The sequence below is a fragment of the uncultured Tenacibaculum sp. genome (assembly GCF_947499065.1).
Taxonomy (GTDB): domain Bacteria; phylum Bacteroidota; class Bacteroidia; order Flavobacteriales; family Flavobacteriaceae; genus Polaribacter.
Window position 1 is genome coordinate 288356 of record NZ_CANMMT010000001.1, and the last position, 115343, is coordinate 403698.

The 115343-nt window shown below is 30.3% G+C and carries 93 protein-coding genes (2 of these 93 running past the window's edge); 37 read left to right on the forward strand and 56 right to left on the reverse strand.

Features of this window, described 5'->3' with window-relative positions:
* The 6 genes in view from Q0958_RS01355 to Q0958_RS01380 are tightly spaced (at most 51 nt apart) and all read right to left on the reverse strand, a layout consistent with a single transcriptional unit that may run on beyond the window.
* Positions 1-1584 carry the 5' portion of a UvrD-helicase domain-containing protein gene (locus Q0958_RS01355; RefSeq protein WP_299118605.1) on the reverse strand. It extends 1539 nt beyond the left edge of the window, so the window shows 1584 of its 3123 coding nt (coding positions 1-1584); the start codon lies at positions 1582-1584; its stop codon lies beyond the left edge, outside the window.
* 51 nt (positions 1585-1635) lie between these two features.
* Complete coding sequence (locus Q0958_RS01360; RefSeq protein WP_299118607.1) at positions 1636-2796, reverse strand: metal ABC transporter permease; 1161 nt, start codon at positions 2794-2796, stop codon at positions 1636-1638.
* Positions 2789-3913 carry a metal ABC transporter permease gene (locus tag Q0958_RS01365; RefSeq protein ID WP_299118609.1) on the reverse strand — a complete coding sequence of 375 codons (1125 nt, stop codon included), beginning with the start codon at positions 3911-3913 and terminating at the stop codon, positions 2789-2791. The genes Q0958_RS01360 and Q0958_RS01365 overlap by 8 nt, the downstream gene beginning before the upstream one ends.
* Positions 3913-4650: a metal ABC transporter ATP-binding protein gene (locus Q0958_RS01370; protein WP_150898361.1), complete on the reverse strand. Its 738-nt coding sequence runs from the start codon at positions 4648-4650 to the stop codon at positions 3913-3915. Before Q0958_RS01370 ends, Q0958_RS01365 begins: the two co-directional genes overlap by 1 nt.
* Position 4651: 1 nt before the next feature.
* Positions 4652-5563 carry a zinc ABC transporter substrate-binding protein gene (locus Q0958_RS01375; RefSeq protein WP_299118611.1) on the reverse strand — a complete coding sequence of 304 codons (912 nt, stop codon included), beginning with the start codon at positions 5561-5563 and terminating at the stop codon, positions 4652-4654.
* A gap of 1 nt (position 5564) precedes the next feature.
* The gene (locus Q0958_RS01380; RefSeq protein WP_299119966.1) at positions 5565-6221 is read right to left on the reverse strand and encodes a metal-dependent transcriptional regulator; all 657 of its coding nucleotides are present in this window, start codon (positions 6219-6221) and stop codon (positions 5565-5567) included.
* Positions 6222-6351: 130 nt separating this feature from the next.
* On the opposite strand from Q0958_RS01380, the gene Q0958_RS01385 reads away from it, so the two are divergent.
* The 3 genes from Q0958_RS01385 to Q0958_RS01395 all read left to right on the forward strand — a co-directional run bounded on the left by Q0958_RS01385 (position 6352) and on the right by Q0958_RS01395 (position 12933).
* A complete protein-coding gene (locus Q0958_RS01385; protein ID WP_299118613.1) occupies positions 6352-8682 on the forward strand; it encodes a TonB-dependent receptor in 2331 nt (776 codons plus the stop codon).
* Between the two features lie 209 nt (positions 8683-8891).
* Entirely contained in the window at positions 8892-11708 is a 2817-nt protein-coding gene (locus Q0958_RS01390) for a TonB-dependent receptor (RefSeq protein WP_299118616.1), read from the forward strand.
* A 31-nt stretch (positions 11709-11739) separates the two neighbouring features.
* A complete protein-coding gene (locus Q0958_RS01395) occupies positions 11740-12933 on the forward strand; it encodes a multidrug transporter (protein ID WP_299118619.1) in 1194 nt (397 codons plus the stop codon).
* 51 nt (positions 12934-12984) lie between these two features.
* Here Q0958_RS01395 and Q0958_RS01400 read toward each other — a convergent pair whose 3' ends face one another.
* From Q0958_RS01400 to rimP, 4 genes are all read right to left on the reverse strand, one after another.
* Positions 12985-13398: a hypothetical protein gene (locus Q0958_RS01400; protein ID WP_299118622.1), complete on the reverse strand. Its 414-nt coding sequence runs from the start codon at positions 13396-13398 to the stop codon at positions 12985-12987.
* Between the two features lie 82 nt (positions 13399-13480).
* Positions 13481-16363: a translation initiation factor IF-2 gene (gene infB, locus Q0958_RS01405; RefSeq protein WP_299118625.1), complete on the reverse strand. Its 2883-nt coding sequence runs from the start codon at positions 16361-16363 to the stop codon at positions 13481-13483.
* Between the two features lie 128 nt (positions 16364-16491).
* Positions 16492-17748: a transcription termination factor NusA gene (gene nusA / locus Q0958_RS01410; protein WP_150898354.1), complete on the reverse strand. Its 1257-nt coding sequence runs from the start codon at positions 17746-17748 to the stop codon at positions 16492-16494.
* 12 nt (positions 17749-17760) lie between these two features.
* Positions 17761-18222 (reverse strand): ribosome assembly cofactor RimP, encoded by a 462-nt coding sequence (gene rimP / locus Q0958_RS01415; protein WP_299118630.1) that lies wholly within the window; start codon positions 18220-18222, stop codon positions 17761-17763.
* A gap of 159 nt (positions 18223-18381) precedes the next feature.
* Between rimP and Q0958_RS01420 the strand changes: the two genes are divergently transcribed.
* Positions 18382-19209 carry a universal stress protein gene (locus Q0958_RS01420; RefSeq protein WP_299118632.1) on the forward strand — a complete coding sequence of 276 codons (828 nt, stop codon included), beginning with the start codon at positions 18382-18384 and terminating at the stop codon, positions 19207-19209.
* A gap of 27 nt (positions 19210-19236) precedes the next feature.
* On the opposite strand, the gene Q0958_RS01425 is transcribed toward Q0958_RS01420, so the two are convergent.
* Positions 19237-20229: a glycosyltransferase family 4 protein gene (locus Q0958_RS01425; RefSeq protein ID WP_299118634.1), complete on the reverse strand. Its 993-nt coding sequence runs from the start codon at positions 20227-20229 to the stop codon at positions 19237-19239.
* Complete coding sequence (locus Q0958_RS01430) at positions 20230-21039, reverse strand: hypothetical protein (protein ID WP_299118638.1); 810 nt, start codon at positions 21037-21039, stop codon at positions 20230-20232.
* Positions 21040-21141: 102 nt separating this feature from the next.
* Here Q0958_RS01430 and Q0958_RS01435 point away from each other — a divergent pair, with 102 nt between their 5' ends.
* The 3 genes from Q0958_RS01435 to mscL are packed head-to-tail and all read left to right on the forward strand — an operon-like array spanning position 21142 to position 23301.
* Positions 21142-21753, forward strand: coding sequence for a thymidine kinase (locus Q0958_RS01435; protein ID WP_150898349.1), 612 nt, complete (start codon positions 21142-21144; stop codon positions 21751-21753).
* The gene (gene alr, locus Q0958_RS01440) at positions 21746-22846 is read left to right on the forward strand and encodes an alanine racemase (RefSeq protein WP_299118641.1); all 1101 of its coding nucleotides are present in this window, start codon (positions 21746-21748) and stop codon (positions 22844-22846) included. Before Q0958_RS01435 ends, alr begins: the two co-directional genes overlap by 8 nt.
* Positions 22847-22890: 44 nt before the next feature.
* Positions 22891-23301, forward strand: a complete 411-nt coding sequence (mscL, locus tag Q0958_RS01445) for a large-conductance mechanosensitive channel protein MscL (protein WP_272150575.1) — start codon at positions 22891-22893, stop codon at positions 23299-23301.
* A gap of 58 nt (positions 23302-23359) precedes the next feature.
* Here mscL and Q0958_RS01450 read toward each other — a convergent pair whose 3' ends face one another.
* Both Q0958_RS01450 and Q0958_RS01455 read right to left on the reverse strand, forming a co-directional pair.
* On the reverse strand, positions 23360-24358 hold the full coding sequence (locus Q0958_RS01450) for a helix-turn-helix transcriptional regulator (RefSeq protein ID WP_299118646.1): 999 nt from the start codon (positions 24356-24358) through the stop codon (positions 23360-23362).
* Positions 24359-24585: 227 nt separating this feature from the next.
* Positions 24586-25176, reverse strand: coding sequence for a carboxymuconolactone decarboxylase family protein (locus Q0958_RS01455; RefSeq protein WP_150898345.1), 591 nt, complete (start codon positions 25174-25176; stop codon positions 24586-24588).
* 119 nt (positions 25177-25295) lie between these two features.
* Here Q0958_RS01455 and Q0958_RS01460 point away from each other — a divergent pair, with 119 nt between their 5' ends.
* The 3 genes from Q0958_RS01460 to Q0958_RS01470 are packed head-to-tail and all read left to right on the forward strand — an operon-like array spanning position 25296 to position 27827.
* Positions 25296-25721, forward strand: coding sequence for an OsmC family protein (locus Q0958_RS01460; RefSeq protein WP_235274281.1), 426 nt, complete (start codon positions 25296-25298; stop codon positions 25719-25721).
* An 18-nt stretch (positions 25722-25739) separates the two neighbouring features.
* Entirely contained in the window at positions 25740-27425 is a 1686-nt protein-coding gene (gene recJ / locus Q0958_RS01465) for a single-stranded-DNA-specific exonuclease RecJ (protein WP_299118653.1), read from the forward strand.
* Between the two features lie 57 nt (positions 27426-27482).
* Positions 27483-27827, forward strand: a complete 345-nt coding sequence (locus Q0958_RS01470) for a hypothetical protein (protein WP_299118656.1) — start codon at positions 27483-27485, stop codon at positions 27825-27827.
* Between the two features lie 30 nt (positions 27828-27857).
* Here Q0958_RS01470 and Q0958_RS01475 read toward each other — a convergent pair whose 3' ends face one another.
* Entirely contained in the window at positions 27858-28907 is a 1050-nt protein-coding gene (locus Q0958_RS01475; RefSeq protein WP_299118659.1) for an endonuclease/exonuclease/phosphatase family protein, read from the reverse strand.
* A gap of 188 nt (positions 28908-29095) precedes the next feature.
* On the opposite strand from Q0958_RS01475, the gene Q0958_RS01480 reads away from it, so the two are divergent.
* Together Q0958_RS01480 and Q0958_RS01485 are read left to right on the forward strand one after the other, a co-directional pair.
* Positions 29096-31837 carry a TonB-dependent receptor gene (locus tag Q0958_RS01480; RefSeq protein WP_299118661.1) on the forward strand — a complete coding sequence of 914 codons (2742 nt, stop codon included), beginning with the start codon at positions 29096-29098 and terminating at the stop codon, positions 31835-31837.
* An 18-nt stretch (positions 31838-31855) separates the two neighbouring features.
* The gene (locus tag Q0958_RS01485) at positions 31856-33853 is read left to right on the forward strand and encodes a DUF5689 domain-containing protein (protein ID WP_299118663.1); all 1998 of its coding nucleotides are present in this window, start codon (positions 31856-31858) and stop codon (positions 33851-33853) included.
* 70 nt (positions 33854-33923) lie between these two features.
* Here Q0958_RS01485 and Q0958_RS01490 read toward each other — a convergent pair whose 3' ends face one another.
* The gene (locus Q0958_RS01490) at positions 33924-35996 is read right to left on the reverse strand and encodes a M20/M25/M40 family metallo-hydrolase (RefSeq protein WP_299118664.1); all 2073 of its coding nucleotides are present in this window, start codon (positions 35994-35996) and stop codon (positions 33924-33926) included.
* A gap of 204 nt (positions 35997-36200) precedes the next feature.
* Between Q0958_RS01490 and Q0958_RS01495 the strand changes: the two genes are divergently transcribed.
* The 3 genes from Q0958_RS01495 to Q0958_RS01505 all read left to right on the forward strand — a co-directional run bounded on the left by Q0958_RS01495 (position 36201) and on the right by Q0958_RS01505 (position 40703).
* Positions 36201-37085 (forward strand): metallophosphoesterase, encoded by an 885-nt coding sequence (locus Q0958_RS01495; protein WP_299118666.1) that lies wholly within the window; start codon positions 36201-36203, stop codon positions 37083-37085.
* A gap of 75 nt (positions 37086-37160) precedes the next feature.
* Entirely contained in the window at positions 37161-38363 is a 1203-nt protein-coding gene (locus tag Q0958_RS01500) for a porin (RefSeq protein WP_299118668.1), read from the forward strand.
* A gap of 75 nt (positions 38364-38438) precedes the next feature.
* Positions 38439-40703, forward strand: a complete 2265-nt coding sequence (locus Q0958_RS01505) for an inorganic phosphate transporter (RefSeq protein ID WP_299118670.1) — start codon at positions 38439-38441, stop codon at positions 40701-40703.
* A 63-nt stretch (positions 40704-40766) separates the two neighbouring features.
* On the opposite strand, the gene Q0958_RS01510 is transcribed toward Q0958_RS01505, so the two are convergent.
* The 5 genes from Q0958_RS01510 to leuS form a co-directional block, all read right to left on the reverse strand.
* Positions 40767-41636, reverse strand: coding sequence for an acyl-CoA thioesterase II (locus Q0958_RS01510; protein ID WP_299118673.1), 870 nt, complete (start codon positions 41634-41636; stop codon positions 40767-40769).
* 2 nt (positions 41637-41638) lie between these two features.
* Positions 41639-42850 (reverse strand): GNAT family N-acetyltransferase, encoded by a 1212-nt coding sequence (locus Q0958_RS01515; protein WP_299118675.1) that lies wholly within the window; start codon positions 42848-42850, stop codon positions 41639-41641.
* 51 nt (positions 42851-42901) lie between these two features.
* Positions 42902-43858, reverse strand: a complete 957-nt coding sequence (locus Q0958_RS01520; protein ID WP_299118678.1) for a hypothetical protein — start codon at positions 43856-43858, stop codon at positions 42902-42904.
* A 67-nt stretch (positions 43859-43925) separates the two neighbouring features.
* A complete protein-coding gene (locus Q0958_RS01525; protein ID WP_299118681.1) occupies positions 43926-44372 on the reverse strand; it encodes a hypothetical protein in 447 nt (148 codons plus the stop codon).
* A 94-nt stretch (positions 44373-44466) separates the two neighbouring features.
* Complete coding sequence (gene leuS / locus Q0958_RS01530) at positions 44467-47280, reverse strand: leucine--tRNA ligase (RefSeq protein ID WP_299118684.1); 2814 nt, start codon at positions 47278-47280, stop codon at positions 44467-44469.
* Between the two features lie 185 nt (positions 47281-47465).
* Here leuS and Q0958_RS01535 point away from each other — a divergent pair, with 185 nt between their 5' ends.
* On the forward strand, positions 47466-48371 hold the full coding sequence (locus Q0958_RS01535; RefSeq protein WP_299118687.1) for a DMT family transporter: 906 nt from the start codon (positions 47466-47468) through the stop codon (positions 48369-48371).
* A 49-nt stretch (positions 48372-48420) separates the two neighbouring features.
* Here the strand turns inward: Q0958_RS01535 and Q0958_RS01540 are convergent, their stop codons facing one another.
* The 6 genes from Q0958_RS01540 to tyrS form a co-directional block, all read right to left on the reverse strand.
* Positions 48421-48972 (reverse strand): DUF2911 domain-containing protein, encoded by a 552-nt coding sequence (locus Q0958_RS01540; RefSeq protein WP_299118689.1) that lies wholly within the window; start codon positions 48970-48972, stop codon positions 48421-48423.
* A gap of 78 nt (positions 48973-49050) precedes the next feature.
* Positions 49051-50295 (reverse strand): PepSY domain-containing protein, encoded by a 1245-nt coding sequence (locus Q0958_RS01545; protein WP_299118690.1) that lies wholly within the window; start codon positions 50293-50295, stop codon positions 49051-49053.
* A 64-nt stretch (positions 50296-50359) separates the two neighbouring features.
* Positions 50360-52708 (reverse strand): TonB-dependent receptor, encoded by a 2349-nt coding sequence (locus tag Q0958_RS01550; protein ID WP_299118691.1) that lies wholly within the window; start codon positions 52706-52708, stop codon positions 50360-50362.
* A gap of 33 nt (positions 52709-52741) precedes the next feature.
* Entirely contained in the window at positions 52742-53788 is a 1047-nt protein-coding gene (locus Q0958_RS01555) for a transporter (protein ID WP_299118693.1), read from the reverse strand.
* An 88-nt stretch (positions 53789-53876) separates the two neighbouring features.
* Positions 53877-54194 carry a hypothetical protein gene (locus Q0958_RS01560; protein ID WP_235274299.1) on the reverse strand — a complete coding sequence of 106 codons (318 nt, stop codon included), beginning with the start codon at positions 54192-54194 and terminating at the stop codon, positions 53877-53879.
* Between the two features lie 366 nt (positions 54195-54560).
* Positions 54561-55853 carry a tyrosine--tRNA ligase gene (gene tyrS / locus Q0958_RS01565; RefSeq protein WP_299118694.1) on the reverse strand — a complete coding sequence of 431 codons (1293 nt, stop codon included), beginning with the start codon at positions 55851-55853 and terminating at the stop codon, positions 54561-54563.
* Between the two features lie 62 nt (positions 55854-55915).
* Here tyrS and Q0958_RS01570 point away from each other — a divergent pair, with 62 nt between their 5' ends.
* A complete protein-coding gene (locus Q0958_RS01570) occupies positions 55916-56917 on the forward strand; it encodes an NAD-dependent epimerase/dehydratase family protein (protein ID WP_299118696.1) in 1002 nt (333 codons plus the stop codon).
* Here the strand turns inward: Q0958_RS01570 and Q0958_RS01575 are convergent.
* Genes Q0958_RS01575 through Q0958_RS01585 form a run of 3 tightly spaced genes read right to left on the reverse strand, consistent with a single transcriptional unit; the run spans position 56914 to position 59414 of the window.
* Complete coding sequence (locus Q0958_RS01575; RefSeq protein ID WP_299118698.1) at positions 56914-57354, reverse strand: DUF4296 domain-containing protein; 441 nt, start codon at positions 57352-57354, stop codon at positions 56914-56916. The two genes, Q0958_RS01570 and Q0958_RS01575, sit on opposite strands and share 4 nt — an antisense overlap.
* A complete protein-coding gene (locus Q0958_RS01580; protein WP_299118701.1) occupies positions 57355-58689 on the reverse strand; it encodes a dihydroorotase in 1335 nt (444 codons plus the stop codon).
* A 2-nt stretch (positions 58690-58691) separates the two neighbouring features.
* Complete coding sequence (locus tag Q0958_RS01585; RefSeq protein WP_299118702.1) at positions 58692-59414, reverse strand: polyprenol monophosphomannose synthase; 723 nt, start codon at positions 59412-59414, stop codon at positions 58692-58694.
* Positions 59415-59497: 83 nt separating this feature from the next.
* Between Q0958_RS01585 and Q0958_RS18930 the strand changes: the two genes are divergently transcribed.
* From Q0958_RS18930 to Q0958_RS01610, 6 genes are all read left to right on the forward strand, one after another.
* Positions 59498-60139 (forward strand): DUF4271 domain-containing protein, encoded by a 642-nt coding sequence (locus Q0958_RS18930; RefSeq protein WP_366140124.1) that lies wholly within the window; start codon positions 59498-59500, stop codon positions 60137-60139.
* A 12-nt stretch (positions 60140-60151) separates the two neighbouring features.
* Complete coding sequence (locus tag Q0958_RS01590; RefSeq protein ID WP_150898313.1) at positions 60152-60898, forward strand: uroporphyrinogen-III synthase; 747 nt, start codon at positions 60152-60154, stop codon at positions 60896-60898.
* Positions 60899-61019: 121 nt separating this feature from the next.
* Positions 61020-61700, forward strand: a complete 681-nt coding sequence (locus tag Q0958_RS01595) for a DUF2064 domain-containing protein (RefSeq protein ID WP_299118705.1) — start codon at positions 61020-61022, stop codon at positions 61698-61700.
* An 81-nt stretch (positions 61701-61781) separates the two neighbouring features.
* Positions 61782-64895, forward strand: a complete 3114-nt coding sequence (locus tag Q0958_RS01600) for a carboxypeptidase regulatory-like domain-containing protein (protein ID WP_299118708.1) — start codon at positions 61782-61784, stop codon at positions 64893-64895.
* Positions 64896-64971: 76 nt separating this feature from the next.
* On the forward strand, positions 64972-65856 hold the full coding sequence (locus Q0958_RS01605) for a sterol desaturase family protein (RefSeq protein ID WP_299118711.1): 885 nt from the start codon (positions 64972-64974) through the stop codon (positions 65854-65856).
* 41 nt (positions 65857-65897) lie between these two features.
* Positions 65898-67985: a S46 family peptidase gene (locus tag Q0958_RS01610; RefSeq protein WP_299118714.1), complete on the forward strand. Its 2088-nt coding sequence runs from the start codon at positions 65898-65900 to the stop codon at positions 67983-67985.
* 60 nt (positions 67986-68045) lie between these two features.
* Here the strand turns inward: Q0958_RS01610 and Q0958_RS01615 are convergent, their stop codons facing one another.
* The 4 genes from Q0958_RS01615 to Q0958_RS01630 all read right to left on the reverse strand — a co-directional run bounded on the left by Q0958_RS01615 (position 68046) and on the right by Q0958_RS01630 (position 71926).
* Positions 68046-69308: an outer membrane protein assembly factor gene (locus Q0958_RS01615; RefSeq protein WP_299118716.1), complete on the reverse strand. Its 1263-nt coding sequence runs from the start codon at positions 69306-69308 to the stop codon at positions 68046-68048.
* The gene (locus Q0958_RS01620) at positions 69308-69973 is read right to left on the reverse strand and encodes a hypothetical protein (protein ID WP_299118719.1); all 666 of its coding nucleotides are present in this window, start codon (positions 69971-69973) and stop codon (positions 69308-69310) included. The genes Q0958_RS01615 and Q0958_RS01620 overlap by 1 nt, the downstream gene beginning before the upstream one ends.
* 64 nt (positions 69974-70037) lie before the next feature.
* Positions 70038-71033: a glycoside hydrolase gene (locus Q0958_RS01625; protein WP_299118722.1), complete on the reverse strand. Its 996-nt coding sequence runs from the start codon at positions 71031-71033 to the stop codon at positions 70038-70040.
* A gap of 20 nt (positions 71034-71053) precedes the next feature.
* The gene (locus Q0958_RS01630; RefSeq protein WP_299118725.1) at positions 71054-71926 is read right to left on the reverse strand and encodes a hypothetical protein; all 873 of its coding nucleotides are present in this window, start codon (positions 71924-71926) and stop codon (positions 71054-71056) included.
* Positions 71927-72067: 141 nt separating this feature from the next.
* Here Q0958_RS01630 and Q0958_RS01635 point away from each other — a divergent pair, with 141 nt between their 5' ends.
* From Q0958_RS01635 to Q0958_RS01660, 6 genes are read left to right on the forward strand one after another with little or no spacing between them, the layout of a single operon-like run.
* A complete protein-coding gene (locus Q0958_RS01635; RefSeq protein WP_299118728.1) occupies positions 72068-73408 on the forward strand; it encodes an FAD/NAD(P)-binding oxidoreductase in 1341 nt (446 codons plus the stop codon).
* A 6-nt stretch (positions 73409-73414) separates the two neighbouring features.
* Positions 73415-75037 (forward strand): 4Fe-4S binding protein, encoded by a 1623-nt coding sequence (locus Q0958_RS01640; protein ID WP_299118731.1) that lies wholly within the window; start codon positions 73415-73417, stop codon positions 75035-75037.
* Entirely contained in the window at positions 75027-75503 is a 477-nt protein-coding gene (locus Q0958_RS01645) for a hypothetical protein (RefSeq protein WP_299118734.1), read from the forward strand. Before Q0958_RS01640 ends, Q0958_RS01645 begins: the two co-directional genes overlap by 11 nt.
* 3 nt (positions 75504-75506) lie before the next feature.
* The gene (locus Q0958_RS01650) at positions 75507-76199 is read left to right on the forward strand and encodes a glycosyltransferase family 2 protein (RefSeq protein WP_299118737.1); all 693 of its coding nucleotides are present in this window, start codon (positions 75507-75509) and stop codon (positions 76197-76199) included.
* Positions 76199-77689: a cellulose synthase family protein gene (locus tag Q0958_RS01655; protein ID WP_299118740.1), complete on the forward strand. Its 1491-nt coding sequence runs from the start codon at positions 76199-76201 to the stop codon at positions 77687-77689. The genes Q0958_RS01650 and Q0958_RS01655 overlap by 1 nt, the downstream gene beginning before the upstream one ends.
* The gene (locus Q0958_RS01660) at positions 77689-79056 is read left to right on the forward strand and encodes a mannosyltransferase (protein WP_299118743.1); all 1368 of its coding nucleotides are present in this window, start codon (positions 77689-77691) and stop codon (positions 79054-79056) included. Before Q0958_RS01655 ends, Q0958_RS01660 begins: the two co-directional genes overlap by 1 nt.
* A 91-nt stretch (positions 79057-79147) precedes the next feature.
* Here Q0958_RS01660 and Q0958_RS01665 read toward each other — a convergent pair whose 3' ends face one another.
* From Q0958_RS01665 to Q0958_RS01700, 8 genes are all read right to left on the reverse strand, one after another.
* Positions 79148-79729 carry an acyltransferase gene (locus Q0958_RS01665; protein WP_299118746.1) on the reverse strand — a complete coding sequence of 194 codons (582 nt, stop codon included), beginning with the start codon at positions 79727-79729 and terminating at the stop codon, positions 79148-79150.
* Between the two features lie 46 nt (positions 79730-79775).
* The gene (locus tag Q0958_RS01670) at positions 79776-80522 is read right to left on the reverse strand and encodes an energy transducer TonB (protein ID WP_299118748.1); all 747 of its coding nucleotides are present in this window, start codon (positions 80520-80522) and stop codon (positions 79776-79778) included.
* 106 nt (positions 80523-80628) lie between these two features.
* The gene (locus Q0958_RS01675) at positions 80629-81351 is read right to left on the reverse strand and encodes an energy transducer TonB (protein ID WP_299118751.1); all 723 of its coding nucleotides are present in this window, start codon (positions 81349-81351) and stop codon (positions 80629-80631) included.
* A 63-nt stretch (positions 81352-81414) separates the two neighbouring features.
* Complete coding sequence (locus Q0958_RS01680) at positions 81415-81792, reverse strand: VanZ family protein (RefSeq protein ID WP_299118754.1); 378 nt, start codon at positions 81790-81792, stop codon at positions 81415-81417.
* The gene (gcvH, locus tag Q0958_RS01685; protein ID WP_150898294.1) at positions 81758-82138 is read right to left on the reverse strand and encodes a glycine cleavage system protein GcvH; all 381 of its coding nucleotides are present in this window, start codon (positions 82136-82138) and stop codon (positions 81758-81760) included. The genes Q0958_RS01680 and gcvH overlap by 35 nt, the downstream gene beginning before the upstream one ends.
* Positions 82139-82162: 24 nt before the next feature.
* On the reverse strand, positions 82163-89305 hold the full coding sequence (gene sprA, locus Q0958_RS01690) for a cell surface protein SprA (RefSeq protein ID WP_299118758.1): 7143 nt from the start codon (positions 89303-89305) through the stop codon (positions 82163-82165).
* 21 nt (positions 89306-89326) lie between these two features.
* Positions 89327-89908 (reverse strand): Holliday junction branch migration protein RuvA, encoded by a 582-nt coding sequence (gene ruvA, locus Q0958_RS01695; RefSeq protein WP_235274324.1) that lies wholly within the window; start codon positions 89906-89908, stop codon positions 89327-89329.
* Between the two features lie 85 nt (positions 89909-89993).
* Complete coding sequence (locus Q0958_RS01700) at positions 89994-92276, reverse strand: NADP-dependent malic enzyme (RefSeq protein ID WP_272150526.1); 2283 nt, start codon at positions 92274-92276, stop codon at positions 89994-89996.
* A gap of 142 nt (positions 92277-92418) precedes the next feature.
* Between Q0958_RS01700 and Q0958_RS01705 the strand changes: the two genes are divergently transcribed.
* Complete coding sequence (locus tag Q0958_RS01705) at positions 92419-93051, forward strand: PAS domain-containing protein (protein WP_299118765.1); 633 nt, start codon at positions 92419-92421, stop codon at positions 93049-93051.
* A 105-nt stretch (positions 93052-93156) separates the two neighbouring features.
* The gene (locus Q0958_RS01710; protein WP_299118768.1) at positions 93157-93795 is read left to right on the forward strand and encodes a PAS domain-containing protein; all 639 of its coding nucleotides are present in this window, start codon (positions 93157-93159) and stop codon (positions 93793-93795) included.
* Positions 93796-93839: 44 nt separating this feature from the next.
* Here Q0958_RS01710 and queG read toward each other — a convergent pair whose 3' ends face one another.
* The gene (gene queG, locus Q0958_RS01715; protein ID WP_299118771.1) at positions 93840-94766 is read right to left on the reverse strand and encodes a tRNA epoxyqueuosine(34) reductase QueG; all 927 of its coding nucleotides are present in this window, start codon (positions 94764-94766) and stop codon (positions 93840-93842) included.
* A 118-nt stretch (positions 94767-94884) separates the two neighbouring features.
* Here queG and Q0958_RS01720 point away from each other — a divergent pair, with 118 nt between their 5' ends.
* The 3 genes from Q0958_RS01720 to Q0958_RS01730 all read left to right on the forward strand — a co-directional run bounded on the left by Q0958_RS01720 (position 94885) and on the right by Q0958_RS01730 (position 100325).
* Positions 94885-97473: an AsmA family protein gene (locus Q0958_RS01720; RefSeq protein WP_299118774.1), complete on the forward strand. Its 2589-nt coding sequence runs from the start codon at positions 94885-94887 to the stop codon at positions 97471-97473.
* 134 nt (positions 97474-97607) lie between these two features.
* Positions 97608-100073 carry a DUF5686 and carboxypeptidase regulatory-like domain-containing protein gene (locus Q0958_RS01725; RefSeq protein ID WP_299118777.1) on the forward strand — a complete coding sequence of 822 codons (2466 nt, stop codon included), beginning with the start codon at positions 97608-97610 and terminating at the stop codon, positions 100071-100073.
* Between the two features lie 9 nt (positions 100074-100082).
* Complete coding sequence (locus tag Q0958_RS01730) at positions 100083-100325, forward strand: MoaD/ThiS family protein (protein ID WP_299118779.1); 243 nt, start codon at positions 100083-100085, stop codon at positions 100323-100325.
* A gap of 61 nt (positions 100326-100386) precedes the next feature.
* On the opposite strand, the gene Q0958_RS01735 is transcribed toward Q0958_RS01730, so the two are convergent.
* From Q0958_RS01735 to recO, 7 genes are all read right to left on the reverse strand, one after another.
* A complete protein-coding gene (locus Q0958_RS01735) occupies positions 100387-103050 on the reverse strand; it encodes a TonB-dependent receptor (RefSeq protein ID WP_299118781.1) in 2664 nt (887 codons plus the stop codon).
* A 5-nt stretch (positions 103051-103055) separates the two neighbouring features.
* Positions 103056-103781, reverse strand: coding sequence for a GLPGLI family protein (locus Q0958_RS01740; RefSeq protein WP_299118783.1), 726 nt, complete (start codon positions 103779-103781; stop codon positions 103056-103058).
* Between the two features lie 27 nt (positions 103782-103808).
* A complete protein-coding gene (locus Q0958_RS01745) occupies positions 103809-104474 on the reverse strand; it encodes a GLPGLI family protein (protein ID WP_299118785.1) in 666 nt (221 codons plus the stop codon).
* A 48-nt stretch (positions 104475-104522) separates the two neighbouring features.
* Positions 104523-104771 carry a hypothetical protein gene (locus Q0958_RS01750; RefSeq protein WP_299118787.1) on the reverse strand — a complete coding sequence of 83 codons (249 nt, stop codon included), beginning with the start codon at positions 104769-104771 and terminating at the stop codon, positions 104523-104525.
* Positions 104772-105041: 270 nt separating this feature from the next.
* Positions 105042-105317 carry a DUF3817 domain-containing protein gene (locus Q0958_RS01755; protein WP_299118789.1) on the reverse strand — a complete coding sequence of 92 codons (276 nt, stop codon included), beginning with the start codon at positions 105315-105317 and terminating at the stop codon, positions 105042-105044.
* Between the two features lie 10 nt (positions 105318-105327).
* On the reverse strand, positions 105328-107793 hold the full coding sequence (locus Q0958_RS01760) for a TonB-dependent receptor (protein ID WP_299118792.1): 2466 nt from the start codon (positions 107791-107793) through the stop codon (positions 105328-105330).
* Positions 107794-107796: 3 nt separating this feature from the next.
* Entirely contained in the window at positions 107797-108519 is a 723-nt protein-coding gene (gene recO / locus Q0958_RS01765; RefSeq protein ID WP_299118795.1) for a DNA repair protein RecO, read from the reverse strand.
* 100 nt (positions 108520-108619) lie between these two features.
* On the opposite strand from recO, the gene Q0958_RS01770 reads away from it, so the two are divergent.
* Positions 108620-109093: a CYTH domain-containing protein gene (locus tag Q0958_RS01770; protein ID WP_299118798.1), complete on the forward strand. Its 474-nt coding sequence runs from the start codon at positions 108620-108622 to the stop codon at positions 109091-109093.
* 24 nt (positions 109094-109117) lie between these two features.
* Here Q0958_RS01770 and Q0958_RS01775 read toward each other — a convergent pair whose 3' ends face one another.
* On the reverse strand, positions 109118-109759 hold the full coding sequence (locus Q0958_RS01775; protein ID WP_299118801.1) for a hemolysin III family protein: 642 nt from the start codon (positions 109757-109759) through the stop codon (positions 109118-109120).
* Entirely contained in the window at positions 109731-110525 is a 795-nt protein-coding gene (locus Q0958_RS01780) for a lysophospholipid acyltransferase family protein (protein WP_366140127.1), read from the reverse strand. The genes Q0958_RS01775 and Q0958_RS01780 overlap by 29 nt, the downstream gene beginning before the upstream one ends.
* Positions 110526-110620: 95 nt before the next feature.
* Between Q0958_RS01780 and trpS the strand changes: the two genes are divergently transcribed.
* Both trpS and Q0958_RS01790 read left to right on the forward strand, forming a co-directional pair.
* Entirely contained in the window at positions 110621-111589 is a 969-nt protein-coding gene (gene trpS, locus Q0958_RS01785; protein WP_299118805.1) for a tryptophan--tRNA ligase, read from the forward strand.
* 11 nt (positions 111590-111600) lie between these two features.
* On the forward strand, positions 111601-111906 hold the full coding sequence (locus tag Q0958_RS01790; RefSeq protein WP_299118808.1) for a DUF6370 family protein: 306 nt from the start codon (positions 111601-111603) through the stop codon (positions 111904-111906).
* 55 nt (positions 111907-111961) lie between these two features.
* Here Q0958_RS01790 and Q0958_RS01795 read toward each other — a convergent pair whose 3' ends face one another.
* The 4 genes from Q0958_RS01795 to Q0958_RS01810 all read right to left on the reverse strand — a co-directional run.
* The gene (locus Q0958_RS01795; RefSeq protein WP_299118811.1) at positions 111962-113068 is read right to left on the reverse strand and encodes a DUF695 domain-containing protein; all 1107 of its coding nucleotides are present in this window, start codon (positions 113066-113068) and stop codon (positions 111962-111964) included.
* A gap of 12 nt (positions 113069-113080) precedes the next feature.
* Positions 113081-114121, reverse strand: coding sequence for an NADP(H)-dependent aldo-keto reductase (locus tag Q0958_RS01800; protein ID WP_150898276.1), 1041 nt, complete (start codon positions 114119-114121; stop codon positions 113081-113083).
* Positions 114122-114227: 106 nt separating this feature from the next.
* A complete protein-coding gene (locus Q0958_RS01805) occupies positions 114228-114815 on the reverse strand; it encodes a hypothetical protein (RefSeq protein WP_299118816.1) in 588 nt (195 codons plus the stop codon).
* Positions 114816-114843: 28 nt separating this feature from the next.
* A protein-coding gene (locus Q0958_RS01810) for a phosphoglycerate kinase (RefSeq protein ID WP_299118818.1) crosses the window boundary here: on the reverse strand, positions 114844-115343 show its 3' end. The gene runs 688 nt beyond the window's last position; 500 of the gene's 1188 nt are visible here — the last part of the coding sequence; its start codon lies off the right edge, out of view; it ends in the stop codon at positions 114844-114846.

Below are 115343 nucleotides of genomic sequence, written 5' to 3' on the forward strand. Positions count from 1 at the left end.
TTTCTTTGGGTATTTTATCTGTTCATTTTCTTTTTCTTCTTCCTTTTCTAAAAAAGATATTGAAACAAAACCACCTTTTTTTGAGTTCTCTTCTTGTTTATTTCCTTCAATAAACAATTGTTTATAATCTTCATTTTGAAGAAAGTTTGCCGTATGTTGAAAAAATGAATTATTAAAATTTACTACCTCTGAAAAACTCCTATAGTTTCTTTCTAATGTTTTTACTTCTTTTGGTATATAAAATGGATTTCCTTTTTCTGACCCTAAGTTTATAAACTGCTCTGCTTTACCTCCACGCCAACGATAAATAGCTTGTTTTCCATCTCCTACCAATAATAAACTTGCATTTTCTTGAGACAGTGCATTATTTATTAAGGGAATTAAGTTTTGCCACTGTAATACAGATGTATCTTGCATTTCATCAATAAAATAATGCATAAATCGCTGACCAATTCGTTCATAAATAAACGGTGCTGGTTGGTCTTTTATATTATCAGATATTAATTGATTAAACTCTGCATTTAATCGAAGATTGTTTTCTTCTTTTATTTCTGTTAATTCTAAGTTTATATAATTTAAAACGGCTAACGGAATGATACTTTTTAACACCAGCTTATTCAACAAATGTTGTTGATACAACTTCTCTGATTGTATATACAGATTTAGTAATTCTGGTAAAATTCCTTCTATAGTCGTTTTAATATCATCTGATTTAGATTTTGAATAAAAATTATTCTCCTCTATTCTTTCTCTAAGTTTTGAATCTTCAAAAAACTTTGCTTTATCAGGACTTTCAGACAATGCCACAAAATGATTAGGTAACATTGACCTATAAAAATCTTTATGGCTTAATTGAGCTTCTTCTATAATTTGCAAACCTTTGTTTCCAATTTCTTGCAAATTTTCTTTTATCTCTTTTTCATGTTTCGACAACTTATTTTTTAGCCCTGTAAAGTCTTCTAATTTTTTATCTCCTAGTTGTCTAAAATGTTTTGTGTCATCTTCGTTTAATAAAATTCTAGAAAACTCACTTAACTCTCTTGAAATATCCCATGATTTATCATCATCCGCTTTATCTAAAGAAAAATCAATTAATAACTTCGTTAAATCTTTATCTGTTCCAATTTTAGAAATTAAAATATCAACTGCTTCATTCAACAGTGAAATTGCATCCATTTCAACTTCAAAATTTAAAGACAGTCCTAAGTCATATGCAAAGCTTTTTATTATTTTATGAGTAAAACTATCAATTGTAGTTATTGAAAAAGCTGAATAATTCTGTAGAATTGCTTCTATAATCTTTTTACTCCTTTCTTGAATAATTGATTTCTCAACTGATATTTCATTAATTATTAGTTGGAACAAATCATTTTCTATTCCCTCTGAAAAATCGTGTAAATTTTCCAATACACGTTCTTTCATCTCTCCAGCAGCTTTGTTTGTAAAAGTTATGGCTAGTACTTTTTGAAAACGAAAAATATCATTAGAATTTAACAATACTTTTAAGTATTCTTTTACTAATGTAAAAGTCTTTCCGCTTCCTGCTGATGCGTTATATACCTGAAATGTTGATACTTCTTGCACAATTATTTTTTAGATGCTAATTGCACGAATTTACATAAAGTTCCTTTGTTTTTATCCTCTAAACAAAAAGAAATCTTTTTTCATTGATTCTATTTCAGAATCATCATTTGTTATGATATAATCTATTGCTTTCTCTGTAAAGGCCTTTCCCTTTTCTGTTAGCGATATAATTTTATTTTCTATCAAAATCATGTTGTTTTTCTCTGCTAATTCCACAATAGATTTAGCTTTAACTTTATGCCAATTGATATGTTCATTTAAATGATTTATATGTCTTTCTTTTTCTTCACTATGATTATTTAAGTGCAATAAAAAAGTAAGCAACTGTACTTCTTTTTGTTGTTGCTTATTTCTATACAAAACAGAAATTAAACCTTTACTAGGTGCAAACAAATACACCATTAGAAAAACAACTCCTAAGATAGTTGTCATCGACCCAGATATGGAAGCATCTAACCAATGTGCAACCCAATAACCAATAATTGCCGACAATACTCCAAAGACAACAGATAACACTAACATCTTTTTTAAATCGTTAGTCAATAAATAAGCAGTAGCAGCCGGTGCAATCATTAAAGCAACTACCAAAATTGCTCCCACCGCATCAAATGCTCCAACTGTTGTTATAGATGCTACACTCATCAATCCATAATGAAGTATTGCTGGTGAAAAACCTAATGCTGTTGCCAATCCTTTATCGAAAGTACTTACTTTTAATTCTTTAAAAAAAGCTAATAAAAGACCTAATGTAATTAATAAAATAGCACCAATTATCCATAACGATTTTGGACCTAAATCAACTTCATTTATTAGCAATCTATCAAAAGGAGCAAAAGCTAATTCACCTAATAAAACTGCATCAACATCTAAATGAACATCGTTTGCATTTTTAGCTATTAAAAGTACACCTATACTAAACAATGCAGGAAACACTAACCCAATTGCTGTATCTTCTTTAACTAGTTTTGTTTTTTGGATATATTCTACTAAGACAACCGTTATTATTCCTGACAAAGCTCCCATTAAAATAAGCAATGGAGAATTTAAATCGTGTGTAATAAAAAAACCAATTACCAACCCTGGCAAAATAGAATGACTTATAGCATCACTAATCAATGCCATTTTTCTTAGTACTAAGAACACTCCAGGTATTGCACAGGCAATTGCCACTAAGCTTGCTATTAATTGTATTTCTATCTGAGCACTACTCATTTTCTATATTTTGATTATATAAGTTTCCAGCAAATTGATAACCTTCTTCTGTCATTGACCACATTTTACCTTCAACTTTGATATACTTTTTCTCTTCTAACTTTTTTAAAGTTCCTCTTGTATACCCCTGAAAATTATTTAGAATTTTTACGGCATGCGGATGTGATTTATCTTCATGAGTTTTTACTAAATCAAACATAAAAGATAGTGTTTTGTGCAATTTCAAATCTCGTCGGTTTTTTAAAAAACGTATTTGACGAAATAACAAACCTCTTGTTGGGGAAAAAACAAATGAAATAACTACAAATATTGCTGCTACTAATACTATTACTGGGCCTGTTGATAAATTGGACTGACTTGCACTAATTCCAGTCCCAACAACACCTGCTAGTAAACCGAAAACCGCTGCTAGTATTACCATAGTACTTAAACTATTTGTCCATTGCCTTGCAGCAGCAGCTGGTGCCAATAACATAGCACTCATTAAAACTACTCCTACTGTTTGCAATCCTAAAACAATAGCTAAAACAATAAAACCAGTAATTAAAGCATCTATAAATTTTATATTGAAACCTAAGGTTTTCGCATAATCTGCATCAAATAATAGTAATTTAAACTCTTTCCAAAAAAGTAACAACACTAGTAAACAAACCCCAGTAACAATTACCATAAACCAAACATCCTTAACTAATAATGTTGCTGCTTGCCCAAATAAAAACTTATCTAAACCAGATTGATTTGCATTGGGTTGCTTCTGAATAAATGTCAACAACAACATTCCAAACCCAAAAAACACTGAAAGAATTAATCCTAAAGCTGTATCTGTTTTTAAATGTGTATTTCTAACGATTCCGCGAATCCAAAAAGCACCAATAAGACCGCTAATCAATGCTCCTAACAATAACACATTTGTATCTTTTGTTCCTGTAATTAAAAACGCTATTGCAATCCCTGGTAAAGATGCGTGAGAAATTGCATCACCTAATAAACTTTGTTTTCTTAATACAGCAAAACTTCCTAACATTCCACAGATAGCCCCCAAAATTGCTGTACCAATTGTTATAGTACGAAGTGTATAATCGGAAAAAACGAGTTTAAAATATTCTTGTAAATCCATTATTGCTGCACACTTACTTTATAATTAATTCCGTAAGTCTTGGTTAAGTTGTCATCATTAAATATTTCTTTAACAGGACCAGTAGCAATTTTCTTAACATTCAAAAAGGTTACCCAATCAAAATATTCAGGAACTGTCTGCAAATCATGATGTACTACAACTACGGTTTTTCCGGCTTTACGCAACTCTTTCAGTATATTAATTATTGCTATTTCTGTAGTTGCATCTACCCCTTGAAATGGTTCATCCATAAAATAGATTGAAGCATTTTGTACTAAAGCTCTTGCTAAAAAAACACGTTGTTGTTGCCCTCCTGAAAGTTGAGATATTTGCCTGTTTTTAAATGGTAACATTCCTACTTTTTCAAGTGCTTCTAATGCTGCTTTCTTTTGAGCTCCTCCTGGTCTTTTAATCCATCCTAAACTTCCATAGGTTCCCATCATTACAACATCTAATGCTGTTGTCGGAAAATCCCAATCTACACTTCCTTTTTGCGGAACATATGCTACTAATTTTCGTTGCTTCTCGTATGATTTTCCATATACAGAAACACTTCCAGCAATTGGATTTATAATACCTAAGATTGATTTTATTAAAGTAGATTTTCCTGCTCCATTTGGCCCAACAATTGCCATTAAAACTCCTTCTGGTATAGCTAAGTCAATATCCCAAAGTACAGGTTTATAATTATAAGCTACTGTTAAATCGTCTACTGTTACTGCATATTTTGTTTCCATACTATTTCAATGCATCTATTATAGTATTTACATTGGTTTTATACATACCGATGTAAGTTCCTTCGTTTGTTCCTGCATTTCCTAATGCATCAGAATATAATGTTCCTCCTATTGCAACTTCTTTTCCTTTTGACTTCACTGCTTCTTGCAAAGCTTCTATAGTTCTTTTAGGAACTGAACTTTCTACAAAAATGGCTTTAACATCATTGTCTATAATAAACTTTGCTAGTTTTTGCACATCTTGAACTCCAGCTTCAGTTGCTGTTGATAAACCTTGTAATCCTACCACATTAAAATTATGTTGCCTTCCAAAATAATTAAATGCATCATGCGCTGTAACTAATATTTTTTTATCTATTGGTAACTCATTTATTTTTGCACTAATATTTTGATTCAACTCCTTTAATTTATTTAAATATTCTTCTCCATTACTTTTGTAATACGCTGCATTTTTAGAATCTAGAGTTGATAATTTATCAACCACATATGATGTTATTTTTATCCAATTATTAATATCAAACCATATATGTGGGTCATAATTTGATGCAAAAGCTTCAGATCCTATCAAATTATTTTTATCTATAATATCAGAAACAACAATTGTTTTTTTATTTTGATGTTTCATCTTTTCGAAAACCTCTTCTAGCTTTCCTTCTAAATGTAATCCGTTATAAATAACCACATCAGCATTGAATAGTTTAGATACATCTCCTTCACTTGCTTTATATAAATGAGGATCAACACCTGCTCCCATTAAACCATTCACTTCAATTTTATCTCCTCCTATGTTTTTCACCAAATCGGTAATCATAGTAGTAGTGGTAACAACATTCAATTTATCGTTTTTCTTTTTTACCTTATTATTACAACTTACCAGTATTAAAACTGCAATTAAGCCAACTATTTTTTTCATTTTAACTTTTTTGTATATAAATATTATTTGCCACTTTGTTTGAAATCGTCATTTCCTTTCCATTTATTTTCACTAGGAACGAATCATCAAAAGGTTCTTTATCTAAAACTTCTATATTTTTTCCTAAACCTATTTCTTGTTTATCTAAAAAACGTAAAAATTCAGAAGAAGTATCATTCACCCCTACACAAACTCCTTTTTCACTTTTTTCTAACGTAGACAACAAGCTTTTTTGTATTTGTGGTAAATTTCCATCTTTATCAGGAATAGGATCTCCATGTGGATCACTTTTAGGATAACCTAAAAATGCATCTAACTCATCAATTAATTTTGGCGATTTTATATGCTCTAATTGTTCAGCCACTTCATGAACTTCATCCCAAGTAAAATTAAGCTTCTGCACTAAGAAAACTTCCCATAATCTATGTTTACGTATAATATTAGCTGCCGTTCTCTTACCAAAATCAGTTAAAGTAACCCCTTGGTACTTTTTATAAACCAATACTTTTTTATCAGATAATTTTTTAATCATATCTGTTACCGAGGAAGCTTTTGTTTCTAACTTCTTCGCTATAGCATTTGTACTAATCCCTTTATCAGATATTGCCGCTAAATGATAAATTGTTTTTATATAATTCTCTTCTGATTGACTAAACATTCTATTTTTTTGGTTCAACAAAAATACAAATTTTGATTTAGAAAAAATAATTTTTAGGCAAGACTAAAAATTATTTTATATTTGCAGAAATTTTATAAATAGACATCGCTAAAAACAATTAATTAAAACAATGAAAAGGGTAATTTTATTTACGTTCTTGTTTATATCTGCTTTATCTAAAGCTCAAACTATCTCAGGAAAAATAACTACTTCTAAAGGAGAAATTCTTCCTTTTGCCAGTATAACTATAAAAAACAGCAACAACGGAACAAATGCTGATGAAAACGGAACTTTCATATTTGAAAATATAAAAAATAAGAAAGTTACATTAATAGCTTCTTTTAATGGTTTTATTTCTTCTCAAAAACAAATAACTATTTCAAAAACTGAAACTACCGTTATTAATTTTACACTAACTGAACACGCCGAATTGTTAGATCAAGTAACGGTAACAGGAACTAGAACAGACAGACGTAGTACTAAAAATCCAGTTATTGTAAATGTTATTAATAGTCAAACTTTAGCAGATGTACAAGCATGCAATTTATCTGAAGGATTGAAATTTCAAACAGGCTTAAGAGTTGAAACCGACTGCCAAACATGTAATTACACACAATTACGCATGAACGGATTATCTGGAGGATATTCTCAAATATTAATTAATGGGCGTCCAATTTTTAGTCCATTAACAGGTTTATATGGTTTAGAACAAGTTCCGACCAACATGATAGACCGTATTGAAATTGTTCGTGGAGGTGGTTCTGCTTTATATGGTTCAAGTGCTATTGGTGGTACGGTAAATGTTATAACCAAAATTCCTAAAAAAAATGATTATAACATTAGTTATACTTATCAAAATCTTAAAGGAGCTTCAGACCATATTATCGCTGGAAATGCAACTATAGTTAATGAAGAAAAAAATGCTGGTATTTCATTCTTCATAAATAATAGAGCTCGAGACATTTATGATCATGACGGTGATAATTTCTCTGAATTACCACAATTAAAAAACAATTCCTTTGGTACTAATATGTTTTTCTTACCTACGGAAAATCAAAAATTAGAAATTAATTTTAGTAAAATGAACGAATATCGTTATGGAGGTGAAATAATAAAAGGCGCCCCGCACTTTGCTTTACAATCAGAAGAAAGAACACACGATGTATATGTTGGTAATGTTGATTATCAAATTAATTTTAATGATGATAAAAGTTCATTAATAACTTATTTTGCCTCACAATATACTGGCAGAGAGCACTACACTGGAATTCGTCCAGAAATAGGAACAATTGAAGATACCCAGCATTTAGCAAATCCACCTTATGGTAATTCAAAAACTACAACTTTTCAAGGAGGAATTCAATTTAACCACAAATTAGAAGACTTCTTAAAGGGTAATAACGTGTTAACTATTGGAAGTGAGTTTGTTCAGGATGATGTTTTTGACGAAATCAAGGCTTATCAATATGTAGTAGATCAAGTAACAAGAAATTATGGTTTCTTTTTCCAAAGTGATTGGGAAATTAATGACAAGTGGAATTTATTAGCGGGCATTCGTTACGATAATCATAAACTAGATGCTTTAAAAAAGGATGGAACCAGAAAACAAATTACTAATAACGTTGCAAGCCCTCGTATATCTTTATTATTTAGACCTTTTGAAAATTCTCAATTTAGAGCAACTTGGGGAACCGGTTTTAGGGCTCCTCAAGCTTTTGATACTGATTTACATATTGCTTTTGCTGGTGGAGGTGTTTCTAGAGTTCAACTTGCTGATAATTTAAAAAGAGAACGTTCAAATAGTTATACTGTTTCTTTTAATTACGACAAACCTACTGAACATTATATATATGGTTTTACCATTGAAAGCTTCTATACTCAACTAAATGATGCATTTTACCTAGAGTCTATTGGTACAGATCAATTTGGAGAAGTATTTGAAAAAAGAAATGGTGATGGAGCTGTTGTAAAAGGAATTACTTTAGAAACTCGACTAAATTATGATGGAATTTTTCAATTAGACGCCGGTTTTACCTATCAATCAAGTAAATATAATACAGCTGTAAATAACTCTAATGAACTTACACCTAAAAGAGAATTCTTACGTACACCAGATACTTATGGGTATGCAACTGCTACATATACACCAAATCAAAAATTTAAAACTGCTTTAAATTTAGTATACACAGGTAAAATGGATGTATTACACCTAGCTTCAGATCAGAACTTAACTAATGATGAATACTTTAGATCTCCTTCTTTTTTTAATCTAGGAATTAATACTAGTTACAAATTTGAATTAAAAAAGTTAAATACCAATTTGGAGCTTTCTGCAGGTGTTAAAAACATTTTTGATAGTTACCAAACAAAATTTGATATAGGGAAAGAACGCGACAGTAACTTTATTTACGGTCCTGCAAACCCCAGAACTTATGTGATTGGTTTTAAGGTATTTAAATAATTAAAAACTCACATTTCATACAAAAAAAGGAAAGCTAATTTTTTAAGCTTTCCTTTTTTAGTAATATAAAATTAATGTCTTCATAACATTACAGTATTCTGTTAACATTTAAGAAACATTCTAATAAAACAAGGATAATTTACATGTAACATTAGCTTTACAATCTAGTTTCACATTTGCAGGGTATTTAAAGAACTCAAGTAATTATAATGAAAAAATTAATATTTATTACTCTTTTAAGCCTTTGTAATTTTGCATTTTCTCAAAGCAAAGGAACTGTATCTGGTACCCTTACAGATAAAGAGATGAATGGAGAAGCATTACCTTTTGCTAATGTTTTTATAAAAGGAACTACTATTGGTGGAACTACCGATATGGATGGTAAATACACCTTAAATGTTCCTGTAGGAAATCAAACTATCGTATTTAGTTTTGTTGGTTATCAAACAATAGAAAAAGCTATTGTAGTTAAAGCTGGAGAAACTATAATTATAAACCAAGAACTAGGAGCTAACGAAGGAGTAACTTTAGACGAAGTAGAAATTAAAGCCACCACAAGTAAAGATAAAGCAAGTGCTTTATTACTTGATCAGAAAAAAGCTGTAGTTATTAAAGAAAGTATTGGTGCAGAAGAATTATCTTCAAAAGGAATTTCAGATGCTGCGGGGGCTGTATCTAAAATATCTGGTGTTTCAAAACAAGAAGGTTCAAGCAATGTATATGTTCGTGGTTTAGGTGATCGCTATCTAAACACTACAATGAATGGTCTTTCATTACCATCAAATAATATTGCTAAGAAAAACATTGATTTAAATTTATTTCCATCAGATATAATTCAAAATGTATCTATTAGTAAAGCTTATTCTTCTAGTTTTTATGGAGATTTTGCTGCTGGTAATATTGATATTTCTTCAAAAGAATATAAAGGAAATGGCTTTGTAGAAGTTAACCTTGGTTCTGGTGTTAACTCTAGAGCTATGGGAGAAGATTTCCAAAAAAGTGAAGGAACTGGATATTTTGGTTATTACAATAGATTTAAGCACAACCCATATGCTGTAGTACTTTCTCATGGTGTTGACCCAGTAAGTGCAGGTAGTCCTATTAATAGTTCTATTGGAATCAATGCTGGTAAATCTTTCGATTTTGAAGACGGTTCTAGATTAAGCCTTTTTGGTACAGCTTCTTTTAGTAGAGCTTTCGAATATAGAGAAGGACCTTTAGTTGATTATTCCAATGTATTTAAAAAGCGTTTTCCTAACGCAAAAGAATATGCATACAGCACTTCTACAACTGCTATGTTAAGTGCATTATACAGAATTAATAGCGAGCATAAATTAAAATATACATCACTATTCTTAAACAACTCAGGTGATGAAGTTGGTTATTACGGATTCAAAGGTTTAGGACAAAACAGAGACGCTTTAAAAGATACTGATAAAGGTTTTTATCAAATGAATGTTCAGTATAACCAAGATTTAGTTTTTGTAAATCAAATAACTGGTGACCACAGATTTGAAGACAATAAATTAAAATTAACTTGGGGTATTGGTTACAATAATGTTTTCGCTCACGAACCAGACAGAAAAAGAATTAGTGTAGAAAATTTCCATTATTCATTAGATAATGACCCAAGTACTAATCCTGTATTCTTTACAAATAACTCATTTGACAATCAACGTTATTTCCAAAAAATTATTGATGAGGAATTAAACAGTAGAGTAAACTTAACTTATCAAGCATCTGAAAAAGTAGCTTTAAACTTCGGTTATAACGGAAGAATTAAAGAAAGAGATTTTGAAAACATCAGATATGGTTACGATATTTTAAACAAACAATACGAAATAACTGATGTGAATAATTTTGATGCGATATTTAATATTAATAATGCTCAAATATTAAAAAGTCAGACTGGTAAAATTTTCAGATTAGATGTATTTAGAAAAATACCTGGTTATCAAAATAGTAACATTGCTAGTTTACCAGGTGTAAATGAAAACACATATAACGGTAAATTAAGTGTACATGCAGGTTATGTATCAGCTGAAATAAAAGCAGGTGAAAAATGGATAATTGTACCAGGTGTTAGGGTTGAATCTTTTGCTCAAGACATAAAATACAATGTAATAAACATTAACCCAAGTGACCCTGGTTTTAGAAATGCATCGGAAACATTTTTCCTACCAAGTTTAAATCTTAAATATTCATTAAATGACGATCAAAACTTACGTTTCAACTTTAGTCAAACAGTTTCTGTTCCAGAATTTAAAGAAGTTGCTCCATTTATTTATGAAGGTATTGGACAAAGAATTGGTGGTAATCCAGACTTATTAGACAATCCATCTTTCTCAAAGATATTTAATCTTGACTTGAAATATGAATGGTTTATTTCTAAAGATGAGTTATTATCTGTAGCTGCTTTTGGAAAGCAAATTAATGACCCTGTTAACTTAGTAATAGCAAATAGTGCTGCTGGTAATCAACGTTATTTTAGAACTGGTGATAAAGCTACAGTTTTAGGAATAGAGTTAGAAGCTCGAAAGAACTTAATAAAAAATGAAGATGATGAAACATTAATTTCTGCTGGATTCAACTTTACTTATATGCGTACTAAGCAAGATTTAAAACAAAATATTACAGGAGTTTCTCGTTACAGCACAACATTTAATAGAGATAGCGACGAGCTTCAAGGAGCTTCACCAATATTAATCAATGCTAACATAAACTATAGCCCAGTAAACTTTAAAAACTATAAACCAATTACTTCGTTAGTATTTTCATACTTCTCAGACAGAATTGATGCTTTAGGAGCTGGTGCTTTAGGAAATATTATAGAAAAAGGAATACCAACATTAGATTTTATTTGGAAAAATAAAATTGGTGAAAAATGGGAAGTAAACTTAAGTGCTAAGAATTTACTAGACCCATCAATTAAAAGAATTAGAGAAAATACTTCTATAGGTAACGTAGTTCTTTCAGAATACAAAAGAGGAACAAACATTAGCTTAGGTCTTAAATACAAATTTTAACAAAACACAACATATCTTAAACTTTAAAACAATGAAAAATAATTTTTTATTAGGATTAGCTTTAGCTGCTACTTTATTTACTTCATGTGGAGATGATGGTACTGCTGACATCGTTATTAATGATAACAGTACTACAAACAACAACGGTGGTGGTAGTTCTACAACTGGTGAAACAGTTGAATTAAAAGGAAACTATTCTTCTGATTTAACTTTAGATTCTTCAAAATCTTACCTTATTACTGGACCAACTATTTTTGAAAATGGTACTACTTTAACAATACCAGCTGGTACTGTAGTTAAAGCAGCTGCTACGGGTGCAGATGTTTATTTAGCAATTGCACAAGGTGCTAAGATTATGGCTGAAGGAACTTCTAGTCAACCAATTATTTTTACTTCTAATGCAAATACACCAAACGCTGGTGACTGGGGTGGATTAATTATATTAGGAAAAGCTCCTATCAATTCAGTAGCTGGAGGAACTGCAACTTCTACTTCTGAGATTGCAAGTTTGCCATATGGAGGTAACATCGCTGATGATAACTCTGGTACTTTAAGCTATGTAAGAGTTGAATACTCTGGAGGTAAAGCTGATGGTCAATCTGAAAACAATGGATTTTCTTTCTACGGTGTAGGTAACAAAACTAAAGTTGAGTACATCCAAATGTTTGAAGGAAAAGATGATGGAGTAGAATTCTTTGGTGGAACAGTAAACGTAGACTATGTTTCTGTTGTAAACGCTCAAGATGATTCTATCGACTGGACTGAAGGATATACTGGAACTATTACTAATGCTTATGTAAAACATGGTGTTGACCACGATAAAGGTATTGAAGCTGATGGTTACAATACTGACATAGGAAACTTATCTAGCCCTAAATATTTTTCTAAGCCTACTGTAAATAATTTAACTATTGAAGGATTAGGCTCTGGTACAGGGAATGAAGCTATCCGTTTAAGAGCAGGTACACAAGGTATTTTTACTAACGTTTTATTAGTTGGTTTTGCTGAAGGATTTGACTTAGATGGTGATGCTACTGATAACCCAACTGGTGCTGGTGTAACTTCTGGTGATTTAAAAGCAAATGACGTTAAATTTGATAACGTTACTACTAAAATGAAAAACGATACAGGGGTTAGCTTTACAATGGCTGATTTCTTAACTGAAAATGCTGCTTCTGCTGGTACAGACTATGCTACTTGGGGAGCTAACTGGACAAGAAAATAATATATTCTTTACCCTCTAAAATAAAAAAGCCGAGCTAATGCTCGGTTTTTTTTATTCATTTATTTTAATAAAACTATATAATAAATCTTCTAGTTTTTTTAATTCTATCGGTGGATTTCCTGCATCAAATGTTGAAGAACTATATTCTTTCTTTCCTATTTCAATAATAAAACTTGCTATCAAAGCTCCATCACTATGTCTTCTATTAGTTGGTGATTTTAGCGCTTCTATCTCATTTAAATTGATTTTCTTCACCAACCTTTCTAATTTGCTAACTTCTTCTTCAGAAAGCTTAAACACCAGTTCTTTCCCGTTCTTTTGATACTTAATTGTATTTTCTTCAACTCTTATTTCAATAGCAGTTCCTCTAGTATGAGCTTTATAAATTATTTTATTAAATTTTTGAGCAGAACAATTAGTAATAATCATAACAAAAAACAATGTTATTAGTTTCAGATATTTCATTTATCAAGTTTAAAATTTCTTCAATATAAAAAAGGCATCTCACATGAGATGCCTTTTTTATATTGAATTAAATAAGTAAATATTATTTAAGCTTTTTTCTTACTGCAATTTCAGTATAAGCTTCTATAGTATCACCTTCTTTAATATCGTTGTATCCTTTAATTTGAAGACCACAATCGTATCCTTTAGTTACTTCTTTAACATCATCTTTAAAACGCTTTAATGAAGTTAATACACCATCGTGAACTACAATTCCATCTCTAATAATACGAACTTTAGAATCTCTAGTTATCTTACCATTCATTACCATACATCCAGCAATGTTACCAACCTTAGAAATCTTATAAACTTCTCTAATTTCAACATTACCAAGAACCTCTTCTTTCATTTCTGGCGATAACATTCCTTCCATTGCATCTTTCAAGTCGTTGATAGCATCGTATATAATAGAATATGTTCTAATATCAACTTCTTCTCTATCTGCTACTATACGTGCATTACCTTGTGGACGTACGTTAAATCCTACAATAATTGCATCAGAGGCTGTTGCTAATAATACGTCAGACTCGGTAATTGCTCCAACTCCTTTGTGTAAGATATTAACTTGAATTTCTTCCGTAGATAATTTTTGGAATGAATCTGTTAATGCTTCTACTGATCCATCAACATCTCCTTTTAAGATAATATTTAATTCTTTAAAGTCTCCTAATGCAATACGACGACCAATTTCTGCTAATGTTAAAGTCTTTTGAGTTCTTACAGATTGCTCTCGTTGTAATTGAGAACGTTTTGCTGCTATTTGTTTAGCCTCACGTTCGTCTTCAAATACATTAAACTTATCACCTGCTTGAGGAGCTCCATCTAATCCTAAAATTGATACTGGAGTAGAAGGACCAGCTTCTTTTACTTTATTTCCTTTATCGTCAAACATAGCTCTTACTTTACCACTATGTTTACCTGCTAAGATATAATCACCAATTTTTAATGTACCAGCTTGTACTAATATTGTTGACACATATCCTCTTCCTTTATCTAATAATGCTTCTACAACAGCTCCAGATGCATTCTTATTAGGATTAGCTTTTAACTCTAATACCTCCGCTTCTAATAATACTTTTTCTAATAATTCTTCAACTCCTTGACCTGTTTTAGCAGATATCTCTTGAGATTGAATATTACCTCCCCAATCTTCTACTAATAAATTCATAGAAGAAAGTTGTGTTTTAATATTATCTGGGTTTGCATTTGGCTTATCAATCTTATTGATTGCAAAAATGATTGGAACACCAGCTGCTTGTGCGTGAGATATAGCCTCTTTTGTTTGCGGCATCACATCATCATCAGCAGCAACTACGATAATTACTAAATCTGTTACCTGAGCTCCACGAGCACGCATTGCTGTAAAGGCCTCGTGACCTGGTGTATCTAAAAATGCTATTTTTTGATCTCCTACATTTACGGCATAAGCACCAATATGTTGTGTAATTCCTCCAGATTCTCCTTCAATTACATTTGCTTTACGAATGTAATCTAACAACGAAGTTTTACCGTGATCTACGTGTCCCATTACTGTAATAATTGGTGCACGAGTTTCTAAATCTTCTGGTTTATCTTCAACTTCTGTTATAGACTCCTCTACTTCGGCTCCAACAAACTCAACTGTATAATTAAATTCCTCAGCAACTATTGATAATGTTTCAGCATCTAAACGTTGATTCATTGTTACCATCATTCCTAACATCATACATGAAGAGATAATGTTAGTTACTGGAACATCCATCATTGTAGCAACCTCACTAACAGTAACAAATTCTGTTACTTTTAAGATTTTGCTTTCTGCTTGTGCTGCTTGTAAATCTGCTTCCGATTGTTCACGGTGAGCATCTCTTTTATTTCTACGATATTTAGCAGCCTTACCTTTTTTAGATTTACCTTGAAGTCTTTCTAAAGTTTCACGTACTTGTTTTTGTACTTCTGCTTCTGTAGGTTCTTCTTTTTTAACAACAGGTCTTTGTCCACCTCTACCTCTAAATCCTTGACGGTTTCCACCTCGGTTTCCACCACCTCGGTTTTGACCTCCTCGGTTTTGGCCTCCTTTATTTTGCCCTGGTTTAGCTGAGTTTCCAGTTCCTGGTGCTCCTGGCTTACTAATTCTTTTACGTTTCTTTTTATCTCCGTCAGTTTTCGCTTCTGGTTTCTTTTTCTTAGGTCTTTCAAATTGTTTTAAATCAATTTTTTGACCTGTAATTTTAGGACCATCAAGCTTTTTGTACTGAGTTTTAATTTTCTCAGCATTTTCAGGAGTAATTTCAACAGGCTTTTCTGCTTTTACTTCCTCTTTTTTTGTTTCCACAACCTTCTTAGGAGTCTCTTTAATTTCGACTTTTTTAGGTGCTTCAGTTTTTACTACTTCAGGTTTCACTATCTTAGGTTTTTCAACCTTTACAGGCTTCTCTTTCTTTTCCTCAACCTTTATTGCTGGTTTTTCAACTTTTGGGGCTTCTTGAATAGGAGTTTCCTTTTTAGGTTCTTTTTTTACCTCTTTTACCTCTTTAGGTTCTTCAACCTTCTTAGGTTCTTCTTTTTTAGCTTCAACCGCTTTACCAGTCTTTACATCAATCTTACCTACAGTCTTAAGCTCTAATTTTTCAGCTTTGGCTTTTAAAACTTCTTGTTTTTTAGCTTCGTCTTCTAATCTTTTCTTCTCTTGCTCTACTTCTAATTGCTGACGAATAGCTTCTTTTTCTTTACGCTTTTCTTCGCTCACTTCTTTAGAGGCTACTTTCTTTGATTTATCTGTTTTGAATCCATCAAATAATATTTGATACTCCTTATCAGAAATTTTAGTAGTAGGACGTGCTTCTATCTCATGACCATTTTTAGCCAAGTGTTCTACAGCTCTATCTAAAGAAATATTTAATTCTCTTAATACTTTATTAAGTCTTAATTTGTTGCCTTCAGCCATAAATTATTTTATACTTTATATTCAAAAAACACACTTTATACATGGTATAGTTATGTTCTTTTTCTTTGTTTGTCAGATTTTATATTGATTCCAATCAATTTCGTTGGAGACTGACTTCCATTATTAATTTAGTCTTCGAATTCTTCTTTTAAAATTCGTTGTACTTCTACAATTGTTTCTTCTTCTAAATCGGTTCTTTGTACTAACATAGATACATCTTTTTCTAGTACACTCTTTGCTGTTTCTAAACCAATTTTCTTAAACTCAGCTATTACCCAAGCTTCTATTTCGTCTGAAAATTCTGTTAACTCAACATCTTCCTCTTCTATTCCTTCACGTTGAACATCAATTTCATAACCTGTTAATTCACTTGCTAAACGAATATTAACTCCTGAGCGTCCAATTGCTTTTGAAACTTCTTCTGGTTTTAATAAAACATTTACACGTCCTTTTTTACCATTCTTTTCCTCTTCAAAAGGTTTGATATCAACAGATGTTACTTTTGCTGGACTTAATGCTCTAGCTACAAATAACTGCTCGTTTTTTGTATAGTTTATTACATCAATATTCTCATTTCCTAATTCACGAACAATACCATGAATACGAGACCCTTTAACTCCAACACAAGCTCCAACTGGATCAATTCTATCATCATAAGAATCTACTGCAATTTTTGCTTTATCTCCAGGAATTCTTGCTACTCCTTCAATAGTGATTAATCCATCAAACACCTCTGGAATTTCTTGTTCAAATAATTTTACTAAGAAAGCTGGAGAAGTTCTTGATAATATGATTGCTGGTTTGTTACCTCTTAATTCAACCGATTTTATTACTCCACGAACTGCATCTCCTTTTCTAAAGAAATCTGAACGAATTTGCTCGCTTTTTGGTAAAACGATTTCATTTCCTTCATCATCTAATAAGATTACTGCGTTATGACGAATATGGTGTACTTCTGCACTATAAATTTCTCCTTCTAGCTCCTTGAACTGTTTAAAAATATTAGTACTATCATGTTCGTGAATTTTAGAAATTAAGTTTTGACGTAACGCTAAAATTGCTCGCCTACCTAAATCTATTAACTTCACTTCTTCTGATACATCTTCACCTATTTCAAAATCTGGTTCTATTTTTCTTGCTTCACTAAGTTCAATTTCTTCATTATCGTCTTCAGAAAATCCATCTGCTACAACCACACGGTTTCTCCAAATCTCTAAATCTCCTTTATCTGGATTGATAATAATATCAAAGTTTTCATCTGAACCAAACCTACGTTTTAATGCAGCACGAAATACTTCTTCTAAGATAGACATAAGTGTTACCCTGTCTATACTCTTATTGTCTTTAAACTCTGAAAATGACTCTATTAGTGCAATATTTTCCATTTCATCCTCTTATTAAAATATGATCTTCACTTTTGCTTCTTTAATATCTTCATACTGTAAAGTTACTGTTTTCTCTACCGTATGCTTTCCTTTACCTATTGGTTTAGGCTCTCTTGCTTTCCAATGTAACGTAATATTTTCATCCGTTACTTCAGTTAATGTTCCTTCAAACTCTTCCGTTGCTGTTTTAACTTTAAGAATTCTATTAACATTCTTTTTATACTGACGTTTTACCATAAGTGGATGAGAAATATCTGGAGTAGTTACTTCCAAAGAGAAATCCTCTTCTTCTCTATCTAAATTATGTTCAATTTTTCTACTAATACGAACACATTCACTTAATTGAACTCCTGAATCTCCATCTACTATCACTTTAATTTTACTATTAGCTAAAAACTGTAAGTCTATCAAGTACAACGACTCGTTTTCTTGTAAAGCTTCATCTAATAACTCTCTTACTTTTTCTTGATTCATCCTAAGGTATAAAAAGAGGGGACTTTCGTCCCCTTCATCCATCTAATTAATAAATTCGCTGCAAAGATAGTAAGTTATTCATTAACACACAAGTGTCTTTCACTTTCTAATTTAAAATGTTTTTCGTAAATTGAAAACATCCACCTTAAATTTTTTATTATGAAAAAAATATTAGTACCCACTGATTTTTCCATACCTTCAGAACATGCTTTGAAGCTAGCTTCAAGTTTGGCAAAAAAGTCTAAAAGCGAGATCCATTTACTTCACATGGTTGAATTACCTACCGGTATAATAGATATGGGGAGTGGCAGCAACTTTAGTATACCTGAAAGCATGCTATACATACGAAAAGTACGCGATAAATTGATTAAGTATAAAAATCAATTTTTTCCAAAAATTCAAAATATTAAACATGCTATTCGTTTTCAAAACCCATACGAAGGTATACGCGATTATTCTAAAAAAATAAATGCCGATTTGATTACCATGGGAACCAAAGGACATACAGAATTAGAAGAGATGTTAATTGGCTCTAATACTGAAAAAGTTGTAAGAAATTCTGAAATACCAGTTTTAGTTACTAAAACAAACGAAGAAGAATTTAAACCTAAAAACTTGGTTTTTGCTTCTAGCTTTAAACCTCAGAAAAATAATGCTTTTGAGAAATTTTTAGATTTCGCAAGTAATTTTAAGAGTAAAATTCATTTATTAAAAATCAACACACCACATAAGTTTGAAAACTCCCAGCTTTCAAGACAAAAAATAAAAGAATTTGCCGATAGGCACAATTTTTCAGATTACTCTATAAACATATACAACGACTCTTCTGTTGAGAACGGAATTTTAAATTTCTCTAACGAAAAAAATGCTGATATCATAGCACTAGCTACTCATGGAAGAAGTGGTTTATCTCATATTTTTAATGGTAGTATTACTAAAAATTTATCTAAGAGTTCCATTAAACCAATGCTAACCTTTAAAGTTTAGCTAAAAGCACATCCCCTATTGTGCTTTTTATCTATACAGTTGGTTATATACTGCTACCAATTCTTTAGCTTCTTTTTTGGCACTCCAGTTCTTTTCGATTTCCTTCCTTGCCTGCTCACCAACGTATGCTAATTCATTTTGAATTAAACCTTTTAGCACAGCTCTTAGCTCTTCTACATTTCCAGATTCAAATAAATATCCAGATTTCCCATGCTCTATTAATTCGGAATGTACACCTACATTTTTGGTAGCAACTGTTGTGTTAGCACAAGACATAGCTTCTGCACAAACTAATGAAAAACCTTCAGTGAACGAAGGAACTACTGCTATTTTAGAAGCTTGATAATATGTTATTATGTCTTTGGTTTCGTTTACAAAATAAATTTGCTTCTTTACATTTACAGCTACTTCTTTCAACTCATCTAAGAACTCAGGCTTATCTACCTTACCAACAATAACTACTGCCCAATCTTTGTGAGTTTTCAACTCATGAGCCATGGCTTCTAATAAAACTTTTTGTCCTTTAGCCTTTCTAACTCTTCCTGCACAAAGAATTATATTCTTTTGCGAAACATCTTTTAATCTTTTCTCTTCATTTGGAACAAAATTACCTGTATCGACCCCATGAGATACTTTTGTGTTTTTTATTCCTAATTTATCATGCATAGAAGTTGTTAATGTAACAACACTATCTGATTTTTTAAGTAAAAACCTTGTTAAACCTGAAGGATCAGTTTCGGCATGTCGAGTTAAAACTAATTTAAACTTTGCACCTAAGAATCGATACCATAGCATTTTTAACACTTCATTATTTCTATGGCAATGAACAACTATTTTCTTTTCAGAAAACAATAAGTTTTTTAACTCTTTTGTATTTATTTTATCTCCCTCAATACCATAACCATAAAGATATGTTTCGCACATTTTCTTTAAGTCGGGCATTACATTCTCTATACTTCTTGTAACCCCAGTTCTTCTTTTATGAAAATGTGTATGTATAACTATTAAATCAGAATTCATCTAAGCAAATCTTCTTTCTATAATTTCTAACAATCTTGTTTCGTATTCTTCTTTATCAGACCAATCATAATCTGGTTTTACCATTTTAACAACAAACTTTTTGGCCTCTTTTTCCGTTTTCATTGTATTCAACTGAGAAACCACTCTGTTAAAATCTGCTTGATCTCCATTAAACAAGTGTTTAACAAAAGCTATTCTATCATTAAGTCCTATTTGAATTGAACTTTGCAAACGATCGTTAAGTGTTTTCTTCACATCTACTTTTTCAAATAAGTTTGCCATTACATCAACTGGAAGTGTATCTTCTAGCTCTTCCTCTAAAGTAGTTGTCTTTTTCTCACCAACATCTTTCACATCGTTCTTTGTGTCTTCATTATCATTAAAAAGTAATTCTTCCAATTCATCAAAAGGCTGCTCCATAATTTCTTCTACAACCTCTAAATTCATTTTCTCTTCAGCTATATCTTCAATTACTTTATCAGCAATTTCTTCAGCTTCTTTTTCTACTTCTTCTTCAATATCTTCTTCTAATTGATGTACAATTCTATCTTCTTCAACTAAGGGTACCTCTGTTTTATTTAGCTTTTCTACCTTATTTATCTCCGCCTGCACAACATCTTCCAACAATTCCTCTTTAGTTTTTGTAGGATTAGGAGTATTATTTATATACTCTTCTACATAAGCTAAAACCGAAAGTTTTTCATAAACCTCATGTGCTTTTTCCTTCAACGCAAACACATCTTCTTTATTTTTCATTTTTAAAATGCTGTGTGCTAAACTAGTTAAATCGGATGCAAGTTTTTTGTGCATAAGTTGTTGTTTGAAATTAATATTTACTCTTAAATTTTAATAAATTTGTTCCCTATTTCGAAAGAAATGCAAATATCAATAATTAGAGCTTAAAATTACAAAATGTTTCTTGAAAATACAGTAAATCATACAGAACAATTTGGGTGGATTGAGGTAATTTGTGGCTCAATGTTTTCAGGCAAAACCGAAGAATTAATTCGTCGTTTAAAACGTGCACAGTTTGCAAAACAACGTGTAGAGATATTTAAACCAGCAGTTGACACTCGTTATGACGATGAAGAAGTGGTATCTCACAACTATAATAGAATACGTTCTACTCCAGTTCCTGCTTCTTCTAACATTCGTTTATTAGCAAATGATGTAGATGTTGTTGGCATTGATGAGGCTCAGTTTTTTGACGATGAAATTGTTACAGTTTGTAACGATTTAGCAAATAGGGGGATTAGAGTTATTGTAGCTGGATTAGACATGGATTTTAAAGGACAACCTTTTGGACCTATGCCAGCTCTTATGGCTACCGCAGAATATGTAACCAAAGTGCATGCTGTTTGTACTCACACAGGAAACTTAGCTCATTATAGTTATAGAAAAGCTATGAGCGAAGACCTTGTTCTCTTAGGAGAAACCCAAGAATACGAACCTCTTAGCAGAGCTGCTTACTACAAAGCAATACGAGAGCAAAATAATAAGAAAGAAAATTTATCTGATGAATAATCATGTTACCGTTTTAGAAATAGATGCTGTATCTCTACAACATAACCTCGCTTATTTTAAACAAAAACTAAATCCTAACACAAAGGTTTTAGCTGTTGTTAAAGCTTTTGGTTACGGAAGTGAATCTACAGAAATAGCTAAATTACTTCAAGATAAGGTAGATTATTTTGCTGTTGCTTATTCTAATGAAGGTATCATTTTACGTGAAGCCGGTATTAAAACTCCTATTTTAGTTTTACATCCGCAAATTCAAAACTTAGAAGAAATTGTTAAACACAGATTAGAACCTAATTTATATAATTTCAAAATACTTGATGCTTTTCTTAAACTAGCCGACAAAGCTCCTTTAATGAACTACCCTATTCATATTAAATTCAATACTGGCTTAAACAGGTTAGGTTTTTGGCACACAGATGTTCCAACGATTATTACACAGATAAAAAGTTCAAACAATATAAAGGTTCAATCTATTTTTTCTCATCTTGCTGCCAGTGAAGACCCTAATGAACAAAATTTCACTATTGGACAAATTAACAACTTTGCCTACATTGTAAAACAATTTTACGATCATTTAGGATATGAACCTATGATTCATATTTTAAACACATCTGGTGTTATCAATTATCCTCAAGCACAATTTGATATGGTTCGTGTTGGAATTGGTTTATATGGCTTTGGAAACAATGAGCAAGAAACAAGTCAATTAAGAAACACACATACCTTAAAATCAATTATTTCTCAAATACACTTAATCCAACCAGGAGAAACTGTAGGATATAATAGAGCTTTTGTTGCTAGTAGACCTACTCAAAGTGCCACTATTCCTGTTGGTCATGCCGATGGTATTTCAAGAAAACTAGGCAATAAAAAAGGTTATGTTTTTATTAATGGTCAACCCGTTCCAATTATAGGTAATGTTTGTATGGATATGATTATGGTTGATGTTACTGACCTAGATTGTAAAGAAGGTGATGAAGTTATTCTTTTCAATCACCAAAAACACATCGAATATATTGCACATAACTGCGAAACAATTCCTTACGAAATCTTAACCGCTATTTCTCAACGCGTAAAAAGATTGGTTAAGAGTTAATTTTTTTTTAATTTACAACTCAATTAACTATAAAAACCAAAAATATGGGAATGCTCAAAGAGTTTAAAGACTTTGCAATGAAAGGGAACCTAGTCGACATTGCAGTAGGTTTTGTAATGGGTGCTGCTTTTAATAAAGTAGTAGCTTCTTTTACTGGAGGAATCGTTTCTCCTCTTATTGGACTATTATTTAATGCCGACTTTAAAGATTTAAAGTACATTATAAAAGATGGTGTTGCTGACGAATCTGGAAAAATCACTGGTGAAGTAGCTGTACTTTATGGTGAATTTCTAACTAACTTAATTGACTTTATCATTGTTGCCTTTGTAATGTTTATGATTGTTAAAGCCGTTAATAAGTTAAAGAAAAAAGAAGAACCGGCTCCTGCTGCTCCTAAAGGTCCAACTCAAGAAGAATTATTAGCACAAATTAGAGACTTATTAAAAGATAAATAAGCTACTAAAAGTGAACAAATACTAAAAAAGCACTTGTAATCTATTACAAGTGCTTTTTTTATATAAATGACATAATAGCCTTTGAATTTATTTGATGTTTTAGCTGCTCTATCTTCTCATACATTAATGTAAAAAACATCCTTCTCTCTACCTCTGCACTACCTGATATATTTTGAGAAAATTGTAATTGTTTTTGAAAATACTCATCTACTTCGTTACAAATTATTTTATCCTCAATTCTCATATAAGAAAGAGATGTATAAGGCACTAACAAGCCTTTTTTTGTCTCAGACTTTAAAAATAAAACATGATTAATATTCACCAATTTATTGTAATACAATTCATATTTCAAATCTTTTTTAGAGTTCCAAACTTTATTTCTCGCTTTTTCTTCAATCCTTTCTATAAGCAATAATATCTCATCACATAATTGTAAAGCCTCAGTTCGGGTTATCAGCTTAGTTTTATAAAAGTAATATATTGTATGTAAGCAACTATTAATCGTAGTATCACTCCAAACATCAGTTATAGAAACCTCTTTAAATTTTTCTCTAAAACGTTTGGATTCATTTGTAAAAAATTGCTTTTCAATAAATTTACTAAAAGGCTCTATTTTACTTTCTTCTTTTTTTGATAAAAAATTCAGATACACATAAACCCTAAATTTACTGTACAATGTATTTACTGGAATATGATAAATTGGAATATTTTTAGCTGTATAATATACTTTTGAATTCTTATCAGATGCATAAGTAGCTACATAAAAAGCTATATCTTTATAAAAATCATTTACACCTTCATAAGTGTTTACATAATCATTTTTAATAATACTTTTAGATAAAGTACTACTTATATTATACAGTTTATTTAATGAAATTTTATAATATCTTGCTAACTCTAACGCCTCCTTAAACGACAATGATGTTTTCCCATTTATTCGTCTATAAGCAGCATCATAACTTATATCAAGTACATCAGCTATCTCCTCAGTAAACAAAACATTGTTTGGCAACTTTTCTTTTATAAGATTGAAAAGCTTATCTTTTTCTACACTCATACTTTTTACTCAATAGATTTTTCTTAAAAACCGCAAAAAGAAATTTTTTCTTTTGCATTATTCACAACCACGCTTAACATAAAAACTTATTAATTTGTTTAACAAGCTTATGCTAGGTGATCAGGGGGGAACATCTATTTAAGTAAAAAGAAAGTCTTCTCTTTCCAGAGAGAAGACTTTTGTTTTGCTCTAATGTACGTAATTTTTAAAATTAAGTCAAGTATCAGTTAAATATGTTTTCCTTTTTCCCAACCATGCTTTCCTAAATACTGTTCTCCACTCTCTACAGCTCCATCTTCAATAGAAGTCCCCATAGAGTCATTCCAACGATTTAGGTATCCGAATAAAGAAATTACACCTAACATTTCTACTATTTCTCCTTCATCCCAATGTTTGTATAATTCTGTCTTTATTTTTTCATCAACCATGTTAGGCACCATAGATGCAGCTAAAGAAAAATCTAACGCCGCTCTTTCAGCATCAGAAAATGCAGGGTGAGTTTTATACTCCCAAATATTATCTAATTGCTCTTGTTCAGCTCCATAACGTTCAGCCGCTCTAATAGCATGTGCTTGACAATATCTACAACCTGTAGCATTACTTGAAACCCAAGCAATCATTCTTTTTAAAGCAGATGTTACTCTCCCTTCATTAGCCATAACAGCTTTATTCAAATTGATAAAAGCTTTAGAAATGGCTGGTCTACGCTGCATTGTTAAAACTGAGTTTGGACAAAATCCTAATGTTTCATTAAAAAACTCAGCTAATTCTTTTGTTTCTAAGTCATGATCTGCTGATAACGGTGTTACTAGTGGCATATATTTTTATTTTTGTTTTTATTAATAACTTTTTGCACTACGTTTGTGTAATAATTCGGCTTTCTAAGTCGACAGACACACAAAACAACTTACGCAAGAAACAAAAAAATAATCAAATTATGGCATCACACACAGTCACAACAGTTTGGAAAGAAAACATGCAATTTGAAACCGACAATCCAAGCGGGCATAAAGTTTTAATTGACACTTCAGAAGAAAATGGAGGAAACAATTCTGGTTTAGGTCCAAAAGCCATGATGTTATCATCGCTAGCAGGATGCTCTGGTTTAGATGTTGTATCTTTATTAAAGAAAATGAGAACTTCTGTAAACGATTTTAAAATGGAAGTTACTGGAGAATTAACCGAAGAACACCCTAAATATTACGATAAAGTTACAGTAGATTATCATTTTTATGGAGATAATTTAGATGAAGATAAAATAAATAAAGCTGTTAAATTATCTATAGATAAGTATTGTGGCGTAATGGAAATGTTTAGAAAATTTGCTGAAGTAAAAACTGCCATTCACTTTCACAATAATTAAATTATTAAAAAAATTGCTATGCGTTGGAAATCAAAGCCAGAGCCAAACTCTAGTAACGTAAATCAATTGGCCAAAGAACTTGGTATAAGCAAAGTTCTTGCTAAAATTTTGGTTCAAAGAAACATTGATACTTTTGATAAAGCTAAATTATTTTTTCGTCCTAATTTAAACGATTTACATGATCCTTTTTTAATGAAGGACATGAATATAGCTGTCCAACGAATAGAAGAAGCCATTAATAAAGGTGAAAACATTTTAGTATATGGCGATTATGATGTTGATGGAACTACAGCTGTTTCCTTAATGTCTTCTTATCTAAAAACTATTCACCCTAACATTTCTACTTATATCCCAGACAGATATAAAGAAGGATATGGTGTATCATATGACGGAATTGATTTTGCTGACGACAATGACTTTTCTCTTATTATAGCTTTAGACTGTGGTATCAAAGCAATAGACAAAGTAGCATATGCAAGCTCTAAAAATATTGACTTCATTATTTGTGATCATCACAAGCCTGGGAATGAAGTTCCAAAAGCTGTTGCTGTTTTAAACCCAAAACAAATAGACTGCAATTATCCTTATGATGAATTATGTGGTTGCGGAGTTGGTTTTAAACTAATACAAGCATTGGCTTCTAGAAGAGGGGAAACCATTAATGACCTAATTCCTTATTTAGATTTAGTTGCTACCGCTATTGCTGCCGATATTGTTCCTATGACTGGAGAAAACAGAACTTTAACTTATTTCGGTTTACAAGTTATTAACTCCCAACCAAGAAATGGTATTAGAGCAATTATACAACAGACTCAAAAAAAAGAACTTACCATTACTGATGTTGTATTTATTATTGCTCCAAGAATTAATGCAGCTGGTAGAATGAAACACGGTAATTATGCTGTTGAGTTACTTACAGAAATGAATCTTGATGCAGCAGTTGAATTTGCTGGTGCAATAGAAAAATTCAATTCAGACCGAAAAGATTTAGACAAAAAAATTACTCAAGAAGCTTTAATGCAAATTGAGGAAAATAAAGAAGAAGAGAATTTCACTTCTGTTGTTTTTGATGAATCTTGGCATAAAGGAGTTATCGGTATTGTAGCTTCTCGATTAATTGAAACTTACTATCGTCCTACTTTAGTATTTACCAAAAGCGGAGAAAAACTAGCTGCTTCGGCACGTTCAGTCAAAGGTTTTGATGTATATAATGCTTTAGAACAATGTTCAGAGTTTATAGAACAATTTGGAGGGCATAAATATGCAGCAGGTTTAACACTTCTTCCTGAACAATATGAAAATTTCAAAGCTAAATTTGAAGAGGTAGTTTCCAAAACAATCGATAAGGATTTATTGACACCTGAAGTTAGTATTGATGCTGAAATTGATTTATCTGAAATTACCCCCAAATTTTATAGAATTATCCAACAAATGGCTCCTTTTGGGCCTCTAAATATGAAACCTGTTTTTTCTACATCATCAGTTAGAGATAATGGATACGGAAAACAAGTTGGAGCTGACAAAACCCATTTAAAACTGAACATTATTTACGGTTCAGATAACAAAACTTATAACGCTATTGGTTTTAACCTTGGTAAAAAAATTAGTTCCATCCAAAATGATTTTGATATTGTTTACACATTAGATCAAAACACTTGGAACAACTATACTTCACTCCAATTAGTTTTAAAAGATTTAAGATAATTTTATTTAGACCAAATCTAAATAAAGCGTATATTTGTTTCCATAATAATTTTGAATATGGAAAATGTTATAAAAATATACGATAATAATATTGGAATCTCTTTTCGTTGGAAAGGCATGGATTCTAGTCTAACACAAATAATATTTAACGATACTGGTTTTCATTTAACAGAAAATGAAATAGAAGAGTTTTTGGAAAAAGTAGTAGATTCTAAGTTACAAAGAAACTGTTCTACTTGTATTAAAGGCGAAAATTGTAAATCTATTTTATTACAAACACCTTCAGAAAAAGTAAGCATGGCTGTATCTCAGGTTGAACTTGGACAAATTGACGATTTGTTAAAAGGCACACTTTTTCAACTTCGTTTAAATAGTTATTTAGCTGATATATGTAAAAATTAAAAGAGCTTGCAATTGCAAGCTCTTTTAATTTTATTTTTCTTTTATTAAGTACATGTATACTGGATAGTGATCACTATATCCTCCTGTATATCTACCAAAAGAGAAACTTCTAAATGGATATCCCTTATAACGTCCTTTCTTTTGAGTTAAGAATCTTTTATTGAAAATTCCTGACTTAAACATTTTAAAAGACGAAAAATCTTTTTCTCCTTTATCTAATAATGGAGAAGAAATAAGAACTTGATCAAAAAGATTGATGTTATCTCTATACCCTAATGTATTAAATCCACGACGGAACATATTTTCATAAGGGTTGTAAATATCACCTTCATTTACGTTCTTCTTTTTCGCTTTCGTTTTTAAAACTGTTTTAAAGCTAGAATTAATAGGGTCGTCATTAAAATCACCCATAATAATTACTTTAGGGTTTGGATCTGTCTTTTTAATGTTTTCAATTATTTGAGTAACCTTATAAGCAGCTTTTTCACGTAAAGGCCTACTTCTTGCTTCTCCTCCTCTACGAGATGGCCAGTGGTTTACAATTACATGCACTAATTCATCATCTAAATAACCAGATACCAAAAGAATATCTCTAGTATATATTTTTTTGTTATTTGAATATATATTAGGATTAAAAGGCTCAAAGTGAATTGGTTTAAAGTAACGTTTTTGATATAATAAAGCTACATCAATTCCTCTCTTATCTGGTGAATCAAAATGAATAATTCCGTAACGTTTTTTCTTTAACTTTTCAGTATTAACTAAATCTTCTAAAACTTTTTTGTTCTCAACTTCCACTACTCCTAATAATGCAGGGCTCGTTTTAGCTTTTTCTGCACCTAATTGAACAATTACATCAGAAAGTTTTTCCAGTTTATCCTTATATACTTCTTCTCGATTTCCTTCCATTTCCATCATAGGACTAGCCTCATCATTCTTGTTAGGATCATTAACTGTATCAAAAAGATTCTCCAAGTTATAAAAACCTACAGTTCTTATCTTAAACTTTTTAGGGGCCTTTTGAGCAAAAGAAGTTGAAACTACTAATGCAACAATAAAAAGGGATATTATTTTCTTCATTTTATAAAATTTACGCGGCAAAAATAAAACAAATTTTAAGCCAATTAATTTTTTAACATATAAAACCACTTATTCATAATGTTAACTTAACATTAACCTAATTATTATTTTACTAATTTTGCATCCCTTTTGTCATATTTTTGGCAAGTTGGAATTAACATATTTAAATATTTTATAAACAAACATTTATGAGAAATTTTACGCTAACAATGTTGTTGGTATTCTCTGGCCTATTTGCCATGAATGCGCAGAACGTTGTAAAAGGAATCGTAATTAACAGCGATTCTGAAAAACCTCTACAAGGTGTTTCTGTAAGTGTAAGAGAAGCCAATATCAGTGGTACTACTGATGCCAATGGTTCTTTTACATTAAATGGTTTACCAGACGGAAGACAAATTGTAGTTGTATCCCTTAACGGGTTTGAAACCCAAAACTTCCCTGTTCAATTAGCTGGCAAGACAATCGATTTAGGTACTATAATGATGTATGAAGATATATCAGAGGATCAAGATTTAAGTACCATCACTATTACTGATGATGAATTAAATGATGACACTAGTGCTGCCGACAACATTTCTGGATTATTACAATCTTCTAGAGATGTATATTTACGTACTGCTGCTTTTGAGTGGAGTTCTTCTTTTTACAGAATTCGTGGTTTAGATTCTGAAAATGGTAAAGTTCTTATCAATGGTATTGAAATGAACAAATTGTATAACGGTCGTCCACAATGGAGTAACTGGGGTGGTTTAAACGATGTTTTACGTAATCAAGAATTCAATACAGGTTTAACACCTTCTAATTATACATTTGGTGGAGTTTTAGGTTCTACTAACATTAATACAAGAGCTTCTGAATACAGAAAAGGTGGTAGAGTTTCTTATGCTTCTTCAAATAGAAGTTATACGCACCGTTTAATGGCAACATATGCTTCTGGTTTATTAGAAAATGGATGGGCTATTGCTGCTTCTGGTAGTAAAAGATATGCTGAAGAAGGTTTTGTTGACGGAAGTTTATACAATGCACATTCTATTTTTGTTTCTCTTGAAAAGCAAATCAATAACAATCATAGTTTAAACTTAACTATAATTCAAGCTGAAAATAGAAGAGGTAAAGCAGCTCCTCATACTCAAGAAGTATACGATATAAGAGGTATTAAATACAACTCATATTGGGGATATCAAGCTGGTGAAATTCGTAACTCACGTATTAGAAGAGTTAACGAGCCTATTATAATGTTAAATCACTACTGGAACATTGGTGAATCTACTACATTAAATACTGGTTTTGCTTATCAATTTGGAGAAATAGGTAACAGTCGTTTAGATTTTAACGGAGGTAATAACCCTGACCCAACATATTATAGAAAATTACCTAGTTATTTTATATCAGATCCTAACGGACCTGATTATAAAGGAGCTTACAATGCTTTAACTAGTTTTCAAAACAATGGTCAAATAAATTGGGATGAATTATATTTTGGTAACGAAGGAAATAAAGACAATGCTCGCTTTGTTTTATATGAAGATAGAAATGATGATAAGCAAATTACTGCTAACACAATTCTTAATTCAGAATTAACGGATAACATAACTTTAAATGCTAGTTTAGAATATAGAAGATTAAATTCTCAAAACTTTGCTACTATTATAGATATGTTAGGTGCAAACTTTTATAAGGACATCAATAATTTTGGAGACACTTTTGACCAACAACAAAGTAATTTATTGACTCCTAATAGATTTGTAACTAAAGGAGATCGTTTTAAATACGACTACAATTTAGAGTCTCAAGTTTATGGAGGTTTTGCTCAGTTACAATTTAAGTATAACAAAGTAGATTTTTATGTTGCTGGTTCTGCACATAACACATCTCACCAAAGAGAAGGTTTATACCAAAATGGTTACCATCCTACTAATTCATTAGGTAAATCTAAAAAATTAAACTTTTTTAATTTCGGTGCAAAAGCAGGAGCAACTTATAAAATTTCTGGACGTCATTTATTAGACTTCAACGGAGGGTACCTTACAAAAGCTCCATCTATCAGAAATTCTTTTGCTAATTCAAGAATTAACAACTTAACAGTAGCTGATGTTAGCTCTTTAGATAGTGAAAAAATAATGTCTTTTGATGCTTCTTATATTTTAAGAACTCCATTCATTACTTCTAAATTAACTGGTTACTATACTGATATTAAAGATGCAACTGAAATTTCTTTCTTCTTTGCTGATGGTTTAAATGGTAATTCTTCTGCTTTTATTCAAGAAATTTTAACTGGAATAGATAAGCGTCATATGGGAGTTGAATTCGGTATTGAAGCTCAAGTAACTCCAACTATTAAGTTAAGAGGTGCTGCTAACTATGGTCAATATACATACAACAACAATCCTGATATCGTAGCTAAATCTGATGATCCAGATTTTTCTTTTGATAGAAGAAAAGCCTTTTTGAAAGATTATAGAGTTGCTGCTGGACCACAAACTGCTTACTCTTTTGGATTCGACTATAGAGACCCTGATTATTGGTTTGTAGGTGTTACGGCTAACTATTTTGATAATGCGTACGTTGATATATCTCCTATAAGAAGAACTTCAAACTTCGTAGCAGATGTAGACGGGCAACCATTTTCAGATTACGATCCTGTATTAGCTAGACAATTATTAGCTCAAGAAAAATTTGATGACTACTTTACGTTAAATGCTATTGGTGGTAAATCATGGAAAGTAGGAAACAACAAATTCATAAGTGTTTTTGCTAGTATAAGTAATATATTAGGAGAAGAATATAAAACTGGTGGTTTCGAACAAGGAAGAAATGCTAATTTTAGAGAGTTAAGAGATGATAACGCTAATGGAGCACCTACTTTTGGAAACAAATACTGGTTTGGTAGAGGTACTACTTACTTCTTAAATGTAAATTATAGATTTTAATAAAAACAACATAACAAAATGAAAAATTTAACCTTATATAAAATATTTGCAATTTTATTTGTTGCAATTTCTTTTTCATCATGTGTTAAGGATGGTGATTTCGTTATCCCTACAGCTGGAGAAGATAAAGAATACAAAAATCTTGTTCCTTTAAGCGACATTGTTGCTCTATATAAAGGAAGTAATATTGATTTTAACGACTATATTAAAGACAATAACTTAGAAGACATTAACACTTATGGTTATGTTATTTCTGACGATAGAGAAGGAAATTTCTACAAAAAATTAGTTATCCAAGACAAAGCTGAAAACCCAACAATTGGAGTTGAAGTTATAGTTGATGCTACAAACTTAAGTGCTGTATATAATGTAGGACGAAAAGTATACATTAAGCTTAAAGGCTTAGCTTTCGGAAAATCTTATGCTAAATACCAAATTGGTGCAAGCAAATTCGGAAAAGTAGATAGAATTGAATTATCAGAATATAGAAATCATATTGAACGTTCTTCTGAAATAGCTGAAATTGTACCAACGACTTTAACCATTGGAGAACTTTCTCAAAACTTAATAAGTACTCTTGTAAAAATTGATGATTTACAATCGGAAGTAAAAGGATTACAATACGCATCTCCTGAAACTAATAGTTATATTACACGTACTTTAGCTTCTTGTAAAACTTTCGAAAAGATTGAACTATCAAATAGTAAGTTTGTAAACTTCAAGCAGCATTCTATCCCAGATTTTAAAGGTAGTGTAACTGCTGTATTATCTGAGTTCTCTTCAAAATATCAATTAGTAATGAGAAATACTGATGATGTTGACTTTACTCAAGAGTATGGTTGTTTTAACAATCCTACTTTAAAATCTTTAGCAGATATTAAAGCTTTATTCACAGGTAGTGAAACTACAATTACAGAAAGTTATAAGATAAAAGTAGTTATAACATCTGATTTAGCAAAAGGTAATATTTCAAACAGAAATGCTTTTGCACAAGATGGAGCTACTGCAATTGCTTTACGTTTTAGTGAAGCTTACAACTTAAACATTGGAGATGAAGTAGAAATTTCTGTTGGTGGAACAAAGTTAAGTGAGTATAATGGTTTATTACAATTAAACTTATCAAACTCAAACATTATCAGCAAAGCTGCTGGAACATTACCTACTCCAGAGGTTATTACTTTTGCTCAAGCATTAACTGGAAATTATGAAAGTAAATTAGTTACAATTGAAGGTGTTCAATTTAAAGACATCACAAAAACATATTCAGGTTCAAATACTTTAACTTCAGATTGTACTAATACATTAACTACTTTTGTTAGAACTGATGCTGCATTTGCTACAACTAATGTAAGTGACAAAAAAGGTTCTGTAACTGGTATCATGTCAGATTTTAACGGGCCACAAATTTATTTAAGAGATGCTTCTGATGTAAACTTTACTGAAGCTTATGCTTGTACTTCAACTGGTGGAGCTCCTAAAGCAAATGATTTATTCATTTCTGAATATGTTGAAGGATCAAGTAACAATAAGTATATTGAGATATACAATGGTACTGGTGCAGCTGTAGATTTATCTAAATACCAAGTTTGGGGTTCTTCAAACGGAGGTGGATGGAAAGCAGCAAGACAATTACAATTATCAGGAACTTTAGCTACTGGTGATGTTTATGTTATTTCAACTAATCAAGCTGTTGCTGCAATTCAAGATGAAGCTGATTTAAAATTACCTTACGAAAGTCCTGTTCACCACAATGGTGATGATGCTATTGGTTTAGCTAAAGACAATGGTTCTGGAACTTATGAATTAATTGATGTCATAGGAACTCCAAATAGCGATCCAGGTTCTGGATGGGAAGTAGCTGGTGTTTCAAATGCCACTAAAGACCGTACTTTAATTAGAAAAATATCTATCATTGAAGGAAACACTAGCTGGTCAGCTAGTGCAGGTACTGATACTGCTAACTCTGAGTGGGAAGTAAAAAATAAAGATGATTTTTCTTCTGTAGGAAAAAGATAATATTTAATTATTATAAATTTAAAAACCCAAGTTTAAAACTTGGGTTTTTTATTTTTAAATAAAGTAGCTACTATTTTTTCACAAACTGTTGTGTATACTTTTTTCCTGTTTTATTTAACGTTATAAAATAAACTCCGGTGGCAAAATCTGAAATATTAATTATCTCTTCCTCTACATTCATTTGAACTTCTTTAAGTAATCTTCCTTTTGAATCATAAAGTTTCACATTTCTATACTTCCATAGTTCATTATAAACTCTTATTTTAAAAGAATTCCCTTCTACAGGGTTTGGAGAAAATAAAATAACATCTTTATCGTTTACTAAAAATTTTCCCTCTGTTTTTGTTTCTCTCTTATTACTATTACACTTTCCTATATTTTTCCATCCAGTGGCTGTTCGTTCATATAATGCATTAGAATAAACAACTTTATCACCAGTTTGGTAATTTATCGAAGCATCATAATTAGCAATACCACCACAAATATTAACTATTGTAGCTTCTGATATATTTACTGAATAATCTTCTGCTTCTCCATAATTAAAAGAACCACATGAATTTGGAATTGCATTATAACGCATAGCAATCCTCATTCTTGTTTTTCCTAATTTAGCATTAGCTGGTATTGTAAAAGAACCAGTAACTGGAGTATCTTTTGAAGCACTTTTAGTCCAAACTTGTTCTCCTGAATCTTCAAAATCTGCATCTTGGTTGTAATCTATCCAAACTGCATACCCTTCATTATAAACTGTACCGGTCCATTTAGGCGTAATCGTAATTGTATATTGATTATTTGTATTTAATACTGTAAATAAACTTGTAAAATCTTGGTATCCACTTCCACCATTCGAGTTATTATTAATATTTCCTAAAGTAACATTTTGTATATACTCATCATTTACATTATCTCCTTTTAAACTACAATAAGTTGGTACCACCACACTTCCTTCACTTTTAGCTACCTCAATTAAATATTCCAATCCAAGCTTAGCAAATTTTGCTGCATGTGTTGCATTTGGTGTAACAGATCTATTAAATGTATCATTTACCGTATGAATATATGGGTTAGAACCATTAAAAGATGCTTCAAAAGGAAACGCTGCATCATATCCTTGCTGTGCCCAACTATAATGATCTGAACAACCATAATTACAACGTGTATAATCATAAGTAAACTGATGATTACCAGAAGAATTATACGTATCCATTAATTGAGCTAAAAAAGAATTTAAAGTGCTACTATTATAACTATCATCTGAAATATAGACATCTTTAGGTGATCCTTTATAGTTTGTCATATCAAACTGAACGTATGAGATTACATTGACGTTTCTACTTTTATAATCTTGTGCAATTTCTTTAGAACCTCTCAAACCAACTTCTTCTGCAGCATATGCCATAAACTCAATAGTCCTTTGAGGTTTAAAATTCATTTCTAAAAGTACTCTTGCCACTTCTGTAATTGTTGCTATTCCAGAAGCATTATCATCAGCTCCTGGAGCATTGGTTTCTCTCTCTGGACTTACAGAGTCTATATGTCCACCTAAAATAACAAACTCATTAGGAATATCTTTTCCTTCAATTGTCATAATAAGAGAAGGCATTGTAGTACTATTATGATTTACCAATTTGACTGAAACATCAGCTCTACCATTTGCCATTGTTTCCCATTTTTGTTTTAAATCTAAAACAGATTGATTAGCTTTCTGAGTCGTATGATATCTAGTACCATAGTTTTCTAACTCAACAATTTGATTTGCTATGTTAGTATTATTTACTAATCCAATTGCTTGATTTACTTTTTGATTTTCTGAAATACTATAACTAGCTTTTTTTAAAGTTCTACTTCTTTGAGCTAATTTTCTAATAGTTTTAATTGCATCAGCTTCTGACGATTCATAAATAAATCCTGGACCATGAGTTAAAATCATATGATGCAATTTTTCTGCGGCATCATTTCCTAACTTCACAGCACTAAATCCATTTAAAGAAGAAATAATTTTAATATCCTTTGGAGCAATTTTTTTTAGTTCTAAAGCATTGAGGGTTTCAATAGTTCCATAAAACATTTTTTCTTGACTATAAATGTTAGAAACTTGGACACATAACAATAATAACGGAATTAATAAGTACGTTTTTTTCATTTTTACGGGGGATTAAATTAATTATACTTAGAAATAAGCTTATGCTTATTACAATATCTAATTTACTCAAAATCAACCTTAAAAAATATTTTTATATTAAAAACATACTAACATTCAATTATTTAATAAACACATCAAACTATTAATTCTGCATAAAACTTTTATTTTAGCATATTCATATGCTATAATATTTATAAATAAGTAATGTCTTCTAATCGTAGAATAACAAGAGCTTTTAAAAAGGCCAAGAAATTAGAATTATCTAAACAATCTAAATATGTTTTATTTTCAGATTGTCATAGAGGTGATAATAGTTTTGCAGATGACTTTGCTCATAACAGAAAAATATTTCATTACGCATTGTCACAATATTTACAAAAGGATTTTACGTATATAGAGTTAGGTGATGGAGATGAACTTTGGGAAAATAAATTTTCTAACATTTTTAATGCGAATAAAAATGTATACTTACTTTTAAGAGAGTTTCATAAAAAAAATCATTTGCATTTTATTTGGGGAAATCACGACATGGATTATAGAAATCCTAAAAAAGTTGCTAAGAATTTAGACTATTACTATGACACAGTCGATGGAAAAAATAAAGAACTATTAAAAAACGCTTCTTTTTCTGAAGCAATAAGGCTAGAACAAGAAGATGGTAAATCTATTTTCTTATTACATGGACATCAGGCGGATTGGTTTAATTATAACTTTTGGAAACTTAGTAGGTTTTTAGTTAAAATACTCTGGCGTCCATTGCAATTAATAGGAATAGATGACCCAACAAGTCCTGCAAAAAACTTCAAAGAACTTATAAAAGTTGAAAGTCGTCTAGAAGAATGGATTCAAAAGAATAACAATCAAATGATTGTAACTGGCCATACGCATCGTCCAAGATTTCCTTCACCAAATGAATTACCTCATTTTAACGATGGAAGTTGTGTACATCCAAGATGTATTACTGGACTTGAAATAGAAAACCAGCAAATTACTCTTATTAAATGGCATGTAATTACCAATGAAGATGGTATTATGCAAATTTCAAAAACGATTTTGGAAGGTCCTGAAAACTTGTCTCATTATATTTAAAATTTTAATATATCCTATATTTATATTAGTATTGCCGGTTTTTTACGACCAACAGAGTCGAATTATATAATTTTAATGAAATTAGAGAAATTATTTATCATCATTAGTATGCTTATAACATTAAGTATACATTCTCAAAAATTAAACGCTCCTAAGTTTGGAAATGGTTTATTTAACCTAATCGGAAAAGACAGCACTTGGTCCATGAATGCTTCAGCAAGAATACAATTTTTAACCAGTTCTAAATGGGATTCAAACTCTGATGGTCTTTCTAATAATTCATCTGCCTTTCAAATAAGAAGAGCTCGTTTAAAATTAAAAGGATTTGCTTTTTCTCCAAAGTTAAAATACAAAATAGAATTAGGCTTTTCTAATTCAGATATTGGTGGAGCTTCAGAGTTTACAAACAATGCCCCTAGATATATTTTAGATGCTGTTGTTAAATGGAACTTTTATCAAAATTTCGAATTATGGATTGGTCAAGCAAAATTACCAGGAAATAGAGAGCGTATAATTTCCTCTGGTAACATGCAATTTGTAGATCGTTCTTTATTAAATGCTGTATTTAATATTGACCGTGATTTAGGATTTCAATTAAGGCATCAATTTCACATTTCTGAAAAATTTATTATTAAAGAGACCTTTGCTTTTTCACAAGGAGAAGGACGTAATGTTACAACCGGTAACATTGGTGGTTATCAATATACAGCTCATTTAGAACTATTTCCTTTTGGAAAATTCACTAATAATGGTCATTTCATAGGTGGTAGTCTTTTTAGAGAAGACAAACCTAAACTTGCTATAGGAATGAGTTATGATTTTAATGATAATGCTGTAAAAGATAGAAGTAATTTAGGAACATATATGAAAAACGATACTGGCTTTTACGAAACAGATATTACTACCTACTTTTTAGATGCAATATTTAAGTATAAAAACTTCTCTTTTATGGGTGAATTTGCTCATAGAAATGCTAAAAACCCTATTGCAAAAAACTCAGATGGTTCTTTAACTGGTGATATTGTACAGGTTGGAAACTCCTTAAACTTACAAACCGGTTACCTATTTCCTAAAAACTGGGAGTTATCTGGTCGTTACACCAATGTTTCTTTTAGTAAAGAAATAACGAACAAAAACACTCAAAATCAATACACTATAGGACTTTCAAAATATATTTCAGGTCATAAATTAAAGGTACAAACTGATGTAAGTTACTTAGACATAACAACTAGCACAAATCAGTTAATGTATCGATTACAAATAGATGTTCATTTTTAAAAAAAAATAACGTAAACCTAACACAAACACTGCTCAGTGTTTGTAGATTTGCAAATCTTAATTAAAAACTAAAAAATGGGAGATCCATATATTTTAATGCTTATCGCTTTAGCTGCTTTAGCTATTGTCGATTTAGTTGTTGGAGTAAGTAACGATGCTGTTAATTTTTTAAATTCTGCTATTGGTTCTAAAGCCATTAAGGTTAGAAATATAATGATAATAGCTAGTATCGGTGTGTTCATGGGAGCTGTTACCTCTAGTGGAATGATGGAAGTTGCACGTAAAGGTATTTTCAACCCAAATATGTTCATGTTTCAAGATATCATGTTCATATTTATGGCTGTTATGATTACTGATATTTTATTACTAGATATCTTTAACTCTCTAGGAATGCCTACATCCACCACAGTATCTATTGTATTTGAATTATTAGGAGCAGCAGTATGTATTTCTTTAATTAAAATTTCTACAAACGATGCTCAATCTATAACTGATATTTGGAGCTACATTAATCATAAGAAAGCAGTAGAAATTATAAACGGAATACTACTCTCCGTTGTGGTAGCCTTTTCTGTAGGTGCTATTGTACAGTTTATTTCTCGTTTAATTTACTCTTTCAATTTTGAGAAAAAACCTAGTTATGTAAACGCCATTTTTGGAGGTTTTGCTATTACTGCTATTACCTATTTTATAATAATAAAAGGATTAAAAGGAACTCCATTTTACAATGACGTAAAACACTTAATTGAAGGAAATACTTTAGAAATAATTATTGGAAGTTTTGTTGTTTGGAGTTTAATATCTCAAGCTTTAATTAGCATATTTAAGCTTAATGTTTTAAAACTTATTATTGGAGTTGGAACATTTTCATTAGCAATGGCTTTTTCTGGAAACGACTTAGTAAACTTTGTTGGAGTGCCAGTTGCTGCATGGAACTCATATCAAGCATTAAATGATCCATTAATTAATACTGCTAATTTAGGTCCTGAAGCTTTCAAAATGGGAATCTTAGCAAAAAAAGTACCTTCTAATGTATGGTTATTATTATTTGCTGGAGCTATTATGGTAGTTACTTTATGGACTTCAAGTAAAGCTAAAAAAGTAATTGAAACAGGTATTAACTTATCACGTCAGGGAGATGGACATGAAAAATTCCAACCAAATCCTTTATCTAGAATAGTTGTTAGAATTGCAATGGGATTAAATACAGTTATAACTTCTGTTGTACCTAAAAAAACATTAGCTTTTGTTGATTCTAAATTTCAAAAACCTGTTATAGAATTACCTAAAGACAAAACATACGAAATGCCTGCTTTTGACTTAGTAAGAGCATCTGTAAACTTAATCGTAGCTGGTATTTTAATTTCTATAGCTACCTCTATGCAGTTACCTTTATCTACTACTTATGTAACTTTTATGGTTGCCATGGGTACTTCTTTAGCTGATAGAGCTTGGGGGCGTGAAAGTGCTGTATATAGAGTTGCTGGTGTAATTAACGTTGTTGGAGGTTGGTTCCTAACCGCTTTAACTGCCTTTGTTGCCGCAGCTTTAGTTGCTTACTTAATTAGCTGGGATATGGTAATGATCCCTGTTTTATTATTAGTAGTTGCACTATTAATAGGAAGAAATACTTTAATTCACAGAAAGAAATCTAAAGAAGAAAAAAAGCAAATGCATATTGAAAGAGCTGAATTAATCACCATTAATGGGGTAATTGAAGAAAGCGCTGATCATATTGCTGAAGTTGCAACACGTGTTAATAAATTATATACAAATGTAGTTAACGATTTAGCTAACCACGATTTAAATAAATTACGTAAAACTGATAAGCACGTAGGAAAGTTAAACGATGAAATTGATGGCTTAAAAGATGGAGTATTCTACTTTATTAAGTCGTTAGATGATTCTTCTGTACAAGCAAGTAGATTTTATATTTTAGTTTTAGGTTATTTACAAGACGTTGCTCAGTCTATTAGTTATATTTCTAGAGCAAGTTTTAAACACGTTAATAACAACCACAAAAACTTAAAGAAAGGACAATTAAAAGATCTTAAACATATAGACAATGTATTATCTAAATTATTAGAAGAAATTAGCTCTACTTTTGAAAAAAGAAGCTTTGATAATTTAGAACAAATTATTAACGAAAAGAAAGAATTATTGGTAGATGTTTCTGCTTCTATTGAAAAGCAAGTTGATCGTATTAGAACTGATGAAACAAGTCCTAAAAACACTACATTATACTTTAGTATATTGATAGAAACTCAAGATTTAGTTTCTGGCTTAATGAGCTTATTAGAAACTTACGAAGAGTTTCATATAAGTACTAAAAATATCTAGTTGATACTTTATAAAACAAAAAATCCCGAGTAAATTTACTCGGGATTTTTTTTATACTTCTTTTTACTTCTCCTTCATTGGTCTCATTAGACCTTCTTGAGCCACTGAAGCGATTAACTCACCTTTTCTGGTGTAGATATTACCACAAGCAAAACCACGAGCTCCAAAACTATTAGGGCTCTCTATAGAAAACAGCATCCAATCGTCAAAAGTAAAATCTCTATAAAACCACATAGAATGATCTAAACTTGCCATTTGTGTATTTCCAAAATTAGCTACACTTGCATTTGGATTTAAACAAGCTGTTAAAATATTATAATCGGATATATAAGTTAATATTTGTTGTTTAAAAGCCAAAGATAAATCTACTTGATCTCCTTTCAATTTAAACCAAACATCTACAACCGGAGGTAAATCTTGCATATCGAGAGGATTGGCAATTTGTACAGGTTTAAAATCTATGGGTCTTTCTATACTTAAAAATGCCTTTAGTTTTTTAGGTAAAAAATCTCCAAACTGATCTAACATATCTGTCCAACTATATAACTCTTCTGGTTGTTTTATATCTTTTTTTATTGGCATTTGATGTTCATATCCTTCTTCCTTTTTATGGAAGGAACAAGCCAATATAAAAATCGTTTTATCTTCTTGATGTGCTGTTACCCTGCGAGTTGAAAAACTTCCCCCATCTCGTATTACTTGAACATTATAGGTAATAGGTTTTTCTAAACTACCTGCTTCTAAAAAATATGAATGCAAAGAATGTAATACACGTTCTTCTGAAACAGTTCTGTAAGCAGCATTTAACGACTGTGCCAATACTTGTCCTCCAAATACATTTGGACTTCCAATATCTTTACTTATTCCATTAAAATTATTATCTCCAATATCTTTTAAAGTAAGTATATCTAGTAACTCTTGTGTGTTTTTCATTTTTACAAATTAACTTGCTCTCTTAATTCTTTCTTTTTAAATGGATGTTTGTGTTTAAACTCTGACGGTTGAATTCTTTTTAAAAACAAACTCAAAATACGATTTGGTATCGTATTCTTATGTCGTAAATAAATTGTTAAATCTTGGGGTTTAGCTCCAACGGAACTTTTTATCTCACTAGCTGTTCTTCCAAAATTAATTGTCTTTACTTTTTTATCTATTCCCAAACTTATATAATCATACAACATTCTTTGATACACAGCATATTCTTTATTATAACCGTAATCAATTCCAACAAAATGGGCATCCAATGATTTCCTATTAAAAATCCCTGATAAGAAACCTACCAATTTATCTTCTAACCAATAGACTTTTAAAAAATAGTTGTCTCCTAAATTTTCTTTTAAAGTTCTATAGGTTTCTATATTAAAATCTCCTAAATTGAAACTTGACTTTGTAGACACCGTTTTATACAACACTGTCATTTCCGGCTTTAAATCTTTTAATCTGCCTTCAGTTACATCTTCAACTTTTAAAAGACTACTCAACTTTAATGCTCTTTTTGCTTTTACTCTAAATTTTGTTTTTAAAGCAGCTAAATAATCTTCAATAGAACTCCAATCATTATCTAATTCTAGAACCATATTCGGATCTACTTTAAACGAATTATATCCTTCTTCATGTAACTCATGTGTTATATAAAGTGATTCTTTTTCAAAGTCTTTTAGCATAAAAGCATCAGCTGCATTCTTTGCACTAGCATTTGAGTAATTTACTACTGCCTTAGCAATTTGTTTAAGTACTTCTTTTTTATTTTGATTGTTCTTAATAAAAACACCATGCTCTCCACTTACAAATGTATTACCACAAGTAAGTACTTTAAATGGTTTTTCTGGAGATATAATTCTTAATTTTCTCCCCATACACTTTACCCATTCTACAATAGATTGCATATCGTTTTGAACACTGTCTAAATAAAAGTCGACTATTTGAATATTAGCTAAAGCAATTGCTTTGTTATTAGTATCAAACAATATAATGTATGCAAAATGTATTGTTTTATTGTTTTGCTCTAATGCCTCTAAGTATTTAGGGGTAAAATAGATATTATCCGTGCAACCTAATTCTTCCCATACTTCATTAGGTACTTCTTTAATTGAAGAAAAGTATTTAGTATTCGAATTTTGATTTTTACTACAAGATAAAATATTCACGTATGCCCCTTTAATTTTAGTGTAAAATACTAAAACTTTATTTAATAAATTCTATTGCACATTCATATTCCAAACTGGCACATTGAAAATTTTGCTTATTTTAACTGTATCACTTAAAAGGTACTGCTTATCTCCATGATTTAATAAATTAAATCGTTTACCATCATTAGTTACCAAGTTTGCTTCATAACAGAAGTATCCTCCTGATGATTTACCTGGTATAAATTTTTCAAGTACTTGAAGTGCATAAGCATGTTGAAAAGGAATAATCTCGCTTCCAACAACCATTTTTCTTTTTCGAGTATGAAAATAAGCCTTTGCACCTGTACTGATTAATAGAAAAACACCTACTAATAAAAATATTCCTCCTGTTGTAAAAAATATTTTACCCGCTTGCATAAACCCCATTGCTTCTTTTGAAAATTCAAAAAACTCAACAAAAGACCATAAAGTAAAGTTTGCTCCAACTAAAAAGAATCCCCAAGCCACAAACTTCATGTACGAACTTGAGCTGATTTTATAACCTTTATTCGTTTTCTTTAAGTGTTCACTTAAAAAGTTACTACCAGAACCTTCTGTAGCTTCCCATGATATTTGTTGTCCTATTGCATCTTGAGTAAAATCACCAAAATTGAAAATTATTTCTTTGTTATTGGGCGAACTCTTTTTTCTTCTAACTAAAAAACTTGAGATAAACATTCCACCAAACATGAAGACAAAAACAATAAGCATTCCGCCAAGTTTATAATATAAGTATCGTTGTTTACCGTAGGTTAATGTTTTAATACGAACTGTGGTTTCTAAACGACTTATTGTATTTAAATCTCTTCTAGTTGGGCTTTTTAACTGTCTTAAAGAGTCTAATTGTATAACTTCTTGATGTAATTCTGTTTGCTGTTTATGATATGCTTGATATTTTTTTTGTATTTCAGGCATTACTACAAAAAATACAATTCCTATTGGGATTAATACAAAAAGCCAAGAGCTATTGAATGTAAACTTTTTCATAATTATTTATAAAGAATAAAAAAGCCATTACTAAGAGTAATGACTTTTTTTAAATTTGATTGTTTTTTTATTTACAAAAAGGAACTGTAAAGGTACCTTCTAATGTATTCTTTGATGTAGAAGAAGTTGATTTTATTTTTACTTTAACTTCATTTGAAGTTAAACTTTCTATAGTAACCTCACTATTTAAAACATTTAAAGGTGTTTCGCCTTTTTTATTAAATACAACATTCGCCTTTGTTGTACTAGCTACTTTATTTTCTACACTTGTTGAAATATACAAAGTGTAGTCTAAAATAGAAGAATTACAATCTGCTGTAACATTGGTTATGTTAATACTTAAGTTATTTCCACTAACAAATGCTTTTCCACCTTGAGCTACAAATGAAGTACCGTGTACTTTTCCTTTTAAAGGAGTATTTGCAATTCCTCCTAAATTATCAGAATCACTATCTGAACATCCTACAAAAACAACAGCTAATACAATAGCAGCAAGTTTAATTACGTTTTTCATTTTAATTTTTTGAATATTTCCGTGAAAGTACTTAAAAAATAAAAAACCACAAACAAAAAATGCTTGTGGTTTTCTTATTGTTATAAAGGTTTTATTAACCTACTATATTAATTATTTTACCAGGCACTACAATTACTTTTTTAGGTGTTCTTCCTTGTAATTGTGCTTGTGTTTTTTCATGTGCCATTACCGTTTTTTCTATTTCATCTTTACTCATATCTAATGGTAACTCTAATGTAAAACGCATTTTACCATTAAATGAAATTGGGTAATTCTTAGCACTCTCTACCAAATGAGAAGCTTCAAATTTTGGAAATGCTACTGTAGAAATAGATTCAGTATGTCCTAATTGGCTCCATAACTCTTCTGAAATATGCGGAGCGTATGGAGAAACTAATACTAATAACGGTTCTAAAATAGCACGCTTGTTACATTTTTGCGCCGTTAATTCATTTACCGCAATCATAAAAGTAGAAACTGAAGTATTGAAAGAGAAGTTTTCTATATCTTCCTCTACCTTCTTAATTGTTTTATGTAAAGTTTTTAACTCATCCTTTGTTGGCTCAGCATCAGAAACGTTAATTCCGTTCTCTCCCACGTATAATTTCCATAATTTCTTTAAGAAAGAATACACTCCTGAAATTCCAGATGTTTTCCAAGGTTTAGTTTGCTCTAATGGTCCTAAGAACATTTCGAATAAACGTAATGCATCCGCACCATATTCTTCACAAATATCATCAGGGTTTACAACATTAAACCAACGCTTTGACATTTTTTCTACCTCACGACCTACAATGTACTTTCCTTCTTCTAAAACAAATTCTGCATTTTCAAATTGAGGTTGCCATTTTTTAAGAGCTTCAATATCTAACTCATCAGAAGTATTAATCAACTTAACATCTACTCTTATTTCATCTGTTTCAGATTCTCCTTTAAGGTTTTTAGAAACATATTTATCAGTTCCAGTAATTCTGTAAACAATAGCAGAAGTTCCTAAAATCATTCCTTGGTTGATTAGTTTTTTAGCAAACTCATCAACTGGCAAGACCCCTCTATCGAATAAGAATTTTTGCCAAAAACGTGCATATAATAAGTGTCCTGTTGCATGCTCAGACCCACCAATATATAAATCTACTTCTTTCCAATAATCAACCGCTTCTTTACTTACAAATTCTCCTTCGTTTGTTGAATCCATATAACGGTTAAAATACCATGAACTTCCAGCCCATCCAGGCATTGTATTTAGTTCAAGTGGGAAAACAGTTTCATTATCTATTAAATCATTGCTAACTACCTCAGCAGTTTCTGTATTCCAAGCCCAAACCTCAGCATTTCCTAATGGTGGTTTTCCATCTTCTGTTGGTAAATACTTTTCTACCTCTGGCAATACTATTGGTAAATGTTTTGCTTCAATCATTTGAGGCATTCCATTCTTATAATAAACTGGGAATGGTTCTCCCCAATAACGCTGACGACTAAATACCGCATCACGCAAACGATAGTTTATTTTTCCGTAACCAAAACTGCGTTTTTCTAACTCATAGATTACGGTTTTCATTCCTTTTTTATAGTTTAAACCATCTAAGAAATCTGAATTTGCTAATTTAATTCCATCTTTAGCATCATTGGCTTTTTCAGAAATATCTACATCTGCAAAAATATTTGGTATGTCTAATCCAAAATGTTTTGCAAAATCATAATCACGTTGATCCCCACAAGGAACCGCCATAACAGCACCTGTACCATAGCTTGCTAATACATAATCACCAATCCAGATTGGCACTTGTTTTCCTGTAAATGGATGTAAAGCATAGGCTCCTGTAAATACTCCCGAGATGGTTTTTACATCTGCCATACGATCTCTTTCCGAACGTTTTGACGTTGCTTCAACATAAGCTTCAACAGCTTCACGTTGTTCTTCTGTAGTTATTTTAGCTACTAATTCATGCTCTGGAGCTAATGTCATAAAGCTTACTCCAAAAATTGTATCAGGACGTGTTGTAAACACATCTATTTTAGCATCGTAATTTTCAACATCAAAAGAAACCATGGCTCCTTGACTTCTTCCTATCCAATTTGTTTGAGAATCTTTTAATGGTTGTGGCCAATCTATATTTTGTAATCCGTCTAATAAACGTTGTGCATAAGCAGAAATACGCATAGACCATTGGGTCATTTTTTTACGTACTACTGGATGTCCTCCTCTTTCTGAAACTCCGTTTACTATTTCATCATTTGCAAGTACTGTTCCTAAAGCTGGGCACCAGTTTACTTCCGTATCTGATAAAAATGTTAAACGATATTGTAATAATATTTCTTGTTGTTTTTCTACTGAAAAACCTTTCCATTCTTCAGCTGAAAAAACAGTAATATCTTCATCTGAAACTGCATTGGTATTTGCATTTCCTTCTGTTTCAAATTTTGAAACTAAAGTTGAAACATCTTCTGCTTTGTCTGTATCTTTATTGTACCAAGAGTTGAACAACTGGATAAAAATCCATTGTGTCCACTTGTAATATTCTGGATTAGAAGTACGAACCTCACGTGACCAATCGAAAGAAAAACCAATATTGTCTAACTGACGACGGTACGTTTTAATATTCGTTTCAGTTGTAACCGCTGGATGCTGTCCTGTTTGAATAGCATATTGCTCAGCCGGCAACCCAAAAGAATCATATCCTTGTGGGTGCAATACATTAAACCCTTTATGACGTTTATAACGTGCATATATATCACTAGCAATATATCCTAATGGATGTCCTACATGCAGTCCTGCTCCTGATGGATAAGGAAACATGTCTAAAACATAATATTTAGGTTTATCTGATGTATTACTGGCTTTAAATGTTTGGTTGTCTGCCCAAAACTGTTGCCACCTCTTTTCTATTTCTTGGTGATTATATTGCATTGTCTCTCTTTTAAGAAGCTGCAAATTTACGGTTATTGTTTGGAAGTTTAAAGTAAAAAAATGGCTTAAACTATTATTATCATGTTATATAAAATGAACAAAAATTTCACACTTGTTAATCTTTGTTGGGAAATAGTTTATTTTAAAAAAATGAATGTTCTTTGCAGTAGATTAAATTCATTATTTTGAAGAACAATATTTTAAAAGCTCATCTTGCTTTACTCAGTGCCAATGTTATTTATGGCGCTAATTATTTAATTGCTAAAGGAGTAATGCCTAATAAAATAGGGCCTTCAGCTTTTGTTTTTTTAAGAATTTTAGGTGCTGGAATTCTTTTCTGGATTATTAAATCGTTTATAAAAGAAAAAATTGAGAAAAAAGACTTTCCTAAATTAATTCTTTGTGGATTGCTAGGAGTTGCTGCAAATCAATTATTGTTTTTTCACGGTTTGAATTTAACATCTCCTATTGATGCTTCTATAATTATTACAGCAGTTCCAATTGTTGCTGTGGTTTTTAGCGCTATTCTTTTAAAAGAAAAAATAACTCTTTTTAAACTTTTAGGGATTACCATAGGTGGTATTGGTGCAGTATTATTAATTTGGTATGGAAATCAGTCAAAAGGAACTAGTTCTTTACTTGGTAATCTTTTTATTTTTATTAATGCTATTTCTTATGGTTTGTATTTAGTACTTGTTAAACCTTTGATGAAGAAATACAACTCTATTACTATTATTAGTTGGGTATTCTTATTTGGTTTTATGTTTATGTTTCCATTTGGAGCAACTGATATTGTTACAGTTGATTTTTCTGCATTCACTACTCAAACATACTTAGCAATTTCTTTTGTTATTATTGGAACTACCTTTTTAGCTTACTTGTTTAACATTTATGCTTTAAACTATGTTTCTCCTTCTGTTAATGGTAGCTATATATATTTACAGCCTGCCGTTAGTTTTATTATGGTTAGTATTTATGCTTATGTATTAGGTTATACACAATATGCCCAAGATATTAATCCTATTAAAATAATAAGCTGTTTTCTAGTGGTTATCGGTGTTTACTTAATTAGTAAAACTCCTAAAAAATAAAACATAAAAAAAACCTGATACATTTATCAGGTTTTTTCTTTTAAACTGTTTACTCATTTTTACCTTTTATTGGTAGCGATACAATTGTTTTATCCCAACCTAAATACATTGTCAAATCGTTTTCTTTTCCTTCAAAAACAATTGAGAAATTTTTAATCGTTTTTTTTGTTTTAGAAACTTTAGCTTTTACTCTTACAACATCATCACTCTCATTATAAAAAAACGCTCCCCAAACATTTAAAGCAGTATTTAAAATTATTGTCCACTCTTTATCTCCTGGAATTGTAAACATTGAATAGGTTCCTGCTTCAACTGTTTTTCCTCCAAAAATCACATCTTTATAAAAAGTAATTTCGGCTGCTTCATTAGCTCCCGTTCTCCATATTTTTCCATTAGGAGCTAATTTTGACAAAGGTCTCTTCTTTAAATGTGGACGACTATAAATTACTTTTATTAGTTTATCTAATATTCTAGATTTGCTAGGATATGTAGAAGCATCCATTGGGCTTTTATCTAACTTAGAAAATTTTTGTGCATTTACTTCATTTGAGAAAACTAAAGTAATTATAAAAACTAAAGCTGTTAAAATAGTTTTTTTCATGGGGTACTAATTTAAGGTGAATTCTAATTGTCAAAATTATATAAGCTAACGTAAAAATTCATTAAAATTATATAAAATTTATTCATCTAAAAGTATACCAAGTTTTTTTAATATCAATTCAAAAGCCAAAATTACCATTAAACTAACTCCAAAAAGAGGTAACAATAATCCTAATAATAGTAACAAAACTATAACAACTGGACCTATTGTAAACTTTTTAGAAACTTTAGGAATTCCTAATTTCCCTTCAGGTTTTCTTATAATGTATGAGACTATTGCTCCAACACTCATAATAGTTAATAAAATTGCAACTCCAAACATTAACCACCAATTCCAAACTCCAAACTGACCTTGATGGAATGCCATTACCCACATCCTTCCTCTCATTAAAAAACCAACATCACTCCAATTATGTTTTTTTACTAACTTACCTGAATACTGATCAAAATGTAACATTTTTTGCGCTTCTAAATCAAATGTTTTGTTAGAAACACTAAACGTACTTTGAGCATTTTTAGGAAGTCCTATACTTACAACTCCTTTCAAGTTTTGTTGCATTCCAATAGCAACCATTTCATCTAAAGTTAAAGCTTTTTCTGAAACAACTGATGTAAATCCTCTTCCACTCCATGTTTTCGGATAACCTGTATTTGTAAGCTTCTGTATTTTCTTAAAATTAGCACCAAAAACATCTGTCCATGGTAAGCCTCCCGCTAAAGTAATAAGCAATAATCCCGAAATCCAGAATCCAATTACTGCATGTAAATCTCTAAACAAAATTCTTCTTCCTTCTTTGAGTCTAATTGTAAAAACTCCTTTTATACCTCTTTGAAATGGCCACCAAACATACAATCCTGTTATAATTAATACTATCATCCAACTGGCTATCAACTCAACTAGTTTTGTTCCTATTTTACCTCCTAATAATTCTCCATGCAACTTTCTAATTGAATACATCCAAGTATCTTTTGGAGAGAATTTCCCAGAAACCTCAGCTGTATATGGGTTAACAAACAATGATTTTTTATGACTAAATCTACCCGAAACAAACTCAGTAGCTTTTTCTGAATTTAAAGACAACACCATACTATTGGGTTTCTTCTTCATTTGATTCTTTGCTATTTCCCATTGTTGTTGAAAAGAAATAGGTTTTTGAGGTATGATTTCTACATTTTCAAATTTCTTTTTGGCTTCTTTCTCTATTTTAGGATTAAACAAATAAACCGCTCCTGTTATTGACAAAATCAACACAAAAGGAAGTGATATAATTCCAGCAATAAAATGCCATTTCCACAACCATTGATTTAATTTTCTATTTTTCATCTTGAATATTTTTTAACCTCATAGTTTTACTACTATGAGGTTAATTTTTAGCTATTACTTAGTATTAAAAGTTATATTTCACTCCAAAATGAAATGCTCTTGGATTACCAATACTATACGTATTTTGCTTACTCCATCTACTGTATGAAGCTCTAACTGCATAAAGTTTATCAAAAATATTCAATGCTTGTCCCCAAATTTCAAAATGCTTGTAAGTATAATTTGCTCTAAAGTTGAAAATATTATGCCCTCCATATTTAGAAGTTCCTAAAATGTCTCCTCCAGAAGTATCTTTTCCTATTACAGCTTGCCCTTCAAAACTTGTGTTATATTCTCCAATTTGCTCATGCTCTAATGTTAAAAGCAAATCAGATATTGGCTTATAATTTAAAGAAGCTGTACTTATATAATTTGGAGCCGTTTGCATATCTGTATTAGAATAATCTACATTGTTTTCAAAAAATGATAAGTATCCATGTGTAGCATAACTTCCACTATAATTAACAAATAAATTAGGCAGCACATTATATCGTAGCCCTAATTCAACTCCCGTAGAACGTGTTTTTCCTGCGTTTTTTTGAATAAAATTTCCTGAAGTATCTCTAATAGAAACTAATCTATTGATACCATCTAATTGGTATATCGCTATATCTACCTTTAATTTCGATGGTATTGAATAATATGCTCCTAGTTCATAATTATGAAATTCTGCTGGTTTTAAAGTAAATGCATTTCCTGTAGTATTCTTCCCATTTCTGAATAAAGTTCCCACTTGTGGTGGTGTAAATCCTTTTGAGTAATTAGAATAAATCCCCGCTCTCTTTGTTAAATTTAGATTCACTCCTAGCTTAGGTGAAAAGTTTGCATAGGTTACTTTAGTATCTTGAACTCCAGAATTAACTTCATCTAAATTATCATAATCGTATGTAAAACCATCGTAACGTAAAGCTCCAGTTAGTTTTACTTTTTCTATGGGTGAAATTTCAAATTGTGCATATCCTGCGTAATTAAATATATCTGCTTGATATTTTAAGATATAATCTCCATTTTTAACCGAGTAATCAATATTTTGAGCAGTCGCTACATCTACAACAACATCGATATTTTCTGCCTGATAAGTTTGAGGTGAAAAATCGGTAGTTGCTCCAACTATTAAACTAGAATTTGCAAAATTAAAATCGATTTTATGCTGAATTAAACCTACATAACTTTTAAACTTATTAGAATTGATTTCTCCTCTTCCAGTTCCATCTAACACACCACTAACTCTATTTTGTCTAATTCTGTATGATGGTATTTGGTTCATTTCATTATTTCTGTAAATGAAATTGAACGATGTTTTATTAGATTCATTCCAATACTTATCTAATGTAGAACGAAATCTAAATGCTTTAGCTTCTCTTTCAGTAAATGTTTGATTACTTTCATAATTTCCATCTGTATAATTTTTCTCAGAAATAGAACCAGACATATCAGATCTATAATCGATATAAGTTAAGCTATTAGTCCATTTCAAACTTTCAGAAAAATCATTTACATTTTTAAATGAAACAGCTGTTTTTTCATAATCTGAATGTCCAACCACTCCATTATCTCTACGTATATGATGTCCTCCCACATAAAAACCATACTTTTCATTTACTGTTGTAGAAGCTTCTAATTCGTATTTTGTTAGTCCCAAATCATTTATTTGAAATCCTACAGAACCTCCAAAGTCTTTTCTAGGATTTTTAGTAATAAAATTGAAACTTCCTCCAATAGCTTCACTTCCATAAATACTCGATGCTGGTCCTTTTAATACTTCAACTCTACCAAAAGTTGTATTGTTCATTTCCAATAATGCATTGTGATTAAACACTGCTACTGGACGTATTGGCAAACCATCTTCTACATATAAAAACAACGATTTTGTTGATATTGGCGAACGTGTTGCCATAAAATGTTGTTCGTTACTAGAAGCTTTTGAGGTGCTCATAAATACCCCTGGCACTTGATTTACTAATTGTTCTATTCCGAAAGCTTTGGTTTCTTGAATTTGTTTTTCAGTTAGTAAACCTATAGATGCCGAAACTTCTTGCCTCTTTTGTGTTTCTCTACTTGCTGAAACAATAACTTCTTCTAAACTTTCTATTACTTGCTTTAAAACAATAAGGTTATTATTGCTTAACTGCATTTTTTTTGTTTCATAACCTATACTTGATATTTGAACAGTTCCTTCTTCTAATTTTATAGAGAAGTTTCCTTCAATATCCGTTATGGTTCCTTTGTTTTTATTTGTTAGTGATATAACTGTAGCTCCTACAATTGGATTATTTTGATTGTTTACTACTTTACCTTTGAATATTGTTTGTGAAAAACCGTTAAGTATAGGCAATAGTAACCCTAGGCATATAAATAATGCTTGCTTTTTCATAATGAAAAATAACTTGATATGTTTAATTAAAATCTATAAAGAATACTGTAGTCCCGCTGTAATTGTTTCTTTATTTTTTAACTGAATTCCGTTTAAGTTTTGATATAATGGAGTACTAAATTCAAATCCAAATCGAAGGTTTTTTAATGAACCTTTAAAAGCATATACATTAAAACCTAAACCTCCATTGATAAATTTCCCTCCAGAATTCATTGTATCTGCAGTAGTAACCATCATAGGATTTAAATTAGGATTTCTTCCATTAATTGAACTTACAATTAACCCTTCTAAACGAGCTGAAAAACTTAACCATTGGTGAGTTTTAACTGCAAACCAAGAATTTAAACTGTAACGATTTCCTAAAGAATAATCATACTCATTTTTCCCAAAACGATATGTTGCTTTTAACTGACTTCCCCAAGAAACAGTTTCTGCTTGCCCCAAGTATGTTAACCCTAAGTCTGCATCATAAGTTCCACTTCCTATTTGCATTGGATATGGTAATTGAATTTTATTTGGATTTGACATAGGTGTTACATCTTTTGCATTTAATTCTCCTGTAGGAATAGAAATACCAACATTAGCATGTAACGAGCCTCTATTTTCGTTGATAAACTTATATAACATCCCTAGTTTTATATCTCCTAAACCAGACGAAGAAGTTGAAAAAGGCATAATCATTCCAGTCATCATGTTGCGCATTTGTAAATCCATATCGTTTTCAATATAATTTACCATTGCCATTAAGGTAACTTTATCAGATGGTGCATACATAGCTCCTAGCATATGCATTTTCATTGGCATTGAAAGTGGTGTTACCATATAGCCAGCATTATGTGCTTCTATATTTGAAATAGCATCACTTCCTTTTTGTAATCCCTCCATATTCATATACATAAATCTATACGAAAACATTACCTCTCCTTTATGGTGATAATGGTCTCCCATTACACTTATTGGTGCATGACCATCTGGTCTATTAGATTTCCATTCGTTTTTATGTTCAGTTGCTTCTTGAGCATTTATTATTTGTGATAAGGATATAAGAATCCCTGTAAAGATGATTTTTGATAATTTCATCAGTTATGTTTTTAAATTTTACAATAGTATTTTAGTCTATTTATCTATTAAGACAAATAGCTTTTTATTAAAGGCGTTTATGTAAAATTTATACAGTAGGTGGGTGGAAAATTGTATTTGAAAATAAATAAGAATACTTATTATTGTAAGAAAATAATTGTTTTGCATTATTAAAAAGAACTTTTTCTTCTTTTACTGAAAGTAATTCAACAAAACCTATAGGGTATTCTTCTATATTTATTCGTAACGATTTAAAATCATCATCTTGTTGCTTTTCTAGCTTTTTCATTAATTGACATTTACCATTACATCCTAGGTCTGGCTTGTCTTTATTAATACACAAAACCTTCGATATATAATCATAGTTTATTGCGTACTCAACAAACGGTGTTATTGGTCGTAACATCGCAATTGTGTACAACAAAACAAATAAATATATGCCTAGTTTTTGTAACAAAATGATTTTGAAATCTTAGAAGTGCAAAGATACTTCAAGTTGTTTTTTTTCTCAATAAAAAGAGGTAGAAATATTATTTTAATTTGTTCTAAATAAATTGCTATATTTGCACCAGATTTTAGAAATATGATTGTCTTTTATACTGAAAATAAAAAGGTTACACCAATTGTTCCTATTCAAAAAGAAACAGCATGCTCTACAGCTTGTGCGTCCAACTGTATAAAACCTAAAAGTAAATGTTGCAATAAGTACCAAAAAAAAGGCATCAACTGTAAGCGATGCCCTTTAACTTTTAATGTAAAAATAGCTTCTTAATTAAGCTACTTTTAATAAGAAATAACTCTTTTTTCCACGTTGTAATAACACATACTTATCAGCAATTAAATCATTTGCTGTAATTACGTAATCGTCTTTAACTTTTTCTTTATTAACAGAAACGGCATTCTCTTTTAATGCTCTACGTGCATCTCCATTGGATTTTAAAAAGCTTGTTTTACCCGCTAAAGCATCAATCATAGATAATCCTTCTGAAATATCTGACTTAGATACTTCTGCTTGTGGTACTCCATCAAAAACATCTAAGAATGTTTGTTCATCTAATGATTTTAAATCTTCTGCTGTTGATTTTCTAAATAAAATATTAGAAGCAGCAATTGCTTTATCATATTCTTCACGACCATGAACTAATACAGTAACTTCTTCTCCTAATCGCTTTTGTAAGGTACGAACATCTGGTGCTTTCTTATGTTCTTCCACTAAAGCATCTATAGTTTCTTTATCTAAGAATGTAAATATCTTAATATACTTTTCAGCATCTTCATCAGAAGTATTAAACCAGTATTGGTAGAATTTGTAAGCTGAAGTTCTTTTAGCATCTAACCACACATTTCCTCCTTCAGACTTTCCAAATTTAGAACCATCAGACTTTGTAATTAATGGACATGTAATTGCATATCCTTTTCCTCCACCTATTCTTCTAATTAATTCTGTTCCTGTAGTAATATTACCCCACTGATCAGAACCTCCCATTTGTAAAGTTGCTGAATTTTCTCTGTAAAGGTGCAAGAAATCATATCCTTGTACCATTTGATAAGTAAACTCTGTAAAAGACATTCCCTCTTTAGATTCTGAACCAATTCGGTTTTTTACAGAATCTTTAGCCATCATATAATTTACTGTAATGTGCTTACCAACATCACGAATAAACTCTAAGAATGAAATCTCTTTCATCCAATCATAATTGTTTACTAAAATAGCAGCATTATCTACATCAGATTCGAAATCTAAGAAATGTTGCAATTGTGCTTTTACACATTCTTGATTATGACGTAATGTTTTTTCATCTAATAAATTACGCTCCGATGATTTTCCTGAAGGATCACCAATCATACCTGTTGCTCCACCAACTAAAGCAATTGGTCTATGTCCACATCTCTGATAATGTGCCAATAACATTATAGGAACTAAGTTACCTATGTGAAGTGAATCTGCTGTTGGATCGAAACCAACATAAGCACTACGCATTTCCTCTAGTAAATGCTCTTCTGTTCCAGGCATGCTATCATGTAACATTCCTCTCCATTTTAACTCTTCAATAAAATTTTTCATCGTCATAAATTTATCAGTCAGCAAAGATAACTTTATCAACCAAAAAAAACTAAATTCGCTTTATGATTTTAGTTACTGGGGGAACTGGGCTTGTTGGCTCACATTTATTATTCAATTTAGTCCAAAAAGAGAAAGCCATTAGGGCTATATATAGAACTAATGAGAAAAAAGAATATGTTAAAAAAATATTCTCTTATTATACCGATGATGTTGATCAATACTTTTCTAAAATAGAATGGGTGATTTCAGATATTACTGATGTTTTTTCACTTGAATCCGTTTTTAAAGGTATAACTGAAGTATATCATTGTGCTGCACTAGTTTCTTTTGACCCAAAAGATTATAGAAAAATGCGTCAAGTTAATATTGATGGTACTGCCAATATGATTAATTTTTCTATTGAGAATAATATTGAAAAGTTCTGTTTTGTAAGCTCTATTGCTGCCGTAGGTGATTCTATAAATGGTAAACCTATTAATGAAGAAAATGAGTGGTCGGATAATAGTGACAATAATGATTACTCCATTACAAAATATGGTGCTGAAATGGAGGTTTGGAGAGGTAGTCAAGAAGGATTAGATGTGGTAATTGTAAACCCTGGTGTTATTTTAGGAAGTGGATTTTGGAGTGAAGGTTCTAGCAAATTATTCTCGCAAGTTTATAATGGTTTTAAGTTTTATACTGAAGGAGTTACCGGTTTTGTTCATGTAGAAGACGTTGTAAAAACCATGGTACTGTTAATGGAGTCTAATATTAAAAATGAGCGTTTTATTCTAGTTTCAGAAAACAAATCGTTTAAAGATATTTTATTTTCTATTGCTGATGGATTTAATAAAAAGAGACCATCTATAAAAAGTAGTAAATTATTAATGGCTATTATTTGGAGACTTGATTGGCTATTAACCAAATTAACTGGAAAAAAACCTTTATTAACTAAGAATTCAGCTAAATCGTCACTTAATAAATCTTATTATACTTCTCAAAAAATTGAAGAAGCATTAAACTTCAAATTTGCCAAAATTAATTCAGCTATTTTAAAAATTTGTAAAGACTTTACCTATTAATTATTTAATAATTTTTCGTTTTTCTTAATTAATTCTAACGATAATTCTTCTTTACTAGGTTTTTTATGAGGCATCTTATTATTAATAGAATCTTTGGCTTCTTGTTTCTCAGTATATATATTCTGAAGAGAATCTAGATTAGACTTTACACTATTAAGTATATCGGTATATTCTTCTATTTTAGAAGTATAATAATCATTACTAGTATCAAAACGCGTACTATCTATCTTGTACTTCTCATACACTAGAACGACATAATTTTGTTCCTTTTTTAAAAACTTATTCTTAACGTTTTTAGCTGATGAAGCAATATACATATCGGTTAACAAGGAAATCATAGAATCCTTAGGTATTAAATCTTTAGGCTTCTTGTAAATAGTGTTACTAGTACAAGAAGCTAAAAATAAAAGAACTGTTATGTATAAAATTTTTCTCATTTATTTATTGAATTCTAATCGAGCTCCTTTTATCTGCTCATCAAAAACACCATTATCGTACATTAAGTTTCCATTGACAAAGGTATGAGTTATTTTGTTTGAAAACTCAGTTCCTTCAAATGGAGACCATCCACATTTGTATAGTATATTATCTTTAGAAACCGTCCATTTCTCGTTATCTACCAACACTAAATCAGCATAGAAACCTTCTTTTATAAATCCTCTTTTATGAACTTTAAAAAGTTTAGCTGGATTATGACACATTTTCTCTACAGCCTTTTCTATAGGTAAAACCCCTTCTTTTACTTTTTCTAAAATTGCTAAAACCGCATGTTGAACTAAAGGTCCTCCACTAGGTGCTTTGGTATATACATTATCTTTTTCTTCTAAAGTATGTGGAGCATGGTCTGTTGCTATTACGTCAATTCTATCATCTAATAGCGCTTTCCATAACCCATCTTTATCTTTTTGAGTTTTTACAGCTGGATTCCACTTTATATGTGTACCTTTTTTATCATAATCAGCATCTGTAAACCATAAATGATGCACACAAACTTCTGCTGTAATTTGTTTTTCTTCTAAAGGAATATCATTTCTAAACAAATGAGTTTCCTTTTCAGTTGATAAATGAAAAATGTGTAAACGTGCTCCTGTTTTCTTTGCTAGTTCTATAGCTTTTGAAGATGAAAGGTAACAAGCTTCTTCACTTCTAATGATTGGATGGTATTTTACAGGAATATCATCACCATATTTTTCTTTATATTCTGCAGTATTTTTTCTAATCGTTGCTTCATCTTCACAGTGCACAGAAATTAGCATATCTGTTGAAGAAAAAATCTTTTCTAAGACTTCTTCATTATCTACTAACATATTTCCTGTTGATGAACCCAAAAACAACTTGATTCCTGCTACATTTTGAGAATCTGTTTTTAACAACTCTTCTAAATTATCGTTTGTACCACCAAACATAAAAGAGTAATTAGCATATGAGGTTTGTGAAGCTATCTGAAACTTTTCTTCTAATAATTCTTGAGTAGTAGCTTGTGGTACTGTATTGGGCATTTCTATAAAAGAAGTAATTCCACCTGCAATAGCTGCCTTACTTTCTGTTGCAATATTTGCTTTATGCGTTAAACCAGGCTCACGGAAATGCACCTGATCATCTATCATACCTGGGATTAAATATTTACCCTCTGCATTAATTACCTCAGCATCGGATGTATTAACAATCTCCTCTGAAATTTCTTTTATAAAATTTCCTTCTATTAAAACATCTCCTTTGAAAACCTTGTTTTCGTTAACTATGTTTGCGTTTTTAATTAGATATGATTTCATAATTATTTTGGTAATCCTTTTAACCTCATTTTTATTACTCCAAATAAAGCTTCAGAAATAATCCCTCCACTCATTTTTGATTCTCCTAAAGTTCTGTCAGTAAAAATAACTGATACTTCTTTTATTTTAAATTTATGTTTCCACGCTTTAAACTTCATTTCTATTTGAAAAGCATATCCAACAAACTTAATTTTATCTAACTTAATCGTTTCTAACACTTTTCTTTTCCAACATACAAAACCTGCCGTTGTATCATTCACTGGAATTCTAGTAATAAAACGAACATATTTAGATGCAAAATACGACAATAATACTCTACTCATTGGCCAGTTAACAACATTTACCCCAATAGAATAACGCGATCCAATAGACACATCTGCCCCATCAACAGCACAAGCTTTATACAACCTATTCAAATCTTTTGGGTTATGAGAAAAATCGGCATCCATTTCTATAATGTAATCATAGCCTTTTTTTATAGCCCATTTGAATCCATGGATATAAGCTGTACCTAAACCGTTTTTACCCATTCTTTTTTCAATATAAAGTCTCTCAGCAAACTCTCCTTGTAAACTTTCAACTATACTCGATGTCCCATCAGGTGAATTATCATCAACAATTAAAATATCGAATTCTTTCTCTTGACTAAAAGTTTCTCGAATTATTGCTTCAATATTTTCTTTTTCGTTGTATGTAGGAATTATAACTAAAGCGTCTGACTTCATGTAATTTTCATCTAAATCTGGGCAAATATACACTAAATAATCACTAATTTTGTGTTAATTAAATACGATAAAAACAAATACTATTGCAAGCTATTGAACGTACAATAACCAATGATAACTGGATTACTTTAGTAATTCTTTTTGTTATTGTCTTATTAGCCATAATGAAATTAATTAAGCCTAATAAACTATTAGGGTATGCTTTGGCTTTTTTTACTCCTGGTTTTTTTCAAAAAAAAGTTCAGAATAACGTTTCTATTTATTCACCTTTTCATTTGTTATTATTTTCTTTTTCTTCTATAGTAATATCATTGTTTCTATTTTTTGTATTTACTCCAAAAATTTACGATCAAAGCTTTTTAAATTACCTAATATTACTCTCTATTGTTAGTCTTTATTTTTTTATTCGGAGAGTACTAGATTTTTCTTTTTCTAACATTCTGGGCTTATCCTTAGTCACCAAATATTTCTTATATACGAAATCTGGTTACCTTTATACATTAAGTTTATGGCTATTTCCTGCTATAATTCTCTATCAATATGCTTTTAAGGAAAACTTATATTTACTCAGTTTTTTCCTTATTTTATTTGCTTTCAGAGGCTTTTTAATTTTACTTAATAACAAAAGATTAGTTATAGGTAAGTTGTTCTATTTTATTTTGTATTTTTGCGTCCTTGAAATAGCACCGCTATTAATTCTTTATAAAACAACAACAACTACGTAAAGAGAAAGTTATATGAAAGTTAAAACTATTTTAGTGTCTCAACCTGCTCCTAAGACAGAAACCTCTCCTTATTTTGACTTAGCTGAAAAACAAAAAGTAAAAATTGATTTCCGCTCGTTTATTCATGTAGAAGGAATTTCTGTAAAAGAAGTAAGAGCTCAAAAAATTGATTTAAACAATTATACAGCTATTATTTTGACAAGTAGAAATGCTGTAGATCATTACTTTAGAATAGCTGAAGAAATGCGTTTTACTGTCCCTGATGATATGAAGTATTTCTGTCAATCAGAAGCTGTTGCATATTATTTACAAAAATATGTAGTATACAGAAAGCGTAAAATTTATGTAGGTAATAGAACATTTCCTGAATTAACTAAGTTAATTAAGAAACATAAAGATGAAAAATTCTTATTACCATCTTCTGATAAATTAAAGCCGTTAATTCCTACTGAATTAGATAAATTAGGTGTTGATTGGAAACGTGCTGATTTATATAAAACTGTGGTAAGTGATTTATCTGATTTAGAAAATGTTTTTTATGACATCTTAGTATTCTTTAGTCCTTCTGGTATTGATAGTTTATTTAAAAACTTCCCTAACTTCAAACAGAATGATACAAGAATAGCTGTTTTTGGTAATACAACTATTAAAGCTGTTAAGGATAGAGGATTGCGTGTAGATATTGCTGCACCAACTCCAGAAACTCCTTCTATGACTATGGCTTTAGATAAATATATTAAAGAAGTTAACAAAAAGTAAAACTACTTTAACAAGCATAAAAAAAACCATCAAAAAAATTTGATGGTTTTTTTATGAATTTCTGTAAAGAACCTACCTTTTACTCGACTATTAAAGCCTTGTAAAAACAGAGTTTCTTTAAATGATTCATTATCAAAAACAAACTGCAATTTTATTATTTGCTTATTCTCCCGAGAAAGAAGCGAATCATAAGGTTTTTGAAAAAAGTAAGAAGCTCTTTCAGCAATTAAATCAAAAAACATTTGAAAAAGCACAAAAAACTGGAACTGACGTTTTAGTAATTACCGAGAAGCAACAAATAGGTTCAAGTTTCGGTGAACGATTTGCAAATGCTATTCAAACTGTTTTTAATAAAGGTTACTCACAAATAATTACTATAGGTAATGATAGTCCAAATTTAGAGACTTCACACCTTATAAAAGCTTTACACAATTTAGAAAATGGAAATGCTACCTTAGGCCCTTCTTATGACGGAGGTACTTATTTAATTGCCTTAAATAAAGAACAGTTCTCCTTAGAAGCATTCAAAAAAATAACTTGGAATACCTATAAAGTATTTTCTGAGTTAAAAAATTATTTTGTTAAGCGAAACATCAACATTACACAACTTGCTTACTTAGCAGATATTGACTCAAAAAAAGACATTTACTTTTTTATAGATCAATTTAAAAACTCTTTTTCCGTTCTAAGAGAACTTATTGAGTTAAACGCTAACAAAGTCATCTCATTTCTTGAGAATCTTTATACGTCTAAAAGTTATTCTTATTCTTTTTTTAATAAAGGCTCACCAATTACTCTTTAATTATCGCACTTACATTGAAGTTTTCTTAATAGAAACTCTTCTCTACATCAATTCAATAATTAAAGTCAATACTTAATTCACGTGAAAACTAAAATTAATGTAATTATACTGTTGCTTTTAACAGTAAGCATTTATGCACAAGAAACAACTGGTAATTTAGAAGGAAAAATAGTTGACATTGCCAATGAAGCAATTCCTTTTGCCACAGTAATAATAAAAGATACTGAAACCAATTTTATATACGGAACCACCTCTCAAGAAACAGGTCATTATGTAATCGCTAATATCCCTCCAGGAAATCAATATATTGTGGAGGTTAGCTTTGTTGGGTTTCACACATACAAATTAAACAATGTAACTATTAACTTAGGGAAAACCACTCTATTAGACATTGAACTAAAAGAAGAAAGTACTGCATTAGAAGAAATAGTAATTACTGGTACTTCTTCAAGAAAAAATGGTACTATTATAAATGCTCAAAAATTATTAAAAACACCAACTATTAGTAGAAGTGTACAAGATTTAACTAGAAACTTACCAGAAGCAAACTTAAACTCTTTTGGAGGGGCTAGTAATCGTTTCAATAACTTTAATATTGATGGTATTGCAAGTAATGATGTAGTTGGATTTCAAGAACCTGCTAGTGGTGCTGCTGGCTCTTCTGCAAATGGAACTCCTGGAAGTTTATCTCGTAGCCAACCTATTAGCTTTGGGGCTATTAAAGAGTTGTCTGTAAAAACTTCTCCTTTTGATGTTAGTGTTGGAAACTTTACAGGAGCCAATATTAATGTTGTTACCAAAAACGGTACAAACACTACTAAAACAGAAGTTTATGGTTATGGGAACAATCAACTTTTGGTAGGGTCTTATGCTGACGGAATTAAACAAGATGTAAATAGTTTTTACGATATTCAATTAGGTGCCGGTATTGGAGGTGCTTTAAAAAAAGACAAACTATTTTATTATGTAAATGTAGAACAAGCATTAAGTAAAACCCCTTTAATTGGCGCTCCAGGAACTAATGGTTCTAATATTAGTAAACAAACTGTAATTGATATTGCTAACAAACTTCAAAATGATTACAACTACAATCCTGGTGCTTTTGAAAGCAGCGATATAAAAACTGCTTCTACTAAAATTTTTGCTCGTTTAGATTATAATATTTCTAAGAAACATAAACTTACTTTTAGAAACAATTTTGTAAAAAGTTTTGCTGATAATTTAGAATGGAATCAAGCTGTTTTCAACTTTGGCAATCAAGGATATCGACACAATAGTATTTTAAACAGTACTACTTTTGAATTAAATTCAACTTTATCTGAAAACACTTCTAACATACTAACCATTGGTTATACCAAAGTAAAAGAAGACAGAAGTTATGATGGAAGAGTGTTTCCTCATATAGAAATTACGGATACTTCTAACAGAATTTTTGCTGGAACCTATAGAGAAGCATCTATTTACAATACAAACTTGAATACTTTTCAACTAACAGATAAGTTTACTTATTATAAAAACAATCACACTATTACTGGTGGATTATTATTACAATACAATGATATCGATTACGGTTTCTTAACCGCTTGGAATGGACGTTGGGCTTATAAGTCTGTTGATGATTTTTTAAATGATAAACCTTCAAGAATTCGTGGTGTGTACCATGTAACAAATAATTCTTTCGATTTTGTAAACAATCGTCCTTCAGCAACAATTGATGTATTAACCTCAGCTATTTACGTACAAGACAAAATTCGTTTAAACGATAAATTAACTGTTAACTTTGGTTTACGTTTAGACAATCAATTATTATTAGACGAACTTCCCTTAAGCCCTTTAGTAAAAAACACTCCTGAGTTTAGTCAGTTTACCAATAAAATTAGTGCTAAACCACATGTAAATCCTAGATTTAATTTTAAATATGTTTTAGATGAAGATAGAAAATACACTATAGAAGGGGGAAGTGGATTATTTACAGGACGTATTCCATATTTATGGTTTGCATATGCTGAATACATTTCTGGAACCGATTATTTTAATGTGGATATTAGACCTGGTGGAAACACAGTTCAATTAGTAGAAAATTTAGGTTCATTAGCTGCTCAACAACCTGGATTAACAGAAATTAATTTAATTGATAATGATTTCGAATTACCTAGAGAGTGGAAAACACGTTTAAGTTTTGAAGCTAAACTTCCTAAAAATTTCCGATTTACAACGCAAGCAACTTATACAGAAGTTTTAAAAGGTATTTACTTTCAATCTATCAATCGTCGTTTAGATTTTAGTAATTATTCTGGAGCAGATACACGTCAGTTTTACAACGGAACTAGAGTAAACAATAACTTCACTAATGTTTTTTTACTTAGTAATACCAACCGAGGTTATCGATATAACCTAACATTTGGATTACACAAAGAAGACAAAAACTACAATGGTTTTGTTGGGTATACTTATGGGAAAAGTAAAGATATTTCAAGTACTGTAAGAAATTCCTCTGCAGCTAATTTTGAATGGAATCAAGCTATTAATTCTCATAACCCTAATCTATCATTTTCTAACTTCGACTTACGTCATAAATTAGTATCCTCTCAAAGTTATAATTTCAATTTTAAAAACAAACACCAACTACAAGCTTCTTTATTATATACAGGAACTTCTGGTAGTCCATATTCGATCGTATATCAAGGAGATGTAAATAGAGATGGTTCGTCTCGAAACGACTTAGTATATATACCTGTAAACCAAAGTGAAATCAATTTACAAGATATTACTGATGGAACAGGAAATGTAATTGTTTCTTCTCAAGAGCAATGGAATCGATTAAATAACTTTATAAACAACAACGAATATTTACGAAATAATCGCGGTTCTTATGCAGAACGAAATGGAGCAAGAACACCATGGAATCATCAATTAGATGCAAAATTTTTATACAACATACCATTTAAAAACAACAACAACTTACAAGTGAGTTTAGATATTTTTAATGTATTAAACTTACTAAATAAAGATTGGGGTCGATTGGTTTATGTACCAAACGTAGTAAACTCTAGTTTTAACTTATTAGAGTTTAAAGGTGTACAAAACAATCAACCAGTATATCAATTTACTATTGACGAAAATGCAAAACCTTGGGTTACCGATGCTATTAACTCACGTTGGAAAGCCCAATTAGGATTGAAATATCAATTCTAGTATTTGTAACTCTTGTAACAATTTAAAAACGTTTATTTCAGTAACTTTGAAATAAACGTTTCTTTTAAAACAGAATATGGATAAATATTTAGACATCATAAAAAACTCTTATTCCAATTACTGGAACTATATTAAACAATCTGTTTTAATGGAACTAAATTGGGAAAATTATTTCTACGGCTTAATTCTAATTTCATTAATTGTTTGGGCTTTAGAAATTATCTTTCCTTGGCGTAAAAACCAACCTCTTTTTAGAAAAGATTTTTGGCTAGATACATTTTACATGTTCTTTAATTTCTTTTTATTAAATCTTATTGTTTTAATTGCCTTGTCTAATACTGCTGCTGAATTATTTAATGACATTCTTGGCTTGGTAGGACTTTCTATTAACAACTTCCAATTATTCGATATCAATACATTTCCTTACTGGGCTAGATTATTTGTTTTTTTTATAGTAATTGATTTTGTACAATGGTTTACACATACACTCTTACACAAGTACGAGTTTTTATGGAACTTTCATAAAGTACATCATTCTGTAAAACAAATGGGATTTGCGGCTCATTTACGTTATCATTGGATGGAACCTGTTGTATACAATTCTATGAAATATATTCCACTAGCTATTATGGGGGGATTTACCGCTCAAGATGTAGCCATAATTCATTTCTTTAACATTATGATTGGACATTTAAATCATGCGAATATTAATTGGGATTATGGTTGGTTGAAATATATTTTAAATAACCCAAGAATGCATATTTGGCACCACGCCAAAGAACTACCAGAAAACAAAAGAACAGGAGTAAACTTTGGGATTACCTTGAGTATTTGGGATTATATTTTTAAAACCAATTATATACCTCATGATGGACGTGATATTGAAATAGGTTTTGAAGGTGAAGAAGACTTCCCTAAGGACTTTATTGGCCAAGAAATATACCCTCTTAACAAAAAATAATTTAGGTCTTTGTATCTTTATCGAATTAAAATTAACATTCGATGAAATATATAAAAATTCTATTCCTTTTTATTGTTGTTCAGGTTTCTGCTCAACAAGGTGGAATGTGGATTCCTTCTCTCTTAAAGGGAATGAACGAACAAGAAATGAAATCTTTAGGTGGTAAATTATCTGCAAAAGATATTTATAACGTAAACAAATCTAGCTTAAAAGATGCTATAGGGCACTTTAACGGTGGCTGTACTAGTGAAGTAATTTCTCCTAAAGGGTTAATTCTTACAAACCATCACTGTGGTTTTGGACAAATTCAATCACATTCATCATTAGAAAACGATTATTTAAAAGATGGTTTTTGGGCAATGAATGAAAAAGAAGAATTACCTAATGAAGGTTTATATGTTGAATTTATTGTACGTATCGATGATGTAACTAAAAAAGCTTTGGCTGGAGTTACAAATGCAATGACTGAGCGTGAAAAACAATCTACTATTGATAAAAACATCAATAACCTAAAGAAAACTGTAAAAAAGAAAGATTGGCAAAATGTAAAAGTTCGTCCTTTTTATAAAGGAAATCAATACTTCCTATTTGTTACTGAAAAATTTGAAGATGTTCGTTTAGTTGGGGCTCCACCAAGTAGTATTGGTAAATTTGGAAGCGATACTGACAACTGGGTTTTCCCACGTCACACAGGAGATTTTTCTTTATTCAGAATTTATGCTGATAAAAATAACCGTCCAGCTAAATACAGTAAAGACAACGTTCCTTATAAACCAAAACATTATTTACCTGTTTCTTTAGACGGTGTTGAAGAAGGTGATTTTACAATGGTATTTGGTTTTCCTGGTCGTACTAATGAATATTTACCAGCTGTAGCAATTCAGCATATTACACAAGAATTTAACCCTAGTAACATTGCTATTAGAGAAGCTGCTTTAAAAGAAATAGACGCACAAATGAAAGCCAGTGATGCTGTTAGAATTAAATATGCATCTAAACAAGCACGTATTGCAAATGCTTGGAAAAAATGGATTGGTGAAAATTTAGGTATCAAAAAAAGTAATGCTATTGCACAACGTAAAGCTTTTGAAGAAACCTTTAAAAAGGCTTTAAAAGAAAAAGGATTGGAAGACAAGTATGGTAAGATTTTACCTGAATTTGAAAAATTATATAAGGATTTTGCTGCTATTAATATTAAAAGAAGAAATTTTATTGAAGTATTTTTAGTTACCAATGAACTAATGCAAATGGCTTTTAGAGCTTATCAATTAGAGCAAGTTGCTTTAAATAAACCTGAAAATTTTGAAAAAGCTAAAAAAGGATATATTGCTCGTTTGAAAAGAATTCATAAAAACTACGATGTAAACGTAGATAAAGGTGTTTTTAAAAATGTAATGCCATTATATTCTAAAAACGTTGATGCTACGATATATAACAAAACTAGTTTTACGGATTTAGACAAAGCCTTAAAATTATTGGAAGGTGATGCTAAACAAGTAGTTGAGAATTTAAATAAAGATGCAGCATATATATATGCTAAACCAATGGTTCAGGAATTTTACACTAAAATAAACCCTGAGTACCAGCATAAAAACCAACCGATTACTGCTTTACAAAAACAATATATGAAAGCCTTAATGGAAGCTCTACCTAATGCACGTTATTTTCCAGATGCTAATAGCACTTTGAGAGTAACTTACGGACAAGTAAGAGGGTATTCGCCAAGAGATGCTGTATATTATAACCCAGTAAGCTATTTAGATGGTGTAATAGAGAAATATGTTCCTGGTGATTATGAATTTGACGTTCCTAAAAAGTTACGTGATTTATATAACGCTAAAGACTATGGACAATATGCCGATAAGAACGGAAAAGTTCCTGTATGTTTCTTAGGAACGAACCATACAACTGGAGGAAATTCTGGAAGTCCAGCAATTGATGCTGAAGGAAACTTAGTTGGTTTAAATTTTGATCGTGTATGGGAAGGAACTATGAGTGATATTAATTACGACCCTGAAATTTGTAGAAACATTATGGTTGATCTTCGTTATGTATTATTTATAGTTGATAAATATGCAGGAGCAAAACATCTAATTGACGAAATGAAATTAGTTCATCCTAAGAAATAATTTAATACAAACAAATATATAAAAGTGAAGTTCTTCATTGAATTTCACTTTTTTTGTTTGTTAGAAATATTGTCCTATCCCAAAAACAAAACCTTTAGAAGCATTTTTGGTAAGTCCAACACCATAATCTATTCTAAACACAGCATTAAATACTTTTTTATTTATAAATCTCAGTCCAACACCAGAATAAACTCTAACATTTTCCGATTTTAAAAAGTCATTTAAACTACCTCCAGGGGTTCTCCAAGTACCAAAATCATTAAAAACATTACCTTGTAACACAAGCCAATTATTTTCATATAAGGTATGTCTATACTCTGTATTCCATACAATACTTCCCGTTCCTCTATCAACTAAAATTCCCACTCCACGTAAATTCACATTATTATCTAAGGCAAATGGGGCAAACGGGCTTTTTACATTTGACGATAATCCTATACGTAATCTATTTGCCCAATTTCCTTTTTTTCCAATTCTCTTGTAGTAGAATAAGTCGTTCCAAAAAATTAAAAAATCTTCTTGATACTCATTTTCAGAAATTACATACTGACCGTATAATTGATTTTTAAAACCACTTATGTATTGATAATAATAATCTAAAACATCATATGTATAGATTGTTTTAAACAACCATTTATTCACATTCAATTGCAAAGGAACATTTGGCGCTGTATCACCAGATAAATAATCATATTTCTCTTTAAAATAGTTTACACCAAATTGTAAATTATTTTTGAAATCCATCTGGTACAAACCTAAAACTTCATAAGACGTGTTTTGATACTTATAATTAGCTGTTTTATCATCAAAATATAAAGGTTCTTCACTTATCCAGTTTTGATGATTTAGAGCAAGTCCCCACTTATTAGAAAATAGTGTGGGTGCTCGAAAGTTGATTCCATAAGAATTGAATCCATTATTCTGATAAAAACCTCCAAAAGCTATATTTCTACCTAAAAAATTATACTCATACAGTCCTATTTTATAGGCAGTTTTTCTATTGGTTGTTGTCCAAAGATTAAACTCTGGTATTATTGTAAAATTCTCTTCTACATTAATAAAAACATTGTATTTATTATCGTGAGAATAAAAGACTTGAAAATAAGCATGTGATATTGCAGGTAATCTTTTTAATCGAATCATATCCTTAACTAATAAAACCGAATCGATTTTAGTATTTACCTTTGTTTCTATTATTTTTTTAATTTCTGATACTTTAGTTTTTTTAGCTCCTTTAACTTTTATATCAACAATAATTTTTTCTTGTGAAAAAGTGACAAGACTATAAAATATTACAATTAAAAAAAATAGTTTCTTTTTCATTATTCCGCTTTAATTTTTTTTTGAATAACTAAATTCACCCAATTATCTTCACTAACTCCCATCATTGTAAATCCATAATCTTTTCCTTTAATTAAACTAGGTGGTGTATTTCTTGTTACATTTAAAACCACATTAGATAGATTATAATATTGAAAACATTTTTCATAGGTATAAGTACCTGACAATAGATTATTTTCAGCATCTGTAATTACTTGAAAGTAAATAGCATTTTCTTTTACCATTCCATCTATCCATGAAAACTTAGGCATTAAATTTTGTGAAGTATTTAAAGTAACCATATCTGTCCATTCAGTAGGTTTTGTTATGTTCTTTAACCGGATTGGGTTGGACTTATGGAATTTCCCTTCAGTTTTATAAGTTACTATACACCATGTTTCAGTTGATGAAGTTTTCAAAAACCTACCTAAATATCCATTAAAAACATCTTCCTTAGGCAACTCTTTTTCTTTATAAAGTGAAAAATTATTTTTATCATCTTCAACATTAGTTGTTTCAAAATATTTAATCTCTGTAGCTCCTACTTCTGGATAATAAAATATATATGATGTATTATTTTCTGATTCTTTACTAGCTGCACAAGCAATTACTTCATCCACTAATAAACTAGAATTTAGATTAAGATAATCTTGTAGCGTTACAGGCATCACTTTCTCATTATTCTCTGAGCAAGAAAGAAAAACAAGTGAGGAAAATAGTAAAAATAAAAACTTATTGCGCATATAACTTTCTAATTAATTCTTCTGTAGGTTTATTCTGAGGCGTAAATCGGTTATTATTTTTACCTCCAACTTCTTTATGTTTATGAAACCATTTCCAAATAAAACCTCCTGCAAACCAATCTTCTTTCCAAAATTGGTTGTACAATGCTTGTGTTGCATTCTTTTGGTTTTCTAAGTTTATTTCACCTTCAACCCTATGAGCCTCCCATGGTTTCTTCCCCGCATAATTTATACTTCTATAACCATACTCTGTAAATAAAACAGGTTTATTTACCTTCTCCCTAACTTTCAAAATTTCTTTCTTATGTGGCTCCCATCCTTTTTCAAAATCTTCTAAAGTAGGTGATTTTTTTTCACTTAAAGGAAAATATGCATCAATACCTATATAATCTATATCTTTCCAAAACGGCACTCTTTTAAACTCATCCCAATTCGCAGCATAGGTTAATTTTCCTTTATATACTTTTCTTACTTCTTTAATTAACTTATTCCAGAATTCTGGTCTATTAATTACAAAATTTTCCAATTCTGTACCAATACAAAAAACATCAGCTTTTAATCGTTGCGCTGTTTTTGCATAGGTTAAAATAAACTCTAAATATGAAGCTTCCAAAATTTTCCAGTTTTCTTCAGAATTCATTTTTATATAACCTGTAAACTCACCTCTCCAAACCCAAATTTGAGGTTTTATCATTAAACTGATTCCTTTTTTCTGAAACTCTTTTGCATATTGAATTATACCTTCTTCCGTTTCACCAAACCACTGTCTTTTAGTATTATGAATTACTTCAGGAGAAGACAAATCTTTTATAAAACCAAAAGGCATCAGCGCTACATAATTCGCTGATGCCTTTATCAAAGGGGATACATGTTCGTGACTAATTTTTTCTGGGGATGCCACAAAACTAATTCCATTTATTTTCTTTGTTTGACTCTTACAAGACAAACAGATGAGATATATTAAAAGGAGCTTATAAATTTTCATAACTCCTAAATTACTCTTTTTTAAAATAATGCACGTAAACCTAAATTAAAACTTTGACCTAAACCGTTGTTATTTCCTCTAACAAAGTTACTATACAATACTTCTAAGTTTAACACTTTAGATAACTGATATTTTCCTCCAAAACCTAGAGCTGTATAATCTTGAGTAAAATCACCAAAACGCTCAGCATGTTGAACAAATCCTAAAACTGTTGACTTACCACTTGGGAAATAACTTAAAAATACTCCAGGAACTAATAAAAATGTATTATTCGCAAAACTTTGATCATCTCCAAAATTATACTCAGTATTTAACTCAGTAAATAATTGCCAGTTTCCACTAGCAAAAGTATAATCATAAAAAAATCTATTTTGAAAAGACCATGCTGTTTGGTCTAAAAATATACCATTTTCAGTTTCATTACTAACTAATGGAATATGAATAGCCGATTGAATAGAAAAATTTGCAACATTTTTTAAAGGCTGAAATTTAACAGATGGTGCTATTGAAGTAATTCCTTTTCTATCAGTATTCGTATCATCTAAACTAAAAACAGATAAAGCTTGTCTTCCTCCAATGGTATTAGAACGAAACTCAACAATTGCCCCAATATTAATTCTGTTATTATCTGAAATACCTGTAAAAGCTTCGATTGTTGAAGTGAAAAAATTATCTCTTGCTTTATTTACACTGTTTCCATTAGCATCAGCAAACTTAGTTTCAGTATAAAGATTATTAAACCACTTAATATCCCATTGACCTTTATTTAATAATTTGGATGGGGTATAGGTTTGAATATTTGATTTATCATTTTCTTTTTCTTCTTCTTGGGCATAAGAACTAAACCCTATAAATAGAAATACTAGAAGAATACTTTTAATATTATTTTTCATGGTGATTATTTTTCAATTATCAGCTATGTCGATAAAAAGTAAAATGTCTTACACATCCTCTTTATTTAAATTCATTCTAAATTTATTTCGTTCATTAAGTTATTAACTTTAACAACGACATAACTCGCAAATCAACTTTTTATGGAACACGTTGTTATTATTGGTAATGGAATATCTGGTGTAACTGCCGCTAGGCACATTCGAAAACTATCTGATAAAAAAATTACTATTGTATCTGCAGAGACCGATTATTTTTTTTCTCGTACAGCCCTAATGTACATATATATGGGACACATGAAGTTTGAACATACTCAACCTTATGAGCCTTGGTTTTGGAAAAAGAATAGAATTAACTTGAAAAAAGGTTATGTCTCAGAAATCAATACTGATAAAAAAGAACTTTTTTTTGCTGAAGGTGATACACTTGCGTACGACAAACTAATTATAGCTACTGGCTCTAAACCAAATAAGTTTGGTTGGCCAGGACAAGATTTAGATGGTGTTATGGGAATGTACCATAAACAAGATTTAGAAAACTTGGAAAAATATGCACCTGATAATAAAACATGTGAAAGAGCTGTAATTGTTGGTGGAGGGTTAATTGGTATTGAATTAGCTGAAATGCTGCATAGTAGAAATATCCCTGTTACTTTTCTAGTTCGTGAAAAAAGTTTTTGGAACGGAGTTTTGCCTGCACAAGAATCGGCAATGATTAACCAAGAAATTATAGATAATCATATTGATCTTCGTTTAGGTGTGAATTTAAAAGAAATTAAATCTGATGAAAACGGAAAAGTAAAATCGGTTATAATAGCTGAAACGGGAGAAGAAATAACTTGTAATGTAGTTGGTTTAACTGCTGGGGTTTCTCCTAATATCGATTTTATTAAAGATTCTGATATTGAAACTGGTAGAGGTGTAAAAGTAAATCGTTATTTAGAAACCAACATTAAAGATATTTACGCTATTGGTGATTGTGCTGAACAAAACGAAGCTATAGGACAAAGACGTCCAATAGAAGCTGTTTGGTATACAGGAAGAATGATGGGGGAAACAGTAGCACAAACGATATGCGATAACAGAATTCAATATAAACCTGGACATTGGTTCAACTCAGCAAAATTTATTGATATTGAATATCAAACTTATGGATGGGTTTGGGCACAACCTAAAGAAAATGAAGCTCGTTTTTATTGGGAACATAAAGATGGCAAAAAATGTATCCATATAAACTATGATAAAAACACTCATGAATTTATAGGTATAAACAATTTTGGTATTAGAATGCGTCATGAGTTTTTCGATAAAGTTCTAACAGAAAAACGTTCGATAGAATACGTATTAGAACATTTAGCAGATGCCAATTTCGATCCAGAGTTCTACAAACTTCACGAGCCAGAAATTGTAGCAAAATTTAATAAAGAAAACAATACAAACATCCAACTAAAAAAGAAAAGTTGGAAACGAATTTTTAGCGCGTAATAAAATATGAAAGCAATAAAATATATTGGATTAGTCCTTTTTTTAATTGGGTTATCTATTTTCACGGGAACTATTTTTACTGGAGGATTCAATTTAACTTCTAGCGAATTAGATAGTTTTATTAAGAACCAAAATTATAAAAGTGAAGTAATTAAAGAAGAACTTAGCAAAGCAGTTGTGACTTCTGAAAAATTAAACATTTTTGATTTTTCTAGTCGTGTTCGTAATGCTTATAAAGCTTCTAACGATCATTATGATGCATTAATTGCTAAATATGATGCTGAAAAAAATTGGGACAAAAAAGGAGAACAATATCAATATAGAATCTCTGGAAAACCACATACTTTAAGTTATAACTTAGCTAAAATTGCAGGAAAAGGTTACATTAAAGAAAATGCTGGCTTAATTTGGTGGCTTACTTTTGGGTTAGGAATTATTGGTGCTTTATTATTTATTTTACCAAATTATATTTTACTAGGAAGACCTGGAATTAAAAATAACGGTATTTACTTAGAATCAAGTACTAACAGAGGTGCAATTGCATGGTTGGTATTGGTATATCTAGTTGCTTTTTATTTACTGTTATACTTTATGCCTGACTATGTTGTAAACTGGACATATATATTAGATCCTATTAGTAAGGCTTTAAATGGCGGTGCTGCTTCACAGTGGTTTGTTTATGGTTTCCTATACTGTGTTATTATGATAGTTATGGCTGCTAGAATGTATATTAAATACAGACATAATAAATATCAAATAATAAGAACTACTTCTGTTTTATTCTTTCAAATTGTTTTTGCCTTCCTAATTCCTGAGATTATGACGAGCTTAAACATGCCTGGATATGATTTTAAAAATGCTTTTCCTTTAGACTATGATTTCTTTTTCGATTGGAATTTAAATAGTTTAAAAAACAGTGGTGCAATAGGTTTATTCATCTTAGTTTGGGGAATTGTTTTAACATTAATTATCGTACCTGTAATGGTATATTTCTTTGGGAAAAGATGGTACTGTTCTTGGGTTTGTGGTTGTGGTGGTTTAGCTGAAACTTTAGGAGATCCTTATAGACAACACTCTGACAAAAGCTTAAATGCATGGAAATTAGAACGCTGGTTAATTCATTCAGTTTTAGTTTTCTCTTTAGTTATGACTATTGTTACTTTATACTGTTATTTTTCTGGAACACAATCTTTTTTAGGTATCAAATCAGAATGGATAAAAGACACCTATAGTTTCTTAATTGGATCTTGGTTTGCAGGTGTAATTGGTACTGGTTTCTATCCTATATTCGGAAACAGAGTATGGTGTCGTTTTGGTTGCCCATTAGCTGCATATTTAGGTTTAGTACAACGTTTTAAATCTCGTTTTAGAATTACCACCAATGGAGGACAGTGTATTTCATGTGGAAACTGCTCTACATATTGTGAACAAGGAATTGATGTAAGAGCATATGCACAAAAAGGAGAAAATATAGTTAGGTCTAGTTGTGTTGGATGTGGTGTTTGTTCAGCTGTTTGTCCACGTGGAGTATTAAAATTAGAAAACGGTCCGGAAAAAGGAAGAATAAATCCTACTGATGTATTATTAGGTAATGATGTTGATTTAATGAAATTAGTAAATGAAAAGTAAGGTACTTTTATTTTTCTTTCTCTGCTATGCAACCATGTTTTCTCAAAATAGGTATCACAAATCGTATTACGATAATGGTACTTTGAAAGAAGAAGGTTGGATAGAAAACAATCAAAAAACAAAGTATTGGAAATTTTATTATAAAAATGGCGTGCTAAAAAAAGAAGGACGTTTTAAGAATAATATAAAAGTAAAATATTGGTACTTTTACCGAAAAAATTCTTCTAAAGAAAAGGAAGGTCATTTTGTTAAAGGAAAACGCAATAAATGGTGGTTGTTTTATGATAAAAATGGGCAGGTAAATCATAAATGTCAATTAAAAAACAATCAAAAAAACGGATATTGTTTACTCTATAAAAAACAAAAATTAGTAAAAGCTGTTAAATTTAAAAACGGCAAAAAAATTAAAGAATGGTCCGACTTTTCTTCCTTTAAAGAAGAAAATAGTTTAAATGATTTAAAATAATCAATGAATCAAAATATTAAGGTTATTATTCCTGCTTACAACGAGCAAGATTCTATTGCAAATGTAATTAACGATATCCCCCCTTTTGTAAATGAAATAATAGTTGTTAGTAATAATTCTACTGACAACACTGAAATAAACGCAAAAAATTCTGGAGCTACTGTATTAAAGGAAAGTAGAAGAGGCTATGGCTATGCTTGTTTAAAAGGTATGGATTATGTTGCTAAGCAAGATATAAAACCAGATATAATTGTTTTTTTAGATGGTGATTATTCCGATTATCCTCAACAATTAACAGAACTAGTCAGCCCTATAATAAATGATAACATAGATTTTGTAATTGGAGCACGTGTAAAACGACTACGAGAACAAGGTTCTATGACCCCTCAACAAGTTTTTGGTAATTGGTTAGCTACCTTTTTAATGAAACTATTTTTTAACGCTAAGTTTACAGACTTAGGACCATTTAGGGCTATAAAATATGATAAATTGCTAGCTCTTAATATGGAAGACAAAACATACGGTTGGACTGTTGAAATGCAATTAAAAGCGTTAAAACAAAAAATGACTTATGTTGAAGTCCCTATGAAATATAGAAATAGAATCGGCGTTTCAAAAGTTTCAGGAACCGTAAAAGGTAGTATCTTAGCCGGCATAAAAATTTTAGGTTGGATATTTAAATATAGCTTTAAATAATGATTTTAGAATACGTTATAATTGCAATATATACTATTTCATTAGTACTAATATTACTATACGCTTTAGCTCAATTAAATTTACTTTTTAATTATTTAAAAGCTCAAAGAAAAGAAGATACTTCTCCTAAATTTGACTTTTCTAATGAGGAAGAAATCCCTTACGTAACAATACAACTTCCTGTATACAATGAACTGTATGTTATGGAACGTTTGTTAGATAACATAGCTAAACTAAAATATCCAAGTGATAAATTAGAAATCCAAGTTTTAGATGATTCTACTGATGAATCTGTTATTAGCACAGGAAAACACATTGAAGAATTACAAAAAAAAGGATTAGATATTCAGCATATTAGAAGAGAAAACCGTCAAGGTTTTAAGGCCGGTGCTTTAAAAGAAGGTTTAAAAATAGCTAAAGGAGAGTTCATTGCTATTTTTGATGCTGACTTTTTACCTCAAGAAAATTGGTTATTACAAACTGTGCCTTATTTTAAAAACCCAGAAATTGGTGTTGTACAAACAAGATGGGGACATATTAATAGAAATTACTCTACACTTACTAAAATTCAAGCTTTTGCTTTAGACGCTCATTTTACTTTAGAGCAAGTAGGTAGAAATAGCCAAGGACATTTTATTAATTTTAATGGTACTGCTGGTATTTGGCGTAAAGAGTGTATTTACGATGCTGGTAATTGGGAAGGAGATACTTTAACTGAAGACCTAGATTTAAGTTATAGAGCTCAATTAAAAAAATGGAAATTTAAATACCTAGAAAATGTTGAAACTCCTGCAGAATTACCTGTTATAATTAGCGCAGCTAGATCTCAACAATTTAGATGGAATAAAGGTGGGGCTGAAAACTTCCAGAAAATGTTAAGGAGAATTATTACCAATAAAAACATTTCTCTTAAAACAAAAGTTCACGGAATGCTACACTTATTAAATAGTTCTATGTTTACTTGTATTTTCTTAGTAGCTATTTTAAGTATTCCTATGCTATATATAAAAAATGAATACACTCATTTAAAGGTTTACTTTATTGTAATGAGTTTCTTTATTGTAAGTACCTTAATTTTCTTTGTTTGCTATTGGTTTATGTATAAACGAACCTATGGTGGTGGATTTTTAAATTTTATCAAATACATTGGAGCTTTCTTTTCTTTTTTCTCTATTGCTATGGGATTCTCATTGCACAATACAATTGCTGTTTTAGAAGGACATATAGGTAAGAAAAGTGAATTTATTAGAACTCCAAAATTCAATATAAAATCATTAAAAGATAGTTGGAAAAACAACAAGTACATTCGTAAAAGACCTTCAATGAATGTAGTAATAGAAGGATTACTTGCTATTTATTTTGCATTTGGAATGTACAGCGCCTTTATTGTTGGTGACCAAGGAGGTGATTTTGGTTTATTTCCATTTCACTTTATGCTATTTTTTGGTTTTGGTTATGTGTTTTTTAAATCTATTTTTTCAAAAGCCTAATGCTTCTTGAAAGAAAATATAGTGCTATAAGTCTAACTTTTGTTAGTCTTTTACTTTATTTTTTCTTTGCTTATTTTTTAGAAAGAACTGAATTTTCTAAACTACTTTTTTTGTGGTTTTCATTATTTACTACTTCATATTTTTTATGGAAAAACAGTAAAAATAATTTTCTTTTCTTAGTAGGGGTATCCATTCTATTTAGATTGGTCTTTCTTTTTGCTATTCCAAATTTATCTCAAGATTTTTATCGTTTTATTTGGGATGGAAGAATGATTTTAGAAGGCTTTAATCCATATTTATCATTACCAGAAACTTTTATCGAACAGCATAAATATCCAATTAATCAAGCCTTAGATTTATATCAAGGAATGGGAAGTATGAATGGAAGTCATTATACAAACTACCCTCCAATAAATCAATTATGCTTCTTAATTGCTGCAGTTTTAGCTAATAAAAGCATTATAGGTAGTGCAGCTGTAATGCGAGTTATCATCATTTTAGCTGATGTTGGTATCATTTACTTTGGAAAAAAGTTATTAGAAGGTTTAAAAATTTCTACTCATAACATTTTTCTATATGCTTTAAACCCATTTATCATAATTGAGATGACAGGTAATTTACACTTTGAACCTGTTATGCTATTTTTTGTGGTTTGGAGTTTATATATGTTGTATCAAAAAAAATGGGTTTGGGCTGCTATATTATTAGCTTGCTCTGTTTCAGTAAAGTTAATCCCATTACTTTTTTTACCTTTATTCTATCAAAGATTTGTCACAAAAGATTCAAAATTTAAAGGTTTACTAAAGCTTATTGCTTTTTATGTAATTGTCGTAGTTACTGTTTTATTACTCTTTCTACCTTTTTATTCATCTCAATTAATTTCAAATTACTCTAACTCTGTAGGACTTTGGTTCCGTAATTTTGAATTTAATGCCAGTTTTTATTACATCGCAAGGGAAATTGGGTATTTGTTTAGAGGTTACAATGAAATAGCTGTAATTGGAAAAATAATGCCTATTCTGACCATTTTATTTTTAATTGGAGTTACTTTCTTCAGGAAAAACAAATCTATCTTAGAGCTTATAACTGCAATGTTATTTGGTTTATCTTTTTATTATTTTACGACTACAACTTTACATCCTTGGTACCTAGCAACCTTAATAATTCTGTCTATTTTTACCAAATATCGTTTCCCTATTATTTGGAGTATCGCAATTATCTTAAGTTATCAAGCCTACTCAAACACACCTTGGAAAGAGAACCTATGGTTTGTAGGTTTAGAATATGTGATAGTATATGGTTGTTTATTATGGGAATTATTCATAAAAAAACCCACTCATAAAATTGAGTGGGAAAAATTGCTATGAAAAAGAAAAAGAAAGTGGTTTTACAACCACTGCTCAAATATAAATAACATTTTCTTTACAACAAAAACTTTTTAAAAAAATTTGACTTATATCAAATTTTAAAGACTTTATTGTTTTCTAGCTTATATTTTTCTTTGCTTTCTATACAAATAGCTTCATTATTTTCATCAAACTCTAACCGATGTCCATATTCGCTTATCCACCCTATTTGTTTTGATGGGTTACCTACCACTAACGCATATGGTAATACCTCTTTTGTTACTACTGCACCAGCCCCTATAAAAGCATATTCTCCAATATTGTTTCCACAAACAATTGTTGCATTTGCTCCTATACTAGCTCCTTTCTTAACAACTGTTGCTAAATACTGATCTTGCCTTTTTATAGCACTTCTTGGATTTATTACATTAGTAAACACCATTGAGGGACCTAGAAAAACGTCATCTTCACAAATTACTCCCGTATAAATAGAAACATTATTTTGAACCTTAACATTGTTTCCTAATTTTACTTTAGGAGAAACCACTACGTTTTGTCCAATATTACAATCCTTTCCAATGATACAATCAGGCATAATATGGCTAAAATGCCAAATTTTAGTTCCTGTACCAATAGTACTCCCAGCATCTATTACTGCTGTTTCGTGTGCAAAAAATGAGTTTGTTATATCCATATCAACAAAAATAAAAAACTCAACCTAAATGATTGAGTTTTTGTTTTTATTCTACTTTAAATGTAATTGGTAGAGTATACTTTACTTTTACAGGCTTATTGTTTTGCTTACCCGGAGTAAATTGTGGTATCTTATTTACCACCTTATCTGTTTCTTTTTCTAACTTTTTATGAGGTGCTCTAATTTTTATATCTGATACTTTACCTGTTTTATCAATTACAAACTGCGTAACGATTTTATACTTTCCAGATCTCAATCCAACATCTTGTGCAATCTCTGCATTAAAATATCTTTGTATATGCTTCTGAATTTTTCTTTCAAAACATATTCTATTCTCTTCTTCTGATAAACCTTCACAACCTTTAAAAACAGGTGTATTTTGCACACTATTTATAGATATTGTTTTTTCAATTGACTCATCTACTTTTGAAATAACATTTGTAGGCTTAGAAACTACTACTGGAGTATTTTCTACTGGCAAATCAATAACAGTTTCTGGAGTGTTGGTTACATTCTCTACAACTACTGGCTTACTGATAACTCTTTTTATAATTTGCTTCTTTTGAGGTTTTACAACGGCCTTTGGTTGCTTTTTTACAATTATTTCTTTTTGAAAAGTAAAAACTGGATCTGTAAACTCATAATACGGTTCGCTTACTACAGCCATATCTTTTTCTGTTTCATGTTCTAAAGTAATAAAAACCACAAATAAAGTTAATACTAATCCTAACTGCATAAATATTGCAGAAAATTTCTCTAATTGCTTTCTTGGTTTTTTCTTTTGTGTTTCCATAGTAATAAAATTTTTAAATTGTTATTATATATGAAACAAGAAATATGCCAATAAAAAAAGCAATCCAAAATTGGATTGCTTTTTTATATTTTGTAAATACTTTAAACTACTCTACATTAAATGTAATAGGTAAAGTATAACCAACTCTTACTGGTCTACCTCTTTGTTTACCAGGCTTCATTTTTGGTATTTTTTTAGCTATACGAACAGCTTCTTTTTTTAATCTTGGATGTGGTGCTCTTGCATTGATGTTAGTAATAGAACCGTCTTTATCAATTTTAAATTGAACATAAATTCTTTTCTTACCAGGAGCTAATCCTAATTCGTTTGCTAATTCAGCATCAAAATAACGTTGTACGTGCTTAGTTAATTTTTTATTTAAACATGCTTTCTTTTGAGCTTTTGTTCCTTTACATCCAGGGAAAACTGGTACTTCTTCAATAATAGAAAAAGGTACATCTTCTACTACTTCTTCTTCTTCCTCAACCTCAACAATCTCTTCAACCTCTACTGCCTCAGATTCATCAGTTTCAGTAGACTCTATAATAGTTTCCTCAACTTCTTTTTCGTCTTCTACTACCTCAATCTTCTCAGGAGCTGGTGGCGGTGGCGTATTTGGTTTTGGTTTTGGTGGTTCAATTTGAAGTTCTATAGTTTCTTCTTCAATATCAGAAGCCATGTTTGCTGAACCTAAATCTCCATATGTTTTATCATATGTTTTATTTTCAATCGCAACATATGTTACAAATAAAGCTAAAACCAAACCTAACTGCATAAACAGCTTGCTATAATTTTCTAAGTTTGATTTTGGATTTTTCTTAATTTCCATCCTAAATGTTTTTAACAGTTCGCTAATTTAATTAATTTATTTCAACTTTTACAAGCTAAATCTTTAAATAGCCTCATTTTTCTTAAAAAAAAGAAAGTAAATAATGTAAGCTATTAAAATACCCGTCGTATTTGCTATAATATCTAAAACATCCCCTGTTCGGTAAGATGTTACTATAACTTGAAGAGCCTCAATAATTATGCCGTAAAATACACAAGCAAAAACAATAATTAAATCATTAATTTTTGTCTTTCTTAATGCTAATAACCAAAAAAAACCTAAAACAAAATAAGCTATAAGATGCTCATATTTATCTAAATTATTTATTTGGATTGGCTGAGGACCTATCTTTATTAAACTAAGAATAGCAATACTTGCAGTTACAAATATTGCTATTGTTATAAAATTATCCTTTAATAAGCTCTTGATAATCTTCAGCACTTAATAAACTTGCTATTTGAGAATCGTCTGATAATTTAACTTTTATCATCCAACCGTTACCGTAAGGATCAGAATTTACCATTTCAGGCTCGTCTTCTAATGCCTCATTAAACTCAATTACTTCACCAGATAATGGCATAAAAAGATCTGATACTGTTTTTACAGCTTCTACTGATCCGAAAACCTCTTCTACTTCTAAAGTATCGTCTAAAGTATCAACGTCAACGTATACGATATCACCTAATTCACCTTGAGCAAAATCAGTAATCCCAATTGTAGCTACACCGTCTTCTATTTTTACCCACTCGTGGTCTTTTGTGTATTTTAATTCTGTTGGAATGTTCATTATTTTATTTTTATTGTGTTTGTTTTACTTTCCTAAATTATAAATTATATTAATTCCAGCATTAATTGATTGTCTTGGAAAAGTAGTTGAAACAGCATATTGGAATGTTTGATGGTTATAATAAAATGAAGCTGTTAAGTTGCTACTTAAATTATAATCGGCCATAAACTTTAATCCGAATAATTTTTCTCCTCCTGTTATCTGACTATTTTCCTTATCAACACTTCGTATTAGGGTTAAATTATCTCTTAACGAAATGTCTGCTCTTAAATTAATATCTCCTTTTAATGTTTCCTTTTTTCCTGTAAATCGAGTTACAAATTTAACATCTCTAATCTTATATCCAAATCCAACAACATATTCTGTTCCTTTTATATCAGTTAATGTGTTATTATTGAAATTTAATGTTAAACTTCTATCTTTTCTTACTTCCCCTTTAAATGAGAATGAATTCTTCATTCTAAAATCAACTTTTACAAGTGGAGAGAATTCATCTATTAAAGTTGCCGACGAAAGTAATAGTTCTGATTGATAATTACCAGAAGTATTTGTATTAGTTAGTGAAGAAGCATCATATTGTAAATTATTGGTATAATTTCCTATGGTATAAGATGATTTATAACCATGTGATAACGTAAATGAAGAGAATGTTTTCTTAAACCATTTATACTTCATAAATCCATTAAAACGTAATCTCCAATTTGGTATTGGTATATTTTTAAATATTCCTGTACTTACTGAATTAGGGCTCGTACCTGAGTATGCTGCAAGGAATGCTGGTAACATTACTTGTTGCCCAGTTGTTTTGAAACCTGCTCCATTAGGTGTGTTTGGCAATCCTGTTTCGTTAGATAATCTATCTGCTATGATATTTCTATTATCTAAGAAGTTTTGATATAGAGTTTCATTATCGGTAAATATAGTTCCTAACATGAAATGACTAATACTGTAATCACCAGTTTCGAATGCCTTTATGTTAGGGTCTTGACGGAAACCTCCACTTCCATCAGAAATTATATCTAACTGCTGATTTAGTCTACTTGTTTGAATTCTTCTACCAGTTAAATCTATTGTTAAGTTTTTAATTGGTTTTACTGAAATATTATAATCCAGCTTTTTGTAACTATTTTTACCATAATTCTTATTATAATAAGGTTGATTTGGGTCATCTTGACTCGTTCTTGTTACTAACCAACCATTTTCTATGGCCGTATTTAAAATATCTGTTTGACTTCCAAACACAAATCCTAATGTAGGTGCTAAACCTCCACCATAAGAGTTTCTTCCTAAGAATCCTACAGATGGTTTATAACCTTGTAATAAGGTTCCATTATTTTGTGAATAACTAATTTTTGCTCTTTTTACTGAGGTTAAAACGTCATATAATCCTTTCATTACCTTATGACCAAAAGAAGCATTCTTTTTTAACTTCGCTTTTGTTGCTGTTGTTTTGACTCCTAAAGCAACGGTTCCTTTTTTAGTTGGCCTTTTCTTTGTCCCTTTCAATAACAACTTATCTAATTTCAAAGTTTTGTAGAAACGACCAAAATCTATATTCGTATTTAAATTATGTGTATTGGCATTTTGAATCATATTACCTACTACATCTACATAACTTACACTTTGACCATTTGGTAAATCTAAATTACTTTGAGCACTAGCTTTCCAATCAAAATCGGCAGTATATCCGTAATCGGCAGTAACAAAACTTAAATAAGGCAATTTATTAATTGGTAGTTTATAAGTAGCATTTAATTTTTGGTGATAATTATCCGGTCTACCTACATTAAAAAACTTATCATAAATTTCTAAGTTCTCATCTTGCCCAAAACTATCATATATATAGTTATTGGCTGCATTGAAATTTAATTGTAAAGATTTTGTCAAATCAAACCCTATAGTGTAATCCCAATTAAACAAAAATCTACGTTGTATTAATTCTGGTTGAGCAGATAAACCAATGTTTTGTACTAGATTTCTTGATTGTTGTGAATTATAATTTCTATTAATTCTAGAATTAACTGCTATATTTTTCGGAACAGGATTAATATTTAAATCCCTAATAAATCGTAAATATCTACTTTTAAATAGCTTAGAACTTTTAAACGGTTCAATAACAAAAGGTTTGAAAGTAAAGTTATAGCTTGCTCCAGCCATAACATTTCTATTTATATATTTTTCAATGTTATAATCTTTATGAAACTCTTCACTATGAGAATATGAAACAGAGAAGTTTTCTACATCGTAAAACTTTGGTTTCTTTTTACTTTCTGGGTTCTTATTCTTTTTTACATTAATAAAACTAATACTTTGCCTACGAGTATAATCTTGAGCATTCTTACTATTAGGGTTTTTATCTAATGCGTCTTTTAATTCAACATCTTGAAATTGTGGATCATATTTTGGATCTCTAAACTCTTCTCCATAACTATAACTCATAGGTATTTGCATATTCCATTTTTTAGGCATCATTTTACCTAATTGAATATTTGTTGCTACACTATATTGTTTTGTTTCTTCAATACTTCTTTGCTGAACTCGGTCTTCTACATTACCAAAACCAATTGTAGACATTCTTCCTGCTAATGAAAGATTCATTACATCAGCAAGATTAGCATCTGCATTTACAACAGCTGCCCATCCTCCTTTGTTATCAAAACCTACAGCACGTAATTCGTTAAACCAAACCTCTATAGATTTTTTATCTGTTACTTCAGTATTTTTAACTCCTAACATTACTGTTCTTATTTGTGCTAATGTTGGATTACCTCTTACAAAAATCTTCAATCCATTTGAACTAGTTGAAGAAAATACATCTGTTATATTTTGTCCTAAAGGTCTTTGTATTTTTAAATTTGCTAACTCTTGTAATGGTATTTCTAAATCATTTTCTGTAGGCCAAACTTCTTCTGGCACTGGTGTTGTACCAGGTGTTTGTTTACTATACACTAAAGGTTTATGAACTTCATAATAATTATCATTTAAGTCTGTACCTAAACGAATAATCGCTACTGCATTTGCTGCTTCACCTTGAGCTACTACTTCATCAGGGTTTTCAGCATGTAAGAACATACGTAACTTCTTATACCTACGCATATCTATACTAATATTTTTATAAATAGTTCTTATTTGATCAGCTGGTAAATCGGTAACTTTTAAGGTTACTGATTGTTCATTTTGTTGTTGAATTCTATTTGTTCCTTGCAACTGCTCTCTAAGAATACCAGGAGGTAAAGTATACTTATCCTCATTTTGCTCTATACTCACTACTCCAACTTCAAATTTATTTAATTCGGAAGCACCTAATTCAACTGGAGCTACCGTACTAGGTAATACTTTCGTATATCGACGCCAGTCTCCTCTTACCAATTCTAATTCTCCAAAACGTAAAACTATTGGCATTTTAAATTGAGCAAGGAACATTCTAATAAAACGAATACTATTAAAATCGGTAATACCATTTATTTTCTGAGCATCTGTTACATTTCTAATTGGAATTCTAAATTGATACCAAGTAGTAACTCTTTCAGTTCCATTTGCTAATTGCACAGATTTACTCTTTGCATCTATAATATGATTTTTCCCTACCTGTAAGTCACTTTCGTTTAATGAAACTTCATACTCAAAATAACTATTCACAGGATTCATTGTTTGATCCTTGTTAATATCTTCTACATCTGGATATGTTGTAGATGATGTAGGAAATGCTTCTGTAGATTGGCTTGCTGTTGGTGAATTTCCTTGTGTTCCATTATAGTTTTTATAACGTGATAAAACTGAAGGGTTTGTTGCCTCTATAGCTCCACCTCTAAAAAACTGAAAGTTATCTCCTGCTGGATCATCTAAAGAAGCAAATGCAGGATACAATGCTTTTTCTTCTGCATCTGTTAACCCGTCTAATCCAATATCTTGATTCACTCTTGCTTCATTACTAGAATCAAAAGCATATAATATTGATGGGTTTATAGGAGTGTTACCCCAATTGGTACTATTTGTATTAGAAGCATTTTTATTTCCATCTGCTGGCAAACCATTTTCATATTGCTTTCTACCATCCTTCAAGATATCTTCCGATACACTTCCTAAGTTTATAAACAATTTCCCTACCTTATTGGTTGGATCTTGTGGGTTTACTCCAGCTGGCAACCCTTCTTCTTGATTAATTGAGTAGTTTTCATATGGATCCATTAACCAAAATTGTATATACTCAACATTCGCTTGTTCAAAATTATTGGTCGTTAAAGCTCGCATAATTCCTCCCCAACGTTCTTCTGGTGCTACAGTATTTGCATTTTGGTTATAGTTATAAGGACCTCTTTCAGATGGATAATAAGCTAAATCTAAAGTACGTACTAAATTTTGTTGCGTAATGTCCAACTCCGTATTTGAAAATAATTCATCATAACGTATTTGACGTACCTCATTTCTAGATAATTCATTCTCATCAATATTACCTGGTCTATTTCCACTTCCGTAAAAAAGTTGGTCAATATTATACCATGCTAATTTTCCTCTTTTATAATTATAAGATAAATCATCAATTTTACCTCCATCAAAACCTTGCGACTCTGGTGTACTTGCTAAAAACCATTGTTGTGGTGAACTTAAATTAATTGGTATTTGCGATGCTTCAAAATCATCTAAATAAGACGTGGCTGTTCCATCTACATTAATTCCACTAGGTGAACCTGGCAGTAAATAAGCCATATCTGCTCTTACCGATACATTAGATGGCGCATCAGTTTCTACAAATGGTAATTTGTTTGCTAATTTTGTTAAATAAGGAACCTCTGCTGAATAATCTAAGTTTAAACCTAACATAACATTATCTATAGGCTCTCCTCCAAAGTTTACTTTTGGAGTAATTGGTCTTTCACTTACATTTAAAAAAGTACCTCCTAATATAAACTTTTCTGAAAAACGGTGCTCTACATCAATTCCTATAAAAGTTTTTCTTTGTTGATTAAAGAATGTGTTATTTTCTACTGTAGCATTAATAGGTGTTCCAGAAGCTTCCAATCCTGGGTCTAAAATCTGAACACGACCTAATTGATAATCGACCACATAATCAATACCTTCAACTAACTGTCTTCCTCCAGCTGTAACACGAACCGAACCTCTAGGAACATTGAAGGCTCCTAATGAAATTCCTCTACTAGTTTCAGATTTAAAATATCCTTTTAAAAAGAATTTATCTTTATTTTGATATTCGTTTTTTGCCTGAATCTTTGTAGTTAAATATAACTCTTCAAATAAGTACTTGTCTTGATCTGCAGTATTTGTTAATTCATCTCTTAAATCAATACCAAACGGTTCTGGTTCTGGGAATAGTACATATCCTCTTTCTGAGTTAACAGTAATTCCTTCCACATAATCGAAGAAACCATCTCCATTAGGGATTGCGTATTGACTTTGATCTAATTTATCCAAATTTAAGATTCGCAGTAAAGGCTTATTTTTTATATCAGGAGTTTGAGCATTTTGCAGCGTATTTTGTAAAGTACCCGTTTCATCATCTCGATATAATAACTCAAAACGGAAGCCATCTCTTTGTAATGGGAATGCTCCCAAAGCATATACGTTTTTCATCATTAAACGCCAAGTTGGAAATGCCTCAGCTGGCACACCTGGAGTCCCTCCTGTACCTGGTCGAACCGTATTTAAAATTTCACTACGTAATAACTTTACTACTAAGTTTGAAGGTGCTACAACTCCATCGTTTGAGAACTCTCCGACTTTAAACACAGTTTCTTGGTTGGATGCTCCAACTACAGTATACTCAAACGCTACAGCTAAAACCTCTCCATCATTTAATCTTCTATTTAAAGAAATGAATCCTAATTGAGGATGTAATCTAAACTCGTTAGCTTGTAACTTACGTGCATTTTGTAAGTACGAATAGTTAAATCCTTGCTGTGGGGTAATCCCTATACCTGTAATTGCATTATCTACTGTTGCTACATCTCTAATACCTCCAACTGTTGTTGCTAATAATGGGTTTAAATTATTAACACCATTATATGGTATTATTTTAGAATTAACCGATACAGCTCCTGGAATTGCATTAATTTCTGTTGGGTTTACCTCATTTGCATCACTAGATTCTCCTAAATCGGCAAGAGCTACTATACTACGGTAATCATTTACATTTTGAGTTCTATTAGTTATCCAAACCTCAACTCTTGTAATATTTATAGGACTACTCACTAATGGATAATTACTTAATGCCTCCTTATAATTCTCTCTAAAATATTGAGATAAGAAAAAGTGTCGATCATTATCATAATCTGATGCTCTTAACTCAAAAGGCTCAATCGTTGCTCCTCCTTCTGCTATTACAGTTTTAGATTGCGAATTTTGTTGCGAAAATGCTGCTGTTATATATGTTTTACCAAATTGCAACTCTGTTTTTACACCAAATAAAGACTGTGCTCCATTTATTAATGAGTTTTTAATTGGCATACTAATATTACCCGCTTCAATATTTCTTATAATATCATCCTCAGTAGGAGTATATTCTAATTTTATAATATTTTGAAAATCGAAAGTAGATTGAGTATCATAGTTTGCTGTAACTTTTAAACGCTTTCCAACCTTTGCTTGTAAACTTGCACTAATTTGCTGATCAAAATCAAAAGTAAAACTACTTTGATTTTCTATAGATATTTGTGGGTTTTCATTTTTCTGATAAACTCCTCCTAATTTTATATTTACCTGACCTGAAGGAATAACCTCAACTGTATTTCCACCAAAAACAGATTCAAAGAATTTAGAGTTTACATAATATTTAGGTAATAAGTTTTTTCTTGCGTTTTTATTTCCTTTTTTCTTTGGGTTGGTAGCATCTACTTTTTCTTTAAAGTAATCTTTTATATCACTTTTTAAAAGGTATTTATCATACTCTTCAGGGGTCATGAAAATGGGAGTTCCAACGTAATAATCTCCTATTTTCTCTACTAAAACAAATTTATTTATTGCTTTATCGTAAGTTACAATTTTCTTGACCGGATTATTTAAATACAACGCTCCGTTTTTGGTATAACCAAAATTATACTTTAAAGGTATAACTGTATCTTTTTTTACTGTATTTGTACTATTCCCCGGAGTATTTTGCGAAAACGAAACAACACTTACCAAAAGAGTAAGTGTTGCCAGTAATCTATTCATAACCTTTTTTTCCAACCTTGTTTATAAGTTTTTCAACGCCTGCTTTATAAGCTTTTCAACACTAGCATCAGGCGTTTCTTTTAATATATTTCCAACTACTTTATCAGCTTGTTTACGGGCAAAGCCAAGAACCTCTAATGCAGATAACGCTTCTTCTTTATTTGTATTGTTTTGTACAACAGAAACTTCATCTAAATCGAACGTTTTTAATATTTTGTCTTTCAAATCTACTATAACACGCTGAGCAGTTTTAGCACCAATACCTTTTACTGATTGAATCAGTTTTACGTTTTCTGATGCTATAGCTTGCTGTATTTCTTCAGATGTCATTGAAGATAACATTGTTCTTGCTGTACTAGGACCTACTCCTGACACAGACGTTAACAAACGAAAGACTTCTCGTTCAATTTTATTAGAGAACCCATATAAAGTATGGGCATCTTCTCTTACCGATAAATGAGTATACAATAATACGTTTTCATCATCTGGTAAAGATGAGTATGTATTTAAAGAAATATGCATTAGGTAACCAACTCCATTACAGTCTACTACTGCATATGTTGGATTTTTCTCAACAAGTTTCCCCTTAATTTGTGTAATCATTCAGCTGATTTTCTAGTTGTCTAAAATAAATAAAATTATTTCTTTTTGAAAACCTTATTTATCAAGACTTTAAACTTCTATTATTTTATTTATTCTGTTTTCTTGCCTTATTCTGAGCATCAACAACAGCTACAGCTGCCATATTAACCATTTCATCTACACTTGCTCCTAACTGTAAAATATGAACTGGTTTACTCATTCCTAATAAAATAGGCCCTATTGATTCTACTCCATCAACTTGTTTCATTAACTTATAAGTAATGTTTGCTGACTCTAGATTAGGGAAAATTAAAATATTTGCTCTTTTACCATTTAGTTTTGAAAATGGAAACTCTTTTGCTAACAACTCTGGATTTAAAGCAAAATCTGCTTGTAACTCTCCATCTACAATTACATTTGGATTATGACGGTGAATGTACGAAACAGCCTCTCTAATTTTTACAGAAGTTTCAGATATTGATGAACCAAAATTAGAAAAACCTAGCATTGCTATGTGTGGTTTCATACCAAACATTTTTGCTAACACTGATGTTAATTGACTAATTTTTGATAAGTCTTTTGCTGTTGGATTAATATTTATCGTTGTATCTGCTAAGAACATTGGCCCTTGCTTAGTTAGCATCATATTAGTTGCTGCTACACGAGTAACACCTTTGTCTTTCTCTATTAAAGTTAACATTGGTTTTACTACCGAAGAATATGACCTTGAGTATCCAGTAATTAAAGCATCCGCTTCTCCTGTATTCACCATCATTGCTGCAAAATAATTGCGCTCACGCATCCATTTTTTTGCTTCTAACAATGTAACTCCTTTACGCTGTCTTGTTTTCCAGAAAGCTTCAGCATAACGTTCTCTTCTCTCTTTTTCTATATCAGTTTTAGGATCGATGATAAGAACATCGGCATCAAAACCTAATTCTTTTTTCAATTCTAAAATAACTTCTTTTCTTCCTAATAAAATAGGTATCCCTATTTTTTCATCATGAACTCTTTGTGCTGCTTTTAAAACATCTAAATGATCTGCTTCTGCAAAAACAACTTTCTTAGGATCTTTCTTAGCTCTATTATGTAATAAACGAATTTCTTTACTTCCTGTTCCAGAACGATCCATTAACTCATCACGATATTTATCCCAATCTGTTATTGGCTCTTGAGCTACTCCAGACTCTATTGCTGCTTTAGCAATTGCTGGTGGAATTTCATAAATTAATCTTGGGTCAAATGGTTTTGGAATAATATAATCTCTACCAAACGATAAACTTACTTCATCGTATACAATATTAACTTGTTCTGGCACTGATTTTTTAGCTAAATCTGCCAAAGCATGCACAGCAGCCATCTTCATTTCTTCATTAATCTTAGTTGCTCTAACATCTAAAGCCCCTCTAAAAATAAATGGAAATCCAAGTACGTTATTAACTTGATTAGGATGATCAGATCTACCGGTAGCCATTATTATATCATCCCTAGTGTCAACTGCTAAGTCATAGGCTATTTCTGGTTCAGGATTCGCCATTGCAAATACAATAGGGTCTTTTGCCATTGATAATAACATCTCTGGAGATACTACATTTCCTTTTGACAATCCTATAAAAACATCGGCATTATGCATTGCCTCTTCTAAAGTATTTACATCTTTATCAGTTGCAAACTCTTCTTTTTGTGGAGTTAAATTACCTCTATCTTTTCTAATAACTCCTTTACTATCACACATTACAACGTTTTCTCTTTTAGCTCCTAATGCTAAATACAAACGTGTACATGAAATTGCAGCTGCTCCTGCTCCATTCACTACTATTTGAACTTTAGAAATATCTTTTTTGATTATTTCTAAAGCATTTTTCAATGCTGCTGCTGATATAATAGCCGTTCCGTGCTGATCATCATGCATTACAGGAATATCTAATTCCTCTTTTAATCTTCTTTCTATTTCAAAGGCTTCAGGAGCCTTGATATCTTCTAAGTTAATTCCTCCAAAAGTTGGAGCAATAGCTTTAACTGTTTCTACAAATTTATCTACGTCTGTTGCATCAACTTCGATATCAAAAACATCGATATCGGCAAAAATCTTAAATAGTAAACCTTTTCCCTCCATTACAGGCTTAGACGCCTCTGGCCCTATATCTCCTAAACCTAAAACCGCTGTTCCATTAGAAATAACAGCTACAAGGTTACTTTTTGCTGTGTATTTGTAAACGTTATTTTTATCTTTTGCTATTTCTAAACAAGGTTCTGCTACTCCTGGCGAATAAGCTAAAGATAAATCGTGCTGTGTAGCATACTTTTTAGTAGGTACTACAGCTATTTTCCCCGGTTTTGGTTTTGCATGATATAGTAAAGCTTCGCGCCTTTTTCTAGAATCACTCATAGGTTTGATATTGTTTGTTTGAACCCACAAATATACGTTTTTGTTATTTAGTAAAAATAATTTCTAACATGATAAAAATCATGTTTGTGGTTTAATTTTCAATTTAATTTTGCAGTATTATTCAATCTAAATTTTCAAAACTATGAATACTCCCCCACGACAAATAATCGACGAAGAGGTTAAATGGGATAAAACCAAAACCATTGTAAGTAAAACCGATACTTATGGTACCATTTTATATGCTAATGATGTTTTTGCTAACACATGTGAATACAGTCCTATTGAATTAATTGGCGAACCACATAACATTATTAGACATCCCGATATGCCTAAAGTTGCTTTTAAAGCATTATGGGATGCCTTAAAAAGAGAAGAAAACTATCACGCCATTGTAAAAAACCTAACCAGAACTGGAAGATATTATTGGGTTATTACTGATTTTGTTATTGACAAAAATGATGATGGAGAAGTTACTGGATATACTGCAAGAAGAAAAGCTGTACCTGATAGTGTTGTAAAGAAAATTGAATCTTTATATAAAACTCTATTAGACATAGAAAATATGAAAGGTGAAAAAGCAAGTGAATTATATTTTGAAGCTTATCTAAAAGAAGAAGTTGGTAAAAGCTATGATGAGTTTGTTGTAGATTTATTTGAGAAAGAGAAATCTAAAGAACAAAAAGCAATCGCAGATAGTCAAAAAGTAGAGGAGGAGGAAGAAACAAGTAAACTAAAAAAAGGATTAAATTGGTTTTTCTTCGGTGATTTCCTTTAATCTTTAAACTTTTCATAATAGTAAAAAACAGTAACTTTTTATCTAAAATTTAAGGTTACTGTTCTGTTAGTTTTATTATTTTTGTTTAGACTAAATTAGTGTTAAATGACAAAAATATCCCTCAGGCCAACAACCATTATTAATGAAGAAGTTAAATGGAACAAAAGCGAAACAATTATTAGTAAAACCGACCTTCACGGAACAATTTTATACATGAATGATACTTTTGAAGAAGTTTCTGAATACAACAAAATTGAACTGATAGGTGAACCTCACAATATCATTAGACATCCCGACATGCCTAAAGTTGCATTCAAAGTTTTATGGGATTCTTTAAAAAAAGGTGAAAACTTTCATGCTATTGTAAAAAACCTAACTAGAACGGGAAGGTATTACTGGGTAATTACCGACTTTACTATTGACAAAGATGATAATGGCAAAATGACTGGTTACACAGGTCGTAGAAAAGCCGTACCAGAAAGTGTTATTAAAAAGATTGAACCTCTTTACAAAACCCTTTTAGATATTGAAAAAATAAAAGGTGAAAAAGCAAGTGAATTATATTTTGATGCTTATTTGAAAGAAGAAGGTAAGACCTATGATGAATTTGTTGTAGACTTATTTGAACAAGAATCTTTAAAGGAAAAGAAAAACAATCAGGCACAAACACAAAACGAAACAGAAGAACAACCAAGTAAAATTAAAAAAAGTTTAAACTGGTTTTTCTTTGGTGATTTTCTCTAAGAGAAATGAGAGCTATCTGAATTTCACATTCAGGTAGCTTTTATTTATTCACTTAAAAAAGAGATATTTCTTGTTAAACCAGAAAATTTAGTCCTTTTCACCGCAGACTTTTTAAACACTTTACTAAACGTTTCTTGTGTTAATTCTTTCCAATCTCGTTGCGTCATTTCTAACAAGTCCCCCTGTGGTGCAAATAAAGGTTCTGAATGTGGTTTTGAAAAACGATTCCATGGACATACATCCTGACAAACATCACAACCAAACATCCAATCCTCATTCATTCCTTTAAATTCTGTTGGAATAGCATCTTTTAACTCAATAGTAAAGTAGGAAATACATTTACTTCCATCCACAGTGTTATTTGGTAAAATTGCTTGAGTTGGACAAGCATCTATACAACGAGTACACTTTCCACAATGATCTGTTTGAAAAGCATGATCGTATTCAAGTTCTAAATCAATTATTAATTCTGCCAAGAAGAAAAATGAGCCTTGTTGTTTTTGAATTAACAACGTATGCTTTCCATTCCAACCTAAACCAGCTTTTTCTGCCCAAGCTCTTTCTAACACTGGAGCTGAATCAACAAAACAACGGCCAGAAACTTCTCCAATTTCATCATTAATTAGCGATAACAACTCTCTAAGTTTTTCTTTAATTACATGATGATAATCCTGACCATAAGCATATTTAGAAATCTTATAACTATCATCACTCTGAACCTTTTCTGGAAAATAATTATATGACAATGATATAACAGATTTAGCTCCTTCAACTAACAACCTAGGATCTAAACGTTTATCAAAGTGGTTTTCCATATATCGCATTTCACCATGGTTATTATTATTTAACCATTCTTCTAAGCGTGGAGCTTCCTCTTCTAAAAAATCGGCTTTAGCAATACCACAAGCCAAAAAACCCAATCGTTTTGCCTGTTCTTTAATAAATTTAGAATATTGCTCTTTATGGTTCAAAACACTTATTTTATTGCGCAAAATTAACAAAAGTTTTATTTTATTATTTTATTCACTTTTGTTTAACAAATAAATGCAGACCTTTGTTCGTTAGTATATAAAATCAACCTTTTTAATCATGAAAAAGATTTATAAAATAGTTTTAGGAGTTGTAATAGCAATCTTTGTTATTCTTGTAAGTATTCCTTTATTGTTCCAAGACAAGATAATTGGCTTGGTTAAACAAACCGTAAACAATAATGTTTATGCTAAAGTTGATTTTAGTGATGCTAATCTAAGTTTAATTAGAAACTTCCCTAATATATCTGTTCAACTTTCAAACACAACTGTTATAAATAACAAACCTTTTGAAGGTGACACTTTATTATATGCAAACGATATCCGTTTAAACTTAAGATTAACTGAGCTTTTTAAAAGTAGTACAGATCAACTGAATATAAAATCTTTTTCTATTGATAATGCAAAAGTGAATGTTTTGGTTGATAAAAATGGAAATGCAAACTATGACATTTCTAAACCTAAAGAAGTAACACAAGAAACAACTACAGAAAACACTAGTTCTTCTAATTTTGGACTTTCTATTGATTCTTATAATATTTCAAATGCAACCATTAAGTATACTGATAAGAAAGGAAAAATGCATCTTAGCTTAAATGATTTTAATCATTCTGGAAGCGGTGATTTTTCTCAGTCTAATATGGAATTAGACACCAAAACATCTACTCTAATTTCTTTTGGTATGGATGGTACTTCATATGCTAAAAATCAGAAAATACAATTAGATGCTATTTTGGGGATGGATTTGGTAAATCAGAAATTTTCATTCTTAAAGAATGAAGCAAAACTGAATAACCTACCTTTAATTTTTGATGGGTATGTTCAAATAAATAAGAACAATCAAGAAGTTGATATTAACTTTAAAACTCCTTCATCTGATTTTAAAAACTTTTTAGGTTTAATTCCTGAAGCATATACTAAAAATATTGCCAACGTTACCACTTCAGGTAATTTTAGCGTTAACGGAAAAGTTAATGGTATTATTGATAACTCTAATATTCCTAAATTAGATATTACACTTTCATCAAAAAATGCATCATTTAAGTATCCAGATTTACCTAAAACTGTAAGAAACATCAATATTGATGCACAAATAAAAAACACTACAGGTAAAACGCAAAATACGTATGTAAACATCGAAGGCTTATCATTTAAAATTGATGAAGATACTTTTTCTGGAAAAGGTAGTGTACATAATTTAACTACAAATCCTCTTATAAATGCTACACTAAACGGAACATTAAACTTAGCTAACATAAACAAGGCTTACCCTGTAGATTTAAAAAATGAATTAAGAGGTATTTTAAAAGCAAACTTACATACCAAATTCGATTTAGATGCAATTCAAAAAAGCAACTTGAATAGAATTAAAAATAATGGACATATTGAAGTAAGTGATTTTGTGTTTTCTTCTAAAGACATTGTTAACCCAATTAATATAAAAAACACCAAAGTAGATTTTACTCCAACAACAATTTCTTTAACGAAGTTTGACGCAAATACAGGTAAAAGTGATATTAATGCAACTGGTAAAATTCAAAATCTATTAGGTTTTTTACTTTCAAACAAAAAATTACAAGGTGATTTTAAAGTAAATTCAAACTCTTTTTATGTTAGTGATTTTATGCAAGAAAACACTGCTCCAACAGAAAAGAAACAAGACACTCCAAAAGAAGAAAAACCAACAGAATCTTTAAAGATTCCTGCTTTTTTAGATTGTAAAATATTTGCTGATGCTAAAACAGTTTATTACGATAATTTAAAACTACGAAATGTAAAAGGTACTTTATTATTGAAAGATGAAAAAGCTACTTTACAAAATGTAAATGCTGGTATTTTTAATGGTAAAATAGCCTTAAATGGTGAAGTGAACACACAGAAAAAACAACCAACTTTTGATGTAAAACTAGGAATCAAATCGTTTGATATTGCCCAATCATTTAATAGTTTAGATTTATTGCAATCATTAAGCCCAATTGCTGGAGCTATGAATGGTAAATTAAATTCAGACATTAATTTATCAGGAGATTTAAATACTGATTTTACTCCGAATTTAACTTCTATTTCTGGTAAAGCCTTAGCTGAATTGTTAACTACTAAGATTAATCCAGAAAAAACAAAAGCTTTAAGTTTATTAAACGATAAATTATCTTTTATCGATTTAACTAAATTAGATTTAACAGATATTAAAACTCATTTATCTTTTAAAAAGGGACAAGTACAAGTATCACCTTTTAAATTAAAATATAAAGATATTGGTATTAATGTTGGCGGTACTCATGGTTTTGATCAAACAATGAATTATAATGTAACGTTTGATGTTCCTGCTAAGTATTTAGGAAGTGATGTTCAAGGTTTATTATCAAAACTTAGTGCAAAAGATCAAAACATTACAGTTCCTGTTACAGCAAACCTAACAGGTAGTATGACTAGTCCTACAATAAAAACAGATTTATCTTCTTCAGTTACTAAGTTAACTCAAGAGTTAGTACAAAGACAAAAGGAAAACCTTGTTAAAAATACTCTAGGAAATTTGTTAGGTAACAAAAAGAAAGATTCAACTAGTAAAACTGATAAAACTGTAAAGAAAGTATCTGATGTTTTAGGTGGTTTATTTGGAAAGAAAAAAAAGAAAAAAGGAGATAATTAAAAACTCAGGCAACTGTTTTAAAAAGATTAGCGTCTATAACTTTAATAATTCTTTGTCAATTATTTAACAGCTTATAAACATAAATCGAAATTTGCAACCTATATGTTTGTTTTGAATTTCAATTAAACCCAACTATGAAAAAAACAATTACGCTACTGTTTTTAACTCTTACTAGTATTACTTTTTCTCAAATTAGAGGAAAAGTAACTAGTAGTACTCACAAACCTTTATCTTTTGTTAGTGTCTATTTAGAAAATTCTATTACTGGAACAACTACAAATGACAATGGTGATTATGAATTAGTTCTCAAGAAAAAAGGAGAACATACTATTGTTTATCAAATCTTAGGATACAAAACTGTTAAAAAGAAAGTTAATATTAACTCTTTTCCTTATAGTTTAGATGTCCAACTTTCAGAAGAAGAAGTAGCTTTAGATGAAGTATTGGTTTCGTCTAAAGAAAATCCCGCTAATAGAATTATTAGAAATGCTATTGCTAACAAAGGCAAGAACACAGATAAATTTGGTCAATACAAAGCCGATTTTTATTCTCGTGGATTATTTAAAGTAAAAAATCTTCCAAAAAAATTCTTAGGTCAAGAAATTGGCGACATGGGAGGTGGTTTAGATTCTACCAGAAGTGGTATCGTATATTTATCTGAAACTATTTCTAAAATTTCGTTTCAGAAAAGACCTAAAAACTTCAAAGAACATATCATAGCTTCTAAAGTTTCTGGTAGTGATAACGGAATTAGCTTTAATCAAGCAGAGGAAGTTAATTTTAATTTTTATGAAAACTCTTTTAATCTAGCTGAAGCTCAAATGGTTTCTCCAATTGCTAACGGTGCTTTTGGTTATTACAACTACAAATTAGCTGGAACTTTTTATGATAAAAATGGTAATTTGATTAGTAAAATTCAATTATTACCCAAAAGAAAAAACGATCGAGTTTTTAGTGGTCATATTTATATTGTTGAAGATGATTGGGCTATTTATGGAGCCGATGTTATTGTTACTGGTGCACAAGTAAGTATGCCAATGATTGACACTTTAAAAATTAAACAAAACTATAATTACTCTAATAAAAATAAAGCTTGGGTTCCAGTAACTCAAACTATAGATTTTAAAGCAGGAATGTTTGGTTTTAATTTTAACGGACGTTTTTCTGCTGCGTATTCTAATTATAATTTTGAACCTAATTTTTCTAACAAGTACTTTGGAAGTGAAATTTTATCTTTTGCTGAAAATGCTACCGAAAAAGATACTCTTTACTGGAATAAAATACGTCCTGTAGCCTTAACCAGTGAAGAAACAGCCGACTACAAATTAAAAGATAGTATTAAAACCAAAAGAAAATCTAAAAAATATTTGGACTCGGTAGATACCAAACAGAATAAGTTTAAAATTTTAAATGCTCTTTCGGGTTATTCTTATAATAATACCTATAAAAAATGGGGACTTAGCTTTTCTTCTCCTATTGAAGATTTAAGCTTCAATACTGTTCAAGGATGGAATTCGTCTATTGGTATTAACTACTATAAAACACTAAATAAAAAAGGTAAAAACTTTGGTGCTGGTGCAAACATCAATTATGGTGTCTCAGATAAAAAAATAAGACCTACTGGTTATTTTTATTACAAATGGAACAATACTACTCGACCAATATTAAATATTTCTGGAGGTAGAACAACTGCCCAGTTTAATGCAAAAAGACCTATTTCTAGATTTTGGAATACTATTAGTTCAGTACTTTTTGAAAGAAATTACATGAAAATTTATGAAAAAGATTTTGCTAGAGTTTCTTTTTCACAAGAAGTTGTTAATGGTTTACGTATGTCTACTTCATTAGAATATGCAAACAGAAAGCCATTATTTAACACTACAGATTATGTAATGTTTCCAAAAAGCAATGTAGAATACACGTCTAACAATCCACAAGACCCGACTAATTTTACCTCTTCATTTACACCACATAAAATATGGTCGTTTACTCTTGGAGCGAATATTCAGTTTGGTCAAAAATACTTGTCATATCCTAATGGAAAATATAATGTAAGTAGTAGAAAATACCCTTCGTTATTTATTGGTTACAAAAAGAATTTTGGAGCAGATAATTCTGAATGGAATTCAGATGTTATTTATTCACAATTAAACCAAAGAATTTCTTTAGGAAACTGGGGAGAATTTAAATACAAAGCCAAAGGAGGCATCTTTTTAGAGAAGAAAGACATTCCTTTTATAGATTATGCTCACTTTAATGGAAATCGTTTGTTAGTAGCTCCAAATAGCAATTATCTAAACAACTTCTATATGTTGCCATACTATCAATTAAGTACAAATGATAAATATGGTGAATTGCATGGAGAATACAACTTTAAAGGTGCTTTATTAAGTAAAGTTCCTCTTCTTAACAAACTTAATTTCCATTTAGTTACGGGAGCCAAAGGACTGTTTACAGCAGGCAACAAACCATATTCTGAATATTCAGTAGGTTTAGATAATATTGGATTTGGAAAATGGCGTTTTTTACGTGTAGACTTTGCTAGATCTAACTTTAATGGACGTAGTGAAAATAGAGTAGTATTCGGAATTAAATTGTAATTTCGTAATATGAATATTAATGTACTACTTTTTGGTATTGCAACTGACTTAATAGGAAGTTCTTCTTTACAGATAGAACTTCCTATTAATTGTTCAGTAGCCACTTTTAAAGAGATTCTTGTTAGTAAAAATGAATCATTAAAAGAAATGAGCACTTATGCTGTGGCTATTAATGAAAGTTATGCTTCTGACGAAACAATTATAAAAGAATCTGATATAGTTGCTATTATCCCACCTGTAAGTGGAGGATAAATCCATTTAAATCTTCAGAATTATTAATCATATAATCATTCTTCGTTAAAAAGTTATAATATTATAAATTATAAGCTATACTTAATAACACTACTCTTGGCAGTACATATGTTTTAGAATCGGAAATTAAATAATCTGAAAAACTATTATCCTGTTTAAATGTAGTATTAAACAAGTTTTGTGTTGTCAATTTATATTCCCAAGGGCTATCTTCTTTTTGATATGATAATATCGCGTTTGCTACATCATATTTATTGTCAACTCCCTGTGATTTGTTTTGATAATTGAAATGTGTATAATCAAAATTAAAAACAAAACCTTTAAGAAAATTATAGTCTATATTAAGATAAGGTTCATTAGTTATAAATTTTGATACTGAATTGTTTGAAATATAATTTCCTATACTTTTCCTAAAGCCAAACTCAAATGTTGGTAATTTTTCAAATAACGTTTCTATCCCTAGATCTAAAGAATAGTTTTTGCTTCTATTGGTAACAAAACTGTTGTTTATACTTTGTTTAAACTTTGAATCATTATAACTCCCTTCTATATTATATCTTATTTTTTTAATCTTTTTCCTTATCGCCCCTCTTACACTCCAATTTTCATTCGGATTTGTTAGCATATCTATAGTCAAAAATTGATTGATTCCATCAAAATTAACCGAATTTCGATACCCCTTTACTTTCTTAGTATAGTTTGCACTAGCTAACAACATTAATCCACGATACAAACTAAAACGACTGTATTGGATATTTGCAGAATGGTATAATTCATTCTCTAAATCTGAATTTCCTCTAAATACTGAATTATATGATTGCAAATAAAAACGACTTGCAAGTCTAGAAGCATCTGAAAAGTTTGTTTTTAAATTATATTTCAGTTGAATTTTTTTTGATTTATTGAATTCGATTTTCATTAAAAAATCTGGTAATAACACCCATTTATTTTTCTTTACTAAATTTAATTGGTTTACTTCCCAATTATAATTATGCAAATACACTCCTTGTTTTAGAGTAAAAATTCCTGTTTTAAATTTATAATGTAATCCAGCAAAAAAATCGTTGTGCTTTAAAACAGTAGTATTATTAAATCCGCTATTAGAAAAAGGGTTAATAGAACTATCATCTAACACTTGAAAATCATTACTAATAAATTTTTCTTGTTGGTGTGTATTACCTATTGTTGTATAAATATGGTTATTGCTATTTAGTACCCAAAAATCTTTAAAAACAGTATGTAAATAATGTTTTTTCGTTTGATTTAACTGTTGAATTTGTAATGAGAGCTGATTTGTATTTAAAGGCTGAATAATTGATTTAATTCTGTCTAAAAAAGACGCTGAAGCTTCCCAAAAAGTTACTGGATTATTTTTATCAAATGTATAATTAATTATTGTTGAAAAAGTATGCTCTTCAGATTGATCTTTATGCCATTCAAAATTTTGATTTAGATACCAAGTGTCATTTTTCGTGTTTGTATTTATTCTATCTGAATTATTATTTACTAATGAAGAAATAGCATTTATTCTGTTAATGTCAGATTTTTTAAGTTGAGTTCTAACATACCATTGCTCCTTATTATTTGGAGCATATTCAATATTTAATTTCCCTATAGCTAAAACATCTTTTGTTGTTTCTTCGCTCTTTTTTTCTTCTAGAAAAGCTGTGTACTGATTTAACTCTTCTGTAAAACTTCTAGTATTATTATGTGAAAAAATTGCATAACCAGAAATATCTAGTTTACTAGCTACTGCTTTTGTTATATTCAAAGCAGCAAAACGCTGCTTACTCATCAATACATCTGTATTTTCTAAAAACTGAGAAAAATCTCCTCCTTTCCAATTAAAATTACCATTAAAAACGGCATTTACTCCTCCTTGAAAATTTAGGTAATCTTTAAAAGTGAATGTTTTTTCTCCAATATTATTTACGTTTCCTATAAAATTCACATTGGTTTTAGGTGAATAATAAAATAAGTTTGCATTTGCTTTATAAAAACTTTTATTTCCTTTCCCTCCTTCTAGATCTCCAAAAAGAAAACGTTTTTTATCTTCTTTTAACCTAATATTCATCGCCATCTCATCGGAATCAGAGAGATTCTTCAAAAAAGCTACTTCGTTATAATTATCAATAACTTCAACTTTATCTACAGCATTGGCAGGTATGTTCTCTACACCTAACTTAGTTCCTCCTCCAAAGAATTTTTTTCCATCCACTAACAGCTTGGTTACTTTCTTTCCTTGTACTGTAACTCCTCCATTCTTATTAACCTCAACTCCAGGTAATTTTTTTAATACGTTTTTTAATTTCCGTTCACTTCCATTTACAAACTTTTTAGTATCGTAAATGATTGTATCTTCTTTAACTGTGACAGGCAATTCTATGACGACTTCATCTAATTGGTTTTTAACTTCTTTTAATTGAAAGTCTTTAACTATATTCTCTTTAGCTGTAAGTGTAAAATCTATTTTTTCATACCCCAAATAACTAATACTAATTGTGTATGATTTGTTTTTGGTTAGCTCTAGACGATAACGTCCATTTTCATCTGTAATAGCAAACCCCATGTTTTTAGTTACATCTTTTGGTTTTGCTATGATATTAGCAAATGCTAACGGGTTTTGTAAACTATCTTTTACTGTACCTTTTAGTACAATTATTTGGGCTTTACAAACAGTACTTAATAAAGTAATAAATAAAACAAATAATATTTTTTTCAACATAAAAACTACTTTAACCCTTTAAAGAAATTACGATTCATTTCTTCGTATTCTTTATGGGACATTCTTTTTCCTTTTCTAGGTTTTTTAATGACAATCTTTTCTTTAGGATTTAAAATAATTTTTGAAGCTCTAATATTGACTTTTTTGTAAGAGATTTCTAAAATGAGCCCTGGAAGTCCAAAAAAGTTTTTAGGCCCAAAACTTACAGGAATTGTGGGAGTAAACCAGGCAGTTATAACAATAGATGGTTTATCTTTTCTTGCTTTTTTTAAAGCAATAGCTTTGAAACATTGATAATTTCCTATTTTTTTAGATTCTTGTGTTATTTCCCATTGATTTTCTAACAAATCTATTCTTAGAAAAGAATCCATATTTAGTTGTTTAAAATAATCTTTTTCCGCAGTATTTATATAATAAGTACTATTCTTTCCGGCAATTGTAGATGTAATATTCATTCCTTTTCTAGCTCCATTACTCATTTCATCTTGTGCTTTATATAACGATTCACTTTGAGAAAATTCTAAGACACTTGTAACATCTTCAGCATTCATTAGCATTTTCCTAACATGAACCCTAGCTGCTTTTGGTGTTTTTTTCTTGTTTAATATTGAATCTACTTGCTCTTCACTAAGTACTTTTAAAGACGTTGTATAAAATACTTTGCCGCTTATATTTTGAGAGAAAACTAGTTTTGTAAATAAAAACAAGATGAATATCATTTCTTTTTTCATTCTATCAAACTTAATTTCTTGCTCAACCTAAAAGCCAATTTCTTTAGCTATTTTCTTCAGCTTACTCAAATACTCTTTTTCTGTGATTTTTTTTCCTTTAGTAGGTTTTTGAATATCAATATCTTGAAGTTTTTTAAAGTTTATTTTTAAAGCCCTTATACTTATTTTTCCTATTTCTACTTCTAAAATTAACCCAGGTAGTCCATTATACTTATTAGGACCTAAGTTTAAAGGGACTTGAGGCGTAAACCATGCTACAGTTTTATCTTTAGATATTGCTTTGTAACAAATATAATTTCCTATCTTCTTTTTTTCTTGAGTTATATCCCATTCAATATGGGGATATTCTATTAAAAAAAGTTCATCATATTTATTTACCGATTCTATTACTTTTCCTTTTTCACTATAAAAGACACCATCTCCTCCTCCTACAATTTCAAAAAAATTTATTTTCTTTCTTTCTCCGTTTTTATCAAAGTTTGGTTTTAATTTATAAATAGATTTATCTTCTTTAAACAACAACTCAAAGCTGGCAGTTGCCTTAAAAAAGGCCTCCAATTTTTTTGATTTATAACTATTTATCTTTTTATTGTTACTTACAACTTTATATAAAACACTTCCTTTATTTTGGCTAAATACAGTCATTATTGAAAAAAATAATCCTGCAAAAAATAGTATTCTTTTTAATTTCATATACTTTTGAATAGCCCAGTAATATTGATATCACTGGGCATTTTGATTTTAATTATTATTATAACAGTCTAAATAAATAGCATGATAAGCCTCCATCATAATTCTAAAATGGCTACTTCCTCTTGAAATATCAATATTATTTTTTTCTGCTGCATCTAATATTATTCCTCTTGCATATTGAGCACATTGACTAGCACCACCATCTTCTAAAATAGTTTTTTTCTCTACACTTGAATTTGCATTAACTAAACTACTAGTAGCAAAAACCATTGCTACTGCTAAAATTACTTTTTTCATTTTTTAAATTTTAATTTAATTGTTAATTGTACTTTTTTTACACAAAAAATCTCCCCCACTTGTATAGATGAGTGAACATTAAAAAGAAAAAAGAAAAATGTGCGCAATTTTTAAAACATTGTTCTTTCTTTAACTAGCTAGCTTGTATTAAAAATTGATCATTTTTTTAATACATAGCAAACATAAACAATAATTTCAAATTAAGAAAAACACAAAAAAGTAATTTTATAGAAAACTTCTTAATTCTCAAAAAACACATCATTATGTGGCTTACTCTTTTTTAAGATATTTCCCTACGAAGAAAGTTCCAAAAGGTAAAATTGATAGTAAGCATACTATTCCGAAAGTTTTACCTTTCCAATCTAACTCATATTTTAGCATTATTGCCATGATTATGTATACTACAAATAATAGCCCATGAGGCATTCCTAACATTTTTACATATGCTGGATTATCTTGTAAATATTTAATTGGAGTTGCAATAAAAAGTAATAAAATGTAAGATACTCCTTCTAATAAACTTACAATTTTAAATATGTTAATCATATTTATTTTTTTAAAAACTTGTTGTTAACGATAAAGAAAAATTACGTCCTGGAGCAGAAATTCCAGAAGCAAACTCTTTATAATGAACATCAAATAGGTTAGTGATTTGTGTTTGAATTGAAATATTCGTGTTCAATTGATATTTTCCAAAAACTCCAACAGTCATCCAAGCAGGAGTTCCATAATATTTATTTTCAGCTAAAGAAGCATTTTCATCAACAATTGGTGTCTGCACATGGTTGTCTATACCTTCTTCTGTATTATAAGTATCGATTCCTTTTTTAGCATTGAAAATAAGGTTTGCTCCTCCTTCAAAATTAGCTTTTGAATAGTTTATCTCAAATCTACCAAACAATGGTGGAATAGATGACAAAGGCATGTTTGTATCATATGTTTCTCCTTTGGTATAAGTTAAAGAACCTGAGGTATTCCAATTTTTAAATAACTTACCTTGATAACTTAATGTAGCTCCTGTAACATAAGCTTGACCTTTATTTACATTGGCTACAATATTACCATCGTCACCATCGTAAGTTATTGTTTGATTTCCAGGAATTAATTCGAAAGCTTCTCTATATATATAATTATTCAGTAAAGTATAATATACGTTTGCACCAATTCTAAATTTTTTATCATTAAAATATTTTTGAGCTCCTACCTCAATATTATAAGCATGTTCTGGTCTTAAATTTACATTGGGTACGGTTACATTTCCATTTTTTTCTCCCACCTTACCTACATCATCAATATTTGGTGATCTAAAACCTGATGAAAGTACAGTATTTAATTGCCAAGTATTAGTTGGTTTGTAAACATAACCAATGGTTGCTGTTAAAGCTGTATTATTTAAACCAATATCATTATTTGGTAACACTATAAAAGTTTCACTATCCCATTTAGCTTGCAGGTTTGTATTTGTTAATCTAACCCCTGTATTTAATGTAGAATTACTTGAAATATCTTGACGGTAATCTACATATATAGCAGAACTAAAATAACTACTTCCTCCATCTGGATATCTAGACTGTACTGGAAAACTTCCATTAAAACCTACAACTTTATTATTATTAACTCTTAAAATTCTTCCATAAGAATTAGATTGTACATCGTTGTATGTTACTTCAAACCCATAGCCTAAATTTCTTTTTTTAGCTAATGAAACAGAAAAGTCTCCATTTAAACTAAAAACATCTACATCTTCTTCTCTGTATGTTCTTTCTAATGTTCCAAACTTTCTTTGAATACGACTTTCTTGAATATTTTGGTATGCTAGAGTAATAACACCATTCTCAATCCAATTTTTCTTCGGATTAATTTCTAATTGTGAAGATGCTAAAAACCTGTTTTGTGGTCCATAATTCCACTCTGCAAACTTAAGTGTTCCATTTTTTAATTCTGTTAATCTATCAAAACGAGGAACATCTGTAGATGTTGAATATTGAATATTGAATTTTAAATCGGTATTTCTAGATAACGGTACGTAAAACTTTTGTAATACATCTGTTTGACTAAATCCTGTATTTCTTTGAATGTTTGGATTTGGGTTAGTGGTTGGGTTCTCACTATAATTCCCATTCATATTATCTGAATAGAAAAATACTTTTCCCCAATCATCAAACCCATGCGAACGATTTTTTCCCATTCTCAAATCGCCAAATGTGCTATGTGTAACACTTGTTAAAGAGGCCCATTTTTTAAATTGTAATTCTACAGAAACGGCGTTAGTTACCTCATTATTCACTGAACTATATCTTAAAAAAGCATCTCCTTTAATTTGGCCTTTATCAGAAATTCTTGGTGTTTTTGTATAGTAATGTATTACTCCTCCTAGTGCATCAGATCCATATATTACAGATGATGGTCCAAACACTACTTCTGTTTTATCTAACAAATTAGGACTTACAGTAATAGAATTTTGTAGGTGCCCTTTACGATAAATAGCATTATTCATTCGAACTCCATCCACTACAAGCAAGACACGGTTACTTTCCATACCTCTTAAAACCGGACTACCTCCTCCAAATTGAGATTTTTGAACTTTAATTCCAGGCACATTTGCTAATAAATCTGCTGATGTTTGGGGAGATACTTTTTTAATTTCTTTGGAAGATATTAAAGCTATTTGTTCCGCTATTCTATTTGCTTTTTCTTGCTTCTTAAATACAGAAACAACTACTTCATCTAATTGTTCTGATTGTTTTGATAAGAAAACTTGATATCTGTTCTTTTCTAAATTAGACTTTCTTTCTTGAAATTTAGCGTAAACCACATGAGATAAAATTAATATCTCATTTTTCTGAAATTCTGAAATATTTACTTTTCCTTCTTCATCACTTACTCCCGACTTTGTTTTACTTTTATTAAACACAGCCACTCCTTCAATTGGCTTACCTGTTTCGGCATCAATTACAGTAAGGTTTTGTGAAAAAACTGATCCTATTATCAGTAAAAAATATACAGTTATAATTTGCTTCATATATCAACTAAACACCGTTTCTAAAACGTCTAAAGATTTAGGTTTTTTAAACCCTTCCAAATGTAATTCAAAATATTGAATTATTATTCTCAGTATTACTTGTCTTTCGTTTTTATTGTACGAAATTGAATCTATTGCATCAAAATTTATGCCTAAAAGGCTTTTAAAAAGATTTAATTCTTTACCAGTAATTACTAGTTTTTCATAAGTTGTATCCGTAAACCTTCCTTCTAGTAAACTAAAACCTAATTTTTCGATATCTGCTAAGTCTGGATAAAAACCTAAAAACCTTGATAAATTCAGTATAAAAAGCAAGTGAAAATTCGCAATATTATCATGAGTATCTAACCAAATAAGCCCCGTTTCTATGTACTTATACAAGACTTCATTTTTTTCTTCTTCCTGAATAATGCTAGATAACACCTCTGACAAAAACATTACAATTGTTTGTTTAACAACCGATGTATAAATATTTTCATAAGAATAAATAACTCTAGCTTCTCTTATCGAGTTTAATGAATTTTTATTGCTATGATTTGCTGTTAGCTCTAATTGTGTTAATGGTTGAAAATAAGCTGGTTTTAATTTTCCTCTTTTAGAACTTAAAACTCCTCTTATAATGTAAGAGCTTACTCCTTCTTCTAGAGTAAAGCATTTTACAATTAAGCTTGTATCACCATATTTAAGAGCACTTAAAACAATGGCTTTTGTAGTAATCATTGCCATTAATTAACAATTTTTATAATTGATTTTTAAAACCGTCATCAAAGGTATTTAATATTAATTACAAAAATGATACTTTCGTATAAATTTGATTCAACTTCTTATGACTTTTGAAATAGAAAGAAAATTTCTTGTAAACTCTAATATTTATAAACAATTAGCATACAAAAAGAGCTATATAAAACAAGGTTTCCTAAATTCGAAAAAAGAGCGTGTTGTAAGAGTTCGAATTAAAAACGACTCCGGTTTTTTAACTATTAAAGGACCTTCTAATAAAAATGGAACTACTCGATTTGAATGGGAAAAAGAAATTACCAGAACTGAAGCTGAAAACTTATTAGAATTATGTGAAGAAGGTATTATTGAAAAATACCGATACTTAGTAAAGGTAAACCAACATACTTTTGAAGTCGATGAATTTTTAGGAATTAATGAAGGTTTATTAATTGCTGAAGTTGAACTTATTAATGAAAACGAAAGTTTTACCAAACCTCAATGGTTAGGTGAGGAAGTTACAGGAATAGCTAAATACTATAATTCTAATCTCAGTAAAGACCCATTTTGCAACTGGAAATAAATCAATTATTCTAGTCTTTAATTTTTACACATAAAAAAATATGGTCAAAAAATGACTAAAGCTTCCTAAAAGCACAAATACATGAAAAATTGCGTGATTATATTTTATTTTCCCTATTGAATAAAATAGTGCTCCTACTGTGTAAAAGACACCTCCTGCCATTAAATAAAACAATCCTTCTGAAGATAAATTTTCCATCAAGGGCTTAATTAAGAAAACAACTTGCCAACCCATTATTAAATATAATGCTGTAGATAACTTATCAAACTTACCTGTAAAAAACAACTTTAAAACAACTCCTGTTAACGCAAACAACCAAACAAATACAAATAAATACCACCCTGTTTCCTCAGGCAAAACAATTAAACAAAAAGGAGTGTAACTACCTGCTATTAAAACATAAATAGCAGCATGGTCAAAAATATTTAATTTTCTTCTTAGCCTAGGTTCTTTTGTAGCATGATAAAAAGTAGAAGCTGCATATAATATTATTAGACTTACACCATAAATAATAAAACTTGACACTTCCCAAAAACTAGTATATGTAATAGACTTTGATATTAAAAATGGAAAAACTAGAAAACTTAACAGCAACCCAAATCCGTGAGTTAAAACATTTAGTTTCTCTTCTTTTTCGCTATAACGGTGATTTATATTCTCGCTCATTATTTGGTCTATTTGTGTCTTTCATATACAACTCATCATTAGTCAATTCATTGTACATAATGTCAAAAGTACTCTTTTTAAGAGTATCCTTATCATCCATTGTAAGTCCTTTTGTATTTATAAACTCACATTGTTTAATTCTAAAAGTTCCAGGAGCTCCTTTGAAAAAGTCCCATGAAAATAATCGTTTACAATCTAAATACAACTGAGGCACTATAGGTATTTGATGCTCGATGGCTAAACTAAATGCTCCATTTTTAAATGGTGCTAAAGTTATATTCTCAGTAGGCACCATTCCTTCTGGAAAAATTGCAATACTTGTTCCGTTTTTAAGTCTTCTTTTTGCTTGTTCATATACTCGCTTTCTACTCTCTGCATCACTTCTATCAACCATAATTACCACTTTTTTGTAGAAAAACCCAAAGATTGGAATTTTCACTAATTCTTTCTTTCCTACAAATACAATTGGGTTTTTACTCATTGCACACATTACCCATCCATCTAATAAAGACGCATGATTTGCACAAAACATATAGCTTTGATCTCTTTTTATTTCTTCTTTTCTATCAATTTTTAATCGGAAACCCATTCCATAAATCAGAAGAAAAGACCAAGCTCTAATTAGTTTCCAAAATACCGGGTAATATTTTTCGCTAGAAGTTAATATGAGTAAAAAAGGCGACATTACTACTACTGAAACTAAAATCAACACATAAAACCATAAGCGCCAAATCAATCGAAAAGGAAATAGTAAATATTTAATCATAACTGCGAATGTAGTAATTTCTTTTGTTTGATGATTTTTAACCTTATTTTTGCTAGCATTATTTAATAATTACACAAAACATTTCAAGAAGAAATATGTCAAGAGTTTTAACTGGAGTACAAAGTACAGGAACCCCACATTTAGGGAATTTATTAGGAGCTATCTTACCTGCCATTGAAATGGCTAACGATCCTAAAAATGAATCGTTTTTATTTATTGCCGACATGCATTCTTTAACACAAATTAAAGATGGTGAGCAATTACGTGAAAACACCTACAGTACTGCTGCTACTTGGCTTGCTTGTGGAATTGATATTTCTAAAACAGTTTTTTATCGTCAAAGTGATATTCCTGAGGTTACCGAGTTAACTTGGTATTTAAGTTGTTATTTTCCATACCAACGTTTAACCTTAGCACACAGTTTTAAAGATAAAGCTGACAGATTATCGGATGTAAACGCTGGATTATTTACTTATCCAATGTTAATGGCTGCCGATATTTTATTATACGATGCTGAAGTTGTTCCTGTTGGTAAAGATCAATTACAGCATTTAGAAATGACACGTGATGTGGCTAGTAGACTAAATAATATTATTGGTGATACTTTGGTTTTACCTCAAGCTAAAATTAATGAGAACACTAAACTAGTTCCTGGTACCGATGGTGAAAAAATGAGTAAGTCTAGAGATAACTTTATCGATATCTTTTTACCTGAAAAGAAGTTACGTAAACAAATTATGGGTATTAAAACCGATAGTTTAGCTCTTGAAGATCCTAAAGACCCTGATACCGATAATGTTTTTGCCTTATATAAATTATTAGCTTCAGATGAGCAAATTGCTCAAATGCGCGCTAACTACGAAGGAGGAAATTATGGATATGGTCATGCTAAACAGGCTTTGTATGAGTTAATTCTTGAAAAGTTCTCAGATGTTCGTGCGAAATATTACCACTACATGGAAAATCGTAACGAAATTGATGAAGCTTTAGCTATTGGTGCTGAAAAAGCTCGTGCAATTGCAAAAGATGTTTTAAAAAGAGTACGTGATAAAGTAGGTTACTAAAAAAACTAATTATGAAATCTCTTTTTACTTTTAGTAGTATACTTTTATTACTTTCATGTGCACAACCAAAGGAAAAAACTTTTGTAACAGAAGCTTCTTGCGGACAATGTCAGTTTGGGCTAAAAACCCAACGTGGTTGTGATTTAGCTATAAAAGTTGATGACCAAGCTTATTTTGTTGAAGGGGCTCATATTGATGATTATGGTGATGCACACGATGAAAACATTGGTTTTTGTAATACAATTAGAAAAGTAGAAGTTACTGGTAAATTAGAAAACGAAAAATTTAAAGTTAGTACTTTTAAAATAGTAGAATAACTTTATATAATATCATAAAAACAAAAACCGAAGTTAATTACTTCGGTTTTTGTTTTTATAAAGATTTTCTATGCCAATTAAAACATGTCCAATATTTATCTTTAAAAACCTCATAATTAATCTCAATTTTTGATTGATATTTAATCTTGATTTGGTCTATTACCTTACTTGCTTTTCTATAATCTTTACAAGCAAAAAAAACTTCTCCAATGTTGTCTCCTGTTTCTCTTCCTACATTTAAAAAACCCTCATAATCTTTCAAGTCTAACATTATATCTTCTTCTATATTATTTAAAAGACTGTAAGTACTATCATTTGGAAATCCTCTTGTTTTCTCTCCTTCATATGGAATCTTAATCTTCATAATCCATGGGTGTGACGCTGTCTCATCCCATGCCAACAAATCTGAATTCATTATCGCTAACAAAGTATTACCATTTTTCAACTTTGCTTCTAAACTTATATAACTATCCTCACTTGTATTATATCTTACGCCATCATATTTTTCAACAAATTCTTTTTCTCTCCATATTAAAAAATCTTTTAATTTTTCAATTGGCACTAACTCTTTTTCTTGTTCTTCATTAGATGTAAATTCTATATTATCTATAACAGTAACCACTTTTAATTCTCCTAAAAAGTTTTCTAAAAAAATATAACTTCCATTAATAATTTCATTCTTATTTTTCTCCGAGTAATCCTTATGAACAATAGTTATATCTATTTCATCTGGACAGTCCTTTACTTCATTTTCATAAAAAAACATATTCTCTTTTCTAAACTTAAACCCGCCCATATTTATGACTACATCGTCTATATCAGAACTTGGTTTATGAGCTTGAAATTTCCAGTTAGGTAATTTGGGTGCTGCAGCTATTAACTCTTCAATAAGATAATAATTTTTAATATCTCCATCAGAAGTAAGTATCAAATCTGCAATATCATCATTTACCATTCCTGTTAAATACCATATTCCTTCTTTTAATTGATCTAATTTTGGTGATATTTTATCAAAAAAATTTAATGAAATATTTTCAGCCCCTCCTCTTTTAATTACATTAAAGAACTTTTTCTCGTTTTCAATAAACCAATTCCAAAAATCTTCATAACTATTAATTGATTCATTTTTTTCCTTTCCTAGCAATTTTTTTAATATCCTCATATTCTTTTCCCTTTAAGGTGCTGGATTCGGAATAACCGCGTGTACCGCTTCAATTTCTCCTAAAATCTCTTTGCTTAAATCAATATTAATAGAATTAATGTTTTCTTTTAATTGGCTCATTTTTGTTGCACCAATAATATTACTCGTTACAAATGGTAACTGATTGATATATGCCAATGATAATTCAGAAAGTGTTAATCCATGTTTTACAGCTATTTTCTGATATTCTTCCACTGCTTTTAAAGAACCTTCAGACATATATCTTGCTATAAATCTTGGAAACAAAGTTCCTCTTGCTCCTTCCGGTGTTTGTCCATTTAAATATTTACCAGACAACACTCCTTGTGCTAATGGTGAATATGCTAACAATCCTATATTTTCTCTCATAGACACTTCAGACATTCCATACTCATAACCTCTATGGATTAATGAATATGAATTTTGAATTGTAACCATTCTTGGTAGTCCTTTTTCTTCTGCTGTTTGTAAATACTTCATGGTTCCCCAAGGCGTCTCATTTGACAACCCTACTTGCTTAATTTTACCTTCTTTTACTAAGTCGTTTAAGGTTTCTAAAATCTCTAAGTGATTTTCTGCTTCTTTGGTTGAAGTTTCATAAGGATAATCGCGAACACCAAAACAATTTACACCTCTATCAGGCCAGTGTAATTGATATAAGTCTATATAATCCGTTTGTAGCCTTTTTAAGCTCCCTTCTACAGCTTCTTTTATATTTTCCCTTCCAAATCTTCCTTCACGAATATGAGCCGTATAAGCACCACTTCCTGCTATTTTTGAAGCCAATACTACTTTGTCTCTGTTTCCTGTTTTTTTAAACCAAGACCCAATAATTTTTTCTGTAGCTCCATAAGTTTCAGGAGTTGCTGGAACGGAATATAATTCAGCAGTATCAAAAAAGTTTACTCCTTGTTCTAAGGCATAATCCATTTGTTCGTGTCCATCAGCCTCTGTATTCTGATTTCCCCAAGTCATTGTTCCTAAACATATTTTAGAAACTTTTATATCTGTATTTGGTAGTGTTGTATATTTCATAAGTTAATTCTCAAATATTATCCTTGTAAAAATACAAGGTTTTTATATTTTTTTCTTCTTAAAATTAACACAAAAAAATCCCGCTAATTGCGGGATTCTTATTTAATTATCTGACTAAATATTCAGTTAATCTTCTTTTTTTAAGTTTTTTAATCAATGCAAACACTGCTATTGAAAGAATTATTAAATATCCTAAAATTACTTTAACAGTACCAAATTGAGCTAATCCTAAAATAAGACCTCCCAAACCTTGTCTTCCTCTTACTTCATATTCGTAACCTTTTTCTATTTCTCCTGCTAAAAAAAATATCCATAAAAATATCGCTGTTGAAAACAATATAGCAAAAGCTTGTGGTTTTATATACTTCATAAAAGAAGGTTTTTCTTTGAAATAATTAAACCTAAACAAACTCTCTTTCAAATAAAGAAAAACTTCTCTTTTTATTTTTTCATCATTTATAATTATTTCTTCTTCAGAACTACCTCCATAAAAAACTTTCATTTTATTGTCTTCTTCTGGGTTTTCAATACTTTTTATATATGAAAAAGGGATATTAAAAATATCTTCTGGTATTATTGATTTTTCAAAACCTGTAACTAACTCAGATTTTATATATTTATTTGTTTTACCTATATAAATAAATTCATTTGTAACAACTATAAAATTGTTATTATTACAGAACCAATATTTCATCTAATTTTCTTTTTCTTTTAGCTATTTATTATTTCAAAATAGCTTCGATTCCTGGTAAAGTTTGTCCTTCTAACATTTCTAACATAGCTCCTCCTCCTGTAGACACATAACTTACCTTATCTCCAAAACCAAACTGCTTAACTGCTGCTACCGAGTCTCCTCCTCCTACTAAAGAGAATGCTCCATTCGCTGTTGCTTCTGCAATTGCATTTCCAAGTTCTATTGTACCTGTAGCAAATTTTTCCATTTCAAAAACTCCTAATGGTCCGTTCCATAAAATAGTTTTTGATTTTGCAATTACTTCTGCAAATTTTTCTGATGTTTTTGGTCCACAATCTAATCCCATCCATCCTTCAGGAATTTTAGTTGTATCTACTTCTTGAGTATTGGCGTCCTTTGAAAAGGCATCTGCAATTACTGCGTCTACTGGTAAATGTATTTCTGTATTATTCGCTTTCGCTTTTTCTAATATTTCTAAAGCTAAATCTAACTTATCATCTTCTACTAACGAATTTCCAATAGTTCCTC

What these genes read in the sequence shown, in the direction of transcription:
- Q0958_RS01360 (WP_299118607.1), bottom strand. Translation starts at nt 2,796, where the DNA reads ATGAGTAGTGCTCAGATAGAAATACAATTAATAGCAAGCTTAGTGGCA.
- Q0958_RS01365 (WP_299118609.1), bottom strand. Translation starts at nt 3,913, where the DNA reads ATGGATTTACAAGAATATTTTAAACTCGTTTTTTCCGATTATACACTT.
- Q0958_RS01370 (WP_150898361.1), bottom strand. Translation starts at nt 4,650, where the DNA reads ATGGAAACAAAATATGCAGTAACAGTAGACGATTTAACAGTAGCTTAT.
- Q0958_RS01375 (WP_299118611.1), bottom strand. Translation starts at nt 5,563, where the DNA reads ATGAAAAAAATAGTTGGCTTAATTGCAGTTTTAATACTGGTAAGTTGT.
- Q0958_RS01380 (WP_299119966.1), bottom strand. Translation starts at nt 6,221, where the DNA reads ATGTTTAGTCAATCAGAAGAGAATTATATAAAAACAATTTATCATTTA.
- Q0958_RS01385 (WP_299118613.1), top strand. Translation starts at nt 6,352, where the DNA reads ATGAAAAGGGTAATTTTATTTACGTTCTTGTTTATATCTGCTTTATCT.
- Q0958_RS01390 (WP_299118616.1), top strand. Translation starts at nt 8,892, where the DNA reads ATGAAAAAATTAATATTTATTACTCTTTTAAGCCTTTGTAATTTTGCA.
- Q0958_RS01395 (WP_299118619.1), top strand. Translation starts at nt 11,740, where the DNA reads ATGAAAAATAATTTTTTATTAGGATTAGCTTTAGCTGCTACTTTATTT.
- Q0958_RS01400 (WP_299118622.1), bottom strand. Translation starts at nt 13,398, where the DNA reads ATGAAATATCTGAAACTAATAACATTGTTTTTTGTTATGATTATTACT.
- infB (WP_299118625.1), bottom strand. Translation starts at nt 16,363, where the DNA reads ATGGCTGAAGGCAACAAATTAAGACTTAATAAAGTATTAAGAGAATTA.
- nusA (WP_150898354.1), bottom strand. Translation starts at nt 17,748, where the DNA reads ATGGAAAATATTGCACTAATAGAGTCATTTTCAGAGTTTAAAGACAAT.
- rimP (WP_299118630.1), bottom strand. Translation starts at nt 18,222, where the DNA reads ATGAATCAAGAAAAAGTAAGAGAGTTATTAGATGAAGCTTTACAAGAA.
- Q0958_RS01420 (WP_299118632.1), top strand. Translation starts at nt 18,382, where the DNA reads ATGAAAAAAATATTAGTACCCACTGATTTTTCCATACCTTCAGAACAT.
- Q0958_RS01425 (WP_299118634.1), bottom strand. Translation starts at nt 20,229, where the DNA reads ATGAATTCTGATTTAATAGTTATACATACACATTTTCATAAAAGAAGA.
- Q0958_RS01430 (WP_299118638.1), bottom strand. Translation starts at nt 21,039, where the DNA reads ATGCACAAAAAACTTGCATCCGATTTAACTAGTTTAGCACACAGCATT.
- Q0958_RS01435 (WP_150898349.1), top strand. Translation starts at nt 21,142, where the DNA reads ATGTTTCTTGAAAATACAGTAAATCATACAGAACAATTTGGGTGGATT.
- alr (WP_299118641.1), top strand. Translation starts at nt 21,746, where the DNA reads ATGAATAATCATGTTACCGTTTTAGAAATAGATGCTGTATCTCTACAA.
- mscL (WP_272150575.1), top strand. Translation starts at nt 22,891, where the DNA reads ATGGGAATGCTCAAAGAGTTTAAAGACTTTGCAATGAAAGGGAACCTA.
- Q0958_RS01450 (WP_299118646.1), bottom strand. Translation starts at nt 24,358, where the DNA reads ATGAGTGTAGAAAAAGATAAGCTTTTCAATCTTATAAAAGAAAAGTTG.
- Q0958_RS01455 (WP_150898345.1), bottom strand. Translation starts at nt 25,176, where the DNA reads ATGCCACTAGTAACACCGTTATCAGCAGATCATGACTTAGAAACAAAA.
- Q0958_RS01460 (WP_235274281.1), top strand. Translation starts at nt 25,296, where the DNA reads ATGGCATCACACACAGTCACAACAGTTTGGAAAGAAAACATGCAATTT.
- recJ (WP_299118653.1), top strand. Translation starts at nt 25,740, where the DNA reads ATGCGTTGGAAATCAAAGCCAGAGCCAAACTCTAGTAACGTAAATCAA.
- Q0958_RS01470 (WP_299118656.1), top strand. Translation starts at nt 27,483, where the DNA reads ATGGAAAATGTTATAAAAATATACGATAATAATATTGGAATCTCTTTT.
- Q0958_RS01475 (WP_299118659.1), bottom strand. Translation starts at nt 28,907, where the DNA reads ATGAAGAAAATAATATCCCTTTTTATTGTTGCATTAGTAGTTTCAACT.
- Q0958_RS01480 (WP_299118661.1), top strand. Translation starts at nt 29,096, where the DNA reads ATGAGAAATTTTACGCTAACAATGTTGTTGGTATTCTCTGGCCTATTT.
- Q0958_RS01485 (WP_299118663.1), top strand. Translation starts at nt 31,856, where the DNA reads ATGAAAAATTTAACCTTATATAAAATATTTGCAATTTTATTTGTTGCA.
- Q0958_RS01490 (WP_299118664.1), bottom strand. Translation starts at nt 35,996, where the DNA reads ATGAAAAAAACGTACTTATTAATTCCGTTATTATTGTTATGTGTCCAA.
- Q0958_RS01495 (WP_299118666.1), top strand. Translation starts at nt 36,201, where the DNA reads ATGTCTTCTAATCGTAGAATAACAAGAGCTTTTAAAAAGGCCAAGAAA.
- Q0958_RS01500 (WP_299118668.1), top strand. Translation starts at nt 37,161, where the DNA reads ATGAAATTAGAGAAATTATTTATCATCATTAGTATGCTTATAACATTA.
- Q0958_RS01505 (WP_299118670.1), top strand. Translation starts at nt 38,439, where the DNA reads ATGGGAGATCCATATATTTTAATGCTTATCGCTTTAGCTGCTTTAGCT.
- Q0958_RS01510 (WP_299118673.1), bottom strand. Translation starts at nt 41,636, where the DNA reads ATGAAAAACACACAAGAGTTACTAGATATACTTACTTTAAAAGATATT.
- Q0958_RS01520 (WP_299118678.1), bottom strand. Translation starts at nt 43,858, where the DNA reads ATGAAAAAGTTTACATTCAATAGCTCTTGGCTTTTTGTATTAATCCCA.
- Q0958_RS01525 (WP_299118681.1), bottom strand. Translation starts at nt 44,372, where the DNA reads ATGAAAAACGTAATTAAACTTGCTGCTATTGTATTAGCTGTTGTTTTT.
- leuS (WP_299118684.1), bottom strand. Translation starts at nt 47,280, where the DNA reads ATGCAATATAATCACCAAGAAATAGAAAAGAGGTGGCAACAGTTTTGG.
- Q0958_RS01540 (WP_299118689.1), bottom strand. Translation starts at nt 48,972, where the DNA reads ATGAAAAAAACTATTTTAACAGCTTTAGTTTTTATAATTACTTTAGTT.
- Q0958_RS01545 (WP_299118690.1), bottom strand. Translation starts at nt 50,295, where the DNA reads ATGAAAAATAGAAAATTAAATCAATGGTTGTGGAAATGGCATTTTATT.
- Q0958_RS01550 (WP_299118691.1), bottom strand. Translation starts at nt 52,708, where the DNA reads ATGAAAAAGCAAGCATTATTTATATGCCTAGGGTTACTATTGCCTATA.
- Q0958_RS01555 (WP_299118693.1), bottom strand. Translation starts at nt 53,788, where the DNA reads ATGAAATTATCAAAAATCATCTTTACAGGGATTCTTATATCCTTATCA.
- Q0958_RS01560 (WP_235274299.1), bottom strand. Translation starts at nt 54,194, where the DNA reads ATGTTACGACCAATAACACCGTTTGTTGAGTACGCAATAAACTATGAT.
- tyrS (WP_299118694.1), bottom strand. Translation starts at nt 55,853, where the DNA reads ATGAAAAATTTTATTGAAGAGTTAAAATGGAGAGGAATGTTACATGAT.
- Q0958_RS01570 (WP_299118696.1), top strand. Translation starts at nt 55,916, where the DNA reads ATGATTTTAGTTACTGGGGGAACTGGGCTTGTTGGCTCACATTTATTA.
- Q0958_RS01575 (WP_299118698.1), bottom strand. Translation starts at nt 57,354, where the DNA reads ATGAGAAAAATTTTATACATAACAGTTCTTTTATTTTTAGCTTCTTGT.
- Q0958_RS01580 (WP_299118701.1), bottom strand. Translation starts at nt 58,689, where the DNA reads ATGAAATCATATCTAATTAAAAACGCAAACATAGTTAACGAAAACAAG.
- Q0958_RS01585 (WP_299118702.1), bottom strand. Translation starts at nt 59,414, where the DNA reads ATGAAGTCAGACGCTTTAGTTATAATTCCTACATACAACGAAAAAGAA.
- Q0958_RS01590 (WP_150898313.1), top strand. Translation starts at nt 60,152, where the DNA reads ATGAAAGTTAAAACTATTTTAGTGTCTCAACCTGCTCCTAAGACAGAA.
- Q0958_RS01595 (WP_299118705.1), top strand. Translation starts at nt 61,020, where the DNA reads ATGATTCATTATCAAAAACAAACTGCAATTTTATTATTTGCTTATTCT.
- Q0958_RS01605 (WP_299118711.1), top strand. Translation starts at nt 64,972, where the DNA reads ATGGATAAATATTTAGACATCATAAAAAACTCTTATTCCAATTACTGG.
- Q0958_RS01610 (WP_299118714.1), top strand. Translation starts at nt 65,898, where the DNA reads ATGAAATATATAAAAATTCTATTCCTTTTTATTGTTGTTCAGGTTTCT.
- Q0958_RS01615 (WP_299118716.1), bottom strand. Translation starts at nt 69,308, where the DNA reads ATGAAAAAGAAACTATTTTTTTTAATTGTAATATTTTATAGTCTTGTC.
- Q0958_RS01620 (WP_299118719.1), bottom strand. Translation starts at nt 69,973, where the DNA reads ATGCCTGTAACGCTACAAGATTATCTTAATCTAAATTCTAGTTTATTA.
- Q0958_RS01625 (WP_299118722.1), bottom strand. Translation starts at nt 71,033, where the DNA reads ATGAAAATTTATAAGCTCCTTTTAATATATCTCATCTGTTTGTCTTGT.
- Q0958_RS01630 (WP_299118725.1), bottom strand. Translation starts at nt 71,926, where the DNA reads ATGAAAAATAATATTAAAAGTATTCTTCTAGTATTTCTATTTATAGGG.
- Q0958_RS01635 (WP_299118728.1), top strand. Translation starts at nt 72,068, where the DNA reads ATGGAACACGTTGTTATTATTGGTAATGGAATATCTGGTGTAACTGCC.
- Q0958_RS01640 (WP_299118731.1), top strand. Translation starts at nt 73,415, where the DNA reads ATGAAAGCAATAAAATATATTGGATTAGTCCTTTTTTTAATTGGGTTA.
- Q0958_RS01645 (WP_299118734.1), top strand. Translation starts at nt 75,027, where the DNA reads ATGAAAAGTAAGGTACTTTTATTTTTCTTTCTCTGCTATGCAACCATG.
- Q0958_RS01650 (WP_299118737.1), top strand. Translation starts at nt 75,507, where the DNA reads ATGAATCAAAATATTAAGGTTATTATTCCTGCTTACAACGAGCAAGAT.
- Q0958_RS01655 (WP_299118740.1), top strand. Translation starts at nt 76,199, where the DNA reads ATGATTTTAGAATACGTTATAATTGCAATATATACTATTTCATTAGTA.
- Q0958_RS01660 (WP_299118743.1), top strand. Translation starts at nt 77,689, where the DNA reads ATGCTTCTTGAAAGAAAATATAGTGCTATAAGTCTAACTTTTGTTAGT.
- Q0958_RS01665 (WP_299118746.1), bottom strand. Translation starts at nt 79,729, where the DNA reads ATGGATATAACAAACTCATTTTTTGCACACGAAACAGCAGTAATAGAT.
- Q0958_RS01670 (WP_299118748.1), bottom strand. Translation starts at nt 80,522, where the DNA reads ATGGAAACACAAAAGAAAAAACCAAGAAAGCAATTAGAGAAATTTTCT.
- Q0958_RS01675 (WP_299118751.1), bottom strand. Translation starts at nt 81,351, where the DNA reads ATGGAAATTAAGAAAAATCCAAAATCAAACTTAGAAAATTATAGCAAG.
- gcvH (WP_150898294.1), bottom strand. Translation starts at nt 82,138, where the DNA reads ATGAACATTCCAACAGAATTAAAATACACAAAAGACCACGAGTGGGTA.
- sprA (WP_299118758.1), bottom strand. Translation starts at nt 89,305, where the DNA reads ATGAATAGATTACTGGCAACACTTACTCTTTTGGTAAGTGTTGTTTCG.
- ruvA (WP_235274324.1), bottom strand. Translation starts at nt 89,908, where the DNA reads ATGATTACACAAATTAAGGGGAAACTTGTTGAGAAAAATCCAACATAT.
- Q0958_RS01700 (WP_272150526.1), bottom strand. Translation starts at nt 92,276, where the DNA reads ATGAGTGATTCTAGAAAAAGGCGCGAAGCTTTACTATATCATGCAAAA.
- Q0958_RS01705 (WP_299118765.1), top strand. Translation starts at nt 92,419, where the DNA reads ATGAATACTCCCCCACGACAAATAATCGACGAAGAGGTTAAATGGGAT.
- Q0958_RS01710 (WP_299118768.1), top strand. Translation starts at nt 93,157, where the DNA reads ATGACAAAAATATCCCTCAGGCCAACAACCATTATTAATGAAGAAGTT.
- Q0958_RS01720 (WP_299118774.1), top strand. Translation starts at nt 94,885, where the DNA reads ATGAAAAAGATTTATAAAATAGTTTTAGGAGTTGTAATAGCAATCTTT.
- Q0958_RS01725 (WP_299118777.1), top strand. Translation starts at nt 97,608, where the DNA reads ATGAAAAAAACAATTACGCTACTGTTTTTAACTCTTACTAGTATTACT.
- Q0958_RS01730 (WP_299118779.1), top strand. Translation starts at nt 100,083, where the DNA reads ATGAATATTAATGTACTACTTTTTGGTATTGCAACTGACTTAATAGGA.
- Q0958_RS01735 (WP_299118781.1), bottom strand. Translation starts at nt 103,050, where the DNA reads ATGTTGAAAAAAATATTATTTGTTTTATTTATTACTTTATTAAGTACT.
- Q0958_RS01740 (WP_299118783.1), bottom strand. Translation starts at nt 103,781, where the DNA reads ATGAAAAAAGAAATGATATTCATCTTGTTTTTATTTACAAAACTAGTT.
- Q0958_RS01745 (WP_299118785.1), bottom strand. Translation starts at nt 104,474, where the DNA reads ATGAAATTAAAAAGAATACTATTTTTTGCAGGATTATTTTTTTCAATA.
- Q0958_RS01750 (WP_299118787.1), bottom strand. Translation starts at nt 104,771, where the DNA reads ATGAAAAAAGTAATTTTAGCAGTAGCAATGGTTTTTGCTACTAGTAGT.
- Q0958_RS01755 (WP_299118789.1), bottom strand. Translation starts at nt 105,317, where the DNA reads ATGATTAACATATTTAAAATTGTAAGTTTATTAGAAGGAGTATCTTAC.
- Q0958_RS01760 (WP_299118792.1), bottom strand. Translation starts at nt 107,793, where the DNA reads ATGAAGCAAATTATAACTGTATATTTTTTACTGATAATAGGATCAGTT.
- recO (WP_299118795.1), bottom strand. Translation starts at nt 108,519, where the DNA reads ATGGCAATGATTACTACAAAAGCCATTGTTTTAAGTGCTCTTAAATAT.
- Q0958_RS01770 (WP_299118798.1), top strand. Translation starts at nt 108,620, where the DNA reads ATGACTTTTGAAATAGAAAGAAAATTTCTTGTAAACTCTAATATTTAT.
- Q0958_RS01775 (WP_299118801.1), bottom strand. Translation starts at nt 109,759, where the DNA reads ATGAGCGAGAATATAAATCACCGTTATAGCGAAAAAGAAGAGAAACTA.
- Q0958_RS01780 (WP_366140127.1), bottom strand. Translation starts at nt 110,525, where the DNA reads ATGATTAAATATTTACTATTTCCTTTTCGATTGATTTGGCGCTTATGG.
- trpS (WP_299118805.1), top strand. Translation starts at nt 110,621, where the DNA reads ATGTCAAGAGTTTTAACTGGAGTACAAAGTACAGGAACCCCACATTTA.
- Q0958_RS01790 (WP_299118808.1), top strand. Translation starts at nt 111,601, where the DNA reads ATGAAATCTCTTTTTACTTTTAGTAGTATACTTTTATTACTTTCATGT.
- Q0958_RS01795 (WP_299118811.1), bottom strand. Translation starts at nt 113,068, where the DNA reads ATGAGGATATTAAAAAAATTGCTAGGAAAGGAAAAAAATGAATCAATT.
- Q0958_RS01800 (WP_150898276.1), bottom strand. Translation starts at nt 114,121, where the DNA reads ATGAAATATACAACACTACCAAATACAGATATAAAAGTTTCTAAAATA.
- Q0958_RS01805 (WP_299118816.1), bottom strand. Translation starts at nt 114,815, where the DNA reads ATGAAATATTGGTTCTGTAATAATAACAATTTTATAGTTGTTACAAAT.